At 65.9% G+C, this 110417-nt stretch carries 113 protein-coding genes, 1 other RNA gene and 1 riboswitch (2 of these 115 cut by a window edge); of the genes, 63 read left to right on the top strand and 51 right to left on the bottom strand.

The annotated features are described in order from the left end of the window. The 6 genes from sdhA to P2G62_RS08010 all read left to right on the top strand — a co-directional run. Positions 1-1491 carry the 3' portion of a succinate dehydrogenase flavoprotein subunit gene (sdhA, locus tag P2G62_RS08035; protein WP_275734356.1) on the top strand. The gene continues 315 nt to the left of window position 1, outside the view, so only the last 1491 of its 1806 coding nucleotides appear in the window; its start codon lies beyond the left edge, outside the window; its stop codon occupies positions 1489-1491. Further along, positions 1491-1931 carry a hypothetical protein gene (locus P2G62_RS08030; RefSeq protein WP_275734355.1) on the top strand — a complete coding sequence of 147 codons (441 nt, stop codon included), beginning with the start codon at positions 1491-1493 and terminating at the stop codon, positions 1929-1931. The genes sdhA and P2G62_RS08030 overlap by 1 nt, the downstream gene beginning before the upstream one ends. Further along, a complete protein-coding gene (locus tag P2G62_RS08025) occupies positions 1918-2214 on the top strand; it encodes a hypothetical protein (RefSeq protein ID WP_275734354.1) in 297 nt (98 codons plus the stop codon). Before P2G62_RS08030 ends, P2G62_RS08025 begins: the two co-directional genes overlap by 14 nt. Before the next feature lie 12 nt (positions 2215-2226). After that, on the top strand, positions 2227-3003 hold the full coding sequence (locus P2G62_RS08020; protein ID WP_275734353.1) for a succinate dehydrogenase iron-sulfur subunit: 777 nt from the start codon (positions 2227-2229) through the stop codon (positions 3001-3003). Between the two features lie 188 nt (positions 3004-3191). Then, positions 3192-3353, top strand: a complete 162-nt coding sequence (locus P2G62_RS08015; RefSeq protein ID WP_275734352.1) for a hypothetical protein — start codon at positions 3192-3194, stop codon at positions 3351-3353. Between the two features lie 91 nt (positions 3354-3444). Further along, positions 3445-4305, top strand: a complete 861-nt coding sequence (locus P2G62_RS08010; RefSeq protein ID WP_275734351.1) for a DUF1989 domain-containing protein — start codon at positions 3445-3447, stop codon at positions 4303-4305. A gap of 23 nt (positions 4306-4328) precedes the next feature. On the opposite strand, the gene P2G62_RS08005 is transcribed toward P2G62_RS08010, so the two are convergent. Further along, the gene (locus P2G62_RS08005; protein ID WP_275734350.1) at positions 4329-4679 is read right to left on the bottom strand and encodes a metalloregulator ArsR/SmtB family transcription factor; all 351 of its coding nucleotides are present in this window, start codon (positions 4677-4679) and stop codon (positions 4329-4331) included. A 225-nt stretch (positions 4680-4904) separates the two neighbouring features. On the opposite strand from P2G62_RS08005, the gene P2G62_RS08000 reads away from it, so the two are divergent. The 5 genes from P2G62_RS08000 (at position 4905) to P2G62_RS07980 (ending at position 7533) form a co-directional block, all read left to right on the top strand. After that, the gene (locus tag P2G62_RS08000; protein ID WP_275734349.1) at positions 4905-5246 is read left to right on the top strand and encodes an AtpZ/AtpI family protein; all 342 of its coding nucleotides are present in this window, start codon (positions 4905-4907) and stop codon (positions 5244-5246) included. Between the two features lie 29 nt (positions 5247-5275). Beyond that, complete coding sequence (locus P2G62_RS07995; protein WP_275734397.1) at positions 5276-6016, top strand: F0F1 ATP synthase subunit A; 741 nt, start codon at positions 5276-5278, stop codon at positions 6014-6016. Positions 6017-6076: 60 nt separating this feature from the next. Further along, positions 6077-6313 (top strand): F0F1 ATP synthase subunit C, encoded by a 237-nt coding sequence (locus P2G62_RS07990; RefSeq protein ID WP_009157477.1) that lies wholly within the window; start codon positions 6077-6079, stop codon positions 6311-6313. A gap of 115 nt (positions 6314-6428) precedes the next feature. Continuing rightward, the gene (locus P2G62_RS07985; protein ID WP_275734396.1) at positions 6429-6974 is read left to right on the top strand and encodes a F0F1 ATP synthase subunit B'; all 546 of its coding nucleotides are present in this window, start codon (positions 6429-6431) and stop codon (positions 6972-6974) included. A gap of 4 nt (positions 6975-6978) precedes the next feature. After that, complete coding sequence (locus P2G62_RS07980) at positions 6979-7533, top strand: F0F1 ATP synthase subunit B (protein ID WP_275734348.1); 555 nt, start codon at positions 6979-6981, stop codon at positions 7531-7533. 56 nt (positions 7534-7589) lie between these two features. Here P2G62_RS07980 and P2G62_RS07975 read toward each other — a convergent pair whose 3' ends face one another. The 4 genes from P2G62_RS07975 to P2G62_RS07960 form a co-directional block, all read right to left on the bottom strand. Further along, the gene (locus tag P2G62_RS07975; protein ID WP_275734347.1) at positions 7590-8357 is read right to left on the bottom strand and encodes an FCD domain-containing protein; all 768 of its coding nucleotides are present in this window, start codon (positions 8355-8357) and stop codon (positions 7590-7592) included. A 113-nt stretch (positions 8358-8470) separates the two neighbouring features. Continuing rightward, on the bottom strand, positions 8471-9148 hold the full coding sequence (locus P2G62_RS07970; RefSeq protein WP_275734346.1) for an OmpA family protein: 678 nt from the start codon (positions 9146-9148) through the stop codon (positions 8471-8473). Positions 9149-9276: 128 nt separating this feature from the next. Then, entirely contained in the window at positions 9277-10155 is an 879-nt protein-coding gene (locus P2G62_RS07965) for a bifunctional helix-turn-helix domain-containing protein/methylated-DNA--[protein]-cysteine S-methyltransferase (RefSeq protein ID WP_275734345.1), read from the bottom strand. A gap of 70 nt (positions 10156-10225) precedes the next feature. Next, positions 10226-11167: a Hint domain-containing protein gene (locus tag P2G62_RS07960; RefSeq protein WP_275734344.1), complete on the bottom strand. Its 942-nt coding sequence runs from the start codon at positions 11165-11167 to the stop codon at positions 10226-10228. A 171-nt stretch (positions 11168-11338) separates the two neighbouring features. On the opposite strand from P2G62_RS07960, the gene nth reads away from it, so the two are divergent. Then, the gene (gene nth, locus P2G62_RS07955; RefSeq protein WP_275734343.1) at positions 11339-11983 is read left to right on the top strand and encodes an endonuclease III; all 645 of its coding nucleotides are present in this window, start codon (positions 11339-11341) and stop codon (positions 11981-11983) included. Further along, positions 11980-12969 (top strand): adenosine kinase, encoded by a 990-nt coding sequence (locus P2G62_RS07950; RefSeq protein ID WP_275734342.1) that lies wholly within the window; start codon positions 11980-11982, stop codon positions 12967-12969. Before nth ends, P2G62_RS07950 begins: the two co-directional genes overlap by 4 nt. 167 nt (positions 12970-13136) lie before the next feature. On the opposite strand, the gene P2G62_RS07945 is transcribed toward P2G62_RS07950, so the two are convergent. After that, the gene (locus P2G62_RS07945) at positions 13137-13955 is read right to left on the bottom strand and encodes a sulfotransferase family protein (RefSeq protein ID WP_275734341.1); all 819 of its coding nucleotides are present in this window, start codon (positions 13953-13955) and stop codon (positions 13137-13139) included. 149 nt (positions 13956-14104) lie between these two features. On the opposite strand from P2G62_RS07945, the gene P2G62_RS07940 reads away from it, so the two are divergent. The 5 genes from P2G62_RS07940 to P2G62_RS07920 all read left to right on the top strand — a co-directional run bounded on the left by P2G62_RS07940 (position 14105) and on the right by P2G62_RS07920 (position 20403). Next, positions 14105-15679, top strand: a complete 1575-nt coding sequence (locus tag P2G62_RS07940; RefSeq protein ID WP_275734340.1) for a DUF5928 domain-containing protein — start codon at positions 14105-14107, stop codon at positions 15677-15679. Positions 15680-15691: 12 nt separating this feature from the next. Beyond that, complete coding sequence (locus P2G62_RS07935) at positions 15692-16072, top strand: HIT domain-containing protein (RefSeq protein WP_275734339.1); 381 nt, start codon at positions 15692-15694, stop codon at positions 16070-16072. 105 nt (positions 16073-16177) lie between these two features. Beyond that, positions 16178-16363, top strand: coding sequence for a zinc-finger domain-containing protein (locus tag P2G62_RS07930; RefSeq protein WP_275734338.1), 186 nt, complete (start codon positions 16178-16180; stop codon positions 16361-16363). 120 nt (positions 16364-16483) lie between these two features. Further along, positions 16484-19312, top strand: a complete 2829-nt coding sequence (polA, locus tag P2G62_RS07925; protein WP_275734337.1) for a DNA polymerase I — start codon at positions 16484-16486, stop codon at positions 19310-19312. 152 nt (positions 19313-19464) lie between these two features. After that, positions 19465-20403 (top strand): cation diffusion facilitator family transporter, encoded by a 939-nt coding sequence (locus P2G62_RS07920; protein ID WP_275734336.1) that lies wholly within the window; start codon positions 19465-19467, stop codon positions 20401-20403. Here the strand turns inward: P2G62_RS07920 and P2G62_RS07915 are convergent. Next, a complete protein-coding gene (locus tag P2G62_RS07915) occupies positions 20392-21147 on the bottom strand; it encodes a TIM barrel protein (RefSeq protein WP_275734335.1) in 756 nt (251 codons plus the stop codon). The genes P2G62_RS07920 and P2G62_RS07915 overlap by 12 nt on opposite strands. Further along, positions 21148-21744: a DUF1285 domain-containing protein gene (locus P2G62_RS07910; protein ID WP_275734334.1), complete on the bottom strand. Its 597-nt coding sequence runs from the start codon at positions 21742-21744 to the stop codon at positions 21148-21150. It abuts the gene before it with no gap. A gap of 72 nt (positions 21745-21816) precedes the next feature. On the opposite strand from P2G62_RS07910, the gene P2G62_RS07905 reads away from it, so the two are divergent. Genes P2G62_RS07905 through P2G62_RS07890 form a run of 4 tightly spaced genes read left to right on the top strand, consistent with a single transcriptional unit; the run spans position 21817 to position 28551 of the window. After that, positions 21817-22827 (top strand): MoxR family ATPase, encoded by a 1011-nt coding sequence (locus P2G62_RS07905; protein ID WP_275734333.1) that lies wholly within the window; start codon positions 21817-21819, stop codon positions 22825-22827. Next, the gene (locus P2G62_RS07900) at positions 22824-23729 is read left to right on the top strand and encodes a DUF58 domain-containing protein (protein WP_275734331.1); all 906 of its coding nucleotides are present in this window, start codon (positions 22824-22826) and stop codon (positions 23727-23729) included. Before P2G62_RS07905 ends, P2G62_RS07900 begins: the two co-directional genes overlap by 4 nt. Next, positions 23726-26455 carry a DUF4159 domain-containing protein gene (locus P2G62_RS07895; RefSeq protein ID WP_275734330.1) on the top strand — a complete coding sequence of 910 codons (2730 nt, stop codon included), beginning with the start codon at positions 23726-23728 and terminating at the stop codon, positions 26453-26455. Before P2G62_RS07900 ends, P2G62_RS07895 begins: the two co-directional genes overlap by 4 nt. Continuing rightward, a complete protein-coding gene (locus P2G62_RS07890) occupies positions 26452-28551 on the top strand; it encodes a hypothetical protein (RefSeq protein WP_275734329.1) in 2100 nt (699 codons plus the stop codon). The genes P2G62_RS07895 and P2G62_RS07890 overlap by 4 nt, the downstream gene beginning before the upstream one ends. 110 nt (positions 28552-28661) lie before the next feature. On the opposite strand, the gene P2G62_RS07885 is transcribed toward P2G62_RS07890, so the two are convergent. Further along, on the bottom strand, positions 28662-29363 hold the full coding sequence (locus tag P2G62_RS07885; protein WP_275734328.1) for a DUF599 domain-containing protein: 702 nt from the start codon (positions 29361-29363) through the stop codon (positions 28662-28664). 81 nt (positions 29364-29444) lie between these two features. Between P2G62_RS07885 and P2G62_RS07880 the strand changes: the two genes are divergently transcribed. From P2G62_RS07880 to P2G62_RS07860, 5 genes are all read left to right on the top strand, one after another. Beyond that, positions 29445-30878, top strand: a complete 1434-nt coding sequence (locus P2G62_RS07880) for an FAD-linked oxidase C-terminal domain-containing protein (protein ID WP_275734327.1) — start codon at positions 29445-29447, stop codon at positions 30876-30878. A 66-nt stretch (positions 30879-30944) separates the two neighbouring features. Beyond that, a complete protein-coding gene (locus P2G62_RS07875; protein ID WP_275734326.1) occupies positions 30945-32018 on the top strand; it encodes an FAD-binding protein in 1074 nt (357 codons plus the stop codon). Beyond that, a complete protein-coding gene (gene glcF / locus P2G62_RS07870; RefSeq protein ID WP_275734325.1) occupies positions 32018-33301 on the top strand; it encodes a glycolate oxidase subunit GlcF in 1284 nt (427 codons plus the stop codon). The genes P2G62_RS07875 and glcF overlap by 1 nt, the downstream gene beginning before the upstream one ends. A 57-nt stretch (positions 33302-33358) precedes the next feature. Then, on the top strand, positions 33359-34138 hold the full coding sequence (locus P2G62_RS07865) for a trypsin-like peptidase domain-containing protein (RefSeq protein WP_275734324.1): 780 nt from the start codon (positions 33359-33361) through the stop codon (positions 34136-34138). A 149-nt stretch (positions 34139-34287) separates the two neighbouring features. Further along, a complete protein-coding gene (locus tag P2G62_RS07860; RefSeq protein ID WP_275734323.1) occupies positions 34288-34752 on the top strand; it encodes an Hsp20 family protein in 465 nt (154 codons plus the stop codon). A 54-nt stretch (positions 34753-34806) separates the two neighbouring features. Here the strand turns inward: P2G62_RS07860 and modC are convergent, their stop codons facing one another. From modC to P2G62_RS07840, 4 genes are all read right to left on the bottom strand, one after another. Beyond that, on the bottom strand, positions 34807-35886 hold the full coding sequence (gene modC / locus P2G62_RS07855) for a molybdenum ABC transporter ATP-binding protein (RefSeq protein WP_275734322.1): 1080 nt from the start codon (positions 35884-35886) through the stop codon (positions 34807-34809). Beyond that, positions 35879-36580 carry a molybdate ABC transporter permease subunit gene (modB, locus tag P2G62_RS07850; protein WP_275734321.1) on the bottom strand — a complete coding sequence of 234 codons (702 nt, stop codon included), beginning with the start codon at positions 36578-36580 and terminating at the stop codon, positions 35879-35881. Before modB ends, modC begins: the two co-directional genes overlap by 8 nt. Further along, on the bottom strand, positions 36577-37320 hold the full coding sequence (modA, locus tag P2G62_RS07845; protein ID WP_275734320.1) for a molybdate ABC transporter substrate-binding protein: 744 nt from the start codon (positions 37318-37320) through the stop codon (positions 36577-36579). The genes modB and modA overlap by 4 nt, the downstream gene beginning before the upstream one ends. A gap of 64 nt (positions 37321-37384) precedes the next feature. After that, a complete protein-coding gene (locus tag P2G62_RS07840; RefSeq protein ID WP_275734319.1) occupies positions 37385-37738 on the bottom strand; it encodes a LysR family transcriptional regulator in 354 nt (117 codons plus the stop codon). Positions 37739-37851: 113 nt separating this feature from the next. Between P2G62_RS07840 and P2G62_RS07835 the strand changes: the two genes are divergently transcribed. The 3 genes from P2G62_RS07835 to P2G62_RS07825 all read left to right on the top strand — a co-directional run bounded on the left by P2G62_RS07835 (position 37852) and on the right by P2G62_RS07825 (position 41905). Then, entirely contained in the window at positions 37852-39042 is a 1191-nt protein-coding gene (locus P2G62_RS07835; RefSeq protein WP_275734318.1) for an MFS transporter, read from the top strand. 113 nt (positions 39043-39155) lie between these two features. Beyond that, positions 39156-40178, top strand: coding sequence for an aspartate-semialdehyde dehydrogenase (locus tag P2G62_RS07830; RefSeq protein WP_275734317.1), 1023 nt, complete (start codon positions 39156-39158; stop codon positions 40176-40178). 128 nt (positions 40179-40306) lie between these two features. Then, the gene (locus P2G62_RS07825; protein ID WP_275734316.1) at positions 40307-41905 is read left to right on the top strand and encodes a DUF4139 domain-containing protein; all 1599 of its coding nucleotides are present in this window, start codon (positions 40307-40309) and stop codon (positions 41903-41905) included. 82 nt (positions 41906-41987) lie between these two features. On the opposite strand, the gene P2G62_RS07820 is transcribed toward P2G62_RS07825, so the two are convergent. Beyond that, positions 41988-42425: a hypothetical protein gene (locus tag P2G62_RS07820; protein ID WP_275734315.1), complete on the bottom strand. Its 438-nt coding sequence runs from the start codon at positions 42423-42425 to the stop codon at positions 41988-41990. Positions 42426-42520: 95 nt separating this feature from the next. Then, a complete protein-coding gene (locus P2G62_RS07815; RefSeq protein ID WP_275734395.1) occupies positions 42521-43171 on the bottom strand; it encodes a carbonic anhydrase in 651 nt (216 codons plus the stop codon). A 206-nt stretch (positions 43172-43377) separates the two neighbouring features. Here P2G62_RS07815 and P2G62_RS07810 point away from each other — a divergent pair, with 206 nt between their 5' ends. The 3 genes from P2G62_RS07810 to P2G62_RS07800 all read left to right on the top strand — a co-directional run bounded on the left by P2G62_RS07810 (position 43378) and on the right by P2G62_RS07800 (position 46044). Further along, positions 43378-43722: a hypothetical protein gene (locus P2G62_RS07810; protein WP_275734314.1), complete on the top strand. Its 345-nt coding sequence runs from the start codon at positions 43378-43380 to the stop codon at positions 43720-43722. A 91-nt stretch (positions 43723-43813) separates the two neighbouring features. Continuing rightward, positions 43814-45214: a leucyl aminopeptidase family protein gene (locus tag P2G62_RS07805; protein ID WP_275734313.1), complete on the top strand. Its 1401-nt coding sequence runs from the start codon at positions 43814-43816 to the stop codon at positions 45212-45214. Then, complete coding sequence (locus P2G62_RS07800; protein WP_275734312.1) at positions 45214-46044, top strand: NlpC/P60 family protein; 831 nt, start codon at positions 45214-45216, stop codon at positions 46042-46044. Before P2G62_RS07805 ends, P2G62_RS07800 begins: the two co-directional genes overlap by 1 nt. Before the next feature lie 14 nt (positions 46045-46058). Here the strand turns inward: P2G62_RS07800 and P2G62_RS07795 are convergent, their stop codons facing one another. Then, positions 46059-46406, bottom strand: a complete 348-nt coding sequence (locus P2G62_RS07795) for a DUF2794 domain-containing protein (protein ID WP_275734311.1) — start codon at positions 46404-46406, stop codon at positions 46059-46061. A gap of 324 nt (positions 46407-46730) precedes the next feature. On the opposite strand from P2G62_RS07795, the gene P2G62_RS07790 reads away from it, so the two are divergent. Then, entirely contained in the window at positions 46731-47189 is a 459-nt protein-coding gene (locus tag P2G62_RS07790) for a cytochrome c (protein ID WP_275734310.1), read from the top strand. A gap of 29 nt (positions 47190-47218) precedes the next feature. Here P2G62_RS07790 and P2G62_RS07785 read toward each other — a convergent pair whose 3' ends face one another. After that, complete coding sequence (locus tag P2G62_RS07785; RefSeq protein ID WP_275734309.1) at positions 47219-47563, bottom strand: hypothetical protein; 345 nt, start codon at positions 47561-47563, stop codon at positions 47219-47221. 71 nt (positions 47564-47634) lie between these two features. Between P2G62_RS07785 and P2G62_RS07780 the strand changes: the two genes are divergently transcribed. Continuing rightward, positions 47635-48765 (top strand): S-(hydroxymethyl)glutathione dehydrogenase/class III alcohol dehydrogenase, encoded by a 1131-nt coding sequence (locus tag P2G62_RS07780; protein WP_275734308.1) that lies wholly within the window; start codon positions 47635-47637, stop codon positions 48763-48765. 109 nt (positions 48766-48874) lie between these two features. Here P2G62_RS07780 and P2G62_RS07775 read toward each other — a convergent pair whose 3' ends face one another. From P2G62_RS07775 to thiB, 3 genes are read right to left on the bottom strand one after another with little or no spacing between them, the layout of a single operon-like run. Further along, positions 48875-49570 carry an ATP-binding cassette domain-containing protein gene (locus P2G62_RS07775; RefSeq protein ID WP_275734307.1) on the bottom strand — a complete coding sequence of 232 codons (696 nt, stop codon included), beginning with the start codon at positions 49568-49570 and terminating at the stop codon, positions 48875-48877. Beyond that, positions 49554-51095 carry an ABC transporter permease subunit gene (locus P2G62_RS07770; RefSeq protein WP_275734306.1) on the bottom strand — a complete coding sequence of 514 codons (1542 nt, stop codon included), beginning with the start codon at positions 51093-51095 and terminating at the stop codon, positions 49554-49556. Before P2G62_RS07770 ends, P2G62_RS07775 begins: the two co-directional genes overlap by 17 nt. Then, positions 51071-52054 (bottom strand): thiamine ABC transporter substrate binding subunit, encoded by a 984-nt coding sequence (thiB, locus tag P2G62_RS07765; protein WP_275734305.1) that lies wholly within the window; start codon positions 52052-52054, stop codon positions 51071-51073. The genes P2G62_RS07770 and thiB overlap by 25 nt, the downstream gene beginning before the upstream one ends. Before the next feature lie 35 nt (positions 52055-52089). Beyond that, positions 52090-52193: riboswitch (TPP riboswitch) on the bottom strand. 173 nt (positions 52194-52366) lie between these two features. Here thiB and P2G62_RS07760 point away from each other — a divergent pair. The 4 genes from P2G62_RS07760 (at position 52367) to P2G62_RS07745 (ending at position 55558) form a co-directional block, all read left to right on the top strand. Beyond that, positions 52367-52840 (top strand): cytochrome b/b6 domain-containing protein, encoded by a 474-nt coding sequence (locus tag P2G62_RS07760; protein WP_275734304.1) that lies wholly within the window; start codon positions 52367-52369, stop codon positions 52838-52840. A gap of 84 nt (positions 52841-52924) precedes the next feature. Continuing rightward, a complete protein-coding gene (gene aroC, locus P2G62_RS07755; RefSeq protein WP_275734303.1) occupies positions 52925-54025 on the top strand; it encodes a chorismate synthase in 1101 nt (366 codons plus the stop codon). Positions 54026-54231: 206 nt separating this feature from the next. Then, positions 54232-54837, top strand: coding sequence for a glutathione S-transferase family protein (locus P2G62_RS07750; RefSeq protein ID WP_275734302.1), 606 nt, complete (start codon positions 54232-54234; stop codon positions 54835-54837). Positions 54838-54925: 88 nt separating this feature from the next. Further along, on the top strand, positions 54926-55558 hold the full coding sequence (locus P2G62_RS07745; RefSeq protein ID WP_275734301.1) for a TetR/AcrR family transcriptional regulator: 633 nt from the start codon (positions 54926-54928) through the stop codon (positions 55556-55558). Here P2G62_RS07745 and P2G62_RS07740 read toward each other — a convergent pair. The 6 genes from P2G62_RS07740 to P2G62_RS07715 form a co-directional block, all read right to left on the bottom strand. Then, the gene (locus P2G62_RS07740) at positions 55555-56313 is read right to left on the bottom strand and encodes an NYN domain-containing protein (RefSeq protein WP_275734300.1); all 759 of its coding nucleotides are present in this window, start codon (positions 56311-56313) and stop codon (positions 55555-55557) included. The two genes, P2G62_RS07745 and P2G62_RS07740, sit on opposite strands and share 4 nt — an antisense overlap. 115 nt (positions 56314-56428) lie before the next feature. Further along, positions 56429-57277, bottom strand: a complete 849-nt coding sequence (locus tag P2G62_RS07735) for a cytochrome c1 (RefSeq protein ID WP_275734299.1) — start codon at positions 57275-57277, stop codon at positions 56429-56431. A gap of 17 nt (positions 57278-57294) precedes the next feature. After that, the gene (gene petB, locus P2G62_RS07730) at positions 57295-58608 is read right to left on the bottom strand and encodes a cytochrome b (RefSeq protein WP_275734298.1); all 1314 of its coding nucleotides are present in this window, start codon (positions 58606-58608) and stop codon (positions 57295-57297) included. A gap of 14 nt (positions 58609-58622) precedes the next feature. Next, on the bottom strand, positions 58623-59183 hold the full coding sequence (gene petA / locus P2G62_RS07725; protein ID WP_275734297.1) for a ubiquinol-cytochrome c reductase iron-sulfur subunit: 561 nt from the start codon (positions 59181-59183) through the stop codon (positions 58623-58625). Between the two features lie 304 nt (positions 59184-59487). Then, the gene (locus P2G62_RS07720) at positions 59488-60216 is read right to left on the bottom strand and encodes a response regulator (protein ID WP_275734296.1); all 729 of its coding nucleotides are present in this window, start codon (positions 60214-60216) and stop codon (positions 59488-59490) included. Next, positions 60216-60716, bottom strand: a complete 501-nt coding sequence (locus P2G62_RS07715; protein ID WP_275734295.1) for a MarR family transcriptional regulator — start codon at positions 60714-60716, stop codon at positions 60216-60218. The genes P2G62_RS07720 and P2G62_RS07715 overlap by 1 nt, the downstream gene beginning before the upstream one ends. A 152-nt stretch (positions 60717-60868) precedes the next feature. Here P2G62_RS07715 and P2G62_RS07710 point away from each other — a divergent pair, with 152 nt between their 5' ends. Beyond that, entirely contained in the window at positions 60869-61738 is an 870-nt protein-coding gene (locus P2G62_RS07710) for a branched-chain amino acid aminotransferase (protein ID WP_275734294.1), read from the top strand. Between the two features lie 77 nt (positions 61739-61815). On the opposite strand, the gene P2G62_RS07705 is transcribed toward P2G62_RS07710, so the two are convergent. The 10 genes from P2G62_RS07705 to P2G62_RS07660 form a co-directional block, all read right to left on the bottom strand. Then, on the bottom strand, positions 61816-62007 hold the full coding sequence (locus P2G62_RS07705; RefSeq protein ID WP_275734293.1) for a hypothetical protein: 192 nt from the start codon (positions 62005-62007) through the stop codon (positions 61816-61818). A gap of 115 nt (positions 62008-62122) precedes the next feature. Then, positions 62123-63064, bottom strand: coding sequence for a DMT family transporter (locus tag P2G62_RS07700; protein WP_275734292.1), 942 nt, complete (start codon positions 63062-63064; stop codon positions 62123-62125). 37 nt (positions 63065-63101) lie between these two features. Further along, positions 63102-64151 (bottom strand): tRNA epoxyqueuosine(34) reductase QueG, encoded by a 1050-nt coding sequence (gene queG / locus P2G62_RS07695; RefSeq protein ID WP_275734394.1) that lies wholly within the window; start codon positions 64149-64151, stop codon positions 63102-63104. Positions 64152-64260: 109 nt separating this feature from the next. Then, positions 64261-65004: a 2-oxo acid dehydrogenase subunit E2 gene (locus P2G62_RS07690; protein ID WP_275734291.1), complete on the bottom strand. Its 744-nt coding sequence runs from the start codon at positions 65002-65004 to the stop codon at positions 64261-64263. 58 nt (positions 65005-65062) lie between these two features. Beyond that, positions 65063-65368 carry a DUF6506 family protein gene (locus tag P2G62_RS07685; RefSeq protein ID WP_275734290.1) on the bottom strand — a complete coding sequence of 102 codons (306 nt, stop codon included), beginning with the start codon at positions 65366-65368 and terminating at the stop codon, positions 65063-65065. Between the two features lie 24 nt (positions 65369-65392). Then, positions 65393-65674, bottom strand: coding sequence for a biotin/lipoyl-containing protein (locus tag P2G62_RS07680; protein ID WP_275734393.1), 282 nt, complete (start codon positions 65672-65674; stop codon positions 65393-65395). A 29-nt stretch (positions 65675-65703) separates the two neighbouring features. Then, entirely contained in the window at positions 65704-66714 is a 1011-nt protein-coding gene (locus P2G62_RS07675; protein ID WP_275734289.1) for an alpha-ketoacid dehydrogenase subunit beta, read from the bottom strand. Between the two features lie 21 nt (positions 66715-66735). Then, entirely contained in the window at positions 66736-67704 is a 969-nt protein-coding gene (locus P2G62_RS07670; RefSeq protein ID WP_275734288.1) for a thiamine pyrophosphate-dependent dehydrogenase E1 component subunit alpha, read from the bottom strand. A gap of 44 nt (positions 67705-67748) precedes the next feature. Continuing rightward, the gene (locus tag P2G62_RS07665) at positions 67749-68096 is read right to left on the bottom strand and encodes a carboxymuconolactone decarboxylase family protein (RefSeq protein ID WP_275734287.1); all 348 of its coding nucleotides are present in this window, start codon (positions 68094-68096) and stop codon (positions 67749-67751) included. 110 nt (positions 68097-68206) lie between these two features. Continuing rightward, complete coding sequence (locus P2G62_RS07660) at positions 68207-68965, bottom strand: Crp/Fnr family transcriptional regulator (protein ID WP_275734286.1); 759 nt, start codon at positions 68963-68965, stop codon at positions 68207-68209. Positions 68966-69347: 382 nt separating this feature from the next. Between P2G62_RS07660 and P2G62_RS07655 the strand changes: the two genes are divergently transcribed. The 3 genes from P2G62_RS07655 to P2G62_RS07645 all read left to right on the top strand — a co-directional run bounded on the left by P2G62_RS07655 (position 69348) and on the right by P2G62_RS07645 (position 74589). Further along, a complete protein-coding gene (locus P2G62_RS07655) occupies positions 69348-72065 on the top strand; it encodes a cation-transporting P-type ATPase (protein WP_275734285.1) in 2718 nt (905 codons plus the stop codon). Between the two features lie 36 nt (positions 72066-72101). Further along, positions 72102-72644: a flavin reductase family protein gene (locus tag P2G62_RS07650; RefSeq protein ID WP_275734284.1), complete on the top strand. Its 543-nt coding sequence runs from the start codon at positions 72102-72104 to the stop codon at positions 72642-72644. A 133-nt stretch (positions 72645-72777) separates the two neighbouring features. After that, on the top strand, positions 72778-74589 hold the full coding sequence (locus P2G62_RS07645) for an alpha/beta fold hydrolase (protein WP_275734283.1): 1812 nt from the start codon (positions 72778-72780) through the stop codon (positions 74587-74589). A 54-nt stretch (positions 74590-74643) separates the two neighbouring features. Here P2G62_RS07645 and P2G62_RS07640 read toward each other — a convergent pair whose 3' ends face one another. The 9 genes from P2G62_RS07640 to P2G62_RS07600 form a co-directional block, all read right to left on the bottom strand. Then, positions 74644-75309: a glutathione S-transferase family protein gene (locus P2G62_RS07640; protein ID WP_275734282.1), complete on the bottom strand. Its 666-nt coding sequence runs from the start codon at positions 75307-75309 to the stop codon at positions 74644-74646. Between the two features lie 87 nt (positions 75310-75396). After that, complete coding sequence (gene recR, locus P2G62_RS07635) at positions 75397-75996, bottom strand: recombination mediator RecR (protein WP_275734281.1); 600 nt, start codon at positions 75994-75996, stop codon at positions 75397-75399. A gap of 5 nt (positions 75997-76001) precedes the next feature. Beyond that, complete coding sequence (locus P2G62_RS07630) at positions 76002-76346, bottom strand: YbaB/EbfC family nucleoid-associated protein (RefSeq protein ID WP_275734280.1); 345 nt, start codon at positions 76344-76346, stop codon at positions 76002-76004. A 10-nt stretch (positions 76347-76356) separates the two neighbouring features. Further along, a complete protein-coding gene (locus tag P2G62_RS07625) occupies positions 76357-78132 on the bottom strand; it encodes a DNA polymerase III subunit gamma/tau (RefSeq protein ID WP_275734279.1) in 1776 nt (591 codons plus the stop codon). Positions 78133-78208: 76 nt separating this feature from the next. After that, positions 78209-78307, bottom strand: an RNA gene (gene ffs / locus P2G62_RS07620) — signal recognition particle sRNA small type. Between the two features lie 182 nt (positions 78308-78489). Then, on the bottom strand, positions 78490-79254 hold the full coding sequence (locus P2G62_RS07615; RefSeq protein WP_275734278.1) for an ABC transporter permease: 765 nt from the start codon (positions 79252-79254) through the stop codon (positions 78490-78492). Beyond that, positions 79254-80042 (bottom strand): ABC transporter ATP-binding protein, encoded by a 789-nt coding sequence (locus tag P2G62_RS07610; protein WP_275734277.1) that lies wholly within the window; start codon positions 80040-80042, stop codon positions 79254-79256. Before P2G62_RS07610 ends, P2G62_RS07615 begins: the two co-directional genes overlap by 1 nt. A gap of 53 nt (positions 80043-80095) precedes the next feature. Beyond that, complete coding sequence (locus tag P2G62_RS07605; protein WP_275734276.1) at positions 80096-81127, bottom strand: ABC transporter substrate-binding protein; 1032 nt, start codon at positions 81125-81127, stop codon at positions 80096-80098. Positions 81128-81301: 174 nt separating this feature from the next. Beyond that, positions 81302-83236 (bottom strand): bifunctional 2',3'-cyclic-nucleotide 2'-phosphodiesterase/3'-nucleotidase, encoded by a 1935-nt coding sequence (locus tag P2G62_RS07600; protein WP_275734275.1) that lies wholly within the window; start codon positions 83234-83236, stop codon positions 81302-81304. A gap of 343 nt (positions 83237-83579) precedes the next feature. Between P2G62_RS07600 and nudC the strand changes: the two genes are divergently transcribed. Then, positions 83580-84488: an NAD(+) diphosphatase gene (gene nudC, locus P2G62_RS07595; RefSeq protein ID WP_275734392.1), complete on the top strand. Its 909-nt coding sequence runs from the start codon at positions 83580-83582 to the stop codon at positions 84486-84488. Positions 84489-84558: 70 nt separating this feature from the next. Further along, positions 84559-85029, top strand: coding sequence for an SRPBCC family protein (locus P2G62_RS07590; protein ID WP_275734274.1), 471 nt, complete (start codon positions 84559-84561; stop codon positions 85027-85029). 15 nt (positions 85030-85044) lie between these two features. Here the strand turns inward: P2G62_RS07590 and P2G62_RS07585 are convergent, their stop codons facing one another. Continuing rightward, a complete protein-coding gene (locus P2G62_RS07585; RefSeq protein ID WP_275734391.1) occupies positions 85045-85881 on the bottom strand; it encodes a prephenate dehydratase in 837 nt (278 codons plus the stop codon). 285 nt (positions 85882-86166) lie between these two features. Here P2G62_RS07585 and P2G62_RS07580 point away from each other — a divergent pair, with 285 nt between their 5' ends. The 6 genes from P2G62_RS07580 to P2G62_RS07555 all read left to right on the top strand — a co-directional run bounded on the left by P2G62_RS07580 (position 86167) and on the right by P2G62_RS07555 (position 93831). Continuing rightward, positions 86167-86703 carry a cytochrome c family protein gene (locus P2G62_RS07580; RefSeq protein ID WP_275734273.1) on the top strand — a complete coding sequence of 179 codons (537 nt, stop codon included), beginning with the start codon at positions 86167-86169 and terminating at the stop codon, positions 86701-86703. Between the two features lie 131 nt (positions 86704-86834). Then, positions 86835-88724, top strand: coding sequence for an extracellular solute-binding protein (locus P2G62_RS07575; protein WP_275734272.1), 1890 nt, complete (start codon positions 86835-86837; stop codon positions 88722-88724). Positions 88725-88758: 34 nt separating this feature from the next. Continuing rightward, positions 88759-89913 carry an ABC transporter permease subunit gene (locus tag P2G62_RS07570; protein WP_275734271.1) on the top strand — a complete coding sequence of 385 codons (1155 nt, stop codon included), beginning with the start codon at positions 88759-88761 and terminating at the stop codon, positions 89911-89913. Next, positions 89913-91019: an ABC transporter permease gene (locus tag P2G62_RS07565; protein ID WP_275734270.1), complete on the top strand. Its 1107-nt coding sequence runs from the start codon at positions 89913-89915 to the stop codon at positions 91017-91019. Before P2G62_RS07570 ends, P2G62_RS07565 begins: the two co-directional genes overlap by 1 nt. Next, complete coding sequence (locus P2G62_RS07560; RefSeq protein WP_275734269.1) at positions 91016-92608, top strand: ABC transporter ATP-binding protein; 1593 nt, start codon at positions 91016-91018, stop codon at positions 92606-92608. Before P2G62_RS07565 ends, P2G62_RS07560 begins: the two co-directional genes overlap by 4 nt. Beyond that, positions 92605-93831, top strand: a complete 1227-nt coding sequence (locus P2G62_RS07555) for a glycosyltransferase (RefSeq protein WP_275734268.1) — start codon at positions 92605-92607, stop codon at positions 93829-93831. Before P2G62_RS07560 ends, P2G62_RS07555 begins: the two co-directional genes overlap by 4 nt. Positions 93832-93971: 140 nt before the next feature. Here P2G62_RS07555 and hemN read toward each other — a convergent pair whose 3' ends face one another. Beyond that, positions 93972-95327 carry an oxygen-independent coproporphyrinogen III oxidase gene (gene hemN / locus P2G62_RS07550; protein ID WP_275734267.1) on the bottom strand — a complete coding sequence of 452 codons (1356 nt, stop codon included), beginning with the start codon at positions 95325-95327 and terminating at the stop codon, positions 93972-93974. Between the two features lie 58 nt (positions 95328-95385). Here hemN and P2G62_RS07545 point away from each other — a divergent pair, with 58 nt between their 5' ends. Next, positions 95386-96132 (top strand): Crp/Fnr family transcriptional regulator, encoded by a 747-nt coding sequence (locus P2G62_RS07545; protein WP_275734266.1) that lies wholly within the window; start codon positions 95386-95388, stop codon positions 96130-96132. A 15-nt stretch (positions 96133-96147) separates the two neighbouring features. On the opposite strand, the gene P2G62_RS07540 is transcribed toward P2G62_RS07545, so the two are convergent. Then, positions 96148-96549: a GFA family protein gene (locus tag P2G62_RS07540; RefSeq protein ID WP_275734265.1), complete on the bottom strand. Its 402-nt coding sequence runs from the start codon at positions 96547-96549 to the stop codon at positions 96148-96150. A gap of 137 nt (positions 96550-96686) precedes the next feature. Further along, a complete protein-coding gene (locus P2G62_RS07535; RefSeq protein ID WP_275734264.1) occupies positions 96687-97526 on the bottom strand; it encodes a universal stress protein in 840 nt (279 codons plus the stop codon). 370 nt (positions 97527-97896) lie between these two features. Between P2G62_RS07535 and ccoN the strand changes: the two genes are divergently transcribed. The 8 genes from ccoN to ccoS all read left to right on the top strand — a co-directional run bounded on the left by ccoN (position 97897) and on the right by ccoS (position 105976). Continuing rightward, the gene (gene ccoN, locus P2G62_RS07530; protein WP_275734263.1) at positions 97897-99495 is read left to right on the top strand and encodes a cytochrome-c oxidase, cbb3-type subunit I; all 1599 of its coding nucleotides are present in this window, start codon (positions 97897-97899) and stop codon (positions 99493-99495) included. 14 nt (positions 99496-99509) lie between these two features. Next, positions 99510-100253 (top strand): cytochrome-c oxidase, cbb3-type subunit II, encoded by a 744-nt coding sequence (ccoO, locus tag P2G62_RS07525; protein WP_275734390.1) that lies wholly within the window; start codon positions 99510-99512, stop codon positions 100251-100253. Positions 100254-100264: 11 nt separating this feature from the next. Then, complete coding sequence (locus tag P2G62_RS07520) at positions 100265-100474, top strand: cbb3-type cytochrome c oxidase subunit 3 (protein ID WP_275734262.1); 210 nt, start codon at positions 100265-100267, stop codon at positions 100472-100474. Between the two features lie 12 nt (positions 100475-100486). Next, a complete protein-coding gene (gene ccoP / locus P2G62_RS07515; protein WP_275734261.1) occupies positions 100487-101383 on the top strand; it encodes a cytochrome-c oxidase, cbb3-type subunit III in 897 nt (298 codons plus the stop codon). Between the two features lie 262 nt (positions 101384-101645). After that, a complete protein-coding gene (gene ccoG / locus P2G62_RS07510; protein ID WP_275734260.1) occupies positions 101646-103094 on the top strand; it encodes a cytochrome c oxidase accessory protein CcoG in 1449 nt (482 codons plus the stop codon). A gap of 2 nt (positions 103095-103096) precedes the next feature. Continuing rightward, positions 103097-103552 (top strand): FixH family protein, encoded by a 456-nt coding sequence (locus tag P2G62_RS07505; protein WP_275734259.1) that lies wholly within the window; start codon positions 103097-103099, stop codon positions 103550-103552. Between the two features lie 4 nt (positions 103553-103556). Continuing rightward, a complete protein-coding gene (locus P2G62_RS07500; RefSeq protein WP_275734258.1) occupies positions 103557-105788 on the top strand; it encodes a heavy metal translocating P-type ATPase in 2232 nt (743 codons plus the stop codon). A gap of 29 nt (positions 105789-105817) precedes the next feature. Beyond that, positions 105818-105976: a cbb3-type cytochrome oxidase assembly protein CcoS gene (gene ccoS, locus P2G62_RS07495; protein ID WP_275734257.1), complete on the top strand. Its 159-nt coding sequence runs from the start codon at positions 105818-105820 to the stop codon at positions 105974-105976. A 57-nt stretch (positions 105977-106033) separates the two neighbouring features. Here the strand turns inward: ccoS and P2G62_RS07490 are convergent, their stop codons facing one another. Both P2G62_RS07490 and P2G62_RS07485 read right to left on the bottom strand, forming a co-directional pair. After that, positions 106034-107653: a D-alanyl-D-alanine carboxypeptidase family protein gene (locus P2G62_RS07490; RefSeq protein WP_275734389.1), complete on the bottom strand. Its 1620-nt coding sequence runs from the start codon at positions 107651-107653 to the stop codon at positions 106034-106036. Between the two features lie 315 nt (positions 107654-107968). Then, the gene (locus tag P2G62_RS07485; protein WP_275734256.1) at positions 107969-108664 is read right to left on the bottom strand and encodes an HAD family hydrolase; all 696 of its coding nucleotides are present in this window, start codon (positions 108662-108664) and stop codon (positions 107969-107971) included. Positions 108665-108797: 133 nt separating this feature from the next. Here P2G62_RS07485 and clpS point away from each other — a divergent pair, with 133 nt between their 5' ends. The 3 genes in view from clpS to P2G62_RS07470 are tightly spaced (at most 46 nt apart) and all read left to right on the top strand, a layout consistent with a single transcriptional unit that may run on beyond the window. Then, complete coding sequence (gene clpS, locus P2G62_RS07480; protein WP_275734255.1) at positions 108798-109139, top strand: ATP-dependent Clp protease adapter ClpS; 342 nt, start codon at positions 108798-108800, stop codon at positions 109137-109139. A 46-nt stretch (positions 109140-109185) separates the two neighbouring features. Continuing rightward, positions 109186-110232, top strand: coding sequence for a class I SAM-dependent methyltransferase (locus P2G62_RS07475; RefSeq protein ID WP_275734254.1), 1047 nt, complete (start codon positions 109186-109188; stop codon positions 110230-110232). 45 nt (positions 110233-110277) lie between these two features. Next, on the top strand, positions 110278-110417 hold the 5' end (the start) of the coding sequence (locus tag P2G62_RS07470; RefSeq protein ID WP_275734253.1) for an SDR family oxidoreductase. Its footprint extends 670 nt past the window's final position; 140 of the gene's 810 nt are visible here — the first part of the coding sequence; the start codon lies at positions 110278-110280; the stop codon falls past the right edge of the window.

Raw genomic sequence — 110417 nt, 5'->3', positions numbered from 1 at the left:
GGCGTGCCCTTCTCGCGCACCGAGGAAGGCAAGATCTATCAGCGCCCGTTCGGCGGCCACACCACCGAATTCGGCGACGGCCCGCCGGTGCAGCGCACCTGTGCCGCCGCTGACCGGACCGGCCACGCGATCCTGCACACGCTTTATGGCCAGTCGCTCAAGCACAACGCGGAATTCTACATCGAATATTTCGCGATCGACCTGATCATGTCGGATGACGGCGTGTGTCAGGGCGTGGTCTGCTGGAAGCTCGACGACGGCACTTTCCACGTCTTCAATGCGAAGATGGTGGTGCTGGCGACGGGCGGCTATGGCCGTGCGTTCTTCTCGGCCACCTCGGCGCATACCTGCACCGGCGACGGCGGCGGCATGGTCGCGCGCGCGGGTCTGGCGTTGCAGGACATGGAATTCGTGCAGTTCCACCCGACTGGGATCTACGGCTCGGGCTGTCTGATCACCGAAGGCGCCCGCGGCGAAGGCGGTTACCTGACCAACAAGGAAGGCGAGCGCTTCATGGAGCGTTACGCGCCCCATTACAAAGACCTTGCCCCGCGGGACTATGTGTCGCGCTGCATGACGCTGGAAATCCGCGAAGGCCGCGGTGTGGGCGAACATGGCGACCACATCCACCTGAACCTCAGCCACCTGCCGAAAGAGGCCCTGGCCGAACGTCTGCCGGGGATTTCGGAATCGGCCCGGATCTTTGCCGGCGTCGACGTGACCAAGGAACCGATCCCGGTTCTGCCGACGGTGCACTACAACATGGGCGGCATTCCCACGAACTACTGGGGCGAAGTGCTCAACCCGACCGCCGAAAACCCGACCGCCGTCGTCCCGGGCCTGATGGCCGTGGGCGAGGCGGGCTGTGCCTCGGTGCATGGTGCGAACCGTCTGGGCTCCAACTCGCTGATCGACCTCGTGGTCTTTGGCCGTGCCGCCGCGATCCGCGCCGGTCAGGTCGTCGATCCCAAGGCCCGCAATGCCGAGCTGAACCAGGCCTCGGTCGACAAGGCCTTCGATCGCTTCGACGGGCTGCGCAATGCCAAGGGCGGCATCCCGACCGCGGAACTGCGTCTTGAGATGCAAAAGACGATGCAGTCCGACGCCGCCGTGTTCCGCACCGACAAGACGCTGAAGGAAGGCGTCGAGAAGATGACGGCGATCGCGGCCAAGCTGCCGGATCTGAAAGTCACCGACCGCTCGCTGATCTGGAACTCGGATCTGATGGAGACGCTGGAACTGACCAACCTGATGCCGAACGCGCTGGCGACCATCGTCGGTGCCGAGGCCCGCAAGGAAAGCCGCGGGGCGCATGCCCACGAGGATTACTCCACGCGCGACGATGAAAACTGGCGGGTCCATACCGTCAGCCACGTCGAGGGCAACAAGGTCACGCTGACCTACCGTCCGGTCATCACCGATCCGCTGACCACCGAGGCGGAAGGCGGCATCAGCCTGCAAACCATCGCGCCGAAAGCCCGGACGTTCTGATGCGGCACCGCGTTTCGCTTCTTGGCCTTTTGGGCGGCACCCTGACGCTCATGTCCTGCGCAGAGCAGGATATCCTGAGCTATCAGGGGCGCCTGCCGCAGACGGCACTGGAGTGCGACGCGGCCTATCAGGAGGCCCGCAGCCGCGGGTCGTATCAGCCCACGCCCACGACAAGCGCGGGCGTCTATGGTGCGGCCATCGGCAAGGGGCTTGCCACCGGCATGATCAAGTCGGCCTATCAGCAGTGTCTGGCCCGGGTTGCCGCCCAAAGACCGCAACCCGGCTATGGGGCGGCGCCAGTCACCCCGGTGGCCGCGCCGACCCCGGATTACCGCGCCGGTGTGGTGCCTTCGACCGCGCCCGTCTTGGGCTCGGCTGCGGGCTGCACGCGCTATTCACCGCCCCTCGTGGGTGGGGGAGGCTATTGTGTCCACCCGTGATCTGATCCGTCGTCTGTTGCCGCTGGCGGTTGCGGGGCTTGTCCTTGCGGCCTGTGGTCCGATGCCGGTCGATCGTGCCGAGGCGCAATGCGCGCAGATGCTTCGGCCCGTCTATGGCGAGGCGAAGATCGGCGTGAATCAGGATGGTGCGGTCTACGACCTCGACATGACGGTCCAGGCCACGACGATGATGAGCGGAGACCCCGCCGAGCGGTATAACCGCTGTGTGTATAACCGATCCGGCCAGTTCCCTACGCGGCCGTTTTATTCTCTAGCCAACTGAAAGGGATATCCCATGGTTCAGTTCAGCCTGCCCAAGAATTCCAAGATCCGCGTCGGCAAGACCTGGCCGAAGCCGGACGGCAAGAACATCCGCAAGTTCCAGATCTATCGCTGGGACCCGGACACCGGCGAGAACCCGCGGGTGGATACCTATTTCCTTGATATGGACAAGTGCGGCCCGATGGTTCTGGACGCGCTGATCAAGATCAAGAATGAAATCGACCCGACCCTGACCTTCCGCCGGTCCTGCCGCGAAGGGATCTGCGGGTCCTGCGCGATGAACATCGACGGGATCAACACGCTGGCCTGTATCTATGGCCTGGATGAGATCAAGGGCGACGTCAAAATCTACCCGCTGCCGCATATGCCGGTGGTGAAAGACCTGATCCCCGATCTGACCCATTTCTATGCCCAGCATGCCTCGATCATGCCGTGGCTGGAAACCAAGACGAACCGCCCCGCGAAAGAGTGGCGCCAGTCGATCGAGGACCGCAAGAAACTGGACGGTCTGTATGAATGCGTGATGTGCGCCAGCTGCTCGACCTCGTGCCCGAGCTATTGGTGGAACTCTGACCGCTACCTTGGCCCGGCGGCGCTGCTGCATGCCTATCGCTGGATCATCGACAGCCGCGACGAGGCCACCGGCGAGCGTCTGGACGCGCTGGAAGACCCGTTCAAACTGTATCGTTGCCACACGATTATGAACTGCGCCAAGACCTGCCCGAAGGGCCTGAACCCGGCCAAGGCGATTGCCGAAATCAAGAAACTGCAACTGAATCGCGTCGTCTGAACGCGGCAGGCAGCAAACAGATCGGCCCCGGGTTCACCCGGGGCCTTTTTCATGGGGATTTCGTGACGTTGCGTCCCGAATGCTGCGTTGCAGAAAAATCATGGCGCAATTGCGGCATCGTGACTTTAACTTTACCTTTTCGGCCCCTAAATGAGCCGCAGGGAGGAACTCGATAACAGGAGAGTTCCATGGTCAAAGTTCTTCAATTCCCGCAGAAGGCAGACCCGGCCAAAGCACTCGAAGAGTCGCTGGCCTATTACACGCCTCTGGCACCCGCCCCGCTGAAACCCGAAGCCGGGTCCAGCCTGTCGGCGCTTGAGCTGATGTATGCCTATTACAACGCCGCCTGATCCGCGGCTTTGAACGACGGCAAAGCCCCGGCACCGCACCGGGGCTTTTCTTTTGCGCGCAGCCGGGCAGGATGGGGCCAAAGGAGACATCATGCAGCCTGATCGCCCCGACCATTCCGCGCCGCCCGATGCCGACGCCCGCCGTGCGGTTCCGCCGGTGATCTGCTATCCGGTAGAGACCCTGCCCCAGCCCGATCTGGCCGCCTATCGCGCCGCCCGTGCGGGATGGCGCAAGACCGCCGAAACCCTGGTGCCTGCCCGTGATGCCGCCTGTTTCGCGGTTCCGGCTGGGCATTTCTTTCGCATCACCTCGGTCGAGGGGCCGCAGGTGGGCGATTTGAACCTGTGGTCGGCAGATCTGTCCGAACGGTTCTATTCCGGCAAGACCCGCGCGCTGCATGGCACGCATCTGAGCACGGGCGACAGGATGTGGTCATCCTTCCCGACGCTGCGCCCGATGGCGACGATCACCGAAGACACGCTCGACTGGTATGGGTTCGATGCCTTCGGGGGCGCGGTGCATGACGTGATCGGCACCCGCTGCGACCCCTACACCCATTGCCTGTTGTCGGATGGCGGCCAGTATCATCATTGCTGCCATTCGAACCTGACCCGTGCGCTGGCCGATGCCCGCGGTCTGAGCCTGCCTGCCGCCGAGGCGCTGGTGCATGATGTGCTCAATGTCTTCATGTGCACCGGCTTCACCCGGGACACCGGCCAGTATTTCATGAAGGCCAGCCCCGTGCGCCCGGGCGATTATCTGGAGTTCTTCGCCGAGATCGACCTGTTCGGGGCGCTGTCGGCCTGCCCGGGCGGGGATTGTTCGGCAGAGCACAGTTCCGACAGCGCGGCCTGCCATCCTTTGCTGGTCGAGGTCTTCGCCCCCGCGGCGCCGCCCGTGGGCTGGGTGCCGACCGGGGCGAATGGTTACGATCGTTCGCACGGGCGTTGACGGGGCAGGGCTCGCGCGCCGGATCACTCCGCAAGCGGCGGCTGCTCCAGCTCGGTTTCCAGAAACCGTTCGAACGCGTCCAGATCGACGGGTTCGAACTGCCCGAAGCCCTGAATCCAGACCGTCGCCGCGCGCAGCGCCTGCGGTTCGAGCTTGCACCATTTCACCCGGCCGCGCTTTTCCTGGGTAATCAGCTGCGCGTCGGCCAGGATGCTCAGATGCTTGGAAATCGCGGCCAGCGACATCGCGAAGGGCTCGGCCACATCGGTGACGGCCATGTCATCCTCCAGCAGCATCGTCAGGATCGCCCGCCGCGTGGGATCGGCCAGCGCGGCGAAAATGGCATCCAGCGGGGCGGTGGGGGCGTGGCTCATGCGTCTTTGATGCGGCAGGGGCGGGAAAACGTCAACCGATCGGTTGAATATGGCTTTTCGCCGCAAACCGCGCGCATGGCGCGCGGCGCGGCGCAAAATCTCGGGCGCTCATTTTGGAAATGCATATTATTCAATGTGTTACGCGGCGCTTAAGCTGGCGCTAACGGCGTTGACTCACATGCCCGTGACGTCTATCAAGCCCAAGAGTTATCGCGGGGACCGCCCATGACCGATCGCCCCTCTGACGAGCCTGATCCCGAACGCCTTGCGGCGCTGGAGCAGAAGCTCGCACAGGTGAAGAAGGTCCATGAGCCCAAGCCCCGCGTCGATGCCCAGGTGGATCAGGCCGGAATGGCGTGGCGCATGGTCATCGAAATGGTTTCGGGGCTGGGGATCGGCTTCGGCATCGGATACGGGCTGGATGCGCTTTTGGGCACGATGCCGCTGTTGATGGTGCTGTTCACGCTTCTCGGGCTGGCGGCAGGGGTGCGGGTTATGATGCGCACTGCGGCCGAGATGAACAAGGAACGGGCGACTGCTGCAGCGGTCGAAGAAGAGGGAAGATAAACGTGTCGGAAGCGTCTGGCGAAGGTCTCATGTTCCACCCGATGGACCAGTTCATCGTGAAACCGCTGTTCGGGGCGGGTCCGGTGCATTGGTACACCCCCACCAATGCGATGATGTGGATGATGGTGTCGGTTCTGGCGATCATCCTGCTTCTGGTGATCGGCACGCGCGGCCGGGCCGTGGTGCCCTCGCGCATCCAGTCGGTCGCCGAGCTGGCCTATGGCTTCATCCACAAGATGGTTGAAGACGTGGCGGGCAAGGATGGGCTGAAGTTCTTCCCCTATATCTTCACGCTGTTCCTGTTCATCGTGTTCTCGAACTTCCTCGGCCTGCTGCCGAAGGCGTTCACGCCCACGGCGCATATCGCGGTGACCGCGGTTCTGGCGATGCTGGTGTTCCTGACCGTGACCATCGTCGGTTTCGTCAAGAACGGCGCGGGCTTCCTGGGGCTGTTCTGGGTGTCGTCGGCGCCGCTGGCGCTGCGCCCGGTGCTGGCGCTGATCGAGGTCATCTCGTACTTCGTGCGTCCGGTCAGCCACTCCATTCGTCTTGCGGGCAACATGATGGCCGGCCACGCCGTTATCAAAGTGTTCGCCGCCTTCGCGCCGCTGATCCTGATGTCGGGCATCGGCATCGCGGTGACGCCGTTGTCGATCGTCGCAATCACTGCGATGTACGGGCTCGAAATCCTGGTGGCTTTCATCCAGGCCTACGTCTTTACGATCCTGACCTGCGTCTATCTGAAAGACGCGCTGCATCCGCACCACTAAGCGGTTCAGGACCTGTGAAATAACCAATTTAGCCAATTCCAACCTCAAGGAGTGACGAACATGGAAGGCGATATCGTTCAAATGGGTGCTTACATCGGCGCTGGCCTGGCCTGCATGGGCATGGGTGGGGCTGCTGTCGGTGTGGGCAACGTTGCCGGCAACTTCCTGTCGGGCGCGCTGCGCAACCCCTCGGCCGCTGCTGGCCAAACCGCTACGCTGTTCATCGGCATCGCGTTCGCCGAAGCTCTGGGGATCTTCTCGTTCCTCGTCGCGCTTCTGCTCATGTTCGCCGTCTGATCCCTTTTCGCATCCTTGCGGTCGGGTGGGCCCTCGGGGCCCATCCGGTTATCTGAAGGGTCCGTGACTTAGGGTCCAGGGGGACGACATGGCAACTGAACACGAAGCGGTCGAAATGGCGAATGACGCAGCGCATGGCGCGGTGGAAGCCGCAGGCCACGCCGCCGAATCCGCCGGTATGCCGCAGCTCGATTTCACCACGTTCGGAAACCAGATCTTCTGGCTTCTGGTGACGCTGGTGATCATCTATTGGGTGCTCTCGCGCATCGCCCTGCCGCGCATCGCCGCGGTTCTGGCCGATCGTCAGGGGACCATCGCCGGTGACATTGCCGCCGCCGAAGACTACAAGCTGAAGGCCAAGGACGCCGAGGCCGCCTATGAAAAGGCGCTCGCGGATGCCCGTGCCCAGGCGCAGAAAATCGTGGCCGAGGCCCGGGCCGAGATCCAGAAAGATCTCGACGCGGCGACGGCCCGTGCGGATGCCGAAATCGGTGCCCGTGCAAGCGAATCCGAAGCCCGGATCAGCGAAATCCGCGCCGGTGCGCTGGAGGCGGTGGAAACCGTCGCCAAGGACGCCGCTGCCGAAATCGTGGCCGCTCTGGGTGGCAAGGCCGATGCGGGGGCTCTGGCCTCGGCGGTTGGCGCACGGCTGAAAGGGTAAGATGATGAAGAAGCTTTCGTTCCTCCTCATTCTCGCCGCTCACCCCGCGCTGGCAGCATCGGGTCCGTTCTTCTCGCTGCGCAACACCGATTTCGTGGTGACGATCGCGTTCCTGCTGTTCGTGGCCGTGCTGCTGAAATTCAAGGTTCCCGGGATGCTGGGCGGTCTGCTGGACAAGCGCGCCGCGGGTATCCGGTCGGACTTGGAAGAAGCGCGCGAACTGCGTGAAGAAGCGCAGTCGATCCTGGCCAGCTACGAGCGCAAGGCGCGCGAAGTTCAGGCCCAGGCCGACGACATCGTCGTTGCGGCGAAACGTGACGCTCAGGCGGCGGCCGAACAGGCCAAGGCAGAGCTGCGCGACTCGATTGCGCGTCGTCTGAAGGCGGCCGAAGACAAGATCGCTTCGGCGGAAGCTTCGGCGCTGAAAGAGGTCAAGGACCGTGCCGTGACTGTGGCGATCGCTGCGGCCGGCGAGGTGCTGGCCAAGCAGATGACGGCGCAGGAAAAGGCCGGCATGATCGACGCGGCAATTGCCGAAGTCGAAACCCGCCTGCACTGATCGGTTGACAGATCTGAAAAACCCGGCCTCGCGCCGGGTTTTTTGCATTTCAGGGCTTATTTTTCGGCTTCGTGGCGCAGCCGCAGCCGGGCCAGTGCTTCGTGCCGCTCGGCCTTGCGCTGTTCGCTCAGCACCAGGTCAACATAATCCATATGCGCGGCCACGGCGGCCCGGGCTGCGGCCCCGTCGCGCGCCTGAATCGCGCTGTTGATCGCGCGGTGCTGTTCCAGCAGCGCGTCGCGTGTCGGGCGATTTCGGAACATGACCGAGCGGTTATAGAACACGCCCTCGGCCAGCAGGTCGAACATCGCCCGCATCATGTGCAGCATGATGATGTTGTGGCTGGCCTCGATGATGGCCATGTGAAACTGCGCGTCCAGTTCGGCCTCGTCGGTGGGGTTGCGTTTGCTGTGCGCGGCTTCCATGCGCTTGAACAGCGTATCGACCAGCGCCAGATCGGTGTCCGATCCCAACCGCGCGGCCCGTTCGGCGGCCAGCCCTTCCAGATCGCGCCGGAAGGACAGGTAATCGAAAACCGCCTGCTCGTTTTGGGCGAAAAGCTTGATCAGGGCCGGCGAAAACGCAGAGCCGAGCACATCGGCCACATAGATCCCGGCGCCCGCGCGTGTGGTCAGCAGCCCCGCCTCCTGCAACTCGGCCACGGCCTCGCGCAGGCTGGGGCGCGATACCGCCAGTCGTTCGGAGAGCTCTCGCTCCGATGGCAGACGCTCGCCGGGGCGCAGGATGCCCTGCAGGATCAGCCCTTCGATCTGACGCACCACGGCCGAGGCGAGTTTCTCGGATTCGATCTTCTGAAACGGCATTCTGTCTCCCCTTTGGTCAAGATGTATGACCACCTTCCGGGGGGGGGCAATGAAAATCGGCCATGAAAAAGCCGGGCCAAAAGGCCCGGCCTGCTGTTACGTCACGCGCCGTCTTACTGGTTCGGGCGAATGATGAATTCGACGCGGCGGTTCTGTGCCATGCCTTCGGCGGTCAGGTTCGAGGCGATCGGCTGATCCTCGCCACGGCCATAGGCCACCAGACGCGACCGCGGCACGCCCGCACCGATCAGCACATTGGCCACCGCATTGGCGCGGTTTTGCGACAGGCGTTGGTTATACGCCGCATCGCCCCGGTTGTCGGTGTGGCCGATCACTTCGATCGTGGTGTTGGGATAGCGGTTCAGGCTGCCCGCCAGAGTGTAAAGGTCACGCTGCAGGTCGGGACGGACCGCGGCGCTGTCGGTGGCGAACAGCACATCCTGCGGCATGGTCACGACCAGCTGCGAGCCGGTGTTGACGACCGACACGCCGTTCGTGTCCAGATCGCGACGCAGTTCCTGCGCCTGCTTGTCCAGCTGGCTGCCGATGGCGCCGCCGATCAGGCCGCCGACCGCCGCGCCCGCAAGCGTCTTGGTCAACCGCTCATCGCCGCCGGACGAGGCCCCCAGAATACCGCCCAGCATCGCCCCCGTCACTGCGCCCGTGGTGGCGCGGCTTTGCGTCGGTGCGGTGCCGTCGTCGTAATAGCTGCCGTTGTAGGTGTCGGTGGTGCAGGCGCCCAGGCCGATCAGCCCGGCCATACCCAGCGAAAGAAGAGGGATCCGTTTCATGTGTTCTGCCCTTGACTTACTGCCCCATGCGGAGCGTTCCGTCTTATTAAGACAGTTTTGCGGGAATTGTTCCATGCGATCTGCAGTGGCGGCGGGATTTCGCGCATCACTTTCGGGGGAGGGCGGCGTTACCCGGCCTCGGCCCGGGCGGCCTCGTGCGCCAGAATGGCGCGTTTGACCGGCAATCCCCAGTGGTATCCGCCCAGCCCCCCCGACTTGCGCAGGGCGCGATGGCAGGGGATCAGCAGGGAAATCGGGTTGCGCCCGACCGCGGTGCCCACTGCGCGGACGGCGGTCGGGTGGCCGATGGCGGCGGCAATTTCGGAGTAGGTTGTCACCTGACCCGAGGGGATCGCCAGCAGGGCCTCCCACACCTTGATCTGGAACGGCGCGCCGATCAGCGTCAGTGCCGCTTCGCCATGACCGCTCAGCGCGGCCATGACCCAGGGACGAATCGCTTCGGCATCCTCGATCATGCGCGCGCCGGGCCAGCGTGCGGCCAGATCGGCAAAGGCCGCGTCAAATCCGGTTTCCGCAGTGAAGGCCAGACCGCACAGCCCGCGCGGGGTGGCCACCGCCAGCACGGGCCCGAAGGGCGACTCGAACCGCCCCCAGCTCAGCACCATTCCCGCGGCCCCTTGCGCGAATTCCCCCGGTGTCATCGCTTCCCAGCGCAGGATCAGATCGTGCAGCCGCCCGCTGCCCGATAGGCCCGCAGCATCGGCCACCGCGTCAAGCGGCATCCGCCGGGCCAGCAATTCGCGCGCCAGCGACAGGCTCAGATATTGCTGATACCGCTTGGGGGAAACCCCCACCCATGCCGAGAATACCCGCTGGAAATGGGCTGTGCTCATGCCCAGCTGAGTGGCCAGATCGGGCAGGGACAGGCTCTGCCCTGCGTCTTGTGCGGCATCAATCACGCGCAAGGCACGGGCAATGACGCGGTAATGATACTGCGCCTCCAGGGCGGTTTCCGGCTCTCCCGGCGGGGGTTGGATCTGGCTCATGGCGCCTCCTTCAGCGTCACTCTAGGGCCGACTTCGGCCCCGCGCGACCCGAAAGCTGCGGGTTTTGCGCTCAGGCGGCAATCCTGCGCTGGCGCGCGGTCCGGGCGCGACGAAACATCGCCACCTCCCAGTGCTCCAGCCATCCGCGGGCGCCGCGTGCATGCGGCGAGCCCAGTCGCGAGGCGAGCACCGCGCGCACCCGGTCGGGCAGATGGGCCAGGAATGCGGGGTCGGCCTGGACCGAGCCGACCCACAGCCCGTCGGCCAGAATGACCTCGGGGGCGGGCAACAGCAGGCTGTAGAGGTTCTGGCGCCCCTCTGCCACCGCGGCCTCCGGCGCCAGATGCTGCGCCAGTGCGAACATTTCATGCTCGCCGAACCACAACTCCAGCTCGTGACCTGCCAATAGAACGCCCAGACCCGGAGAGGCCAGAACCGGACGTTCGGGCAATGCCGCGCCGAAGCTGTCAGCGGCCAGAAGGATCGGGCGACTGTCGGGCGGGGCGCGACGCGGAATAACCTGCCGGTCGAGCCACAGCAGCGGCTGATAGCCATTGTCGCGTGTCAGGATCCGGTCGCCCGGCCGCAGCCAGTCGATCGGCTGCGGGCCGTCGTCGGTGGCGATCATCGTGCCGGTGCCAAGGCCGGGCAGGGCCGCCACCTCCTCGGGCGAGGCGGGGCGTGCACCGCACCAGTCTGGCGCGCTTTCGGGATAGCGCAGGCCCGGGATCAGAAATTCGGACGGCAGATAAAGGCGCAGCACCCCGTCTATTTCGATCCGGTCAAGACGGATCGTGCCGCCCCCCGGTTTTTCGAGCAACAGCGGCAGATCGGCGGTCATCGTTCCTGTGACCACCGGCTCGCCCGCGGCATCCTGCACCACACAGCCCTGCGGGGCGTCGCGGATCCGCCAGAGCATACGCGCGGCGTCAAACCCGGGGTCGAGCACCCATGTGCCCACCTCCGTGGCCTTTTCGAGCGCGGTGATGGGATAGCCCGCTTGCCAATCCAACGCGATTCCCTCCTGCCGTATCCGGTTCCGGCAGTGTTGCGCACTGCGGCAAATGGCAGGTTAACGTCGCCAGAGAGTTGCGGCCAATTTTCTGAAAAATCCTGCCGAATTCCCGGGCCTGGCAGGGGCTGGGCCTTGCCCGCCAGCGCCTGTGCGGGCATAGGATGGCGGATGGCCAGACAGCTCGACTACCGCACGATGAAAGAGATTTTCCACCGTTTCCAGACGGTGGAGCCCGAACCCCGGGGGGAGTTGGAACATACCAACGCCTTCACCCTGCTGGTGGCGGTGGCGCTGTCGGCGCAGGCCACCGACGCGGGGGTGAACAAGGCCACACGCGGGCTTTTCGCCATTGCAGACACGCCGCAAAAGATGCTGGCGCTCGGGATCGAGGGGCTGACCGAACAGATCAAGACGATCGGCCTGTTCCGGCAGAAGGCGAAGAACGTGATCCGCCTGTCCGAAATCCTGGTCGAGCGGTTCGACGGCGAGGTGCCCAGTTCGCGCGCGGCGCTGACCTCGCTGCCCGGCGTCGGGCGCAAGACCGCCAATGTGGTGCTGAACATGTGGTTCGGCTTTCCCGCACAGGCGGTTGACACCCATATCTTCCGCATCGGCAACCGCACCGGCATCTGCCCGGGGCGCGATGTCGAGGCGGTCGAGCGCGCCATCGAAGACAATGTGCCCGTCGAATTCCAGCGCCACGCGCATCACTGGCTGATCCTGCATGGCCGCTACATCTGCACCGCGCGCAAACCGAAATGTGGGGTCTGCGTGATCCGCGACCTTTGCCCCTTCGAGGAGAAAACCCCGTGAAACAGTATCAGGTTGTCGGGATCGGCAACGCCATCGTCGACGTGCTGAGCCAGACCGACGACAGCTTCCTCGACCATATGGGCATCGAGAAGGGCATCATGCAGCTGATCGAGCGTGACCGCGCCGAGACGCTCTATGCCGCGATGAAGGAGCGCACGCAGGCGCCGGGCGGGTCGGTGGCCAACACGCTGGCGGGGCTGGGCAACATGGGGCTGTCCACCGCCTTCATCGGGCGGGTGCGCGACGATGCGCTGGGGCGGTTCTACATCGCCGCGATGCAGGCCGAGGGCACGGATTTCGTCAATCCGCCGGTCGAGGCGCGCGCCGAGCTGCCGACCTCGCGCTCGATGATCTTCGTCACCCCCGATGGCGAGCGGTCGATGAACACCTATCTGGGGATCGGCGCCGATCTGGGCACGATGGATGTGCCGCTGGAGGTGGCCGAGACTGCGCAGATCCTGTTCCTTGAAGGCTATCTCTTCGACAAGGATCACGGCAAGGCGGCCTTCCTCAAATCGGCACAGGCGACGCGGCGCGGCGGCGGTAAGGCGGGGATCGCTTTGAGCGATCCGTTCTGCGTGGACCGTCACCGCGATAGCTTCCGCCGGCTGGTGCGCGACGAGATGGATTATGTGATCGGCAACCAGCACGAGTGGGAATCGCTCTATCAGACCGGTCTGGACAACGCGTTGAAACAGGCCGCTGGCGAATGCCCGATGGTGGTCTGCACCCGTTCGGGCGACGATGTGGTGCTGATCCGGGGTGATGAACGGGTCGAGGTGCCGGTGCATCGCGTCGTGCCGGTCGATGCGACCGGCGCAGGCGATCAGTTCGCGGCGGGCTTCCTGTACGGCTATGCGACCGGGCAAAGCCTGAAGGTTGCGGGGGAGATGGGCTGCGTCGCGGCCGCCGAAGTCATCAGCCATTTCGGCGCCCGCCCGGAAACCGACGTCAAGGCACTGTTCCGCAACCACGGCCTGATCTGAACGGGCAAGGGGGCGCTGCCCCCGCCCGTGCCGGGCTCCCCCGGGATATTTGCACCAGAAAGAAGGACATGAAGCGCTTTCTTTCTGGCTGAAATATCCCGGGAGGTGAATTTGCCGAAGGCAAAGAGGGGGGCAGCGCCCCCCTGTGTCGTTTCAGGGCCCGGGCCTCAATTCCCGAGCTTGGCGTGAACCTCGGCCAGATCGACCTCGCCCGTGGGCATCTTGTTGTCCGGGTCGTCGAAGTCGTATTTGAACAGCTGGAAATCCTTCTTGTAGATTTCCCAGATCAGGTGGCGCGACAGGTCGTCGAAATAGTCGCTGACCTTGTGCGCGCGTTTCGGGCCGTGGCCTTCGGATTCGTTGAATTTCGGGATCTGGGCCAGATCCACCTGCACCGGCGTCTCTATCGCATCCAGAACCGATTGCATGCCTTCGTTGAACTTCTCGGTGAAGAAGATGTTGTCGTAGGTGCCGCCGTTGACGATGAAGGTCGAGATATGGCCGGACATCGCCGACCAGTGGATGTCGGGCTCCATCGGGCGGCGCCAGCGGATGGTGTCGCGCGCGAACAGCAGGAAGCGGCGGAAGGATTTGATCTGATCGAATTCGAACCCGTCCTCGGGGCTGCCCACCTCGATACCGTATTTCTGGATCAGCTGCGGCACCAGGCTGCCACGATAGCGTTTCCCGTTGCGCTGGATGCCGCAGATCTTGTCGAAGAACGAGCTGAGGATGCGGGCATAGGGGTTGCGCACGCAGGTGAAGGCATAGGATTTATGGGCCTTCACATTCGCTTCGATCAGTTTCTGGCTGTAGTCCTGCGACCACTTGTGCAGGCCCGAGGTGGAATCGTGGATGTCCCCGTCGAAGAAGCGGCCGTGATCGGAATAGAACATGATCTGCCCGATCGAGGAACAGGCACATTTCGGAACGACCCGATAAACGACGCTTTCGCTTTCGGTCATCCAGGTGCCGGGAAAACCCATGAATCAGCCTCCTTGTGTGCCCCGCATCCCCGGGGGATGGCAGAGCCTAATAATTCATCCTTAAAAATCAAAGAACCTCTGTTATTTCAACGTCCATTGAAGGTATCAACGCAGATAATCGCGCATCTGACCCCTGGCTTGTTTCGAATATGGCAAAAATCGCCTTTATCCTTCTGACGCATAAGGACCCGGATGGAATTATCCGGCAGGCCGAGCGGCTGACGGCGACCGGGGATTATGTGTCGATCCATTTCGATGCGCGCGCAAAGCCCGCCGACTATAACCGCATCCGCAACCGTCTGGACGACAATCCGCGGGTCACCTTTGCGCGCCGGCGGCTGAAATGCGGCTGGGGTGAGTGGAGCCTGGTGGGCGCCTCGCTCGAGGCGGTGAAGGCGGCGATCGCGGCCTTCCCGGATGCGACGCATTTCTACATGCTGTCGGGCGATTGCATGCAGATCAAGACGGCGGAATATGCGCACGCGCTGCTGGATCGCGACGATGTCGATTACATCGAAAGCTTCGATTACTTCACCTCGGACTGGATCAAGACCGGGATCAAGCAGGAACGGCTGATCTATCGGCACTGGTTCAATGAGCGCAGTCAGAAATGGCTGTTCTACAAGAGCATGGAGGTGCAGCGGGCGCTGGGGCTGACCCGTCAGGTGCCCGATGACCTGCAGATGATGATCGGCAGCCAGTGGTGGTGCCTGCGTCGCACGACGATCGAGGCGGTGCTGGATTTCTGTGCCGTCCGCCCCGACGTGATGCGGTTCTTCAAGACCACCTGGATTCCCGACGAGACGTTTTTCCAGACCATCGTGCGCCATGTCGTGCCGGATCTGGAAATCCGCACGCGCACGCTGACCTTCCTGATGTTCACCGATTACGGCATGCCGGTGACCTTCTATAACGACCATTACGACCTGCTGCTGAGCCAGGATTTCCTGTTTGCGCGCAAGATCAGCCCCGAAGCGACCGAGCTGAAGGCGCGGCTGGGCGAATTGTGGGGCGAGCGCGGCGTGCAGTTTCCGATCTCGAACGAGGGACGCTCGCTGTTCAAGTTTCTGAGCGGCCGCGGCCGGATCGGGCGCCGCTTCGCGCCGCGGTTCTGGGAAACGGAATCGAGCCTCGGGCGCGAGCGGACGCTGATGATGGTGGTGTGCAAGAAATGGCATGTCGCCAAGCGGCTGGTCGATCAGGTGCGCGCGCAGACCGATATTCCCGCGGTGGAATATCTGTTCAACGAGGAAGGCGGCCTGCCCGATCTGGGCGGCATCGAACGCACGCTGGACAAGCGCAACCGCCACCGCCGGGCGCTGGTGCGGATGCTGTTCGACTATCACAAGTCGGACAGGCTGGTGATCTGTCTGGACCCGGCCGCCTATGACCTGATGCGGGATTTCACCTCGGACAAGGCGGTGACGCGGGTGCTGGAAATCGAATGCGATTTCACCGATGACTATCTGCTGGGCCATGCGCGCCGTGTCGGTCTGGCGGGTGAACGCACCCCGCAAGAGGTGATCGACCGGCTGCTGCCGACGATCCGCTTCGATCTGAAATTCGAAAGCGACCGGATGCGGGACGCACAGTTCCCGGCCTTCATGCGGATACGCCAGTCTGCCAGCCCCGAGGAAAACGCGCCACCGCTGGCGCGGTTTCTGGGCTGCGACCCGGAGCTTGCACATCGCATCGCCGCGACCGATTATCTGTTCGTCGATTGAGGAGAATCCCCCGTGGCCTATGCCTATGACGATACGAATATTTTCGCACGCATCCTGCGTGGCGAAATCCCCAACAACACGGTTCTGGAAACCGGGCACACGCTGGCCTTCCGCGATATTGCCCCGCAGGCGCCCGATCATGTGCTGGTGATCCCGAAAGGCGCTTATGTGAATTTCGACCATTTCTCGAACGCGGCCAGCGAGGCCGAGATCGTCGATTTCTACCGCACCGCCGGCAAGGTCTGTGCGATGCTGGGGATCGAGCCGGGCATGGGTGGCGCGGGCTATCGCGCGATCACAAATGCCGGCGAGAACGGCGTGCAGGAAGTCCCGCATTACCACCTGCATATTCTGGCCGGGCGCAACCTTGGCCGCATGCTGAACCGCGCCTGACCCGGCGCAGGGGCGGGGGCGCGATGCACCTTGCCCCGCCCGGTGCAATCGCTAGAATGCGCGACCAAAAGGCGCAGCCGCGCGCCCTGTGCAATGGAGCCACCGATGAGCATCACCGCCCCCGAAACCCAAGTCGTGACCTCGTGGAAGATCGCCTGTGACGGCGGCGAAGGCGCCTTGGGGCATCCGCGCGTCTGGCTGACCATCCCGAAAGACACCGGCGAGGTCGAGTGCCCCTATTGCGACAAGAAATTCGTGATCGACCGCGCCCACGCGCATGACGACCACTGATCCGACGGTCTGACGCGCAGGCGTCACGCGGGGCGGCCTTCGGGCCGCCTTTTTCGTTTCGGGTTTCGGGCCGCGCCCGGCTGTGGCAAAACGGGGCGGACGCGCAACGGGAGAATACGCATGAGCTTCGGAAAAGGCTGCCATCTGCATCTGATCGACGGATCGGCCTTCATCTTCCGCGCCTATCACGCGCTGCCGCCCCTGACGCGCAAATCCGACGGGCTGCCGATCGGCGCGGTGGCGGGGTTCGCCAACATGATCTTCCGCTATATCGAGGATGGCAACGGCGCCGATACGCCCACCCATGCGGCCGTGATCTTCGATCACAGCGCCAAGACCTTCCGCAATGACATCTATCCCGAATACAAGGCCAACCGCCCCGAACTGCCCGAAGACCTGCGGCCGCAATTTCCGCTGACCCGCGAAGCCACGCGCGCTTTCAACATCGCCTGCATCGAGACCGAGGGCTACGAAGCCGACGACATCATCGCCACCCTGGCGCGTCAGGCGCGCGAGGCGGGCGGGCGCTGCACCATCATTTCCTCGGACAAGGATCTGATGCAGCTGGTGGGCGGCGGTGTCGAGATGCTCGACGCGATGAAGAACCTGCGCATCGGCCCCGAAGAGGTCGAGGCGAAATTCGGCGTGCAGCCGGATCGGGTGGTGGATGTGCAGGCGCTGGCAGGCGATTCTGTCGATAACGTGCCGGGCGCACCGGGCATCGGCATCAAGACGGCGGCACTGCTGATCAACGAATATGGCGATCTGGAAACCCTGCTGGACCGCGCGGCCGAGATCAAGCAGCCCAAACGACGCGAGACCTTGCAGAATTTCGCCGATCAGATCCGTCTGTCCAAGCGGCTGGTGACGCTGGACGAAAATACGCCGCTCGACTTCACGCTGGATAGTCTGGAAGTGAAGACGCCTGACACGGAAACCCTGATCGATTTTCTCAACCGGATGGAGTTTCGCACCCTGACCAAGCGCGTGGCCGAGAAATTCGGCGCCGCGGTCCCGGTTCCGGTCCCGGTGACTGCGCCGGTTGCTGCCAGCGAACCCGCCACCGCCCCGCAAGCCGCGCCCGAGCTGCCGTTCGACACCACCGCCTATACCTGCATCCGCGACGCGGCGACCCTGACCGAATGGCTGGGTGAAGCCCGTGCCAAGGGCTGGATCGCGGTCGATACCGAAACCACCAGCCTGGACGAAATGAAGGCCGATCTGGTCGGCGTGTCGATCTGCACCACGCCGGGCAAGGCCGCCTATATTCCGCTCGGCCACACCACCGGCGGCGACGATCTGTTCGGCGGCACCGAAGCGGCACCCGGGCAAATGCCGATGGCCGAGGCGCTGGCGCTGCTCAAGCCCGTGCTGGAAGACGATGCGATCCTGAAGATCGGGCAGAACATGAAGTATGACTTCAAGATCTTTGCCCGCCACGGCATTCGTGTGACCCCGTTCGACGATACGATGCTGATGTCTTACGCGATGTTCTCGGGGCTGCACGGGCACGGCATGGATACGCTCAGCGCCGATTATCTGGGCCACCGCCCGATCCCGATCAAGGATCTGCTGGGCACGGGGAAGAACCAGATCACCTTCGACAAGGTCGCCATCGACAAGGCCGTGCCCTATGCGGCCGAGGATGCCGACATCACACTGCGGCTGTGGCAGCGGTTCAAGCCGCAACTGCATCAGGCGCGGGTGACGACCGTCTATGAAACGCTCGAACGCCCGCTGGTGCCGGTGCTGGCCGATATGGAAATGGCGGGCGTGCGGGTCGATGCCGCGGTTCTGGCGCGGATGTCGAATGTCTTTGCGCAACGCATGGCGGGGCTGGAGGCCGAGATTCAGGAGATTGCCGGCCAACCCTTCAACGTCGGCAGCCCCAAGCAGCTGGGCGAGATCCTGTTCGATCAGATGGGCGTGCCGGGCGGATCGAAAGGCAAGGCGGGCGCCTATTCGACCGGCGCCGATGTGCTCGAAGACATCACCACGATGGAGGATCAGCCGCAGGCCGCGCAACTGGCCGCGCGCGTGCTGGACTGGCGCCAGATCGCGAAACTGAAATCGACCTATACGGACGCGCTGCAAACCCATGTGAACCCCGAAACCGGGCGCGTGCACACCAGCTATTCGATCGCGGGGGCGAACACCGGGCGTCTGGCCTCGACCGACCCGAACCTGCAAAACATCCCCGTGCGCAGCGACGAAGGCCGCAAGATCCGCGAGGCCTTCGTGGCGGGCCCCGGCATGAAGATCGTCTCGCTCGACTACAGCCAGATCGAGCTGCGCATCCTGGCCCATGTCGCCGACCTGCCGGCGATGAAACAGGCGTTCAAGGACGGGATCGACATTCACGCCATGACCGCGTCGGAAATGTTCGGCGTCCCGGTCGAGGGCATGGACCCGATGATCCGCCGTCAGGCCAAGGCGATCAACTTCGGGGTGATCTACGGCATCTCGGGCTTCGGGCTGGCGCGCAACCTGCGCATCCCGCGCGCCGAGGCGCAGGGCTTCATCGACCGCTATTTCGAACGCTTCCCCGGCATCCGGCAATACATGGATGACACCGTGGCCTTCGCCAAGGAACATGGCTTCGTGCAGACCCTGTTCGGCCGCAAGATCCACACCCCAGAGATCAACGCCAAGGGCCCGGGCGCGGGCTTTGCCAAACGCGCGGCGATCAACGCGCCGATCCAGGGTGCAGCCGCCGATGTCATCCGCCGCGCGATGATCCGCATGCCGTCCGCGATTGCGGGCTTGCCCGCGACGATGCTACTGCAGGTGCATGACGAACTGATCTTCGAGGTCGAAGAGGCGGCCGTGCCCGATCTGATCGACCGCGCGCGCCATGTCATGGAAACCGCCGCCGAGCCGGCCGTGAAACTCTCGGTCCCGCTGGTGGTGGATGCCGGGCAGGGCGCAAGCTGGGCCGAGGCGCATTGACCTTTCCCCTGCGCGGGCGGAAGCTGCGGGTGCCTCCGGCGGGGATATTTGGACCAAGGTGAAGGGGCGGGGTTGCCTGTCACCTTGGTGCAAATATCCCGGGGGGCGCGGAACGCGCGGGGGCAGCGCCCCCTCGGACGAAGGATCAAGGGATGCCCCACGACCACCACGCCCCACAGGACCACGCCGGTCATCACCACCATCATCTGAGCGCGGATGCGGGCGACCGGCAGGTCGCGGCGGCTGTCGGGATCAACGTGGCCTTGACCGCGGCGCAGGTCGCGGGCGGGCTGGTCGCGGGGTCGGTCGCGCTGATTGCGGACGGGGTGCATAATTTCTCGGATGCGGCGGCGCTGGTGCTGGCCTTCGGCGCACGCCGTCTGGCGCGGCGGGGGCCGAGCGCGGCAATGAGTTTTGGCTGGGCCCGGGCCGAGGTGGTGGCGGCGCTGGTGAATTATGTCGCGCTGGTGCTGGTGGCGCTGTGGCTCATGGTCGAGGCCGCCGGTCGGATGATCGACCCGCCCGGCGTCGATGGCTGGATCGTGGTCTGGCTGGCGGTTCTGGCGCTGGTGATTGATCTGGGCACCGCCGCGCTGACCTGGCGGCTCAGCCGCGACAGCGTGAACATCCGCGCGGCGTTCCTGCACAATCTGGCGGATGCCGGGGCCTCGGTCGCGGTCATCATCGGCGGCATCGTGATCCTGCTGTGGGACTGGCGGTTGGTCGATCCGATCCTGACCGTCGGGATTTCGCTGTTCATCCTGTGGCACGTCGCGGGCGAGATCCGGCCCGTGCTGCGCATTCTGATGCTGGGCGCGCCGCATCCGGGCAAGGCGGGGCAGATCCGCGAGGCGCTGGCTGCGCTTGGCGGGATCGAGGATGTGCACCACCTGCACCTGTGGCAGATCGACGAGCGGCGCAGCTCGCTGGAGGCGCATCTGGTGCTGCCCGAGGGCGCCGATTTCGCGGCCACCATTGCCCGGGCCAAGGCGATGCTGGCCAGCGATTTCGGCCTGACCCATGTCACGCTGGAGCCAGAGACCCGCCTGCTGGGATGCGCCGATCAGGGGCCGCGCGGTTCAGCCCTTTAACCAGCCAAGCCCGTCCTCGGTGCGGCCCGCGGGGGTATATTCGCCCGACACGAAACCGCTGTAGCCTTCGGCGTCCAGCCGTTTGAAAAACGCCGGATAGTCCAGATGCGGGCTGGCCAGCGGTTCATGCCGGTCCGGCAGACCGCCGATCTGGATATGCGCTGCGCGGTGCCCGTGTCGTGCCCAGACCCCCAGGGCATCGCCGGTGATCCGGTGGGCGTGATACATGTCGATCTGCAGATGCAGGTTCGGCGCGGCCACGGCGTCCAGCACCTCGGCCGCCAGGTCGAAGTCGTCCAGAAAATAGCCCGGCATGTCGATCCGGTTGATCGGCTCTATCGTCAGGGTCAGCCTGGGCGCGCGGGCGGCCGCCCAGGTCAGGTTTTCGATGAAGGTCGCGCGGGCCTCGGCCCCTTCGGCGGCGCCCGACATGATGTGCACCCCGCGCGGTTTGAGCACATCGGCATAGCGCAGCACGCGTTCGAAATCGCGGCGAAACCGTTCCTCCAGCCCTGGCACGGCGGCAAAGCCGCGCGGCCCGCCGGTGAAATTGGGCGGCGGCGTGTTGATCAGTACCAGCGTCAGGTCGTTCATCACCAGCTGATAGCGCATGTCCGTGGCGGAACAATCGTAGGGAAACAGCACCTCGACCGCATCGAAGCCTGCGGCCTTGGCGGCGGCGAAGCGCTCCATGAAGGGCAGTTCGGTGAACAGCATCGTCAGGTTGGCGGCGAATTTCGGCACTTACAGCTCCGCCATCGGGATGATCGGGAAGAACAGGCCCCCCGACCACAGGCCCAGCCAGTCGCCACCTTCATGCGGGCCTGGCACGGCCGTGTCGACCAGCCGGTAGAACGTCTTGCGGTCGATCAGCGCCTCCAGCCCGCGGCGGATATGGACATAGGGGCTGGGCTCGCCATCTGCATCGCGCGTGACCCGGATCGGGTGGTCGGGACCGGCGGTGACGGTATCGCCCACATTGGTGGTGAAGCGCAGGGTTTGCGCCGTGCCTTCACCCGAAATGTCGCAATCGACTGCCACGAAGGGCGCATCGACCACGCGGATGCCCACCTTTTCGACCGGGGTCACCAGAAAATATTTGCCGTCCTCCAGCTTCAGGATCGAGGCGAACAGCTTCACCAGCGCGGGCCGCCCGATCGGTGTGCCCAGGTAGAACCAGGTGCCATCGCGGCGGATTTCCATGTCCATGTCGCCGCAAAACGGCGGATTCCACAGATGCACGGGCGGCGGGCCCTTCTTGCTGGCGGTGCTTGCGGCCTGGGCCAGCCCGTCGGCACTGGGCGGCTTCACGTCATTTTGTGGCTTTGGTGTCTGTGTCATCTGCGCTTTGCGATTGGGTCCGGGGCGGTTATCTGCTTTGCTGAAGACTATAGCCTTGTTGGAGCCTTTGTCATGACCGAGCCTGCCGATCTGATCGCTGAAATCGAACGTTTGGGCGAAAAGCTGGCGCAGGCGCGGGCCTCGATCAACCGCCGCTTCATCGGTCAGGACCATGTGGTCGAACTGGTTCTGGCCACGCTCTTGTCGGGCGGGCACGGGTTGCTGGTCGGCCTGCCGGGTCTGGGCAAGACGATGCTGGTCGATACGCTGTCCACAGTGATGGGGCTTGATGCCTCGCGCATACAGTTCACGCCCGATCTGATGCCTGCCGATATTCTGGGCTCGGAAGTGCTGGAAACCGCGCCCGATGGCACGCGGGCGTTCCGCTTTCTGGAAGGGCCGGTGTTCTGCCAGTTGCTGATGGCCGATGAAATCAACCGCGCCAGCCCGCGCACGCAATCGGCGCTGCTGCAGGCGATGCAGGAACGCGAGGTGACCGTGGCGGGCGTGCATCGTCCGCTGGGGCGGCCGTTCCACGTTCTGGCCACGCAAAACCCGATCGAGCAGGAGGGCACCTATCCGCTGCCCGAGGCACAGTTGGATCGGTTCCTGGTGCAGATCGACGTGGACTATCCCGACCGCGCGACCGAGCGTGACATCCTGCTGGCAACCACCGGCGCCGAAAGCGACACCGCGCATCAGGTGTTTTCGGGCGATGAGCTGATCGCCGCGCAGGCGCTGGTGCGGCAGATGCCGGTGGGCGAAAGCGTGGTCGATCTGATCCTTGATCTGGTGCGCGCCTGCCGCCCGGCCGAACCCGAGGCGCTGCCCGTCGTGCGCGAGGCGCTGGCCTGGGGGCCGGGGCCGCGCGCCGCGCAGGCGCTGATGCTGACGGTGCGGGCGCGGGCCCTGTTGCAGGGCCGTCTGGCGCCCTCGGTCGAGGATGTGCTGGCAATGGCGCGCCCGGTGCTGAGCCACCGCATGGCCCTGTCTTTCGCCGCGCGCGCGCGGGGTGAAACCCTGGCCGCCGTCATCGCGCGGGTCTGCGCCGAGGTTGCCGGTCTATCCGAGGCGGCCGAGTGACCAGCCCAGCCCCCAGCGCGGGCCTGTCCCTGCGCCGCGAGGCCGAAACCGCGGCCCGCGCCCTGCCGCCGCTGTTGTTGGCGGCGGAACAACTGGCCGCGACGGTGCAGATGGGCGGCCATGGCCGCCGCCGCGCCGGCCCGGGCGAGGAATTCTGGCAATACCGCCCGGCGCATTCGGGCGACGAGGCGCGGTTCGTCGACTGGCGCCGCTCGGCCCGGTCCGATGTGCAATTCGTGCGCGATCGCGAATGGCAGCTGGCGCAATCGGCGCATATCTGGGTCGATGACGGGGCCTCGATGCGGTTTTCCGGTGCCCCCGAGGGCCGCGCTGCCCGCCCGCAGAAAGCCGAACGCGCGCGGCTGCTGGCGCTGGCGCTGGCGGTGCTGATGATCCGCGCGGGCGAGCGGGTGGGCCTGACCGGCCCCCTGGCGCCGCCGCGCCCGGGGCGCGCGCAGCTGATGGTTCTGGCCGCGCAACTGGCTGCGGCGCAGGGCATGGCCGATTACAGCACGCCCGATGTCACCGCGATCGGGCCGCAGGCGCGCGCCGTGTTCTTGTCGGATTTTATGGGCGATCTGGGCGCGTTGGAGGCTGCGCTTGGCGCGCTGGCCGGGCGCGGGGTCTCGGGGGTGATGCTGCAGATCCTTGATCCCGTGGAAGAGGATTTCCCCTTCGACGGGCGCACGATTTTCGAATCGGTCGGCGGCACGCTCAGCTTTGAAACCCGCAAGGCGGGGGATCTGCGCGCGCGCTATCGCGACCGTCTGGCCGAGCGGCGCGCGCGGCTGGCCGGGCTGGCGCAGGCGGCGGGCTGGCAATTTTCGACGCATCACACCGGGGCGCCCGCGCAAGGCGCGCTGCTGTGGCTTTGGGCGGCGCTGGAACGGGGGGCGCGATGACCGTTCTCGGCCCGCTTGGCTTCACCGCACCTTGGGTCTTGCTGGTGCTTCTGGCCCTGCCGATCCTGTGGCTGCTGCTGCGCGCGGTGCCGCCCGCACCGATCCGGCGCCGGTTTCCGGGTGTCGCGCTGCTGTTGGGGCTGACCGACGAGGCCGTGCAGGCCGAGCGCACACCCTGGTGGCTCTTGGTCTTGCGGATGATGGCGCTGGCCGCAGCCATCGTGGGCTTTGCCGGGCCGGTGCTGAACCCCGTCGTCACTGCGCCGGGGCAGGGGCCATTGCTGATCGTGGCGGATGCCAGCTGGGCGTCGGCCCGCGACTGGCCCGCCCGGCAAGCCCGGATCGACCGCGCGCTGACCGAGGCCGGGGCCAGCGGACGGCCGGTTGCGATTGTTACGCTGAGCGATCCTCCGCCCGTGGCGCCCAGCTTCAGCGCGGCCACCGATCTTGCGCCTACTGTGCCGGGCCTGACCCCGAAACCGTGGGAGCCGGGGGCGGCCCTGCCGCCGCTGCCCGAGGGCGGGTTCGAAACGCTGTGGCTGTCGGACGGTCTGGCGCGTCCGGGGCGCGCTCAGTTGGCCACCGCCTTGCAGGCCCGTGGCAAGCTGAGCGTCTGGCAACCCGCGACCCCGGTTCTGGCGCTTGGTCCGGCCCGGATCGAGGCGGCGCAGGTGACGCTGCCGGTGCTGGCCACCACCGCGCCGCGTGCGCCCCTTGATGTGAGCGCCATCGGCCTTGATCCCACCGGGATCGAACGTGAACTGGCCCGCGAAACCGTGGATTTCGCGGGGGCCCCGCAGGCCGTCGCGCGCTTCGACCTGCCGCCCGAGCTGCGCAACCGCGTCAGCCGGTTCGAGATTGCCGGGCTGCGCAGCGCCGGTGCCGTCAGCCTGACCGACGACGCCGTGAAACGCCGCAAGGTCGCGCTGATCGCGGGCGGCACCGCGCGCGAGGGGCTGGAGCTGCTGACCCCCACACATTACCTGCGTCAGGCGCTCGCCCCCAGTGCCGATCTGATCGAGGGCACGCTCGAAGACGTGCTGACCGCGAAACCCGACGTCATCATTCTGGCCGATGTCGCCGATATTGCCGAACCCGACCGCCTGGCCGAGTGGCTGGAAGAGGGCGGCCTGTTGGTGCGCTTCGCCGGGCCGCGCCTTGCCGCCGCGCAGACCGACACCGACCCGCTGCTGCCGGTGCGGCTGCGCGCGGGCGGGCGCGCCGTCGGCGGCACGATGAGCTGGGGGGAGCCGCGCGCGCTGGCGCCCTTCCCCGAGGGGTCGCCCTTTGCCGGGCTGGCCGTGCCCGAGGATGTGACCGTCACCGCGCAGGTGATGGCCGAACCCGGCCCCGAACTGGCCGAACGCACGATTGCCGCGCTGGCCGATGGCACGCCGCTGGTCACCCGCGCGCGCTTCGGCACCGGCGAGATCGTGCTGTTCCACGTTACCGCCAATGCCGAATGGTCCAGCCTGCCGCTGTCGGGCCTGTTCCCGCAGATGCTGGAACGGCTGGCGATTTCCGCGCGCCGCGCCGCGCCCGAGGCGGGCGATCTGGCCGGGATGACCTGGGTTCCGCAAAAGCTTCTGGATGGGTTCGGGCGGCTGGGCGGGGCCGAGGGGGCGCCCGGTGTCGCGGGCGAGGTGCTGGCCACCGCGCAGCCCGGCCCCGATCTGCCGCCCGGTCTGTATGCCGCCGACGGGCGGGCGGTGGCGCTGAACGCGCTGGCCCCCGACCGCGTTCTGGCGGCGCCCACCTGGCCCGCGGGCGTGACGCTTGAAGGCGATGTCGCGCCGCGCGCCTGGCCGCTGAAAGGTGCGCTGCTGGCGGCGGCACTGCTGGCGTTGCTGGCCGATCTGATCGCGTCGCTGGCGGTATCGGGGCGGCTGTCGGGCCCGCGCGTGGGGCGCGCGGCGGCGGTTCTGCTGGTGCTGATCCTGGCGGCCCCGCCAGAGGCCCGGGCCGAGATGGCGCAGGACCGCGCGATCGAGGCCGCCTCGAACGTGGTGCTGGCCCATATCGCCACCGGCGATGCGGGCGTCGACCGTGTGGCGCTGGCCGGGCTGCGCGGGCTGTCCGATACGCTGGCGCGGCGCACCACGGTGGAACCTTCGGCGCCGATGACGCTGGATCTGGAAACCGACGATCTGGCGCTGTTCACGCTGATCTACTGGCCCGTCACTGCCAATCAGCCTGCGCCCTCGGCTCAGGCCTATGCCAAACTCAACCGCTATCTGCGCGGGGGCGGGATGATCCTGTTCGACACGCGCGATGCCGATCTGGCGGGTTTCGGCACCGCAACCGAGGCCGGGCGGCGGCTGCAGGCGCTGGCCGCGCCGCTGGATATTCCGCCGCTCGAACCGATCCCGCCGGACCATATCCTGACCCGCACCTTCTATCTGTTGCAGGATTTTCCCGGCCGCTATGATGCGCCGATCTGGGTCGAGGCCGCGCCCCCCGATGCGGAACAGGCCGAGGGCATGCCGTTTCGCAACCTCAATGACGGGGTGACGCCGGTTGTGATCGGCGGCAACGACTGGGCCGCGGCCTGGGCGATTGATGGCAATGGCATGGCGATGTTCCCGGTCGGGCGCGGGCAGGCGGGCGAACGCCAGCGCGAAACCGCGCTGCGCTTCGGCGTCAATCTGGTGATGCATGTGCTGACCGGCAATTACAAATCCGATCAGGTGCATGTGCCCGCGTTGCTGGAAAGGCTGGGCCAATGACCGGGGTGAGCCTGACCTTCGCGCCACTTCTGGGTTGGCCGCTGATCGTCGCCGGCGGGGCGTTGGCCGTGGTGCTGGTGGCGCTGGCGCTGTGGCGCGGGCTGCCCGGCTGGGCGCTGCGCGGGGCGGCGCTGGCGGTGTTGCTGGCCGCCCTTTCGGGCCCCGCGCTGCAGCGCGAACAGACCGCGCCGCTGTCCGACATCGTGCTGCTGCTCGATGACCGCAGCGCCTCGCAGACCCTGTCGGATCGCGCCGGGCAGACCGATGCCGCCATCGCGGCGCTCGGGCGCCAGATCGCCGCGCTGCCCAATACCGAATTGCGCCGCATCACCGTGCCCGACGGCGCCGACAACGGCGGCACCCGGATCGGGGCGGCGCTGGCCGAGGCGCTGGCCGCAGAACCCCGCGCGCGGGTTGCGGGGGCGCTGGTGGTCTCGGACGGGCAGGTGCATGACGCGGACCTGACCCCCGATCTGCCCGCGCCGCTGCAATTGCTGCTGACCGGGCACGCCGCCGATTGGGACCGCCGCCTGCTGATCGAAACCGCCCCCGCCTTCGGCATTATCGGCGAGGAAACCGCGATCCGGCTGCGGATCGAGGATATGGGCGCGGTCCCGTCCAGCGCCGGACGCACCGCCGATCTGAGCATCGCGATCGACGGCGGGGCGCCGCGCACATATCAGGTGACCGTCGGCAAGGAGCTGGAACTTCCGCTCACGCTCGAACACGGGGGGCAGAATGTGGTGCAGTTCAGCCTCGCGCCCCTGACGGGCGAGCTGACCGCACGTAACAATGACGCGGTGGTGCAGATCAATGGCGTGCGCGACCGGCTGCGGGTGCTGCTGGTCTCGGGGCAGCCGCATGCGGGCGAACGCACCTGGCGCAATCTGCTGAAGTCGGATGCTGGCGTCGATCTGGTGCATTTCACCATCCTGCGGCCGCCCGAAAAGCAAGACGGAACGCCGGTGTCGGAACTGTCGCTAATCGCCTTCCCGACGCAGGAACTGTTCATCGACAAGATCGACGAATTCGACCTCATCATCTTTGATCGCTACGGCGAACGGGGCATCCTGCCCGCCAGCTATTTTAGCAATATCCGCCGTTATGTCGAAGACGGCGGCGCGGTGCTGGTCGCGGCGGGGCCGGAATATGCCACGGTCGAAAGCCTGTGGCAGACCGATCTGGCGCCGGTGCTGCCCGCGCGCCCGACCGGGCGGGTGCTGTCGGAACCCTTCGTGCCGCGCCCGACCGAACTTGGCCTGCGCCACCCGGTAACGGCGGGCCTGCCCGGCGCGCCCGCGCCCGAAGGGCAGGACGACGCGGCGGGGCAACACTGGGGCCGCTGGCTGCGGCAGATCGAATTGGCCAGCCCCTCGGGCGAGGTGGTGATGAACGGCGCGCGCGGCGCGCCGCTGCTGGTGCTGTCGCGGGCGGGCAAGGGGCGCGTGGCGCTGCTGGCGTCGGATCAGGCCTGGCTGTGGGATCGCGGCTATGACGGCGGCGGCCCGCAGCTGGAACTGCTGCGCCGCATTGCGCATTGGGAGATGAAGGAACCCGAGCTGGAGGAAGAGGCTCTTTATGCCGAGCTCGAGCCGGGCAGCCTGGCCCTGACGGTGGTGCGGCGCACGATGGCCGAAACCGCCGCGCCGGCGATCGTGACCCGGCCCGATGGCACGACCGCAGAACTGCCCCTGACCGAAACCGCGCCGGGCCGCTTCACCGCCCGCTGGGTCGCCCCGGAGTCCGGGCTCTATCGCCTGACCGAAGGCGATCTGGAGCGGGTCGTGGCGCTTGGACCGGCCAGCCCGCGCGAATACGAACAGACCATCGCCAGCGCGGAGCCGTTGGCACCCGCCATTGCCGCCTCGACCGGCGGCGTCACCCGGCTGGAAGAGGGTATCCCCACGATCCGCCCGGTGCGCGCAGGTCGCCCCAGTGCGGGGCGCGGGTGGGTCGGCATCACCCCGCGCGCCGCCACGGCCACCGTGGATCTGCGCGTGACGCCGCTGCTGCCCGCCTGGGCCTGGGCCTTGATTGCCGCCCTGCTGAGCGTTGCGGCCTGGATGGTGGAAGGGCGCGGGCGCAAAACTGCGTGACCGCCTGCGGCAATCGCGGACGCTCCGCGGGGAGTATTTGGGCCAAGAAGAAGCTCGAAGCCTTTTCTTCTTGGCCCAAATACTCCCGCCGGAGGCGGCCTGACCTGCGCTCAGACCGGCGGGTTGTCCAGTAGCGCGCGCCGCGCGGTCGAGGCGAATTCACGCCGCCAGAGCATCGCGGTGGTGAACAGCGTCACGATCATCAGCACCTCGGGCCCCAGAAGCCAGGCCAGTGCCGTCAGCGCGAAATAAACCGAACGCAGCCCGCGGTTGAAGCTTTTGGCGGCATTGATATTGACCAGCGCCGCCTGTTCGGCGCGCGGATAGGCCAGCGGGTCGGCCACGTCATTGGGCACCGCCGCCATCGCGATCGCGGCATAGCTGAACAGCCGGTGCGACCAGACGAATTTCATGAAGGCGTTGGCGCCGAACAGGACGGCGGTCAGGATCCGTGCCTCCCACAGCAGTTTCGGCCCTTCGTCCAGCGCGAAATCCTGCGCCAGATCGGTGATCCGTTCGGGGTTGCCGATCAGCGCCAGCCCGCCGCCGATCGCGATCAGCGCGGTCGAGGCGAAGAAGGTCGTCGATTGCCGCAGCCCGTCCATCATCGCCCCGTCGAAAATGCGTGGCTGACGGGTCACCATCTGCCGCATCCATTCGCGCCGGTATCCCTCCATCAGCCGCCCGACCGACGGACGCTGCGCCGGCGGGTGTTCGGTGCGCCAGCCGATCCACAGCCAGCAGCCAACCAGCAAGGCCAGCGCGGCCAGATCCCAAGGCCCGAGCGGGCCGATATGCAGGGTGTTTTCCATGACGACACCCTAGCGTCTGTAATCCGGCCTTGCCAGATCCGTAAATTGGTTATAATTTTTTACCACAACGGAGGAACATTCATGGAAATGCCCATTCCCAGCGCCGCTATTCTGGCGCGCAAGGCGGCGATCGTGGCGCGGCTGCGGGCGGTTTTGCCCGCCGATGCCGTGATCGACACGCCCGAGGAAACCCGCGCCTATGAATGTGATGCGCTGTCGGCCTATCGCTGTGCGCCTTTGGCGGTGGTGCTGCCGCGCTCGACCGCCGAGGTCGCGGCGGCACTGAAGGTCTGCCATGCCGAGGGCGTGCCGGTGGTGCCGCGCGGCGCGGGAACAAGCCTTGCGGGCGGCTCCATGCCCTCGGCCGATTCGGTGGTGCTGGGGCTGGCGCGGATGAATGCGGTGCTGGAAACCGATTACGAAAACCGCTTCATCCGGGTCGAGGCCGGGCGCACCAACCTGTCGGTGACTGGCGCGGTCGAAAGCGACGGCTGGTTCTATGCGCCTGATCCGTCGAGCCAGCTGGCCTGTGCCATCGCGGGCAATATCGCGATGAATTCCGGCGGCGCGCATTGCCTGAAATACGGTGTGACCACTAACAACCTGCTGGGGGTGACGTTGGTCACCATGGCGGGCGAGGTGCTGCAGATCGGCGGGCCGTGGTGCGATGCGGGCGGGCTTGACCTGCTGGGTGTGATCTGCGGGTCCGAAGGGCAGTTGGGCGTGGTGACCGAGGCCACGCTGCGCATCCTGCCCAAGCCCGAGGGCGCGCGTCCCGTATTGATCGGGTTCGATGCCAACGAGGTGGCGGGCGCCTGTGTGGCCGACATCATCCGCGCGGGCGTCCTGCCGGTGGCGATCGAATTCATGGACCGCCCCTGCATTCGCGCGACCGAGGATTTCGCCCATGCCGGCTATCCCGATTGCGAGGCGCTGCTGATCGTCGAGGTCGAGGGCAGCGCCGCCGAGATTGACGAGCAGTTGCGTCTGATCCGGCAGATCGCCGAGCGGCACAGCCCGGTCGAATTTCGCGAGGCGCAGTCCGAGGACGAGGCGCGGCGGATCTGGCTGGGCCGCAAGTCGGCCTTCGGCGCGATGGGGCAGATCAACGATTACATGTGTCTGGATGGCACGATTCCGGTCAGCGCGCTGCCCGAGGTGCTGCGCCGGATCGGGGCGCTGAGTGCGCAATTCGGGCTGGACGTGGCCAATGTCTTCCATGCGGGCGACGGCAACATGCATCCGCTGATCCTGTACAATGCCAACACGCCCGGCGATCTGCAGCGCTGCGAGGCGCTGGGCGCCGAGATCCTGAAGCTGTGTGTCGAGGTTGGCGGCTGTCTGACCGGCGAGCATGGCGTGGGCATCGAGAAGCGCGACCTGATGGAAGTGCAGTTCGCCGCCCCCGATCTGGAGGCGCAGATGCGCGTCAAGGATGTGTTCGATCCGGGCTGGCTGCTGAATCCGGCCAAGGTGTTTCCGCTGGCCGTCAGTGCCGGGCGGCGCGTGGGCTGAGGCGGCCGGGGGTTTTGCACCCCCGGACCCCCGCAGGATATTTGAGCCAGAAAGAAGGCAGGGCGGATGAAGGTTGCAAGCGAAGAGGAATTGGCCGAGGCGGTCCGTGCGGCGCAGGGTCCGTTCGAGATCGTCGGTGGCGGCACCCGGCCCGTGGGCGCGCGGCAGGGCCTGCCGCTGCAGGTCGGGATTACGGGCATCCGGCTGTATGAACCGGGCGCGCTGACGCTGGTTGCGGGGGCGGGCACGACCCTGACCGAGATCGAGGCGGCGGTGGCGGCCGAGGGTCAGCGCCTGCCGTTCGAACCTGCGCGTTGGGGTGCCTTGCTGGGCACCGTTGGCGAAAGCACGATCGGTGGCGTGGTGGCGGCCAATGTGTCCGGGCCACGGCGCGTGCAGGCGGGGGCCTGCCGCGACAGCCTGATCGGGCTGCGCTTTGTCGACGGGGCGGGCACGGTGGTCAAGAATGGCGGGCGGGTGATGAAGAACGTCACCGGCTATGATCTGGTCAAGCTGCTGGCGGGCAGCTGGGGCACGCTGGGGGTGATTTCGGAGGTGGCGTTCAAGCTGCTGCCCGCCGCGCCCGCGCAGGCGACCGTGGTGCTGGACATTCCGGCCACTGCGGCGCCCGCTGCCCTGGCGGTCGCGCTGGGATCTCCGTTCGATGTGTCGGGGGCGGGCTGGCTGCCGGGCGTTGGTGCGGTGATCCGCATCGAGGGGCTGGCGGAATCGGTGGCCTATCGCGCGGCGCGTCTGGCCGATCTTCTGGCGCCCCACGGGGCGCGGATCGAGCGCGACGGATCGGCGCAGATTTGGGCCGATCTGGCGGCGGTGGGGCCGTTTCAGGGCCGCGCGGGGGATATCTGGCGGTTCTCGGTCAAGCCTTCGGATGCGCCGGGCATCCTGGCGCGGCTGGGCGGCGAGGTGGTGCTGGACTGGGGCGGCGGGCTGATCTGGGCACTGCTGCCCGAGGGCACGGATGCGCGGGCGCTGGCGGCGCCCTACAGCGGGCACGCGACCTGCCTGCGCGGCACGGCCCCGGCTTTCGAGCCCGAACCGGCGCCGGTGGCCGCACTGAGCCGCGAGCTGCGCGCCCGCTTTGATCCGCGCGGCATTCTGAACCCCGGAAGGATGGGCTGATGCAGACCAATTTCACGCCCGAGCAACTGGCCGATCCGGGCATCGCCGAGGCCAACAAGATCCTGCGCGCCTGTGTGCATTGCGGGTTCTGCACCGCCACCTGCCCGACCTATCAGGTGCTGGGCGATGAATTGGACAGTCCGCGCGGGCGGATCTATCTGATCAAGGACATGCTTGAAAACGACCGCCCCGCCGATGCGCAGACGGTCAAGCATATCGACCGCTGCCTGTCCTGTCTGGCCTGCATGACGACCTGCCCGTCGGGGGTGCATTACATGCATCTGATCGACCATGCCCGCGCGCATGTCGAACGCACCTATCGCCGCCCGCTGATGGACCGGCTGCTGCGCGCCACGCTGGCGCGGATCGTGCCCTATCCGGGGCGGTTCCGGCTGGCGATGGCGGCGGCGAAGCTGGCAAAGCCCTTTGCGCGGTTGTTGCCCGATGCCCGGCTGCGCGCAATGCTGGCGATGGCGCCGGCGCGGCTGCCCCCGGTCAGCCGCAATGACGATGCGCAGACCTTTGCCGCCATCGGACCACGCAAATACCGCGTGGCGTTGCAGACCGGCTGCGCGCAGCGCGCGCTCAACACCGATATCAACGATGCCACGATCCGCCTGTTGCGCCGGCTGGGCTGCGAGGTGGTGATCCCGCGCAATCTGGGCTGTTGCGGGGCGTTGTCGCACCACATGGGCCGCGAGGGGGAAAGCCACGCGCAGGCCGCGCGCAACATCCGCGCCTATCTGTCGGCGGGCGATCTGGACGCGGTCATCATCAACACCTCGGGCTGTGGCACGACGGTGAAGGATTACGGCCATATGTTCCGCACGGATCCGCTGGCGGATGACGCGGCCAAGGTGGCGGGGCTGGCCTGCGACGTGTCGGAGTTTCTGGCGCGCATCGGCCTGCCCGCGCAGGCGCCGCAGGGGCTGCGCGTGGCCTATCACGCGGCCTGTTCGTTGCAACATGGCCAGCAGGTGAAATCTGCGCCGAAGGATCTGCTGAAAACCGCCGGGTTCGAGGTGGTCGAACCCGCCGACAGCCATCTGTGCTGTGGTTCGGCGGGCACCTATAACCTTTTGCAGCCCGAGATCTCGGCCGAGCTGAAGGCGCGCAAGGTCGCCACGCTGGAGGCGAAGGCGCCGCAGATCATCGCCGCGGGGAATATCGGTTGCATGGTGCAGATCGGATCGGGTACCGGGATTCCGGTGGTCCATACGGTCGAACTGCTGGATTGGGCGACCGGCGGGCCGAAACCGCAGGCCTTGGTAAATATGCCTTAAAATCGCCGCAGGTCTGGCCTAGGACTACAGCAAGCCGACTGTCGAAGGGACGCCCCCGTGATCCGTGTCTTGAGCCTTGTTGCCCTGTTGTGTGTTCCTTTCGCCCCGGCGATGGCCGAACAAGGCACGCTGAAACTGCTGTCCACCGGCTCTGCCAGCCGCGGATGGGAGGCGGTCGGGCGGCTTGAACTTGGCAAGGGCAGCTTCTGCACCGGCACGCTGATCGCCCCCGATCAGGTGCTGACCGCCGCGCATTGCCTGTTCGACAGCACGACCGGCGCGATGATCCCGACCGATCAGATCGAATTTCGCGCGGGCTGGCGCAATGGTCGGGCCGTCGCCTATCGCGGGGTGCGGCGTGCGATGGTGCCGCCCGCCTATCAGTATCAGGGCGCCGACAAGATCGCCCGCGTGGCCCGGGATCTGGCGCTGATCGAGCTGGATCAGCCGATCCGCCTGCCGCAGTTGCGACCCTTCACGCTCGATACTGCGCCGGTGATCGGGGAAACGGTGGGCGTTGTCTCCTATGCCCATGACCGGGCCGAGGCACCCTCGCTGCAAGATGTCTGCCAGGTGCTGGAACGCGCGGCCGATGTGGTGATGATGAACTGTGCGGCCGATTTCGGTTCGTCCGGTGCGCCGGTCTTCGCGATGCGCGATGGCGAGCCACATATCGTTTCGGTGATCTCGGCCAAGGCCGCGCGGGCGGATGAGCCGGTATCGCTGGGCAGTCTGGTCGATCATGTGGCCGATCTGCGGGCGGCGATGAAGGCGCGCAGCGACGCGCCCAACGCACAGATCAGCCGGGCCAAGGGCGCAAAATTCATTCGCCCCTGAGCCTGCGCCCATGGCGCGCGGGGGGTCTTGAAAGCGGCGCGCGGTCTTCCCAGATTTGTGTCGTCGGGGTGCCGAACCGGGCCCCGTCGTGAACCGTCCGGCCCCGCAGGGGCGGGCAAAACGACCATCGCTCCGATGAGGATGACACAATGCGTAACTTTGATTTTTCGCCGCTCTATCGCGCCACCGTCGGCTTTGACCGCGTGGCTGACCTGATGGACCGGATTTCCGCGGCCGATGTCGGCCAGCCGACCTATCCCCCCTATAACATCGAGAAAACCGACGAGAATGCCTATCGCATCTCGATTGCGGTTGCGGGCTTTGGCTCGGACGAGCTGTCGGTCGAGCTGCGCGACGGCGCGCTGATCGTCACGGGCCGCAAGGCCGAAGAGGCGGGCGCGCGCACCTATCTGCACCGCGGCATCGCCACCCGCGCGTTCGAGCGTCGCTTCGCGCTGGCCGATCACATGAAGGTTTCGGGCGCAAGCCATGCCGACGGCATGCTGCATATCGACCTGCTGCGCGAGGTGCCCGAGGCGCTGAAACCGCGCCGGATCGAGATTGCCGGGCCGACCACGGTCGAGGCCAAGCGGGTCGAGACCGTCGAGGCCTGATCCGGCCCCTGGAATTGAAACCGGGCGCGCGGGGGAACCTGCGCGCCTTTTGCGTCAATGCCCCAGATCGTCTCGCGTCACGGCGACCGATTTCAGCACCGCGAAGCACTCCACCCCGGGGGTCAGCCCCAGGGCGGCGACCGACCGCTGCGTGATCCGCGCCAGGATCGAGTCCTGACCCAGCCGGACCTGCACCCAGGCGCGGCCGCCCGCGTCGGGCGCGATCCGTGTCACAACGCCGGGCAGGATGTTCAGCGCCGACAGGCCCTCGGGGCGGTGGCGGGACAGGATCACGTCGCTGGCGTGAATGCGCACGCGCAATTCCTCGCCCGGCTGGCCCGGCGCATCGGGCAACCAGATCGGCCCGGCCCCGGTTTCAAGATGGGCCAGCCCGTCATCTTCGTGCGCGATCAGGCGCGCATGGATCACGGCGCCCGCCTCTTGCGCGCCGAATTGCGCAGCCAGCGCCGGGTCGGCCAGCACCTCGGCCGCGGGCCCTGCCGCCAGCACGCGGCCCCCGCCCAGCACCACCAGCGTTGAGGCCAGCCGCGCCACCTCGGCCACCGAATGGCTGACGTAAAGCACCGGCATCCCGGCATCGCGCAACCGTTCCAGAAACGGCAGGATTTCCTCGCGCCGGGGGGTATCCAGCGCGGCCAGCGGTTCATCCAGCAACAGTAGCCGGGGGCGCGACAGCAGCGCCCGGCCAATCGCGCCCCGCGCCTTTTCGCCCCCCGACAGCGCGCCGGGGCGGCGGCCGAGCAGGGCGCCGATGCCCAGCATCTCGACCACCTGATCGAAGCCGGGGCCGGTCGCCCCGCGCGGCGCAAATCGCGTGCCATAGATCAGATTGCCGCGTACCGACAGATGCGGGAACAGGCGGTGATCCTGAAACACATAGCCGACGCGGCGGCGATGCGGCGGCAGGCACAGCCCGGCGGCGGTATCCAGCAACACCTCGCCCTGCGCCACGACACGTCCCCGGTCCGGCTGCATCAGCCCGGCAACCGCATTGACCACCGTCGTCTTGCCCGCGCCCGAGGCGCCGAATAGCGCCGTCACCCCGCCGGGCGCCGAAAAGGCAATGTCGAGCGCGAAGCCGCCGAACTTGTGCTGCAGGGCGACCTCAAGCATCGCGGCCCCCGATCCGGCGCGCAACGGCGCGCGACAGGACTTCCGATCCCAGCACGGCGGCCAGCGCGACCGCGACCGAAATTGCGGCCAGCCGCGCGGCTGCGGCCTCGCCGCCCGGCACCTGCAGCAGGGCATAGATCGCCGAAGGCAGGGTCTGGGTCTGGCCGGGGATGTTGGACACGAAGGTGATTGTGGCGCCGAATTCACCCATCGCCTTGGCGAAGGCCAGAATGGCCCCGGCGATGATCCCGGGCAGCATCAGTGGCAGGGTGATCGTGACGAATGTCCAGATGCGCGAGGCGCCGAGCGTGGCAGCGGCCTGTTCAAGCCCCGGGTCGACGGCCTCGATCGCCAGCCGGATCGCGCGCACCATCAGCGGAAAGCCCATCACCGCGGCGGCCAGCGCCGCGCCGGTCCAGCGAAAGGCGAAGATCAGCCCGAAGGCCTGTTCCAGAAAGGCGCCGACCGCGCCCTTGCGGCCAAAGACCAGCAGCAGGAAATAGCCGGTCACCACCGGCGGCAGGATCAGCGGCAGATGCACCAGCGCATTCAGCAGCCACAGCCCCGGCATCCGCCCGCGTGCCAGCGCCATCGCCGCCGCAATACCCAGCGGCAGCGAAAAGGCGACCGCCACGGCGGCCACCTTCAGCGACAGGAAAACTGCGCCCCAGGCTTCGGGGGGAATTCCGTTCACTTTTCCCCTTTCATGGAAAATCCTTGAGCTTGAAAGATTTGCGCGACCTCGGCGCCGCCCAGATAGGCCAGGAAGGCGGCGGCATCCTCGGGCGCGGTGCCGGTGGTCAGCTGCGCCGCCGGATAGATGATCGGCGGGTGGCTTTCGGCCGGGAAGGTCGCGGCCAGATGCACGCGCGGCTCGGCTGCGGCATCGGTGGCGTAAACCACGCCGAAGGGCGCCTCGCCGGTGGCCACCAGCGCCAGCGCGGCGCGCACGTTATCGGCCTGCGCCACATGCGGCGCGAGCGCGTCCCACAGGCCCAGATAGGTCAGCGCGGCCTTGCCGTATTGCCCGGCGGGCACGCTGTCGACCAGCGCCATCGCCAGATGCTGCTCGCCCAGCGTGGCGGGCAGATCGGCCAGATCAACCGCGCCGTCCTCGGCGCCGATCAGCACCAGCGTGTTGCCCAGCAGATCACGCCGGGTGCCGGGCACGACCACGCCCGCACCTTCAACCGTATCCATCCAGGCGACCGAGGCCGACAGGAACAGATCGGCGGGCGCGCCTGCCTCGATCTGCCGCGCCAGGGCGCTGCTGCCCGCATAGGAAATCACCACCGGATCGTGGCCCGCGTCCTGCCAGCTTTGCGCGACCTGATCGAGCGCGGTTTTCAGCGAGGCGGCGGCAAAGACCGTCGGGCTTTCGGCGGCGGCAAGCCCCGGCACAAGCAGGGCTGCGGACAGAAGAAGATGGCGCATGGAACCTCCAGCGTTATGTTTCGCCAGACATAACAATGGGACCGGATCACGCCAAGCGTTATTTTCAACTGGACACATCGGGCTTCACCAAAGCTCCGATTGTGGCGATTTCTGCGGCCCCGGCCTCTCGCAGCCGGGCCTCCAGCGCACGATACTGCGCCAGAACGGTTTCGCCTGCCGCCGTCAGATGTGCGCCGCCGCCATGGGCCCCGCCGCGCGCGCTGTCCACCAGCGGTTCGGTAAAGCCCGCATTCATCGCTTCGACCAGGCTCCAGGCGCGTTTATAGCTCATGCCCATGCGCCGCCCTGCCGCGGAAATCGAGCCTTCGGCGGCGATCGCTTCCAGCAGGTCGGCCTTGCCGGGGCCGAACATGACCGGGCCGAAATAAAGCCGCAACATCAGGCGGGTGGGGTCCATCGGGTGCTCCTTGCTTTGGGCCATCCTGCGGGCGGCTGCGGCGCATTGCAAGCGCGCTGCCCCTTGCGCCCGATGCGCCCTTGCGCCAGCTTGGCCGCCAGGGGGAGATTTTCATGCGATTGTCGATCGGCTTTCTTGTGGCGGGCTATGTGCTCAGCCAGTTTTACCGCGCCTGTCTGGCGGTTCTGACCCCCGTGCTGAAGGCCGAACTGGGCGCCACGGCGGGCGATCTGGCGGTGTCGCTGGGGCTTTGGTATGTCGCCTTCGGGCTGATGCAGATCCCGGTGGGCGAGGCGCTGGACCGGATCGGACCGCGCCGGACGGTGGGCGTCATGCTGGCGCTTGGCGGCGGTGGCGGGGCGGCGGCCTTTGCGATGGCGGGCGGCCCCTGGGGGATTCATCTGGCAATGGTCCTGATCGGGATCGGCTGTTCGCCGGTGCTGATGGGCGGCTATTACATCTTTGCGCGCAGCTTCGCGCCCGCGGCCTTCGGGATGCTGGCCGGGGCGATGATCGGTGTCGGCAGTCTGGGCAATCTGGCAGGCGCCGCGCCGCTGGCCTGGGTGGTCGAGGCCTTCGGCTGGCGCGCCACGCTTTGGGCGCTGGCGGGGGTGACGCTGGCCGTGGCGGCGGCCATCCTGACCTTCACGCGCGATCCCGAACGGATCACGCGCGCGGCGGGGCAGGGCGGTTCGGTGCTGGATATCCTGCGCCTGCCGGGATTGTGGCTGCTGCTGCCGCTGACGATGGCGAATTACACGGCCGCCGCGGGGATCAGGGGGCTGTGGGCCGGGCCCTATCTGACCGCCGTGCATGGCGCCGATGCGACGCTGATCGGGCAGGTGACGCTGGTGATGGGGCTGGCGATGGTGGCGGGCAATTTCGCCTATGGCCCGGCCGACCGGCTGCTGGGCAGCCACAAGCGCGTGGTGCTGGCGGGCAACGCGGTGCTGGCACTGGCGCTGGCGGTGCTGTGGCTGATGCCGGATGCCAGCCTTGCGCAGGTCACCGCGCTGCTGGCGGTGGTGGGGCTGGCGGGGGCCTCGTTCCCGGCGATCATGGCGCATGGGCGCGCGTTCTTTCCGGCGCATCTGGTGGGGCGGGGCGTCACGCTTTTGAACATGTTCTCGATCTCGGGCGTGGCGATTGCGCAATTCGCCTCGCGCCCGGTGTTCGAGGCCGCCTCGCGCACGGGCGATGCGCGCCATGCCTTCGCGATGCTGTTCCTGTTCTTTCTGGTGCCGGTGCTGATCGGCCTTGGGTTTTACCTGTTCACCCGCCCCCGCGCCGAGAGCTTCGACTGACACGCGGTCCGGGCGCGCCCTTCCTGCATCACTTGGCCGAAATCGTCGCGAATCCCTTTCCTGTCTCGCGCATTTCCGCTAAGCGGCAGCGTTCTTTCGAGAAGGAGGCCTTCATGGGCTACAAAGTCGTCGTCGTCGGCGCCACGGGCAACGTGGGCAAAGAAATGCTGAACATCCTCGCCGAGCGCGAGTTTCCGGTCGATGAAATCGCGGCGCTGGCGTCGCGCAAGTCGCTGGGCACCGAAGTCAGCTTTGGCGACCGAACTCTGAAGACCCAGGATCTGGACACCTTCGATTTCACCGGCTGGGACATCGCGCTGTTCGCGATCGGCTCGGACGCGACCAAGGTCTATGCGCCCAAGGCCGCAAGCCAGGGCTGCGTGGTGATCGACAACTCGTCGCTCTACCGCTACGACCCGGACATCCCGCTGATCGTGCCCGAAGTGAACGCCGACGCCATCGTGGGCTACAGCAAGAAAAACATCATCGCGAACCCGAACTGCTCGACCGCGCAGATGGTCGTGGCGCTGAAGCCGCTGCATGACCGCGCCAAGATCAAGCGCGTCGTGGTGTCGACCTATCAGTCGGTGTCGGGCACCGGCAAGGAAGCCATCGACGAGCTGTGGGACCAGACCAAGGGCATGTATGTTCCCGGTCAGGAAGTGCCGCCGAAGGTCTATCCCAAGCAGATCGCCTTCAACGTGATCCCGCATATCGACGTGTTCCTGGAAGACGGTTCGACCAAGGAAGAATGGAAAATGGTCGCCGAGACCAAGAAAATTCTTGATAAGTCGATCAAGCTGACCGCGACCTGCGTGCGCGTGCCGGTGTTCGTGGGCCATTCCGAAGCGATCAACATCGAGTTCGAAGAGCACCTGGACGAGGCCGAAGCCCGCGACATCCTGCGTGAAGCGCCCGGCATCATGGTGATCGACAAGCGCGAGCCCGGTGGCTACGTCACCCCGGTCGAATGCGTCGGCGATTACGCGACCTTCATTTCGCGGATTCGTCAGGACAGCACCGTCGACAACGGCATCAACCTGTGGTGCGTGTCGGACAACCTGCGCAAGGGCGCGGCGCTGAACGCGGTGCAGATCGCCGAGGTTCTGGGCCAGCGCTGCCTGAAAAAAGGCTGATCCCCGCTGCGGGACGGCATCGGCCGGATCACGCCGGTCTGATTGGATTGTGAGGGGGCGCGGCTTCGCGCCCCCTTGCTTTTGCGCGGCCTCCCGGTGACCCTCGGGCCATCCAACGGGAGGTTCCTATGAAACCCTTTTCGATCGCCGCCGCTTTGCTTTTCACCGCCGCCCCGGCCGCGCTTTTTGCGCAAACGGTCGAGGCGCCCGCCCATATCACCGCCGTCACCCTGTTTCCCTGGGGCGCGCAAGTGACCAGAACGGTCGAGATTTCCGGCGACGGCGCGCAAGAGGTGATCGTGCCGGGCCTGCCCGATGGCACCCGGATCGAGACGCTGCGGGTCAAGGGGGATGGCGTCAAGGTGGGGGCCGTCACGCTGATTGACGCGCGTGAACCGGCGACCGAGCCGCTGACCTCTCCGGCCCTCGAAGCCGCCCGGGCCGAAGTCGAGCGGCAGGAACTGGCGCTTGCCGAGAAGGAGGACGCCGTGGCTGCGATCCGGCTGCGGGCCGAGGCCGCGCGCGAACGCGCCGCCTTCCTGCGCGGGGCGAGCACGCAGAACGTTGCCCCCGACCAACTGGCCGCGCTGGCGCAGACGGTGGGGGCGGGCATTCTGGCCGCAAATCAGGAAGCGCAGGCCGCCGAGGTCGAGGCGAAGGCCGCAGACCGTGCCTTGAAACCCGATCGCGAAGCGCTGGAGAAGGCCCGCAAGGCCTTGGCCGCGCTTGAAAATCCGAACACCGATAGTGATGCGCTGCTGGCCACGGTCGAAGGGGCGGGGCAGCTGGAAATCACCACCTTCACCGATGCGGCCAGCTGGACGCCTGCCTATGATCTGCGGCTGGACCGGACGAGTGGCACCCTGGCGGTGGATCGCTATGTCTCGATCGCGCAGAACTCGGGCGAGGACTGGGCGGGCGTCGATCTGACGCTGTCCACGGCGCGCCCGTCCGAACGGATGGACCCCGGCCATATCTGGCCCGAACGGCTGGAATTCGGGCCGCCCGACGCGCCGGTCGGTGGCCTGCCCAAGATGCTGACCCGGGGCATGGTCCAGGCCGACGCCTACGCACCCGCCCCGGTGGCCGAGACGGCGGCGATGGAAATGCAGGGCATGACGGTGACCTATCGTTACGGCACGGCGGTCGACATCCGTGACGGGGTCGAGGCGCTGCGGCTGAAGCTCGATCAACTGGAACTGCCCGTCGAGGTGCTGGCCGAGGCGGTGCCGATGCTCGACGAGACCGCCTATCTGGTGGCCGAGGTCAGCAACGACACAGGCCAGATCCTGCTGCCCGGGTCCGCGACGCTGTTTCTGGATGGGGCCGTGGTCGGGATGACCGACCTTGGCCTGACCGCGGCGGGCGACACATTGCGCCAGGGGTTCGGCGCGATCGACGGGCTGCGGCTGAAACGGGTGGTCGTGGACAAGACCGAGGGCGACCGCGGTGTGATTTCGAAATCGAACGAACGGCGCGAGCAGGTGCGTATCGAGGTGGAAAACCTGACCGCCGAGGCCTGGCCGGTGCGGGTGATCGACCGCGTGCCCTATTCCGAGCAGGAAGATCTGACGATCGACTACAGCGTGACCCCGGCGGTCAGCGCCGAGAATTACGACGATGGCCGCGGCTTGCTGGAATGGCGCTTCGATCTGGCGCCGGGCAAGACGCAGACCGTCGCGCTCGACACCACCATCGGCTGGCCCGCAGGGCAGGTGCTGCGTTAATCGCAGCCGCCTCCCATGATTGAACCTGAGCCAGGCGCGCCCATGGGGCGCGTCTGATGGCATCCATGCCTGCAGGGCGGCATCACGCCGCGCGCCCGCGTCCCCGTCCCAGGGGCGGCAGTTCCATCCGGCGCGGCAGGGCCCCGGGGAAGGGCGCACGAAACCGCAGGGACAACCCCGCGAGCGTGTGGCCAATTTCCTCCAGCCAGATCACGAACCGATCCGAGGGCCATTCGTGCACCGCCAGCCGGTCCTCGATCAGCCGCAGAACGAAACCATCGTGCCTTAAGCGACTTTGCAGGTCGAGCCAGCCATCGGCGGCCTCCAGCACCTGATGCATCGCCACAATCCCCTGCGCGGGGCCGGTGCGCGGGCGTGGTGCGGGGCCAGGCGCAAGCGCGTCAAACAGGATGCCGCGGATCACCTCGGCCGGGTTGAGGTGCTGCGCGCGTGCGGCAGCCTCGATCGCGGCGATGAGATCGTGATGCAGGCGAAGGGTGACGAGTCGATGCTGGGTCATGCCCGGATATTGCGCGCAGAAGATTTAAGATGCGCTGAACAGGGCTTGGGATTTGCAGGCACTCGGGGCCGCCGGGCGGCCCCGAGGCGTGGCGTTCAGATCTGTTCGAACGCCCCGGTCTGCGGGTTGTATTGGCTCAGGTTGCCCGCGCCGATGTCGTGCCACAGCCCGTGCAGCGTCATCTCGCCAGCTTCCAGCGCCGACTGAACGAAGGGGAAGGTCATCAGGTTTTCCAGGCTGATCACCACGGTTTCCTTCTCCAGCGCTTCGATCTGCTCGGTCTCGGGCACGTCCTTCACGCGCTCGAACCCCGGGCGCAGCAGGTTCAGCCAAGTGCCCACGAAAGAGGTTTTCTCTTCCAGTTCCGGGGCATGTCCGGTGCACATCGCATGGCAGCCCTTCACGCCGCCACATTGCGAATGCCCCAGCACGATCATATGCGCCACTTTCAGCGCCTTCACGGCATATTCGATGGCCGCCGAGGTGCCGTGGTGATCGCCGTCGGGATTGAACGGCGGCACCAGGTTGGCAATGTTGCGGTGGCTGAAGAATTCGCCCGAATCCGCGCCGAACAGCGAGGTCACATGCACCCGCGAATCGCAGCATGAAATGATCATCGCACGCGGGCGCTGGCCTTCATCGGCCAGACGCCGATACCAGCTGCGGTTTTCCGCATATGTCGTGGCTTTCCAGCCCTGATAGCGTTGAATCAGATAAGAGGGCAACGGCCGCACATTTTCCTTCATCATCTTTCCCTTCAAATGCTGCGGAGTAGATAGGCCGGGTGGCGCCGAAATTCGAGAGGATTTTCGTGCGCCTCAACCTTTTCTTGAGGCTTCTTGCGCCATTCTGTGCGCGGCCATGGGGGCCGGGGTGGTCGCGGGCGGCGGTTCGCGCCGATGCGAGGGGGTGCCGGGTGGCGCAGATTTCGACATTTTCATGTGATGAACCGGTGAATCTCGATCCCGACCGGATCGTCGTTCTGTACGCCGAACTGGGTCAGGTCGCGGCAGAGCGGGTGCTGTCGGCCGCGATGGAGGATCTGGCAGTGCATCTGGTGGCGATCCAGATGGCGGTTCTGGACCGTCAGGAACAGGTGATCCTGCGTGGGCTGGATGAACTGGGGCGTCTGGCGCGGCAGGTCGGGATGCGTGTGCTGTCGCAGGTGGCGCGCGATCTGGCCGATTGCGTGACGCGCGAAGACGCGGTGGCACAGGCGGCGGTGCTGGCGCGGCTGGTGCGGATCGGCGACCGCTCGCTGACGGCGGTCTGGGATTTACAGGATATGCGCGGGTAGGGCGGCGCGCCCTTGAAGGCGCCGATGGCTGCGCTAGGCTAGGGGCGAAACGGGCTTCGACTGGCCCGCCTGACTTTCAAAAGGACCGCCGATGACCGCCCCCCTGCACGATCACCCCGCCATGCACTTCGCCCCCGCGGGCGAGGCCGCAAAACCGCTCTACCTGTCCGAAGGGGCCCTGCCCGACGCGCTGAGCACCGCGCAGCGCAGCTGGTGCGAGGCGCAGGGCTTTGCGGGCAAGCTGGGCGATCTGTGCGTGCTGCCCGATGCCGAGGGCGGTGTCGCGGGCGCGGTCTTCGGGCTGGGCACGGCGGCGGAACGGGCGCGCGAGCGGTTCCATCTGGCGCGCGCGGCGGCGGCCCTGCCGGGCGGTGCCTGGGCCTTGGAAAGCCCCGATCTGCTGGGCGAGGCGCTGGAAGCCGAGGTTCTGGGCTGGCTGTTCGAGGGTTATCGCTTCGCGCGTTATCATGCGGCCCCGGCGCCCAAGGCGCGGCTTGTGTGCCCGCCGGGCCTTGACGCCGCGCGGCTGGAGGCGATCGCGGCGGGCGAGGCGCTGACCCGCGATCTGATCAACACCCCCGCCAATGACATGGGCCCCGACGAGTTGGAGGCCGAGGCCACCGCGCTGGCCGCGCAGCATGGCGCCACGCTGTCGGTCATTCATGGCGAGGATCTGCTGGCGCAGGGGTTTCCGCTGATTCATGCGGTCGGGCGTGCCAGCGTGCGCGCGCCCCGTCTGCTGGATCTGCGCTGGGGCGATGCCGGGCCCGAACTGACACTGGTCGGCAAGGGCGTGTGCTTCGACACGGGCGGGCTGGATCTGAAGCCGGCGTCGTCGATGGGCCTGATGAAGAAAGACATGGGCGGGGCGGCCACCGTGCTGGGGCTGGCGCAGATGATTATGACGCTGGGGCTGGCGCTGCGGCTGCGCGTGCTGATCCCGGCGGTGGAAAACGCGGTGGCGGGCAACGCCTTCCGCCCGCAGGACATTTACACCGGCCGCAAGGGGATCAGCGTCGAGATCAACAATACCGATGCCGAGGGGCGGCTGGTTCTGGCCGATGCGCTGGCCTATGCCGACGAGGAATCGCCGGATCTGATCTTGTGCATGGCGACGCTGACGGGGGCTGCGCGGGTCGCGCTCGGCCCCGATCTGCCGCCGTTCTATACCGATGACGAGGCGCTGGCGGGGGCACTGTCGGCTGCGGCCGCACAGGCCGCCGATCCGCTGTGGCGAATGCCGTTCTGGGCGCCCTACGAGCCGCTGATCGAACCCGGCATCGCCGATCTGGACAACGCGCCCTCGGGCGGCATGGCGGGGTCGATCACCGCGGCGCTGTTCCTGCGCCGCTTCGTCACCGAATCCGAACGCTTCGCACATTTCGACATCTACGGCTGGCAGCCCGCAGCGAAACCGGGGCGGCCGAAGGGCGGCGTGGGGCAGGGCGCGCGGGCCATACTGGCCGCGCTGCCCCGGGCGCTGGATCTGTGATGGACCGCCGCCTGACCCCGTTTTCGGGCCGGGTCGCGCTCGAATCCCTGCGCGGGCAGGTCGATGCCGCGGCGTTCACCGTGGGCGAGGCCGCGCGCATTGCGGTGCCGGTGACCGATCTGCTGGCTGCCGCCGACGGGCTGCGGGACCGGCAACTTCTGTTCGGTGCGCAGGTCACGGTGATCGACCGGCAGGGCGGCCATGCCTTCGTGCAGGCGATTTCCGACGGCTATTGCGGCTGGGTCAGCCTGTCCGCCCTGGCCGATCCGCAACTGCCCACGCACCGGGTCAGCGCGCCTGCGACCCATGTTTACCGCGAAGCCTCGATCAAGCGGGGCGAGGTGATGCGCCTTAGTCTGGGGTGCGAGGTCGCCGTGCTCGCCGAAGAGGGCATGTTCGCGCGCACCCCCGAAGGCTATATCCCGCGTCAGCATCTGCGCGCGCTGGCTACCCCCGAAACCGACCCTGTCGCGGTGGCCGAGCGGCTGATCGGCACGCCCTATCTGTGGGGCGGCAATTCGCGCGACGGGATCGACTGTTCGGGGCTGGTGCAATTGGCCTATGCCGCCTGCGATCTGCCCTGCCCGGCGGACAGCGATCTGCAGCGCGAGCGGTTGGGCGCCTATCTGCCCGATGGCGCGACCGCGCAGCGCGGCGATCTGTTCTTCTGGCGTGGTCATGTCGCGCTGGCGGTGTCGGACTGCGTTCTGCTCCATGCAAACGCCCATTCGATGAATGTCGCGCGGGAAGGCATCGCGCCCTGCCTCGCGCGGATCGCCGCAGCGGGCGAGGGCCCGTTTTACGGCATCAAGCGGGGGAATGCGGGCTAGGCCGAGCGTGGGGGTCAGTCGATCGGACGGATCAGCTTGCGCTCCAGCACGCGCAGGACGGTGGGCAGGTCATGGCCGCGTTTCAGGATCTGCCCGTCCATGCCGATGACCGCATACATGCCCTGACGGCTGCGCAGCGCGGGGCGTTTCTCGATCCGGTAAAGCGGGTTTTCCGCGGCGCGCCGAAACACCGAAAACACCGCCACATCGCGCAGAAAGCTCAGCCCGTAGTCGCGCCATTCGCCCGCGGCCACCATCCGGCCATACAGCGACATGATCGCCCCCAACTCGCGCCGATCAAAGGCGATCTGCGCAGGCGCAGCTTGCGGGCCGGGAAAGGGCGTGGGCGACTGGATCGTCATGACGGAATGGTGACACCGCGGCGGTGGCAAATCAACCCTTCCGTGCGGACCGGGGGCGCGCCCCGAAATTGCCTTGAAATCACCGCGGCTTTGCCGCCCGCCGCCCGTTTTGGCGCCTTGATCGGGCGGCATATCGTAAGGCAGCGGCAAACGCTAAACCCCCGGCGGTGCGCTTAATTGCCCCCACCCAGTTCGTACCGCCGGGGCGTTTCCCGCGACAGGCCCCGCCCGCAATGGCGGGGTTTCGCATTTGTGAGCCCGCCCCCGTTGCCTGCGCCGGGCTTTCCCGCCATCTTGCGCGGGCATTGCACAAGGAGCCCCGTCATGCTGCGTCGTCTGTCCGCGATTTCGTCCCCGCTTCGCCTGACCCTCACGCTGGGTCTTGCGCTGGCTGCCGGTGTGGCCCTGGCCCAGGACGAGGCAGAAAATCCTGTCGTGCGCGCGCGGATGGAGGCGATGCAGAAGATCAAGGTGCAGACCGGCATTCTGGGCGATATGGCGGCGGGCAAGACCGCCTTCGATGCCACCCGGGCCGAGGCCGCGAAACGGGAATTGATCGCCCTTGGCGATCAGATCGAGCCGCTGTTTGCCGCCGCCGAGGACGACCCGGCCTCGGACGCGCTGCCCGACATCTGGACCAGCCCGGCCGAGTTCCGGCAAAAGGCAAACCGGATGCTGAAGGGCGCGATGGGGCTGGAGACCGGCAGCGCCGGGCGGCTGGGCGATTCGATGAATGCGCTGAGTGCCGCGTGCAAGGATTGCCACGGCCGGTTCAAGATGTAAGGCGGGGCCCGCAGGCCCCGCATCCGCGATCAGCCGCAGTCGATGTTGAAGATATTGCCCGAGGCGTCGAGCCGGAACACCACGCGCTGCGGGTTGTATTCCTGCGGCTCGATCCCGCGCCATTCGACGATGTTCACCGGGCGGGTGATGCCCAGCGTCGGGATCACCGCCGCCGGCTGACCCAGGGCCGAGACGTAATCGGCGGCATGGCAGGTGTCGGGCTCGCGCTGTTCAAGCGGGCCTTCGGTGACCGGCGCGGTCAGATGCGGCATCGGCATCGGCGCGGCGGCAGGCTGGAACTCTTCGGTCTGCGCGCCCTGGCATGCAGCCAGCATCAACGCAGCACCGACAATGGCGGAAAATCTGATCAACATGTCGCACCCATTCTTGCGTTGGCCCGGGCAATGCCGCAGGCTTTGGCCACATATACAGCGAGGAAATGCCTATGAGAACCCGTGCCGCAGTGGCTGTTGCCCCCGGAAAACCGCTTGAAATCATGGAGGTGAACCTCGAAGGCCCGAAAGCTGGCGAAGTTTTGGTGGAAATCAAGGCCACTGGCATCTGCCACACCGACGAATTCACATTGTCGGGAGCCGACCCCGAAGGCATCTTCCCGGCGATTCTGGGCCATGAGGGCGCGGGCGTCGTGATCGAATGCGGCCCCGGCGTGACGACGCTGAAGCCCGGCGATCATGTGATTCCGCTCTACACCCCCGAATGCCGGCAGTGCCCCAGCTGCCTGAGCCAGAAAACCAACCTGTGCACCGCGATCCGCTCGACCCAGGGGCAGGGCCTGCTGCCCGATGGCACGACCCGCTTCTCGATGCTCGATGGCACGCCGATCCATCACTACATGGGCTGCTCGACCTTTGCGCAGCACACGGTCGTGCCCGAAATCGCGCTGGCGAAGATCCGCGACGATGCGCCCTTCGACAAGGTCTGCTACATCGGCTGTGGTGTGACGACGGGGATCGGTGCGGTGATCAACACCGCCAAGGTCGAGATCGGCGCCAAAGCGGTGGTCTTCGGTCTGGGCGGTATCGGGTTGAACGTGCTGCAGGGCCTGCGCCTGGCGGGCGCCGACATGATCATCGGCGTCGATATCAACGAAGGCAAACGCGAAATGGCCGAGCGCTTCGGCATGACCCATTTCGTCAACCCGACCAAGATCGAAGGCTCGGTCGTCGATCACATCGTGAACCTGACGAAAACCCCGTTCGACCAGATCGGCGGCGCGGATTACAGCTTCGACTGCACCGGCAACGTCAAGGTGATGCGTGATGCGCTGGAATGCACCCACCGGGGCTGGGGCCAGTCGATCATCATCGGCGTTGCGCCCTCGGGCGCGGTGATCGAGACGCGGCCCTTCCAGCTGGTGACCGGGCGCGTCTGGAAAGGCACCGCCTTCGGCGGCGCGCGCGGGCGCACCGATGTGCCGCAGATCGTCGACTGGTACATGAACGGCAAGATCGAGATCGACCCGATGATCACCCACACCATGCCGCTGGAAGACATCAACAAGGCCTTCGACATGATCCACACCGGCGAATCCATCCGCTCGGTGGTGATCTACTGACTGCGGGCTTCTTCTTGGTCCAAATACTCAACTCCCCCGGCTGTGCAGATCCCGCGGCCGGGGGTTTTGCACCCCCGGACCCCCGCAGAGTATTTTTCCAAGAAGAAGTTCAGCCGCCCAGATAGGCCGCCAGTGCCGGGGGCGGGTGATCGAGCAGATCGGCGGTGGCGTGCGGTGCCTGTGCCTTGCCCTCGGCCACCAGGATCGTCTGCGGGCAGAGCGCGCGGGCATCGTCGGGGTCGTGGCTGACCATCAGGACGGTGGTGCCCTGCTCGGCCGCGATTTCGGCCACCAGCGTCAGCATGTCGGATTTCAGCGCGGGGCCAAGGGCTGCGAAGGGTTCATCCAGCAGCAGCAGGGGCCGCGCGCGCAGCAATGCCCGCGCCAGCGCCACGCGGCTTTGCTGGCCGCCCGACAGTTCGGCGGGCTTGCGCGCGCCCAGCCCGCTCAGCCCCACGCGGTCAAGCGCTGCGTCGATTTTCGTGTGTTCACCGGGGCCAAGACGCAGTTTCGGGTCAAGCCCGAGCCCGAGGTTCTGTGTCACGCTCAGATGCGGAAACAGGTTCTGGTCCTGAAACAGGATCGACAGCGGCCGCGCGCCCGGCGCGCTCTGCGTGATGTCCTGCCCCTGCCAAAGGATGCGCCCGGCCGCGGGGGGCAGGAAGCCGGCGATGGCCGCCAGCAGCGTGGATTTTCCCGCGCCCGAGGGGCCCATCACCGCACAGCGGGCGCCTTGTGGCACGGTGAAATCCGCGCTCAGGCTGAAATCGCCCAGGGTGATGCGCAGCTTATCGAGGGTCAGCATGATGTCCGATCCGGTCGCAGGCCCAGAACAGGGCGAAGGTGAGTGCCATGAGCAGGCAGGCGGCCGCCGCGGCCTGATCCATCCGATAGGCGCCCATCAGCTGAAACAGTGCCAGCGGCAGGGTGCGCGTCTCGCCATCCGAAAACAGCGTGATGACCCCCAGATCGCCCATCGAGAAGGCCGCCGACAACCCCGCGCCAAAGCCCAGCGGGCGCGCCAGCCGCGGCAGGGTCAGCAGCCGCAGCCGCGCCAGTTCGCGCAGGTTCAGGCTGGCGGCGAGCCGGTCGTAATCGGCCTGCAGCACGCGCACCTCGGGGATCAGCAGTCGCACGACGAAGGGCAGGCTCAGCGCCGCATTGGCCAGCAGCGTGACGGGCAGCGCCAGCGTGGCGGGATTGACGAAGGGGCGGGCGATCAGGAACAGCCCGGTGCCCAGCACCAGCGAAGAGGCCACCATCGGCAGCATCGCGGCGCCTTCGGCCCAGCGGTGGCGGGGCGCGGCCAGCGACAGCGGCAGGGCGAGGGCAAGCGTCAGCAAAGTCGAGGCGGCGGCCAGCCCCAGCGAGGTTGCACAGGCGCGCCAGATTGCGGGGCTCAGGTCCGGCAGCGCGGGCAGCCCGCGCGCCACGATCGCGCCGATCGGGGTCAGCAAAAACGCCGCGGCGCCCGCGATGGCCAGCAGATCCTGCACCAGCAGGGCCCTGCCGCCGCCAAAGCGCATCGGCGCGCGGTCCAGCCCTGCGCCGAAGGCGGGCGGTGCGGTCAGGCGGCTGGCAACGGCCAGGGCTGCAAGGCAGACAAACACCTGCACCAGCGCCAGGCTGGCCGCGCGGCCCAGATCGAAATCGAAGCGGAAGGCCTGATAGATTGCCAGTTCGACCGTGGTGGCCCGTGGCCCGCCGCCCAGCGTCAGCGCCACCGCGAAAGAGGTCAGGCAGACCAGAAAGATCGCCAGAAACGTGCCGGGCAGCACGCTGCGCAGCATCGGCCATTCAAGGTGACGCTGCACCTGCGCCGGGCCGAAGCCAAGGCTTGCGGCCAGCCGCATCCGTTCCGCCGGGATCGCCTGCCAGCCGTGCAGGATCATCCGTGTCGCCAGCGGCAGGTTGAAGAACACATGCGCCAGGATCACCCCATGCGCGCCATAGATCGTGAGTGTGGGCAGGCCTAGGGCCTCGAGCCCCGCGTTCAGCGCACCGCGCCGCCCGAAGATCGCGATCAGCCCGATCACGGCCACGATGGTGGGCAGGATGAAGGGCGCCCCCATCAGCGAGATCAGCACCGAACGCCCGGCAAAGCGACGCCGGTTCAGCGCGCGCGCGACCGGCATTGCCAGCAGGCACGACAGCGCCGCCGACAGCGCCGCTTGCCACAGGGTGAAACGCAGCGCCGCCAGATCGGCGCCGCGCAGCGCCGAAAACCCCCCGGCGCGGATCACCACCGCACCGAGGGGCACCAGCACCAGCCCCGCCACCAGGGCGGCGGCCAGCGCGGGCAGGCTTATTTCGCGAAGGCGGCGAGCCATTCGTCCAGCGCGGGCTGACGCAGGGCCTCGGCCTCGGTCTCGTCAAAGAAGATGGTCTTGTCCGGGCGCGGCAGGGCCGCGAATTTCTCGGGCAGGAAACCGGGTTTGATGATGGCCGGGTAGGACCAGTTCGCGGTGGCGATCATGCCCTGGAACGCGTCGGACAGGATGTAATCCATGAATTTCTGCGCCAGCTCGGGCTGGTCGGTGCCTTTCAGCTGGGCCGCGACCTCGGTCAGGAAATAATGCCCCTCGGGGAAGATCGCGGCGACCTTGGTGTCGTCATCTTCCGCGATCAGGTGATAGGCGGGCGAGGTGGTGTAGCTGAGCACCATGTCGACCTCGCCATCGGTGAACAGCCCATAGCTTTCCGACCAGCCCGGCGTGACGGTCAGCACCTTGGGCGCCAGTTTCGCCCAGGCCTCGGGGGCCTTGTCGCCATAAACGCCCTTGACCCACAGCAGCAGCGCCAGCCCCGAAATCGAACTGCGCGGGTCCTGAATGGCGATTTTCAGGCTGTCGGGGGCATCGAGCAATTCCTGAAACGATTGCGGCGGGTTGGCCAGCTTCGTGCGGTCATAGACGAAGGCGGTCTCGCTCCAGTTGAAGGGCAGGAAGGTGTCGTCTGTCCAGGCGATCGGCAGCGTCAGGGCGCCGGTGTCCTGCCCGTGCGGTGCAAACAGCCCGGTGGCGCGCGCCCGCGCGGTCACATCGGTATTGAGCCCGATCACCACATCGGCCTCGGTCTTGTCGCCTTCCAGCAGGATGCGCGGCAGCACATCGCCCGCCACGAATTTCAGGTCGCAGGCACAGACCTCTTCGAAGCCCTTCTCGATGGCCGGCCCCGGCCCCCATTCAGAGGTGAAGTAATCGGGCGCATAGACTGTGAGCACGGGCTTTTCATCGGCCACCGCAGCGGTTGCCACAAAAAGACCCGCAAGCATCAGAGTTTTCTTCATTCTCGTCTCCAAGGCTGACGGGCGGAGACAGGCCGGAACGTGCCGGATACCTTCCCTCCGCCGGTCTTAACCGGTTCAGGTTCAACGGGTTCGCATCATGCATCTCAGCCCTGTCGCCAGAGCACCCCGAGGTGAGACGCAAGATAACGTAGCACGGGAAAGGTGCAAGGGGCATGCGCGCGTCGGGGCTGCGGCTCTGCGACAAAAATACTCGGATTTGCACCTTGCCTTTCGCCCCCTCGGGCGCAACACTGAAACTGGCTGGACAAACCGCAACAGGCCGCCCGGTGTCGGCGGCAATGAGGATGTCCCATGCGCCCGCTTCCCGATACGTTCTCCCGGCTGCAACGGGCCCTGCACTGGGGCATGGTGGCGCTGATCGCCATCAATCTGGCGCTTCCGCAGGCGATGGGCGGGCGCGGGCTGGCACTGGGGGTCTTCCCCAGCGAAGCCCAGCATATCGTGATCGGCTGCACGGTGATGGCGCTGGCGGTGCTGCGGCTGCTGCTGCGACTGACCCGGGGTGTGCCGCCCGAGCCGCTGGGCGCGCCGCGGGTCTTTCGCGTGCTGGCGCGGCTGGGGCAATGGGTATTCTACGCGCTGTTCTTCGCGATGCCGCTGAGCGGGCTGCTGAGCTATTATCTCGACGATCCGACGGCGCGACTGCTGCATGCCGAAATCCTGCGGCCGCTGTTCTGCCTGCTGATCGCGGTGCATGTTTGCCTGGCGCTGGCGCATCAGTTCGTGTGGCGCACCGACATGCTGGGCAAGATCATTCGCGGCTGAGCCCCGGGGCGGGGCGCCAGACGCGCCCGCAGCGGATTGAATTGCGGCCCCACGCTTGCTAGAGCAGCCCAAAGGGAGGCGTCGATGTCCTATAACAGCTTCGGTCACATGTTCCGCGTCACCACCTGGGGCGAAAGCCACGGGCCTGCGCTGGGGGCCACGGTCGATGGCTGCCCGCCCGGCATCGCGCTGGATGAGGCCTTCATCCAGCAGTTCCTCGACCGGCGCCGTCCGGGCCAGTCCAGCATGACCACCCAGCGTCAGGAACCCGATCAGGTGCGCATCCTGTCGGGCGTGTTCGAAGGCAAGACCACCGGCACGCCGATCCAGCTGATGATCGAGAACACCGACCAGCGCAGCAAGGATTACGGCGAGATCGCCCGCCAGTTCCGCCCGGGTCACGCCGACATCACCTATCACCAGAAATACGGGCTGCGCGATTATCGCGGCGGCGGGCGGTCGAGTGCGCGGGAAACCGCGGCGCGGGTGGCGGCGGGTGGCGTGGCGCAGGCGGTGCTGCGCCAGTTGGTGCCGGGGCTGAAGATCACCGGCTACATGGTGCAGATGGGGGTGAAGCAGATCGACCGGTCGCGCTTTGACGCCGATGAAATCCTGCGCAACCCGTTCTTCATTCCCGATGCCGCCGTGGTCGATGAATGGGCCGATTACCTGGGCGCGATCCGCAAGGCGCACAGCTCGGTCGGGGCCTTGATCGAGGTGGTGGCCGAGGGCTGCCCGCCGGGCCTGGGCGCGCCGATCTATGCCAAGATGGATACCGACCTTGCGGCCGCGATGATGTCGATCAACGCCGTGAAAGGCGTCGAGATCGGCGAGGGGATGGGCGCGGCTCTGCTGACCGGCATCGAGAATGCCGACGAGATCGTGATGGGCCCGGAGGGGCCGGAATACCTGTCGAACCACGCGGGCGGCATTCTGGGCGGGATCACCACCGGCCAGCCGATCGTGGTGCGGTTCTCGGTCAAACCGACCTCGTCGATCCTGACGCCGCGCCGCTCGATCAACACGGCGGGTGAAGAGGTCGAGGTGGTGACCAAGGGCCGCCACGACCCCTGCGTCGGCATCCGCGCGGTGCCGGTGGCCGAGGCGATGATGGCCTGTGTGATCCTGGATCACCTGTTGCTGGACCGCGGCCAGACCGGCGGTGTGCGCGGGGAAATCGGGTAAGGGGGGCGCTGCCCCCCTCGGGCCTTGCCCTCACCCCCCCGGGATATTTTGGCCAGAAAGAAGGGATCGGCCCGGGGGCCGGGGCAGGGCGGCACGGCGCGTCGAGCAGGTAAAACAGGCGGGGGCGCGGGCCACGCTATCCTGACATATTCTGACAGCCGGAGCTGTGCCATACTGCCCCTGACGGTTCCAGACAGGAGGCTAGGATGCTGACCCTTTACCACGCCCCGAATTCCCGCTCGACCACGATCCTTGCACTGCTGCATGAGCTGGGGGCGCTCGATGCGGTTGATATTCGCCGAGTCGATATTCCGCGCCAAGACGGCACCGGGGCGCGCGATCCGGCCAACCCGCACCCCGAGGGCAAGGTACCCTTCCTGACCGATGGCGAGGACTGGGTGCGCGAACGCGGCGCGATCGTCGCCTATCTGTGCGAACGGTTCCCCGAGGCGGGGTTGGCGCCGATGCCGGGCGATCCGTTGCGCGGGCGGTTCCTGAGTTGGCTGGCCTATTATCAGGGCGTGATGGAGCCTGTCGTGGTGGGGCAGATGATGGGTATCGAGCATCCGGCATTTTACGCGACCTTCCGCGACACCGCCTGCATGGCGGCGCGCTTGACCGAGGCGCTGAGCGCGGGGCCCTATCTGCTGGGCGAGACCTACAGCGCGGCCGATCTGCTGCTGTATTCGCCCTTCGCCTGGTTTCCGCAGATGTGCCCGGATGTGCCGGTGATCCGGGATTGGGTGGCACGCTGCGCACAGCGGCCCGCGCATGACTGGGCCCAGGCGCAGGATGCGGGCGGATCGGCCTGAATCTGCCCTGCGCCAACCTGTACCTTGCCCCTGCTGAACCGGACGGTCTATGCTGGCGCTGCCCGGCACAGACCGGGCCGGAGGACATATGGCGCAGGCAAAAGACAAACCGCAGATCCGCAAGGGGCGCAAATTCGATCAGGTGCTGGAAGGCGCGCGCACGATCTTCCTGCGTGACGGCTTCGACGGCGCCTCGGTCGATGACATCGCGCGCGAGGCCGGGGTCAGCAAGGCCACGCTTTACAGCTATTTCCCCGACAAGCGGCTGCTGTTCATGGAAGTGGCCAAGTCCGAATGTGCGCGTCAGGCGGATGAGGCGCTGGCGGCGATCGACTTTCGCCAGCCGCCCAAGGTGGTGCTGAGCCAGGCTGCGCGGCAGATCATCGACTTCATGGCCTCGGATCTGGGGCAGGGGATCTTCCGGCTGTGCGTGGCCGAGGGGGAACGTTTTCCCGAACTGGGGCGCGCGTTCTACGCCTCGGGGCCGGAGCTGGTGCATCGCTCGCTGCTTGGCTATCTGAAACTGGCGACTGACCGGGGCGAGTTGGTGATCGACGATCTGGACCTTGCCGCCCATCTGTTCGCAGAGATGTGCAAGGCCGATCTGCACCCCAAACTGGTGTTCGGCGTCGAATGCTGCCCCGCGTCCGCGGACAAGGAGCGGGTGATCCGCGGCGCGGTGTCGATGTTTCTGGCGCGTTACGGCGCCCCGGGCAGCTAGGCCAGATCGCGCACGATCAGGTTGCCGGTCGGGCCTTGCTTGACCTCGAACCGGCCGGTTTTCTTCAGCAGATCCGACAGCTTCGCCGCGCCATAGGTGCGGGTGTCGAAATCGGGGTGGCTGAGCGTGATGAACTGTCCCAGCTGGCCCAGGGTATACCACTCTTCCTCCAGCCCGATCCGCTTCATCGCCGCGACGATGATCGGGATCGCGCTGGCGGGCGACAGTTTGTTGCGGGCGCTGGCCTGTTCGGCGGTTTCCGGCGGCTGGGTGGCGGGTTGGCCGGGGACTGTGGCTTCGGCGGCAGGCTCGGCCCCGCCCAGGTTCTCGACATAGATGAAGCGTTTGCAGGCGTTGCGGAAGGCCTCTGGCGTCTTCTTCTCGCCAATGCCGAAGACATCGAGCCCCTGTTCGCGGATGCGTGACGCCAGCCGCGTGAAATCGCTGTCCGAGGACACCAGCACGAAGGCATCGAACAGCCCGGAATGCAGGAAATCCATCGCCGCGATCACCAGCCCGATGTCCGAGGCATTCTTGCCCTTGGTGTTGGAAAACTGCTGATCGGCGACCATGCCCAGCGTGTTGACCTTCTTGGCCCAGCCCGCCAGCCGCGGCGAGGACCAGTCGCCATAGATCCGCCGGACCGACGCTTCGCCCAGGCCCGAAATCTCTTCGAAGATCGCTTCGGCATGGCCTGCGGGGACGTTGTCGGCGTCGATCAGGACACACAGGCGCGGGGCGCGGATTTCGGGCATGACGTTCTCCTTGTTGCGCCCAGACTAGGCGATGGCGGCCCGGCACGCCATGGGCGGGGCAAAAGAAAACGCGCCCCGGTGGGGCGCGTTTCCTGTCTCATCGCGAGGGCACGTCTCAGACGTGTTTGCCTTTGTGGGGCGCCCAGATGCGTTTGTTGGTCAGATACAGCAGAACCGTCAGCAGACCCAGCAGCAGAACGGCGGTGAAGCCCATGTTCTTGCGGGCCATCATCTTGGGTTCTGCCGCCCACATCAGGAAGGCCGAGGCATCTTCGGCCATCTGTTCGACCGTGGCGGGGGTGCCGTCCTCGTATTCGATCAGGTCGTCGGCCAGCGGCGGGGGCATCGCGATCCAGCTGCCCGGCACGGTCGAAGCGCCGTGTTCGTCCTTGCAGCTGTCGGGGATGCCGCCGTTCGGGAAGGCGGTGTTGTAGTAGTAACCGTCAATCCCGTCGGGCGCACATTCGGGGTTTTCCTCGAAATGCGTCAGGATGGCGTGGATGTATTCCGGCCCGCCGATGCCCTGAACCAGCTGGGCGATCCCGGTGCCATAGGGCCCGTGGAACGCGGCGCGGTTCTTCGCGATCAGCGACAGGTCCGGGCCCATGCCATCGCCCGTGCGGGTCGGGAACATGTCGGTTTCCTTGCGTGCGCGCGGCTCGCCGGTTTCCTTGTCGGTGATTTCGTCCTGTTCAGCGGCGAAAGCACGCACCCAGGCCGGGTCCATCTGCGGCCCGCCCTCGTCCGAGAGCGTGCGCAGCGGCACGAATTTCATGCCGTGGCAGGCCGAGCAGACCTCGCGGTAAACCTGGAAGCCGCGACGCAGCTGTTGCTGGTCGAACTTGCCGAACGGACCTTCGAACGAGAAGGCGTAATCCGGGATATGCGCGGCGCCACCCGAAGCCAGGGCCGAACCAGCACCCAGAACGAGCGCGGAGGCGGCAGAGATCAGAAGTTTTTTCATGATTTCAGTCCTTGTCCTTACTCAGCCGGGTTGCCGTAATGGCTGTTGAAGTCTTCCTCGATCGTCGCCGGCATCGGCAGCGGCTTCTCGATGATGCCCAGCAGCGGCAGGATCACGAAGAAATAGGCGAACCAGTAGGTCGCGCCGATCAGCGAGATGTAGGGATAGATCCCGTCGGTCGGCATCGCACCCACCCACATCAGAACGACGAAGTCGATCACCAGCAGGTAGAACCACCATTTGAACATCGGGCGATACTGACCCGAGCGCACCTTGGAGGTGTCGAGCCACGGCGCCAGCGCCATCGCGATGATCGCACCGAACATCGCGATCACGCCGAAGAACTTGGCGTCGACGATGCCGAAGGTGATCTTGTTGACCAGGATCACGGCCCAGACATCCGCGGTGAAGGCGCGCAGGATCGCGTAGAACGGCAGGAAATACCATTCGGGCACGATGTGGGCCGGGGTCGAAAGCGGGTTCGCCTCGATATAGTTGTCGGGGTGGCCCAGGTAGTTCGGCATGAAGCCCACGACCGCGAAGAACACCACCAGAACCAGCGCCAGTGCGAACAGATCCTTGATCACGAAATAGGGCCAGAAGGGCAGGGTGTCTTTCTCGGCTTCGGCTTTCGAGGCACGACGCACTTCAACACCGGTCGGGTTGTTGTTGCCCGTGGTGTGGAAGGCCCAGATGTGAACGGCCACCAGCGCGGCGATCACGAAGGGCAGCAGATAGTGCAACGAGAAGAAGCGGTTCAGCGTGGCGTTGTCCACCGCCGGCCCGCCCAGCAGCCAGGCCTGGATCGACGGCCCGACGCCCGGAATTGCACCGAACAGGCCGGTGATGACCGTGGCGCCCCAGAACGACATCTGACCCCAGGGCAGAACGTAGCCCATGAACGCAGTGCCCATCATCGCCAGATAGATGACCATGCCGATGATCCAGGTGACTTCACGCGGGGCTTTGTAGCTGCCGTAGAACAGGCCGCGGAAGATGTGGATATAGACGGCGAAGAAGAACAGCGAGGCGCCGTTCGCGTGGATGTAGCGGATCGCCCAGCCACCGTTCACGTCGCGCATGATGTGCTCGACCGAGGCGAAGGCCAGGTCGACATGCGGGGTGTAGTGCATCACCAGCACGATGCCGGTCACGATTTGCAGAACCAGACAGAAGGCCAGGACGATGCCCCAGATCCACCACCAGTTCAGGTTCTTCGGCGTCGGGATCATGATGGTGTCATAGATCAGACCGACGATCGGAAGGCGTTTGTGCAACCACTGTTCGGCGCCCGTCTTGGGCTCGTAGTGGTCGTGCGGAATTCCAGCCATTTTTATGCTCTCCCTCAGCCCAGCAGGATCGTGGTTTCATCGGTGAACTGCGCCACCGGAATGTCGAGGTTGCGCGGCGCGGGGCCTTTGCGGATGCGGCCGGCCGTGTCGTAGTGCGACCCGTGGCAGGGGCAGAACCAGCCGCCGAAATCGCCCGAGCCGTTGCCGATCGGCACGCAGCCGAGGTGGGTGCAAACCCCCATCATCACCAGCCACTCGCCCGCTTCGTCCATCGTGCGGTTCTGGTCCGACGCATCGGTGCCCGGCTTGTTGGCGTTTTCCGAGGTCTGGTCGATCAGCGTGGTGATGTCGACGGCGCGCGCGGCCTCGATTTCCTCGGCGGAGCGGCGGCGGATGAAGACCGGCTTGCCGCGCCACTTGACGGTCAGCTGGGTGCCGGTTTCAACCCCGGACACGTCGACATAGATCGAGGCCATCGCCTTGACGTCTGCCGATGCGTTCATCTGGTTCACCAGCGGCCAGACGGCGGTGCCTGCAACCACTGCGCCGGTGCCGGCGGTTGCGTAATAGAGGAAATCCCTCCGGGTGCCTGCGTGATCTTCTGCGTGGGACACGAATTTTCTCCCTTCCCGGGCCTGGGCTCAGGCCGATACGACTTGCCGGGCCGCACATTTCGTGCCGCCGAACATGGCCGCTCTTTACCAATCACATCCCCGTCAGTCCAGCAGACAATAGCGCACATCCTAAGGGAATTGCCGCGCTGCAACAGGGTTTGGCACCGTTTGCGCTCACGAACGGGGGTTCTGGGCGATGGCCGTGAAGTCCGGGCCTGCCGTCGCGTCCGGGGGCGCGTTGCGGGCCGGGGGGGGCGACTCACTCGCCGCGGCCCGCCCGGCCGTGGCATTCGGGGGCGATGGCTCAGTCGGGGGCCAGCATATAGCCCAGCCCGCGCACCGTCTGCAGGTAGCGTGGTTCGCGGGGGTCTGGCTCTATCTTGCGGCGCAGGCGGGTGATCTGCACATCCACCGCGCGGTCGCCCGCCCCGGCCTCGTCGGCAGGCGCGCTGCCGCCCCGGTCGCGGCCCAGTTCCTCGATCAGATCGGTGCGGCTGACCACTTCGCCCGCGCGGGTGGCGAAGATCCGCATCAGCGCAACCTCGGTCGCGGTCAGCCGCACCGGGGTTTCGCCCGACCACAATTCGCCGCGGTCCTGGTCGTAGCGCAGCGGCCCCAGTTGCAGATATTTCGGCCCCGCCTGCACCGCCTCGGGGACGCGGCGCAAAATCGCGTTGATCCGCAGCAGCAGTTCCTTGGGTTCGAACGGCTTGGGCAGGTAATCGTCGGCGCCGGCCTCCAGGCCTTCGATCCGTTCACGGGTCTCGCCGCGTGCGGTCAGCAGCAGGATCGGCGTTGCCATCCGCTTGCGCAGATCGCGCGTCAGGCTGAGCCCGTCTTCGCCCGGCATCATCACATCCAGCACGATCAGGTTGAACTCCAGCCCCGCCAGAAGCCGCCGGGCATGCGCCGCATCGCGCGCCGGAGTTACAAGGAAACCGTTTCGAATCAAAAACTTCTGCAAAAGCCCACGGATGCGTTCATCGTCATCGACGATCAGCAGATGCGGGGCGTTCTGGGCCTGTGCCGTCATCAGCCGCCGTCCTTCATCATCTGGTAATGACGCCGCATGTCCGGGTCGATCATGGCTTCCAGCACCTGCCGGAACCCCGCCACCGCCTGCGGTCCGGCGGCGCGATAGGCGCTGCGCATCCGTTCGCGCTGTGCGCCCGAGAGTTCACGCTCCAGCGCCTCGCCCGCGGGCGTCAGATACAGATGCCGTTCGCGCTTGTCGCGGCGTCCGACGCGGTTTTCGACCAGGCCATCCTCGATCAGCGTCCGCAGCACCCGGTTCAGCGATTGCTTGGTCACACCCAGCACCGCCAGCAATGTCGTCACTGTCAGCCCGGGCTGGCGGTTGATGAAGTGGATCGCCCGGTGATGCGCGCGGCCATAGCCGTGCTGATCCAGAATCCGGTCCGGGTCGGCGGTGAAGCCGCGATAGGCGAAGAACATCGCCTCGATCCCCTTGCGCAATTGCTCGTCGGTCAAGAACAGCAGGGTCTCGCCGCCCTGCGTGCCGGTCTCTGCCATGTGCTTTCCTCGCTTTTGCGTGATTTTATGTCAGCCTTGTTGACTTTCCAAGAATCAATTGTTACCCAGCGGCAGTTTTTGCGCAATTTTATGTCCGAAACGGACCGATTGGGCGCAATTATTGGAAACCGAGTGATCCGAAGGAGGATAAAATGGCCGGGGCTTATGATGATCGTGACGGCAAGATCTGGATGGATGGCAAGCTGGTCGAGTGGCGGGACGCGAAGGTCCACATTCTGACCCACGCGCTGCACTATGCCTCCTCGGTCTTCGAAGGCGAGCGTTGCTACAACGGCAAGATCTTCAAGGGCGTCGAACATTCGCAGCGTCTGAAACGCTCGGCCAACCTGCTGGACATGGAAATCCCCTATTCGGTGGAAGAGATCGAAAAGGCGAAATACGACATGCTGGCCGCGAACGGCTGGACCAACGCCTATGTGCGCGCCATCGCCTGGCGCGGTGCGGGCGATGACATGGGCGTGTCGGCCAAGCGCAACCCGGTTCGTCTGGCGGTGGCCGGCTGGGAATGGGGCAATTATTACGGCGATGCCAAGATGAAGGGCGCCAAGCTCGACATCTCGAAATGGCGCCGTCCCGATCCCAAGACCATCCCCTGCGAGGCCAAGGCCGCCGGTCTTTACATGATCTGCACCATGTCCAAGCACGCCGCCGAGGCGAAGGGCTGTTCCGACGCGCTGATGATGGATTACCGCGGCTATGTGGCCGAGGCGACCGGCGCCAACGTGTTCTTCGTCAAGGATGGCGAAGTGCACACGCCGCTGCCGGACTGCTTCCTGAACGGTCTGACCCGTCAGACGGTGATCGGCATGCTGAAGGAAAAGGGCGTGACCGTGCACGAACGTCATATCGAGCCGGTGGAACTGGCCGGGTTCGAGCAGTGCTGGCTGACCGGCACCGCCGCCGAGGTCACCCCGGTGGGCCAGATCGGCGATTTCCACTTCGAAGTGGGCGCGCTGACCCGCGACATCGCGGAAAGCTACGAAAAACTGGTGCGCGCCTAATCGCGCCCCTGCTCACGAACGGAAAAGGCGCGCCCTGGGGCGCGCCTCTTTCTTCCTCCCTGCTGCCGGACCTTTGTTCAGGCCCCGGCCTTTTCCTCGCTCTCGATGCGCAGGAATTCCTGCACCTTGCGCGCGCCCCGCTCTGCAGGGCGCTGATTCAACTCGGCAATTGCCGGGTGAACGCCTTCCTTGCGGGCCAGATCGAGGAAATGCTTCACGCGCGCACCTTCGGCTTTCGGCGCGGCATGGTCGATGACGTGACGGGTCATGGCAGTCTCCTTCAGGTTCATCCGTGCGCAACCTTAGCACGAGTGACGCGATTCTGCGACCCGGTAGACTGTCGCAGCCCCGTGTCGGCCAAATCTGGCCGAAACCGCGCCGGGATCAGCCCTGCGGGGTCATCGCCTTGCGCTGGCGATCGCGTTTCAGCCCCAGTTGCCGTTCGCGCCAGATGATCAGCACGCCCGCGATGATGACCAGCGCCGCGCCTGCCAGCATCACCAGCGTCGGCACCTCGTCAAAGACGAAATAGCCGATCAGCAGCGCAAAGATCATCGAGGCATAGTCGAACGGTGCCACGATCGAGGCATCGGCGAAGCGGTAGCTCGATGTCAGGAAGATCTGCCCGAAGCCGCCCAAGATCCCCGCGCAGACCAGCAGCGCCGCCTGTGTCGGGCTGGGCAGCACCCAGCCGAAGGGAATGGTAATCAGCGACAAGGCGGTCGAGGTGCAGGAAAACCAGAACACGATGGCCGATGTGCGTTCGGTCGCGACCAGCTTGCGCACGAAGACCTGCGCCAGCGCCGCGCAGACCGCCCCCATCAGCACCACCATCGCGCCGAAGGCCTCGCGGTGGCTGGCGCCTTCGACGGCACTCAGCCGCGGCGACAACACGATCAGCACCCCGACTAGGCCCAGGGCCACTGCGCTCAGCCGGAACAGGCGGACTTCCTCGCCCAGGAACATCGCGGCGAAGATCACGACCAGCAGCGGCGCGGCATAGCCGATGGCGGTGACCTCGGGCAGCGGCAACAGGCCCAGCCCGGCAAAGCCCAACCCCATCGCCGAGGTGCCGACCACCCCGCGCCAGACATGTCCCATCGGGTTGGCGACGCGCAGCCCCGATCCCATCTCGCCGCGTGCGGCCAGCCAGATCAGGATCACCGGGATCGCGAAGGCAGAGCGGAAGAACACCGCCTCGCCCGCGGGCACCTCGGGGGCGGTCGCCTTGATCAGCGCCGACATCGCGATGAAGACCAGCACAGAGGCCAGTTTGAACAGGATGCCGCGCAGCGGGGACGGGGTGATGGTATTGGCCTGTGACATGCGCGCAAGGTAGCGGTAACAGAGCCGATGGAAAGGCCTAATCGTCGGCGCAGGGCAGGTTTGCACCGCCCGATGTCAGGCGTGCCACGGCCCAGTATGCCGCATCGGCGACTGCAGGGTCGGGATCATCGCGCAGCGCTGCGGCCAGCGGCGCCAGCGCGGCATCGCCCGAGTTGCCGATCGCATAAAGCACATTGCGCACCATCCGATCACGTCCGATCCGCTTGATCGGGCTGCCGGCAAAACGGGCGCGAAACCCCGCGTCGTCCAGCGCCGCCAGTTCGGCCAGCGCAGGCGCGCGGTGGCGCGCGGCATAGCCGATCTCGCGCGCTTGCACGGCGAACTTGTTCCAGGGGCAGGCCGCCAGACAGTCGTCGCAGCCATAGATCCGGTTGCCAAGCGCGGGGCGCAGCGCGGGATCGACGGGGCCCTTGTGTTCGATCGTCAGGTAGGAAATGCAGCGCCGCGCATCCAGCCGGTAGGGGGCGGGGAAGGCCTGCGTCGGGCAGGCGTCCAGACAGGCGGTGCAGCGGCCGCAATGGCTGATCTCGGGGGGATCGGGCGGCAGATCGAGCGTGGTGAAGATCGCGCCCAGAAAGAACCAGCTGCCCAGATCGCGCGCCAGCAGGTTGGTATGCTTGCCCTGCCAGCCCAGACCCGCCGCCTGCGCCAGCGGTTTTTCCATCACCGGCGCGGTATCGACGAAGACCTTGATCTCGCCTTCAGGCGCCTGCTCCAGCAGCCAGCGGCCCAGCCGTTTGAGCCGTTTCTTGACAAGATCGTGGTAATCCTTGCCCTGCGCGTAAACCGAGATATTGCCGACCCCTGCGCGTCCGACATCGGCCATCGGATCGCTGTCAGGGGTGTAGACCTCGGCCAGCATGATGACCGAACGCGCCTCGGGCCAAAGCTGGTCGGGCGCGCCGCGCCAGTGCATCCGCTCGGCCATCCAGCCCATCTGGCCCTGCATGCCAGCCTCGACAAAAGCCGCCAGCCGCCCGGCCGCCTCGGGGATCGCGTCGGGGCGGGTGATGCATGCCTTCGAGAACCCCTCTTGCAGGGCCCTTTCGATCAGCTGTGCCTTCAACCCGTCCACATCGCGCTCCGCTTTGCCGCGGGGGCGCCCCCCGTCTGGCCAGCCCCTCTTTACACGCTGCGCGGGGCGCTGCGCCAGCCCGGGGTGCGGTCGGGCGCGGCTACAGCAGCGTGTCGGGCTCTTGCAGCAGGTCGCGTACGGTGGCCATGAACCGCGCCGCCTTGGCGCCGTCGATCACCCGGTGGTCGTAGGACAGCGACAGCGGCAAGATCAGCCGCAGTGCAATCGCGCCGTCATGTTCGACCGGCTTCTGCCGGGCGCGCGAGACGCCCATGATCGCCACCTCGGGGGCATTGATGATCGGGGAAAAGCCAGTGCCGCCCAGCTTGCCAAGGCTGGTGACGGTGAAGGTGCCCCCCTCGGTATCGGCATAGCCGAGCTTGCCGTTGCGCGCCTTTTCGGCCAGCGCGGCGGTGGCGGCCGAAAGCTCGGGCAGATCAAGCTGGTCGGCCCCTTTCAGCACCGGCACGATCAAGCCCATCGGCGTGTCGACCGCCATGCCGATGTTGTAATACTGCTTGAGGTGTAGCGCCTTGCCGTCCTCGGATAGCGAGGAATTCATGTCGGGAAAGGCCTTCAGCCCGGCGATGCAGGCCTTGATGATGAAGGCCAGCGCCGACAGCGGCCGGTCGCCCGATGCCGCGCCGTGACGCAGCGCATCCAGCGCGGTGATGTCCACATCCTCGTGATGGGTGACATGGGGCACGTTCTGCCAGCTTGCGGTCATGCGCCGCCCGATGATCTGGCGGATCGCATCCAGCGGCTGCTGCTCGACCGGGCCGAACAGGCTGTAATCATAGCTCGGCACGCCGGGGCGCGCCGGATCTGAGGGGGAATTGGCCATTGCTGCCTCCACACTGTCAAGGGCGCCGCCCCGGTGGGGGCGGCGCCCGAACGCGGGCTCAGCCGAACAGGCTGTCGCCGCTTTTCCCGTCAAGTCCGGGGTGGATGTCGAAGCGCACCACGCCCACCGCCGCCTTGCCGGCAACGGCCTGGGCGATGCGCGCGGTGCCCGCCGTGCCGAACCCGCCGCACAATTCGATGGCGACGATGCCGTCGGCCACCAGATCCCGCGCGACGCCTTCCGCGTCGGCGTAATCCTTGGCGCCGACCACCGTCAGATCGACGCCGGGTGTCGACACCACGGCCCGTGCGGTCGCGGAATCCGCGCCGCCCGCCAGAAAGATGAAAGCTGCTTTCAACGTCATGGGTTTACCGACCCGATCCGGGGATCAGGCCTCCTCCTCGGGTTTGAATTTTGCGATGAAGCTGTCGATGTCGGCCTCGGGGGTGTCCTCGTCCGCGATGATGCCGATCAGGGCGCCGACGGGCAGAGTGGTGCCTGCCGCCGCGACCTGACGGCGCAGCACGCCGCTGGCCGGGGCTTCGCAGGCGTTGGTGATTTTCTCGGTCTCGATGCCGAAAATCTCGTCGCCTTCTTCCACCGGCTCGCCTTCCGTGACCTTCCAGTCGACAACCTTGCCTTGTGTCATCGTCATGCCGAGCTTCGGCATGACGACGGCTGTAATTCGCTGGGCAGGCATCACTTCACCCCCATCACGGCCCGAATGCCGGCGCTGATCGCATCCACGCCGGGAATGTAGGCGTCTTCCAGATTGGGCGCGAAGGGCACCGGGGAATGCGGCGGCATCACCCGCTTGATCGGCGCCTTGAGCGCGTCGAACGCCTGTTCGGCCACGATCGCCGAGATGTCCGAGGCCATCCCGCAGCGCGGGGACGCCTCGTCCACCACCACCAGCCGCCCGGTCTTGCGCACCGAGGCCACGATGGCGTCGGAATCCAGCGGCGACGTGGTGCGCGGGTCCAGCACCGTGCAGTCGATCCCGTCCTTGGCCAGCGCATCCGCCGCGGTCTTGGCAAAGCCCACCATCCGGCCAATGGCAACCACGGTCACATCCTTGCCTTCGCGCACCGTGCGCGCCACGCCGAAGGGGATGGTGTAGGGCTCGTCCGGGACTTCTTCCTTGTCGTCGAACATCGCCTTGTGCTCGAAGAAGATGACCGGGTCGTCATCGCGGATCGCCTGGGTCATCAGGCCCTTGGCCTCGTAGGGAGAGGAGGGAATGACGACCTTGAGCCCCGGGATATGGGTCATAATCGGATAGAGGCACTGGCTGTGCTGGCTGGCGGCCCGGGTGCCCGCGCCAAACAGCGTGCGGATCACGACGGGCGTCGTGGCCTTGCCGCCGAACATGTAGCGGAACTTGGCCATCTGGTTGATGATCTGGTCGCCGCAGACGCCGAAGAAATCGACGAACATCAGCTGCGCGACCGGGCGCAACCCGGTGGCCGCCGCGCCCGCCGCAGCGCCGATGAAGGCGCTTTCGCTGATCGGCGTGTCATAGACCCGCTCGCGGCCGAATTCCGGCATCAGCCCCTTGGTGGCGCCCAGCACGCCGCCCCAGGCATCCTGTTCGCCGCCCGATCCCATCCCGCCGGCAATATCCTCGCCCAGCAGAATAACGGTCGGATCACGGCGCATTTCATCGCGCATCGCTTCGTTCAAAGCTTCGCGGAAAGATTTCTGTGACATCGAGTTCCTCCAAATTCGGGATCAGTAGGACAGGTAGACATCCGTGGTCAGCGTCGAGACATCCGGCGCGGGCGCGGCCTTGGCCTCGCGCACGGCGGTGTCGATCAGCGCTTCGACCTCGGCGTCGATGGCGTCCAGATCCTCGTTTTTCAGCATCGTTCCCGCAGTGGTCCGGGCGCGGAAAAACTTCAGCGCATCCAGATAGCGGCGTTCGTCCTTCACCTGGTTCGCGGGCTTGTAGGTCGAGGCGTCGCCCTCGAAATGGCCGTAATAGCGGGTGAACTGGATGTGGATGAAGCGCGGGCCTTCGCCCTTGCGGATGGCGGCGATGGCGTCTTCGGCGGCGCGATAGACGGCAAAGAAATCGTGCCCATCGACGCGTTCGCCCGGAATGCCGAAGCCCTCGGCCCGCCGCACCGGGTTATGCCCACCGATCGACCACGAACTCGAGGTCGATTCCGCATAGCCATTGTCCTCCAGCACGAACAACACCGGCAGGTCATAGACCCGCGCGAAGTTCATCGATTCGAGCGTGGTGCCCTGGTTGAATGCGCCATCGCCAAAGAACGCGACCGACAGACCGCCGGTCTTGAGCGTCTTGGCGGTGATCGCCGCGCCGCACACCAAGGGCGGCCCCCCGCCCACGATTCCGTTGGCGCCGAGCATCCCGACGTCAAGGTCGGCAATGTGCATCGAGCCGCCCTTGCCCGCGCACAGCCCGCCTTCGCGGCCGTAGATTTCGAGCATCATCGCCTTCACGTCGCAGCCCTTGGCGATCGCGTGGCCGTGGCCGCGGTGGGTGCTGGCGACGGTGTCCGCATCGCCCAGTTGCAGGCAGACGGCGGCGGCCGATGCCTCTTCGCCGGCATAAAGATGCACGAAACCGGGGATCTGCCCGGTCATGAATTCCTTGTGCACGCGTTCTTCGAAGTCACGGATGGTCCGCATGATGCGGTAACCCGCAAGCAGTTGTTCCTTGTCAATTTTCATGTCAGGTGACCTTTGATTGAGGTGTCAGGAAAACGGCGCGACGCTCAGGCTTTGGCAGCCGCAACCTCGTCATAGGCGCGCATTGCCTCGACGCCGTAGACCGAGGACGGCCCGCCGCCCATCAACAGCGCAACGCCCACCATTTCGGCGACTTCCTGTCGGGTGGCACCGGCTTCATGGCATGCGGCAGCATGCGCCGCGATACAGCCGTCGCAGCGCACGGTGATGGCGATGCCGAAGGCGATCAGTTCCTTGACCTTGCGTGACAGCACCCCGTCGCCGGTCGCCGCCCCTACCAAAGCGCCGAACGCCTTGGCCGTATCGGGAATGTCCCCCGCCAGCTTGGCAAAGCCGCTGTGGTATTCCCGTGCGATTTCTGAATAGTTCTTCATCTTCTTGCTCCTCCTGCAAGCGATGAAGAAAGCTTATGCCTGCATGGCACGGCCCTTTTGATTTGCGTCAATTCGCAGACAGGGGGCGGTTCGGGCAGGCGGATAGGCGCCTAGGCCACCGGTGCCGGGGGGCAGATGCGATAGCTCTCGAAGGTCGGCATTTCTATCTGGCCGCTGTTCTTGAGGGCGCTGAAAGCGCGGCTGACGGTTTCGATGGACAGGCCCAGATGATCGGCGATGTCGCGTCGGCACATCGGCAGCGCGACATGGCTTTTGCCGCTTGCACCGCGTTCTGCGGCGAAATCCGTCAGGAACTGCAGCAGGCGCTCGGGGGCTTTGTTGTGCGCAAGGGACAAAAGCTGCCGCTCATCCTTGCGCAACAGATCGCAGATCCGCGTGACCAATTCCTGGCACAGTCGTGGATTGGCCGTCAGCGCCTGCCGAAGGGTCGATTGCGCCACCGATCTCAGAATGACATGGTCGACAGCTTCCGCCGTGAAGTGCCATTTGTCGATGTCGGCGACACCAAGCACCGCGCCCTTCTGGGCGAAGCGAAAGATCTGTCGGCGGCCCTCGGGGTCGATCGTGCAGCATCGCACGGTGCCCGAGACGATCAGATACATCGCCTGCACCCGGTCCCCATGCAGCACGATGGTGCTGTCGGGTTGATAGTGGTGCTCGAACGTGGCGTTGTCGAACAGGTCGCGCAGATGTTGTGGCTCGGGCTTTTCATGTGCGGGGGGTGGTGTCCGGGCCGCATGGCGTGCTGCGGATTCCTGCGCCGCATGTTGGTTTTCGTGGGTCGGCTCTTGCCCGGGCGCAGCGTCGAGGTCCGGGGAGCCAGAAGACTTCGCATTGGAATCGGTCATCATTCACCTTGGCATCGCAGGGTCGGCGGGCAGGTTGTGCAAAAGGACGCACAAGGGCGTCGGGCAAGGAATACGGACATCTGGTTCTGTCAACGGGGCTGGCAGACACCATGCCCGAATCCCGTCTTGCGCGGGGTGTTGCAGCATTAAAACACAGCTTGACCTGTAAGGGGAAACTATCGATGCCATGCAGTCGCAGCGTGTGGGGGCTGTTGGCGCATGCGGAGGCGCAAGGCCCGTTCCAGGGTGTGCGGCCGCAATTTGACGTGCGTCAATCGCGCGGGATACGATCCGTCATAGCGTGCCGCAGGCCGACGCCAGGCGCTGCAACCGGCATGTCGCCAGGCCCCATGCGCGGCACGCATACAAGACGGACAGCGCGATGACGGATCTGCACGACGACACCAGCTATACCCGGCCTGCGGCACTGGTGGCCCGGCAGATGGGGGTCGATCCGGCGGTCGGGCTGACCCTCGTGCAGGTTGCGCAGCGGCGCGCGCACCATGGCCCCAATCAGTTGAGGGCGCGCGCACGCCGCCGCATCGGCGTGATCCTTGTGCATCAGCTTGAAGGCGTGATCGTCTGGCTTCTGGCCATCGCGGCGGTGCTGTCCTTCGTGTTTCGCGACATTGCGGAAGGCGTGGCGATTCTGGTCGTTCTGGCGATCAACACGGCAATCGGGTTCTTCACCGAATGGCGCGCGGCCCGTTCGATGGAGGCGCTGCTGCGTATCGGCCGGGTAAGCACGCGGGTGCGGCGGTCGGGGGGCGAGTGCAGTGTCGATGCGCAGGATCTGGTGCCCGGCGATATCGTGGTGTTGGAGGCGGGGGACATCGTCACCGCCGATCTGCGGCTGGTGCAGGCCGCGAACCTGCAGTGCGATGAATCGGTGCTGACCGGGGAATCGGTGCCGGTGCGCAAGCACACAGATCCGGTCGCACCGGGGGCGGTGCCGGGCGACAGGCGGTGCATGGCGTTCAAGGGCACAGCGGTCACGCAGGGGACTGGCGAGGGCATCGTGATCGCCACCGGCATGGCGACAGAGCTGGGCCGGATCACCCATCTGGTGCAAAGCGCGGATGCGGCGGATTCGCCATTGGAACGGCGGCTCGATCGGTTGGGGCAGGGGCTGGTGTGGCTGACGCTGGCGCTGGCGGCGCTGACGATCCTTGCGGGGGTGCTGCGCGGTCACGCGCTGGCGGGCATGGTCCAGACCGGGGTTGCGCTGGCCGTGGCGGCGGTGCCTGAGGGGTTGCCGGTGGTGGCGACGCTCAGCCTTGCGCGCGGGATGCTGCGGATGGCGGCACGGAATGCGGTCATCACGAACCTGTCCGCGGTCGAGACCCTGGGCGCCACCACGGTGATTCTGACCGACAAGACCGGCACGCTGACCGAGAACCGCATGACGGTGGTGCGCTATCTGCTGGCAGGCGCGCAGGTCGAGGTTCTGGGGCAGGGGGGCGCGGTGCGGTTCCGGTCGGGCACCGCAGCGCTGAGCGCGGATACCGATATGCGACTGGCGGCCGCGCTGCGTGTGGGGGCGCTGTGCAATGGCGCGGCCCTAGGGCAGGCCGATGATGCGCCCGCCTCGGGCGACCCTATGGAGGTGGCCCTGCTGCATGTCGCGCGGGCGGCGGGCCACGGGCGCACAAGCCAGTTGCAGGCCCGCGCCGAGATTGCGGAACATGCCTTCGATCCCGGGCTGAAGATGATGGCCAGCGTGCATCGTGATGGCGCGGGCGCCTTCTTCGCGGTCAAGGGCGCCCCCGAAGCGGTGATCGCGGCCTGCACCCATGTTCTGGGGCCGGAGGGGCCCGAAACGCTCGATCCGGCGGGGCGGGCCGATTGGGTGCGGCGCAGCCACGATGCCGCGCGCGACGGGCTGCGCCTGCTGGCCTTGGCGATGAAGCAGGAGGCACGGCCGGATGCGCCGCCCTATGCCGGGCTGACGCTTGTCGGGCTGGCCTGCCTGCGCGATCCGCTGCGCGCCGATGTGCGCGCGGCCGTCGCTGCGGCCCGCGGGGCGGGGGTGCGGGTCGTGATGATGACGGGCGATCACGCGCAGACGGCTGCGGCCATTGCCCGTCAGGCCGGGTTGGCCGATGGCGCGATCACCGTGATCGAAGGGCACGAACTGCACGATCTGGACCCTGAAGGGATGCCCGAAGCCCGCCGCCAGCAGCTTCTGGCCGCGGATGTCTTCGCCCGTGTCACGCCCGAGACCAAGCTGGGGCTTGCACGGTTGTTTCAGCGCAGCGGTCATATCGTGGCGATGACCGGCGATGGTGTGAACGATGCGCCCGCTCTCAAACAGGCCGATATCGGCATCGCCATGGGGCTGCGTGGCACGGATGTCGCGCGCGAAGCCGCGCAGATGGTGCTGAAAGACGATGCGCTGGGCACGATCATCGCGGCGATGCAGCAGGGGCGGATGATTTTCGACAATATCCGCAAGTTCGTGGTCTATCTGATGTCGTGCAATGTCAGCGAGGTGCTGATCGTCGGGCTGGCGGTGGGGGCGGGCTTGCCGATGCCGTTGCTGCCATTGCAGATCCTGTTCCTGAACCTTGTGACCGATGTGTTCCCCGCCTTCGCGCTGGGGCTGGGGCAGGGCGAAGACGGCAGTATGCACCGGCCCCCGCGCGCCCCGTCGGAGCCGATCGTGGGGCGGCACGGCTGGGTGCGCATCGGTGTTCTGGGGGGCGCGATCACCGTGGCCACACTGGCGGCCTTTGGCGGGGCACTGAACTGGCTGCACCTGCCCGTCGGCCCGGCGATTACCGTGGCCTTCGTGACGCTGGCGCTGGCGCAGCTGTGGAACGTGTTCAACATGCGCGCGGCGGGCAGTGCGATGCTGCGCAATGACATCACCTGCAATCCCTGGATCTGGGCGGCGATCGGGTTCTGCCTGCTGCTGACCGGCATGGCGCTGTGGCTGCCGCTGCTGTCCGGCGTTCTGAAGCTGCCCGACCCGGGGTGGCATGGGCTGGCGCTGGCCGCGGGGGCGAGCCTGTTTCCGCTGCTGGTCGGGCAGCTGTTTGCCGTGCTCGATGCCCGCCGTGCGCCGAAGAAACAGATTGGCCGCGCGGGGCACGCGTGACACGATGGCCCGGCATCCTGACCGGCGGAGGTGACGATGGAACTTTTGCATCTGAACAAGGCCTTCACCCTGATCGAACCGGGGCCGGTCGTCCTGGTGAGCACATATGACGGGCGCAAGAATAATGTGATGACCATCAGCTGGACCATGGTCACCGACTTCACTCCGACCTTTGCGCTGACCACCGGGCCGTGGAACAGTTCTTTCCGGGCGCTGTGCGAGACGCGCGAATGCGTGATCGCGCTGCCGACGGTGGACATGATCGACACCGTCGTCGGCGTGGGCACCTGCTCGGGCGCCGATACGGACAAATTCGCGAAATTCGGTCTGACGCCGATGCCGGGGCGGCAAGTCCGGGCGCCGCTGATCCGGGAGTGTCTGGCCAATATCGAATGCAAGGTCATCGACCTTATCGGGCAACACAACATCGTCGTCTTGCAGGGCGTGGCGGCCTGGATCGACCCTGCGCGGGCGGAACGGCGCACCCTGCATGCGGTGGGCGACGGCACCTTCGTCGTGGATGGCGAGCGCATCGACCGCGCGCAGGCGATGCGCGCCAAGCTGCCGGATCTGGACTAGCCGCGCGAGGCCCGTCTGCCCGTTGACCTGCATCAATGCGGGATCGAGCAGTTTATCGGATAAACGATGCAAGGGGCCTTTTGTGGCCTTTTTCTGCATTTCGGCCCCACAGCATCGACACGAGGACCGAGTGATGAGCCGCACGCCTGCCAGACAGAAGACGGTCGCGCCCCCGCTCGGGCGGCAGGCGGCGCTGCCCGCTACGCCGGTGCCGGGTGGCTGCGCGCCGGAACCTTCGCATCGCACGCTTGATCGGCGCATGCGTGCGGCGCAGGCGCGTCTTGGGGCGGGGATCTGGACGCAATCCTTTTGGGAAGCCTGGCTGGACTGGGGCGCGCAGGTCTGTCTGTCGCCGGGGCGCCAGATCGAACTGGTCGAGCAGGCCCGCCGCAGCAGTCTGGCGCTGATGATGCAGGCGCTGGACGTGGGCGGCACGGGCCCGCCCCCCTTCGCGCCCAAGGGGTATGACCCGCGCTTCAGCGACCCCGGCTGGCAAAAGCCGCCGTTCCGATTCTGGCAGCAGGGGTTTTTGGCCCTGCAGGAGTGGTGGGATCTGGCAACAAAACCGCTGCCCGGGCTGCACCCGCACAGCGCGGATCGCGCGCGGTTCATGGCGCGCCAGTCGCTTGATCTGATGTCGCCCTCGAACGTTCTTTGGTTCAACCCCGAGATCATCGCGCATACGCAGCGCAGATTGGGCCGCAACCTGGCCGAAGGCGCCGCCGATCTGGCGCATGACATTGCCAAGACGCTGTCGCAGATCCCCGATCCGGTGCCCGAGGGCTACGCGATCGGCACGGATATCGCCTGCACGCCCGGGCAGGTGGTGTTTCGCAACGATCTGTTCGAGCTGATCCAATACGCCCCGCAGACCGACAAGGTGCAGGCCGAACCGATCCTGATCGTGCCGGCCTGGATCATGAAATACTACGTCCTCGATCTGTCGCCGCAGAATTCGATGATCCGCTATCTGGTGCAGCAGGGCTTCACCGTCTTTGCGATTTCGTGGTGCAATCCCACCGCAGAGCAGGCCGGACTGTCGCTCGAGGACTATCGCAAGCGCGGGGTGATGGCGGCGCTCGAGGTGATCGGCGCGATCGTGCCGCAGCGGCAGGTGCATGCCGTGGGCTACTGTCTGGGTGGCACGATCTTGGCGATTGCGGCGGCGACCATGGTGCGTGACGGCGATCAGCGGCTGGCCTCGGTCACGCTGATGGCCGCACAGGTCGATTTCGCCGAAGTGGGCGAGTTGCTGCTGTTCATCGACGAAAACCAGGTCGCCTTTCTGGAGGATCTGATGTGGGATCAGGGCTATCTGCAACGCCCGCAGATGGCGCGCGCCTTCTCGACCATCCAGACCGAGGATCTGATCTATTCGCGCGCGGTCCGGCGCTATTATCTGGGCACGCAGGACGTGCCCGAGGATATGGGCGTCTGGCTGGCCGATCTGACCCGGATGCCCGCGCGGATGCATTCGGAATACCTGCGCGCCCTGCTGCTGGAAAACCGGCTGAGCGCGGGGCGGTTCGCTGTCGAGGGCGGGGTGATTTCACTGCAGGCGATCACCGCGCCGATGTTCGTGGTGGCGACCGAAGCCGATCACATCGCGCCCTGGACCTCGGTCTACAAGACGCGGCTGTTCACCGATGCCGACCTGAGCTTCGTGCTGGGCAGCGGTGGGCACAACAGTGGCATCGTCGTTCCGCCGGGGGCCGAGGGGCCCGTATTTCGCCTGGCGTATCAGGCGCGCGGGGCGCCATATATCCCGCCGCAGGATTGGCTGGCACAGCAGCCGGTCGCGCGCGCGGGGTCATGGTGGCCGGCATGGGCAGATTGGCTTGCGCGTCATTCCAGCGCTCGGATGCCGCCACCAGAGCTTGGCGCCGCTGCCTTGGGCTATCCGCCGCTGGGGGCCGCGCCGGGGGAGTATATTCATCAGTCCTGAGGGGCGTTCACCTGCGCGATCGGGGCGGTTCTGCGCCCCGCCCGGTGCGGTCGCTCAGAAATCGAGTTCCGCATATTGCGGCGAGGGCGGCAGCCCCGGCAGCTGATCGGCCAGCAGCGACCGGAACGCCGGGCGCGACTTGATCTTGGCATACCAGTCCTTGACATTGGCCGAGCGGTCCCAGTCCACGTCGGAAATATAGTCCAGACAGCTCAGATGCGCGGCGGCGGTGAAATCGGCCAGCGTCATCACATCGCCCGCCAGCCAGCGCCGCTGATCCAGCAGCCAGCCCATGTAATCGAGGTGGAACTTGATCGCCGCCAGCCCCGATTTCACGTTCTTGCTGTCGGGGTAGCCCTGTTTCATCACCTTCTTCCAGACCCGTTCGCCCATCACCTTGCGGGTGACTTCCTCGTTGAACTTGTCATCGAACCAGGCGCACAGGCGGCGCACCTCGTAGCGGCCTTCGGCATCCCGCGGCATCAGCGGCGGCTGCGGCACGGTTTCTTCCAGATATTCGCAGATCGCCTGGCTTTCGCTCAGCGTCTTGCCGTCGATCTTGAGGATCGGCACCTTGCCCGCCGGGTTGCGGCGCAGGAAATCGGGGCTTTGCTCCCAATACCGTTCCTCGACCAGTTCGACCTCGATCTTCTTTTCGGCCAGTGTCAGGCGCACCTTGCGGCAAAAGGGCGAAAGCGCAACGTGATACAGACGGGTCATGCAATCTCTCGGGCTGTTCGGGGTGGTCATCCCTGTGATAGCGGGCAGGGCGGGGGGGATCAATGCCTTGCCCCCGGGCTTGTGTGCTCAGAACGCGCGGCGGGCGCGCAAGGCCGCCTGAATCGTGCCGTCATCCAGATAGTCCAGCTCGCCCCCGATCGGCACGCCCTGCGCCAGGCTGGTGACCGACACCCCCGCGCTTTCCAGCGCCTCGGCGATGTAATGCGCCGTGGTCTGGCCCTCGACCGTGGCGTTCAGCGCCAGGATCACCTCGCGCACGCCTTCGGCATCCACCCGGTCCAGAAGCCGCGGAATGCCCAGATCCTCGGGGCCGACCGCATCCAGCGCGCTGAGCACACCGCCCAGCACATGGTAGCGCCCCTTGAAGGCTTGCCCGCGTTCCATCGCCCACAGGTCGGCCACATCCTCGACCACGCAGATCTCGCCGGTGGCGCGGGCCGGGTCTTCGCAGATCTCGCAGATCTCACCCACCGCGATATTGCCGCAGCGGGCACATTCGCGTGCGGTTTCGGCGACATGGGCCATCGCAGCGGCCAGGGGCGCCATCACTGCCGCGCGCTTGCGGATCAGATGCAGCACCGCGCGCCGGGCCGAGCGCGGCCCGAGTCCGGGCAGCCGCGCCATCAGCGCGATCAGCGCCTCGATCTCGTCGCGCCCGCCCGGCATGCCGATCAGACCGGCAGGTTCATGTCGGCAGGCAGGCCCAGTTCCGCCAGCAGTTTTTGCTGTTCTTCCTGCTCGCGCGCCTTGGCCTTGGCCTGGGTGTCCTTGATCGCGGCCAGGATCAGATCCTCGACCACTTCCTTTTCCGAGGCGACCAGGATCGACGGGTCGATCGACAGCCCGGTCAGCACGCCCTTGGCCGAGGCCGTTGCGGTCACCAGACCGGCGCCCGCCTCGCCGCGCACCTCGATCTGCGTCAGCGCCTCTTGCAGCGCCGCCATGCGCTCCTGCATGTCCTTGGCGGCCTTCATCATTTTCGCCATGTCGCCAAGCTGGCCCAGACCTTTGAACATTACGCTCTCCTCAATTGTCCTCGAAAGGGTCCCATTCGTCCTCGACTTCGGGCAGGGCATCGGCCTGCTGCTCGGCGGCAAGGGCTTCGGGGGTGGTGATATCTTCGAATTTCGCGTTGGGGAAGGCGTCGAAGATCGCCGCGATCACCGGGTTGTGGCGCGCCTCGGCCTCGGCGGCGCGGCGCTCTGCGGTGCGGGTCTCGGCGATGGTTTCGGCCCCGCCTTCCGACACGACGGAAACCCCCCACCGCACCCCGGTCCAGCCTTGCAGGCGCGCGCCCAACGTCGCGGCCAGGTCGCGCGGCGCGTCGGGCGTGGGTTCGAATTCGATCCTGCCCGGCGCATAGCGCGCCAGCCGCAGGCAGTTTTCAACATCGGTCAGCAGCTTGATGTCGCGCATCCGGCGGATCAGGTCGAGCACATCCTCGAACCGGGCAAAACGTTCCAGCGCACTGCCCGGCACGGCCTGCGCCTGGGCCAGCGCGCCGCCCGCCGCCACCGCGGACACCGGCGTGCCATACATGCCCCGCATCGTGGCCCCTGCCAGCGGGTTGGCCTGCGCCGTGGCACCGCCACCGCCCGCCCCCCCGGCACCGGGGCCGCGCCCCGCACTGCCGCCGGGGCCCGACTGGATCTTGCGCATCAGGGTTTCCGGGTCGGGCAGGTCGGCGACATGGGTCAGCCGGATCACCGCCATCTCGGCGGCCATCATCGCATTGGGCGCGCTCGACACTTCCTCGATGGCCTTCAGCAGCATCTGCCAGAACCGCGACAGCACCCGCATCGGAATTGCCGCCGCCATCGCCTGACCGCGGGTGCGTTCGTCGGGCGGCACGGTCGGATCGTCGGCGGCCTCGGGGGTGATCTTGATGACCGAGATCCAATGCGTGATCTCGGCCAGATCGCGCAGCACCGCCATCGGATCGGCGCCATCGGAATATTGCGCGCCGATCTCGGTCAGCGCGGCGGCGGCCTCGCCCTTCAGGATCATGTCGAACAGATCGAGCACCCGGCCCCGATCCGCGAGCCCCAGCATCGCGCGAACCTGCGCGGCGGTGGTTTCCCCCGCGCCATGGGCAATCGCCTGATCCAGCAGGCTCAGCGCATCGCGCACCGATCCTTCGGCGGCGCGGGTAATCAGCGCCAGCGCATCGGGGGCAAGGAGCGCGCCTTCCTGCCCGGCCACGCGCGCCAGATGTGCCATCATCACCTCGGGCTCGATCCGGCGCAGATCGAAGCGCTGGCAGCGCGACAGCACGGTGACCGGCACCTTGCGGATCTCGGTCGTGGCGAAGATGAATTTTACATGCGCGGGCGGCTCTTCCAGCGTCTTCAACAGCGCGTTGAACGCGCTGGTGGACAGCATGTGCACCTCGTCGATGATATAGACTTTGTAGCGCGCGCTGGCGGCCCGGTAATGCACCGATTCGATGATCTCGCGGATGTCGCCCACGCCGGTGCGGGATGCTGCGTCCATCTCCATCACATCGACGTGGCGGCCTTCGGCGATGGCCACGCAATGTTCGCATTTCAGGCAGGGTTCGGTGGTCGGCCCGCCGGTGCCATCAGGCCCTATGCAATTGAGCCCCTTGGCAATGATCCGCGCGGTGGTGGTTTTGCCGATGCCGCGAATCCCGGTCATGATGAAGGCCTGCGCGATCCGGTCCGCCGCAAACGCGTTTTTCAGCGTGCGCACCATGGCTTCCTGCCCGATCAGGTCGGCGAATGTCGCTGGGCGGTATTTGCGGGCCAGAACCTGATAGGCGACCTGGGGCGTGTCGGACATGGGGGGCTCCTCTCGTCGGGCGCAGTCTAGTGGCCCGGACGGGCAAGTCAAACCGATGAGAGGGACAGGGAGGAGAGGGTGAGAGGCTGGACATCGACCCAAGCGGGGCTCGTTGCGGCTGCTTCCTTCCGGACCTGACCGGGTTGGCGAGGCGCTCGCCCGCGCCAACCTCTCGAGGGGTCATATAGGCGGCGCGGCGCGGCTTGGCAAGCCTTGCGCGCGGATCGCAGTGGATGGAGGGGGCGCTGCCCCCCGCTGCGCGTCCCCCGGGATATTTGAGCCAAGCTGAAAGGGCCTTGCCTTCACCTTGGCTCAAATATCCCACGGGGGGCCGGGGGTGTGAAACCCCCGGCGCCGTCAGCCGGGCGCGCGTTCGGCCCAGCCGGCAAAGATCTTCTCCAATGCGACCACGCCGTAATAAAGAAGGATGCCAAGGAAGGCCAAGGCGATCAGCACGGCAAACATCAGGGGATAATCGCCGTTGGTTTCGCCCGATTTGAACAGCGCGCCCAGGCCGCGGCCATGCGGGCTGACGATTTCCACCAGGTTGGTGCCGATGAAGGCCAGCGTGACCGAGACTTTCAGCGCGCCGAAAAATTCGGGCAGGGTTTTCGGCAGGGCGATCTTGCGGAAGATCGTGAACTTGCTGGCGCCAAGCGCCGCCAGAATGTCGCGATATTCAGGTTCCAGCGTGCTCAGCCCGATGCCGACCGAAACCGCGATCGGGAAGAAGCTGATCAGGAAGGCCATCAGCACGGTGTTGAAATCGTGCTGGCCGATGAACAGCAGTGCCAGCACCGGCACCAGCGTGGCCTTGGGCACCGCGTTGAAGCCCACCAGCAGCGGATAGAGCGCATCGCGGGCGAGTTTCGAAAAGCCCATGATCATGCCGAGAAGCGTGCCGAAGACCACCGCCAGCGCCAGCCCCAGGATCGTGCGCCACAGCGTCTGCCAGCCCATCACCAGAAACAGGTTCCAGAACCTTGCATAGGCGGCGGGCAGGTCCGAGGGGGAGGCCATCACATAGTTCGGCCAGTTGTTGGCCCAGACGATCAGTTCCCACAGTGCCAGAAAGGCGATGATCGCGGCCAGCGGCACGGCGATTTTCTGAACGCGCTCCATCAGTGCAGCCCTCCGTCACGGCCCTGGGCGATGCGGATCTGGTCGCGCAGGACATGCAGCATGTCGACCGCCTTGGGGTCATAGAGAATGTCGATCGTGCGGTCGGCGGGCAGGTCCACGTTCAGCACATATTGCGTGCGCGCCGGGCGGCCCGACAGCACGATGACCTGATCGCCCAGAAACACGCTTTCGCGCAGGTCATGGGTGATCAGCACGCAGGTGAAGGGCTCGGCGGCGCGCAGATCGCGCATCGTCTGCCACAGATCCTCGCGGGTGAAATTGTCGAGCGCGCCGAAGGGTTCGTCCATGATCAGCACTTGCGGCTTGTGGACGATGGCGCGGCACAGGCTGGCGCGCTGGCGCATGCCGCCGGACAGCTCGGATGGGCGCTTGTTCTCGAACCCCTTCAGTCCGACCATTTCCAGCAGATGCATCGCGCGCGCCTCGGCCTCGGCCTTCTTCATCTCGGGGGCCACGATTTCCAGCGGCAGCATCACGTTTTCCAGGATTGTGCGCCATTCCAGCATGACGGGGTTCTGGAACGCCATGCCCACGGTCTTGCGCGGGCTGGTCACTTCCTGCCCGTCCAGAATGACGGTGCCTTTGTCGGGCCGCATCAGCCCCGAGATCAGCCGCGTCAGCGTCGATTTTCCGCAGCCCGAGGGGCCCACGACGGCGCAAAACTCGCCCTTGGGCACTTCGACCGTCAGCCCGTCCAGCACCGGCAGGGGGCCGTGCTTGGTTTTATAGGCGTGGCTTACGCCTTTGATGTCAATCAGGTGTTTCATTCTGCCCCGCAGGTGAAAGGGGGCGCCCGGTGGGCGCCCCCGGGTGGGGTTGGTTATTGCAGCATCAGGCTGCCATCGGTGGGCAGATATTGCGCGTCGAAATACAGGCTGGCGTCGGGGTCTGCCTTGAACTCATAGACCGATTTGGTCTGTTCGATCGCCTTGGCAAAACGGTCCGCCTCGACCGAGCCCATGCCATGTTCCTTGACGTAATCGGTCAGCACATTGGCGTCGATCGCCATTTGCAGACGGTCCGTTTCCATCGCCGGGTCGGCCGCGGGGTTGCGCTTGATCAGCGCTTCGACCGCCTCGGCCGGCGCGGCGACTGCGTCTTTCCAGCCCTTCGCGGTGGCGCGGATGAAGCCGGTGACGGCCTCGGGGTTGGCCTTGGCAAAATCGGTGTTCACGATGATCGCGTTACCATAAAGCGCCACGCCGTAATCGGCCATCAGCAGCACGGTCTGGTCTTCCATCGGCACGCCCAGGCGTTTGGCGTTCAGCGTCGAGGTGAACGAGAAGCCGGTGATCGCGGCGACCTTGCCTTCGGCCAGCATCGGTTCGCGCACCGGGAAGCCCACCGGCTCGACCGTGATCTTGGTCATGTCGAGGCCCTGTTCGGCGGCGAAGATCGGGAATTGCGCCCAGGCACCATCCGGCGGCGGCGCGCCCAGGACCTTGCCTTCCAGATCCTTCGGCGTCTCGATGCCCAGCGATTTGCGGCCCACCACGGCGAAGGGCGGCTTGTCATAGACCATCATCACCGCGGTCACCGGGGCGCCGGGGTTCTGGTCGAGGAATTTCATCAGCGAGTTGATGTCGGTGAAGCCCATCGGGAAGGCGCCGGTCGCGACCTTCGGAATCGCGTCGAGCGAGCCCGCGCCTTCGGAAATCTCGACGCCCAGCCCTTCGGCGGCGTAGTAACCCTTGTCGAGGGCGACGAAATAGGGCGCGGCCGGACCTTCGAATTTCCAGTCCAGCGTGAAGGGGATCTTGGTTTCGGCATGGGCGGGCGCGAGGGTGGCGGCGCCCAGCAGCACGGCGGAGGCAACGGCGCCAAAGGTGTTGCGCAGGTTGCGGTGGAACATCTGAAAAACTCCCGGTTTGGTCGATTGGCCCGATCCTGCCTATTTACCGGGCGGTCAGGAATGCGGCGGCCTGATCGGCAGCATGCGTATGATCGGGTTTGTTCAACCCTTGTGCAAAAACGCCAGTGTTGATTAAATTTTGTGCCGATGCTGAAAGTTTGCGCGCGCGGCGCCTCAGAAATGCAGGCGAATCTGCTGGAAACCGGTGTCGTCCAGCCGCAGCGGTTCGATGCGCAGATCGGGATGTGCGCCCAGATGCGCCAGCGCGCGGGGCGATGTTTCGAACACGGCACTGGTCGCGGGCATCGGGCGGAAACGCCAGATCGGCAGTGGTGCGGGGGTCAGGGAGGTCTGCTGTTTCGCCAGCGCCACCAGCGCCTGATGCAGGCTGAGTGCCGGGCCCAGATCCAGATCGGGCCTTTGGGTGCCCGCAAAATGCCCCGCGCCCGAGCTGCGGTAATTGTTCGTCGCCACGACAAAGCGCTGGTCGGCCTGCACCGGGCGTCCATCATGGCGCAGATTGACGATGCGGCGGGCCTGCGGGGCATTCAGCAGGCCTTCGGGGGTGAAACGCGCGGGCTGGCTCAGGTCGATTTCATAGCTCAGCCCGGCAATCACGTCGAAATTGTAGCAGGGGAAGTCCGGGTCAAGCAGCGGCTGGTCGCTTCGTCCGGGGGTGATTTGGGCGAAGACCCCGGCCGAGCGTTCGAGCCAGTCGGCCAGTTCGGCCCCCGTGACCTCGAGCGCGGCGACCGTATTGGGGAAGACATAGAGGTCGGAGATATGGCTCATCCGCAGCGGGCCGGGCGCGAGATCGAGGAAGAAATTCGGCCCGCCGCGCCCGCCGCATTTGAACGGTGCCGCGGCGGACAGCAGCGGCAGGCGCGCTTCGGGCCGGCCTGCCAGGCAGCGCGCCACATGCGCGGCCTGCGCCTGCGCCACCAGCGCAAGCCCGGCATCCGGTGCCACCAGCGAGAAATAGCTGTGCAGCGGCACCGACAGATGCCCCACATCGCGCCGGATATAGCGCAGCGTTTCGGTATGGGCGGCAGCGTTGATCTGCAGGACCGCGCGGTCTTCGGGCAGGCGTGGAAGGCAGCGGCCGCCGGGCGCGGGCGCGCAGGCGGGGCGCAGTTCGGTGGTGAAATCGGTCAGGCGCCAGCCTTCGGGCGTCAGCTCCAGCCGCAGGTCCATCACCCCCAGGTGCGAGCCCCAGCGGCCGGGGTTCATCGCGGGCTTGCCATGCAGCGTGCCGCGTGCCGGGTCGATGCCGGGGCTTGCCGGGCTGCCGGGGCCGGGGAAGCACAGGTGGCTGTGTCCGCACAGCAGCACGTCGATCCCGTCCAGCGCCGCCAGCGGCAGCGCGGCATGTTCTGCCGGCGCCTCGCCCGATCCGCCCGGTGGCGTGGGGGCGATTCCGGTATGGGCCAGCGCAATCACCAGATCGACCCCGGCAGCGCGCAGGGCAGGCAGGCAGGCGCGGGCGGTCTCGACAATCTCGGTCGTCCACAACTGCCCGTCCAGCAGCGCCACATCCCAGGCGGCGGTTTGCGGCGGCAGAAAGCCGATCACCCCGATCCGCAGCCGGTGGCGGGTGCCGGTCTGATCCAGGCAGTTCCGCTCCAGCACCACCCACGGGGGCAACAGGGTGCGCGGGGTATTTTCCGTCCCGGGGGGCGCGATCAGCGCATTGGCGCAGACCAGCGGAAATCGGGCCCCCGCCACCGCACGGCGCATGAAATCCAGCCCGTAATTGAATTCGTGATTGCCCGGCGTCACTGCGTCATAGTCGAGCGCGTTCATCGCGGCGATCACCGGGTGCGTTTCGCCCTCGGCCAGCCCGCGCACCCGCGCCCAATATTCGGTCAGGGGCGTGCCTTGCAGGAAATCGCCATTGTCGAACAGCAGGCTGTTGCTGGCCTCGGCGCGGGCCTCGGCAATCAGGCTGCTCAGCCGCGCCAATCCCACTTCGGGTTGCGGCCTGTCGGTGAAGTAATCGTAGCCCTGAACATAGCCGTGCAGATCCGTCGTTTCGATCACTCGCAAGGCGATGGTCGCGCGCACTCCCTCCAACTGCCCGGGCATGTGCCGGTCAGAAGCTTCTGTCATCCTTCGAACCCTTCGACTGCGGCTGGCCCGCAGCTTTGCCCTTTTGGGCTTGATTATATCTGTCCCGGCTTTCGCCCTGTATACAACCTAAGGTGGATACTGGGCCGCCCGCCAGTCGAATTTTCCCCAACTGGTTCTTTATCCACAGGGCGCGGCATCTGCGCAACGCTGCTGGCGGGCCGGGCAGGTCTGTGCGACAACTCCGTCAAACCCCGATGGGCGCCGACTGTCGTGCCCCAACCCGCCGGAGCGCCCGATGTCCGTTTTTCTTGCCGCACCCGATTTCGCCTTTTGCGGTTCTGCGCTCGAGCGTGCGGCGCATCTGCGTGACCAGCCCGAGGCGATGGCGGCGGCGCTGGCCAATCCGCAGACGCGGATCTTGCCGCTGTGGCGGGGGCGGCCGCTGTTTGCTGCGGCGGGCGCGTCACCCGATCCGGTCGCGGGCGCCGGGCTGATGCCGCTGGCGCCGGGCCATCCGGTGCTGGGCGCAGGCACCGAGGTGCCGCTGTTTCTGGGGCTGTCGGGCGGGCAGGCCGTATTTGCGCAGGATGTCTCGGACTGGGTGCCCGAGGGCGCCTTGCCCGACGGTGCGGCGTTCTTCGATGCGACCGAGCAGACCCATCCCGACCTGCCCGCGGGCAGCTGTTTTGCGGAACTGCGTGGCCGTCTGCCCGCGCTTGATCCGCGTGCGGGCGAACTGGCCGCGACGGCCCGCGCGCTGCTGACCTGGCATGCCACGCACCGGTTCTGTGCGGTCTGCGGGGCGCCCTCGCGCCCCGAGGCCGCGGGTTGGCAGCGGCGCTGCATCGCGTGCAATGCGCAGCATTTTCCGCGCACCGATCCGGTGGTCATCATGCTGGTGACGCGGGGCAATTCGGTGCTGCTGGGGCGCAGCCCGGGCTGGCCCGAGGGGATGTTTTCCTGCCTTGCCGGGTTCATGGAGCCGGGCGAGCCGTTGCAGGCTGCGGTGCGCCGCGAGGTGGCCGAGGAAACCGGCGTGATCGTGGGGGGCGTGCGCTTCGTCGCCTCGCAGCCCTGGCCGTTTCCGGCCCAGCTGATGCTGGGCTGTCAGGCCGAGGCGGTATCCGACGCGATCACGCTCGACCCGGCCGAGATTGAAGAGGCACTGTGGGTCACGCGCGAACGGCTGACCGGCATATTCGCGGGCACCGACCCGCAGATCCGCCCGCCGCGCAAGGGGGCGATCGCCGGATGGCTGTTGCGCGAGTGGCTTGCGGACCGGCTGAATTGACGGCACTGATTGGGACAGTTTCGGTGCAGTGCGGCGGTTTCCCCGCCAGATCAAGGTGAGAGACCGCCCCATGAAGTTTTCCAGCCGCGCGGATGTCGCAGCGCCCGTCGCCTTCGTGTTTGACCAGCTTGCCGATTTTTCCTCTTTCGAGCAGGCGGCGCGGGGGCGCAAGATCAGCTTGCGCAGGCTCGATACACTGGCGGTGCCGGGGGCTGGGATGTCATGGGACATCGGTTTCATGTTTCGCGGCAAGCCACGCCAGCTGGTCGCGGACATCCGCCGTTTCGATCGCCCGGAATTGCTGGAATACGCCGGGGTATCTTCCAGCTTCGAGGCGGCGCTGGCGCTGAACATGATTTCGCTGAGTTCCGCGCGTACGCGGCTGCATGTGGTGCTGGAGATGAAGCCACGCACGCTGGGCGCGCGGCTGCTGATCCAGTCCGCCAAGCTTGGACGGGGCAACCTGGAACGCAAGTTCACGGATCGGATCACCCGGTTCGGGCAGGCGCTGGAGGCGCGCGCCCGTCAGGCCGGGGTGTGACGGGGCGCTGCGCGCTCAGGCGTGGCGGCGCGGATCGGCCGGGTAGACGCCCAGCAGCGACATCGACGAGGTGAAATAACGCAACTCGTCCAGCGCCAGGCGCACGTTGCTGTCGTCGGGGTGGCCTTCGATATCGGCATAGAACTGCGTCGCGGTGAAGCTGCCGTCGACCATGTAGCTTTCCAGTTTGGTCATGTTCACGCCATTGGTCGCGAACCCGCCCATCGCCTTGTACAGCGCGGCGGGAATGTTGCGCACGCGGAACACCAGCGTGGTCAGCATCGGCCCCGGGCCGCGGCGCTTGAGGTCCGGTTCGCGCGACATCACCAGGAACCGCGTCGTGTTGTTCTGCTTGTCCTCGATATGGCGCGCCAAAAGGTCGAGCCCGTAGATATCGCCCGCCAGTTCCGAGGCCAGCGCCGCCACCGAAGGATCGCCCTTTTCCGCGACGATCTTGGCCGAACCGGCGGTGTCGGCGCCGGTGATCCGTTCCAGCCCGTGGCTTTGCAGGAAGCCCCGGCACTGGCCCAGCAGGACCGTATGGCTCATCGCGGCACGCACATCGGTCAGCTTGGTGCCCTTGACGCCCAGCAGGTTGATGTGCACCCGCACGAAGGCCTCGTTGATGATGTGAAGCCCGCTTTCGGGCAGCAGGTGGTGGATATCGGCCACCCGGCCATAGGTCGAGTTTTCGACCGGCAGCATCGCCAGATCGGCATCGCCGCGGCGCACCGCCTCGATCACGTCCTCGAAGGTGCGGCAGGGCAGGGCCTCCATGTCGGGGCGCGCCTCGTGGCAGGCCTGATGCGAATAGGCACCCGGCTCCCCCTGAAATGCAATCCGTCCGGTGATCTTCTGCGCAGTCATCAGCCTCTCCTCGCCTCGTCGTGCCGCCCGCGCCGGGCGGGCGCGGTCTTGTCTGACCTATACCGGGATGCCCGGCAGGGGAAGCGTCAACACGCCGGGGCAGGGTACGGGCCGGGCCGCACGCGGCATCCGGGCCACGCCACGCGTGCCTGGGGCGGCAAACGCCAGCAAAACAGCGCAATCTGGGGGTTTTGACCCAAAGATTGCTTGAAACACAGGCACCAAAGCGGATACATGCGGGCAACTGAACAGCCATATCAGGGACGAGCCATGTTCAAAATCACCAATATCATCAAAGCAGCGGGTGCGGTTCTGGGCGCATTCCTGTTCTTCCTCCTCGGCAACTGGGCGTCGGGCGCGCTCTACTCCATCGGCGGCTCGGCCCATGGCGACGAGGGCGCCGAAGTGGCCATGATGACCGCGACCCCCGGCGGTCTGCTGGACAAAGGTGACGATGCCGCCGCCGCCCCCGCCGAAGAGGTTGTGGCGCTGGTGCTGGGCGAAGGCGATGTCGCGGCTGGCGAAAAGGTGTTCGGCAAGTGCAAGGCCTGCCACAAGGTCGACGGCAAGAACGCCACTGGCCCGCATCTGGATGGTGTCGTCGGGCGCCCGGTGGCGGCGGTCGAGGGCTTTGGCTATTCCGATGCCTTCATCGCGCATGGCGGCGAATGGACGCTGGAGGCGCTGGACGCCTATCTGACCAAGCCCAAGGATTACATCCCGGGCAACAAGATGTCCTTTGCCGGTCTGCCCAAACCCGAAGACCGCAACAACGTGATCACCTACCTGCAGTCGCTGGGCGGCTGATCCGGCGATCATCCGAATTTGAAAGGCCGCGCCCCTGTGGGTGCGGCCTTTTGCTTTGATTTCACGCAGATGCAACTTGCCCCCGGGGGGCGCCGACCTTTAGCGTGGCCAAAACCGAACGGGAGGCATGGATGGTGCAGGCGGCAGGTGCAACAAGATCGGATCGGGGCGTGATCTCGCGCGGGATGCTGGGCGGGATGCTGCTGGGTGCGGCGCTCTGGGCCGGGTTCGTCACGCAGACCCGCGCCGAAGGCACGATCACGGCCAGCGCGATCTCGACGCTGGGCGATCTGAAATATGCCCCCGATTTCGCGCATCTGGATTACGTCAACCCGCAGGCGCCCAAGGGCGGCGAGATTTCGGAATGGGCCCCGGGCGGGTTTGACAATTTCAATCCCTACACATTGGAAGGCCGGGCGGCGGCATTGTCCTCGATCGGGCACGAGTCGATGCTGACCGGCACCGCCGACACCGTGGGCGAGGCCTATTGCCTGCTGTGCGAAAGCCTCGAATACCCGGAAAGCCGCGATTGGGTGATCTTCACCTTGCGTGAAGGCATCCGGTTTTCCGATGGCACGCCGATGACAACCGACGATGTGCTGTTTTCCTACGAGCAACTGCGCACCAAGGGCCTGTCGTCGTTTCGCGCCGTGATCGCGCAGCAGATCGCATCGGTCGAGGTGCTGGACCCGCGGCGGATCAAGTTCACCTTCCAGCCCGGCTATCCGCGCCGCGACATCATCCAGGCGGCGGGCGGATTGCCGGTGTTTTCCAAGGCACAGTTCGAACGCGATGGCATCGACCTTGAGAAAACATCCGACAAGCCGCTGATCGGTTCGGGGCCCTATGTGCTGGACCGCGCGCAGAACAGCCGGTCGGTGGTGTGGAAACGCAATCCCGACTATTGGGGACAATATCTGCCGATCAACATCGGGCGCAACAATTTCGACCGTATCCGGGTCGAGTATTTCGGCGATTACGCGGCGGCTTTTCAGGGGTTCAAGGCGGGCGCCTATACCTTCCGCAACGAGGCAAGTTCAATCAGCTGGGCCACGGGCTATGACTTTCCGGCCTATCAGAACGGCTGGGTGGTGAAGGCCGAACTGCCCGACGGCAATATCGCCTCGGGTCAGGCCTTCCTGATCAATCTGCGCCGTGATCGGTTCAAGGATATTCGCGTGCGTCAGGCGATCGGGCTGATGTTCAACTTCGAATGGGCAAACGAGACGCTGTTCTACGGGCTTTACGAACGGGTGAACTCGGTCTGGGAAAACTCGCCGCTGGAAGCGGTCGGCACGCCCTCTGCGGAGGAGCTGGAAATTCTGACGCCACTGGCGGCAGATCTGCCCGAGGGGGTGCTGAGCGATCCGGTCGCGATGGCGCCGGTGTCGGGCAAGCGACAGCTGGATCGCGGCAATCTGCGCAAGGCGGCGGCACTGCTGGATGCGGCGGGCTGGCCGGTGGGCGACGACGGCATGCGGCGCAATGATCGCGGCGAAACCCTGCGCGTCGAGATCCTGAACGACAGCCAGACTTTCGACCGGGTCATCAACCCCTATGTCGAAAACCTGCGCGCACTGGGCGTCGATGCGGTGCATGCCCGCGTCGATGATGCGCAATATGAAAACCGCCGCCGCGCGCATGATTTCGATCTGATCACCGCCCATGTTGGCCAGGATTTCATCCCCGGCGCCGATCTGCAGCAATATTTCGGCTCGGGCTCGGTGGGGGATGTGTTCAACGCCATGGGCTTGGCCAACCCGGCCATCGACGCGCTGATCCGGCAAGTCGAAGAGGCGAAAACCCGGACCGAGCTGACGCCGCGCGTGCATGCACTGGACCGGGCGCTGCGGGCGCTGGTGTTCTGGGTGCCGCAATGGTTCAAGGCAACGCATACCGTGGCCTATTTCGACATGTACGAACACCCCGAAACCCTGCCGCCCTATACGCTGGGCGAGCTGGACTTCTGGTGGTATAACGCAGAAAAAGCGGAAAAACTGAAAGCCGCGGGCGCGTTGTGACCCAAAGCGGCGGATAAAAGGGCAGAAAACTCCTATGGGCGCCTATATCCTGCGGCGGTTGCTTCTGGTGATCCCGACGCTGATCGGGATCATGCTGGTCAATTTCACGCTGACGCAATTCGTGCCGGGCGGGCCGATCGAACAGATCATCGCCCGGGTCGAAGGCGAGGCCGACAGCCTGCGCAATATCTCGGGCGGCGGTGATGCGGGCGCGGGGCAGGGCGGTGTAGCCGATAGCGGCTATCAGGGCGCGCGCGGGATCTCGCCCGAGTTGCTGGCGCAGCTTGAGGTGCAGATGGGCTTTTCCCGCATCGTCTGTGACCCCGGCTTCACCGGCACCCCCGACCTGAAAGACCCCGCCTGCCACAAGGAGCCGATCCCGGCCTGGAAGCGGTTCTTCATTATGATGGGCGATTACATCCGCTTCGATTTCGGAAAAAGCTTCTTCCATTCGCAAACGGTGATCGAACTGGTGGCCGACAAGCTGCCCGTCTCGCTGACGCTGGGGCTGTGGTCGACGATCCTGGCCTATCTGATCTCTATCCCGCTGGGTATCCGCAAGGCGGTGCGCGACGGCACGCCGTTTGACACCTGGACATCGGGCGCCATCATCATCGGCTATGCGATCCCGGGCTTTCTGTTTGCGGTGATGCTGATGGTGCTGTTCGCGGGCGGGTCGTATTGGAAGATCTTCCCGCTGCGCGGCCTGACCTCGGATAATTTCGATCAGCTGAGCATGATGGGCAAGGCGCTGGATTACCTGTGGCACATCGCGCTGCCGGTCACCGCCACCACGATTTCCAGCTTTGCCACCATGACCCTGCTGACCAAGAACAGCTTTTTGGACGAGATCAACAAGCAATATGTGATGACCGCCCGCGCCAAGGGCCTGACCGAACGGCGGGTTCTGTATGGCCATGTCTTCCGCAATGCGATGCTGATCGTGATCGCGGGCTTTCCGGCGACGTTTCTGGGCGTGTTCTTCGGCGCCTCGATCATCGTCGAGACGATCTTCTCGCTCGACGGGCTGGGGCTGCTGGGATTCCAGGCGACGGTCGAACGCAACTACCCGGTGATCTTTGGCACGCTTTACGTCTTTGGCCTGATCTCGCTGGTGGTCGGCATCCTGTCGGACCTGATGTATGTGTTCGTAGATCCGCGCATTGATTTCGAGCGGAGGGCGGGCTGATGGCATTGTCGCCCCTGAACGCGCGCCGCTGGCGCAATTTCAAGGCCAACCGCCGCGCCTTCTATGCGCTGTGGATCTTTCTGGCGCTGTTCACCGCCTCGCTGTTCGCCGAGGTGATCGCCAATGACAAGCCGATCGTGGTCAGCTATCGCGGGCAGCTGTTCTTCCCGGCCTATCGCTTCTATCCCGAAACCGCCTTCGGTGGCGATTTCCGCACCGAGGCGATCTATCGCGACGAGGCGGTGCAATGCCTGATCGTCACCGGCGGGGCCGAGGCGTGTTGGGACGATCCCGAAACCTATATCGCCGAGGCGCAGGCCACCGGCACCGTCGATGGCGCGCCGGTGCAGACCGGCTGGATGATCTGGCCGCCGATCCCCTATCACTACCGAACCATCAACAACGTCGGCACAGCGCCCTCCGCGCCCGATGGCAAGCACTGGCTGGGCACCGATGACACCGCGCGCGATGTGCTGGCGCGGGTGATCTATGGGTTCCGCACCTCTATCCTGTTCACGCTGATCGTGACCGCCGTGGCCAGCGTCATCGGCATCGCGGCGGGGGCGGTGCAGGGCTATTTCGGCGGGCGCACCGATCTGGTGTTCCAGCGCCTGCTGGAGATCTGGGGCTCTACCCCCTCGCTTTATGTCATCATCATCCTGTTCGCGATTTTGGGGCGCAGTTTCTGGCTGCTGGTCTTCGTGTCGATCCTGTTCGGCTGGCCCGCGCTGACCGGCGTCGTGCGCGCCGAATTCCTGCGCGCGCGCAATTTCGAATATGTCCGCGCCGCGCGGGCGTTGGGCGTCAGCGACCGCACCATCATGTTCCGCCACATCCTGCCCAATGCGATGGTGGCGACGCTGACGATGCTGCCCTTCGTCATCACCGGCACGATCTCGATGCTCGCCTCGCTCGATTACCTGGGCTACGGGCTGCCCTCGTCCGCGCCCAGCCTGGGCGAACTGGCGCTGCAGGGCAAACAGCACCTGCAGGCGCCCTGGCTGGCCTTTGCGGCGTTTTTCACCTTTGCTTCGATGCTTTCGCTCCTCGTCTTCGTGTTCGAGGGCGTGCGCGATGCCTTCGACCCCCGAAAGGTCTTCAAATGACCCCGGTTCTGAGCGTCACCGATCTACGCGTGTCCTTTCGGCAGGACGGTCGGATCATCCCCGCCGTGAAGGGCGTCAGCTTCGCCGTCAACAAAGGCGAAACCGTGGCGCTGGTCGGCGAAAGCGGATCGGGCAAATCGGTCACCGCGCTGTCCACGGTCGCCCTGCTGGGCGGCAATGCGATCCTTGAGGGATCGGTGAAATATGACGGGCAAGAGATGATCGGCGCCGACGAGGCGCGGCTGCGCCGTGTGCGCGGCAACGATATCAGCTTCATCTTTCAGGAGCCGATGACCTCGCTCAACCCGCTGCACACGATCGAACGGCAGATCGGCGAGAGCCTTGGCCTGCATCAGGGTTTGCGTGGTGAAGCGGCGAAGGCGCGGATCGTGGAACTGCTGGAAAAGGTTGGCATCCAGAACCCCGAAACCCGGCTGGCCGATTACCCGCATCAACTGTCGGGCGGGCAGCGGCAGCGGGTGATGATCGCGATGGCGTTGGCCAATGGCCCAGAACTGCTGATCGCGGATGAACCCACGACTGCGCTTGACGTGACGATCCAGGCGCAGATCCTGGACCTGCTGGCCGATCTGAAGCGCGACATGGGGATGAGCCTTTTGTTCATCAGCCACGATCTGGGCGTGGTGCGGCGCATCGCCGACCGGGTCTGCGTGATGCAGAACGGCGAGATCGTCGAACAGGGCCCGGCCGAACAGATCTTTGCCAATCCGCAGCACCCCTATACCCGCAAGCTGCTGGCTGCCGAACCGCAGGGCTGCGCCGATCCGGTGGCGCCCGACGCCCCCGAACTTGTGCGCACCGAAGACCTGCGGATCTGGTTTCCGGTGCAGCGTGGTTTGCTGCGCAAGACCGTGGGCCATGTGAAGGCGGTCAATGCCGCCAGCCTGTCGGTGCGGGCGGGTGAAACGCTGGGCATCGTCGGCGAATCCGGGTCCGGCAAGACCACGCTGGCGCTGGCGATCATGCGGCTGATCGGTTCCGAAGGGCCGATCTTCTATCAGGGCGAGGACATCTCGACATGGCCTGCGCGCGATCTGCGCCGGTTGCGGCGCGACATGCAGATCGTATTCCAGGACCCGTTCGGCAGCCTCAGCCCGCGCATGACGATCGAACAGATCATCGGCGAGGGGCTGACCGTCCACGGTGTCGATCCGGGCCGCAACCGCCGCGACATGGTGGCCGAGATTATGACCGAGGTCGGGCTCGACCCCGCAGCGATGGCCCGCTACCCGCATGAATTTTCCGGCGGTCAGCGCCAGCGCATCGCGATTGCGCGCGCGATGATCCTGCGCCCCAAGGTGGTGGTGCTGGATGAACCGACTTCGGCGCTGGATATGACGGTGCAGGTGCAGATCGTCGATCTGCTGCGCGATCTGCAGCGCCGTCACGGGCTGGCCTATCTGTTCATCAGCCACGATTTGCGGGTGGTGCGGGCGTTGGCGCACAAGGTTTTGGTGATGAAGCGTGGCGACGTGGTAGAAGCAGGTCCGGCCGAGCGGATCTTCACCGCGCCGCAGACCGATTATACCCGCGCCCTGCTGAGCGCAGCGCTTGGAGAGCGCGCGTGAAAATCCTGTTCGTGCATCAGAACTTTCCCGGCCAGTTCCCCCATCTGGCGCCGGCGCTTGCCGCGCGTGGCCACGAGGTGATGGCGCTGACGGCCGAAACCAACCAGCGGCCCTCGCCGGTGAAGGTGATGAAATACCGCAAACCCGCCGAGGTCACGATCGAACCACGGCTGAGCAAGCTTTATGCCGAATGCTGCGAACGCGGGCTGAAGGTGGCGCTGGCCGCACGGCAGATGCGCGATCAGCTGGGCTATGTGCCAGATGTGATCTTCGGCCACCCCGGCTGGGGCGAGACGCTGTTCCTGCGTGAAATCTGGCCCGAAGCGAAGCTGCTCGTCTATGCGGAACTGATGTATCAGACGACCGGCCTTGATACCGATTTCGACCCGGAATTCGCGCGTCCGACCCTGGACAGCCGGATTTCCACCACCGCGCGCGCGGCGCATCTGATCCAGGCGATGGTGCAGGCCGATGCCGGCCTGTCGCCCACAGAATTTCAGGCCGCGACCTTCCCGCCCGAATTGCGCGGCAAGATCACCGTCTGCCATGACGGGGTGAATACCCAAACCGCCCGCCCCGACCCGCAGGCACGGCTGGATATTCCCGGCACCACGCTCAGCTTCCGTCCGGGCGATGAGGTGCTGAGCTTCGTCAACCGCTCGCTCGAACCCTATCGCGGCTATCACAGCTTCATGCGCGCGCTGCCCGATGTGCTGGCCGCGCGCCCGAACGCCCATGCGGTGATCGTCGGCGACGAAGGCCAAAGCTATGGCGCCGCGCCACCGGGCGACAAAAGCTGGAAGCAGATCTTTCTGGACGAGGTGCAGGACCGGCTGGACCTGAGCCGCGTGCATTTCCTGGGCCGCGTGCCTTACCCGACCTTCCTGAGCCTGCTGCAGATCAGCCGGGTGCATGCCTATCTGACCTATCCCTTCGTGCTCAGCTGGTCGCTGATGGAGGCGATGGCGGCGGGCTGCCATGTCATCGCCTCCGACACCGCCCCGGTGCGCGAGGTGATCCGCCCCGGCGAGAACGGGCAACTCGTGGATTTCTTCGACATCCCGGCCTGGTCGGCAAGACTGACCGAGGCGCTGGCCGAACCGGAAAGCTTCGCCCCCCTGCGTCAGGCTGCGCGGCGCGACATCGTCGCGCGCTACGATCTGCACAGCCATTGCCTGCCGCGTTTGATCGACTTCGTGGAAAACGCCGGGCGCCCGATCTGACCCCGACCCCCTTGGCGCCGCCGGCCGCTCCGCGGGGGATATTTGGGCCAGAAAGAAGGTGCTGTGCTTTCTTTCTGGCAAAAAATATCCCCGCCGGAGGCTCCGACGGGGATCATGGGCATTGTGCCGGGGCAGGGGCGTCAGATCGCCGAGCTGTGGCCCGATTTCGACAGATCGTAGGCATCGAAATGCCGGGCGATCATCCGGGTCAGGGGGCGGCCCTTTTCGGGGATCTCCAGCCCTTCGGTCGTGACCTGCACCATGTCTTCGAACTTCGCCGCACAATCGGCAAACATCGTGGCCAGTTCGGTGGTGCTGGCGCCATAGTCACGCACCAACTCGTCGGTCGACACCTTGAAATCGCACATCAGGGCCTCGATCAGCCGCGCGCGCAGCTTGTCATCGGGGGTGAAGACATGGCCCCGCGCAGTCGAGAAGCGGCCCTCGCGGATCGCGCCGGTATGGGTGCCGGTGGCCGAGGCGTTCTGGGCATAGCCCTGCGGGAAGCGCGAGATCGAGCTTGCCCCCATCCCCACCAGAACCGGGGCCAGATCGTCGGTATAGCCCTGGAAATTCCGGCGCAGCTGGCCTGCTTTCAGGGCCTTGGACAGCCCGTCGGTGGGCAGTGCGAAATGGTCGATGCCGATTTCGTCATAGCCATCGGCCACGAACAGCTTGCGCGCCGTTTCGAACAGCGCCAGCCGTTCCTGCGGGGTCGGCAGGTGATCCGAGGGAATCAGCGTCTGCCGCCGCGCCATCCACGGCACATGCGCATAGCCGTAAAGCGCCACCCTGTCGGGCCCGAGCGACAGCAGTTTCTGCACGCTTTCGGAAATCTTGCGGTTGGTCTGATGCGGCAGCCCGTACAGGATATCGGCATTCAGGCTGGCCACGCCGCGCGCGCGGATCATGTCGACGGCCGCGCGGGTGATTTCGTAGCTCTGATCGCGGCCGATCACGCTCTGGATTTGCGGGTCGAAATCCTGCACCCCGATCGAGGCGCGGTTCATGCCGCTTTCGGCCAGCGCATCCATCCGCGCGTCGTCGATCTCGTTCGGGTCGATCTCGACCGAGAATTCGGCGCCTTCGCCCATCGGCACGGCCTCGAACACCGCAGCGGCCACGCGCCGCATCATGTCGGCAGGCATCAGTGTGGGTGTGCCGCCGCCCCAATGCAGGCGCGACAGCGTGACGCCCGGCGCCAGCCGGTCGCGCAGCATCTTCAGCTCGGCCAGCAGGGTTTCGGCATAGGCGCGCACCGGTTCGTCGCTTTGCGTGCCCTGCGTGCGGCAGGCGCAGAACCAGCACAGCCGCCGGCAAAACGGCACATGCATGTAAAGCGAAATGCTGGACCCCGCCGGGATCGCCTCGATCCAGTCGGCAAAATGCTGCGGCCCCACTTCAGTCGAGAAATGGGGCGCGGTGGGGTAGCTCGTGTAGCGGGGAACCCGTGCATCGAAGAGCCCGAGCCGGGTGAGTTGCGATTCCTGTTTCATGGGCGTATCTTTAGCGATAGAACGCGCAAGACAATTTGACCCAAATCAAGAAATGCAGATGGCTCACGACGACGTGCACCCGGTCTCGCTGCAATGCGGAGACTGCCCGATCCGCCACCGTGCCGTTTGCGCGCGTTGCGAGACCGACGAAATCGAGCAGCTTGAAGAAATCAAGTATTACCGCAGCTTCGAGGCGGGGCAGACCGTCATCTGGGCCGGCGACAAGATGGATTTCGTGGCCTCTGTGGTCACCGGCATTGCCACGCTGACGCAGACGCTGGAAGACGGGCGCACGCAGATGGTCGGGCTGTTGCTGCCGTCGGATTTCGTGGGGCGTCCGGGGCGTGAAAGCGCGGCCTACAACGTGACCGCCACGACCGATATCCTGATGTGCTGTTTTCGGCGCAAGCCGTTCGAAGAGATGATGGAGCGCACGCCCCATATCGCGCAGCGCCTGTTGCAGATGACGCTGGACGAGCTGGACGCGGCGCGCGAATGGATGCTGCTGCTTGGCCGCAAGACCGCGCGCGAGAAGATCGCCTCGCTCCTGTCGATCGTGGCGCGGCGCGATGCCTCGATCAAGCTGCGCTCGGCCACCGGGCGGATGACTTTCGATCTGCCGCTGACCCGCGAGGCGATGGCCGATTACCTGGGCCTGACGCTGGAAACCGTGAGCCGCCAGATTTCCGCGCTGAAACGCGACGGGGTGATCGAGCTGGAAGGCAAGCGCCACGTCACCGTGCCCGACATGGACCGGCTGATGCTGGAAGCAGGCGACGATTCGGACGGTGGCTTCCTGATCTGAGCGGGCAGGGCGGGCTCAGCCCGGCATGCCCTCCAGACGGGGGGCATGTTCCAGGCCGTCTTCCCAATCCGCGCGACTGGACAGGCAGATATGCGCGGTCGGACGCAGCGTGACCGGGGTGTCAAGCGATCCGGCGGGGACTACCAGAAGGCCCTTCACACTGGTCGGCAGGGGCGATCCGCAGCTGGTGCAAAAACTGCGTTGATGCCGGGTTTCGGGCAGGCGGAAGGTCTGCACCTGGTCCTGCCCCGACAGCCAGTTTAATTCGGACGTGGTGGCGAAGAGATTGGCGGCATGGGCCGAGCCCGAGCCCTTGCGGCAGCGCGAGCAATGGCACAGGAAGAACAGCTCGAAAGCGCCGCTGATCTGGAAGCTGACGTCGCCGCACAGGCATCTGCCGGTGGTGATCTGGGTCACGGCCGCGGGCCTTTCTGTCTGGTGCAGGTCAGAGCAACGTAATCCTTGGGGGGATCGGTCGCGCGGTCAAGCCTGTGCGGGGAAGGGATGGCAAAACGGCGCCCCGTGGGGCGCCGCCAGTGTTTTGGGAGAGGCGCTTAATGCGCCATCAGAACCGGCACTTCGGCCATTTCCAGCATGTGCCGGGTGGCGCCGCCCAAGATCGCCTCGCGGAAGCGCGAGTGGCCGTAGGCGCCCATCACCACCAGATCGGCGTTGCTGTCGCGGATGTGGCGGTTGAGCACATCAGATACCCGCGGCATGGTTTTCGCCAGCACCGACACCTCGGCATGCACACCGTGGCGCGAGAGCATCTGGCTCAGCTGACCGCCGGGGTCGGAGCGCTCGGGGCCATGGGTCGGCGGGTCGATCACGGTGATATCGACCAGATCGGCGGCCTTCAGCACGGGCAGCGCCTTGCGGATCGCGCTGAGCGCTTCGCTCGACTGGTTCCAGGCGACGACAACACGCCGTGCCGCCACCGCGCCGGCATAATCGTCGGGGACGATCAGCACCGGCACCTGGCCTTCGAACAGCGCCGATTCGATCACCGCTTCCAGTTCCTGCCCGCGGCCCTTGGCATAGGGGCGGCCCATCACCACCAGATCGGCAAAGCGCGCGCGCATGCCCACGATCGTGGCGATCGCGCCGATCTGCACGACCAGCGTTTCCGAGGCCCAGCGGATGTCTTCGCTGCCGAGCCGGGCGCGCACCGCGGCCTCGACCTCTTTGGCGTCATCTTGCGCACGGTCAAGCGTTTCCTGCTGCACGAAGGCCGTGGCCCCCGCGTAGTAATAGCCCGTCTGCGTGCGGTCGACGCCCATGCACAGCACATCAAGATGTGCATCTTCGCGCCGGGCCATCGCCACGGCGGTATCCAGCTGCGCCTTTGCGGCCGCAGCATCCGTTACGATTGTCAGAATGGATTTGTAGGCCATGGCCGATCCTCCGCCAGGTGTGTCCGAAGTGCAGATTACGTCATCCGATCATGCCGCGCCTTGACGCGGATCAATCGGTCGCAGGCGCACTATCTCGTCTGGAACGGCACGAGGGCAACCCCCTAAAGGGCTTTCGGAGCGGGCTTTTTTCGCGGCGCGCCATATGGGGTTTGACTTGACGGGGATCAATGGCTTGATATTTGTGAATTTGCACCTGCGGCGAATGAACTCACCCCGGTGCCAAGGATTTGATGCAGATCAATGCATCGGGCATACCCTGAGACCACAAGGGCTACAGTCATGAACCCACTGCCCGGAGTCCGACTCGGCTCCGGGACAGAGGAACAGACAAGACGAAGGGACGCACAACATGTGGGATTACTTTAAGCTGATCGCGCTGGGGTTGGTTGCGGTGCTTGCCGCAATCGCAGCCAACTACGCGCGCGATCTTGCATATATGGTGAACGCGATCGAGGTCATGCTGGCCGCTGCGATCGCGTTCATCTGGGTGCTTCGCACCATGGGGGCCCCTGCGGCCCCGCAAACTGAATATAACGACGGCGTGGTTCGCGCCGGGGTTATCGCAACGACCCTGTGGGGCGTTGTGGGCTTCCTGGTCGCGGTCATCATCGCGTTCCAGCTGGCCTTCCCCGCCCTCAATTTCGAATGGGCGCAAGGCTATCTGAACTTCGGCAAACTGCGCCCGCTGCACACCTCGGCGGTGATTTTCGCCTTCGGTGGCAACGCGCTGATCGCCTCGTCGTTCTATGTGGTGCAGCGCACCTCGGCGGCGCGTCTCTTCGGTGGCGGCCTTGGCTGGTTCGTGTTCTGGGGCTATCAGCTGTTCATCGTTCTGGCGGCGACCGGCTATATCCTGGGCGCCACGCAGTCGAAGGAATACGCCGAGCCGGAATGGTATGTCGACCACTGGCTGACCATCGTCTGGGTCGCCTATCTGATCGCCTTCCTCGGCACCATCGTGAAGCGCAAGGAACCCCACATCTATGTGGCCAACTGGTTCTACCTGTCGTTCATCGTGACCATCGCGATGCTGCACCTGATCAACAACCTGACGGTTCCGGTCTCGATCTTCGGTTCGAAGTCGGTTCAGGTGTTCTCGGGCGTGCAGGATGCGATGACCCAGTGGTGGTATGGCCACAACGCCGTGGGCTTCTTCCTGACCGCGGGCTTCCTGGGCATGATGTATTACTTCGTGCCGAAGCAGGCCGAACGTCCGGTCTATTCGTACAAGCTGTCGATCGTGCACTTCTGGGCGCTGATCTTCCTGTACATCTGGGCCGGTCCGCACCACCTGCACTACACCGCGCTGCCCGACTGGGCCTCGACGCTGGGCATGGTGATGTCGATCATCCTGTGGATGCCGTCCTGGGGTGGCATGATCAACGGTCTGATGACGCTTTCGGGCGCCTGGGACAAGCTGCGCACCGACCCGATCATCCGCATGATGGTGGTGTCCGTGGGCTTCTACGGCATGTCGACCTTCGAAGGCCCGATGATGTCGATCAAGGCCGTGAACTCGCTGTCGCACTACACCGACTGGACCATCGGTCACGTCCACTCCGGCGCTCTGGGCTGGAACGGCATGATCACCTTCGGCGCGCTCTACTTCCTGGTGCCGCGTCTGTGGGCGCGTGAGCGTCTGTATTCGCTCAAGCTGGTCAGCTGGCACTTCTGGCTCGCCACCATCGGCATCGTGCTTTACGCGGCGTCGATGTGGGTCACGGGCATCATGGAAGGCCTGATGTGGCGCGAAGTCGACAGCCAGGGCTTCCTCGTGAACGCCTTCGCCGACACCGTGGCTGCGAAGCATCCGATGTATGTCGTGCGTGGTCTGGGTGGTGTGATGTATCTCACCGGCGCGCTGATCATGGCCTACAACCTCTGGGCAACTGTTGCCAAGCAACCGCGCGTCGCGGCGGCTTCGGTGGCTGCTGTCCCGGCTGAATAAGGAGATCAGTGAGAATGGCACTTCTTGATAAACACAGCGTCATCGAGAAAAACGCGACGCTGCTGCTGATCTTCTCTTTCGCCGTCGTGACCGTCGGCGGGATCGTCGAGATCGCACCGCTCTTCTACCTCGAGAACACCATCGAGAAAGTTGAAGGCGTGCGTCCCTACACCCCGCTCGAACTGACGGGCCGCGACATCTATGTGCGCGAAGGCTGCTACGTCTGCCACTCGCAGATGATCCGCCCGATGCGCGATGAGGTGGAGCGTTACGGTCACTACTCGCTCGCTGCCGAGTCGATGTATGACCACCCGTTCCAGTGGGGCTCGAAGCGGACGGGGCCTGACCTCGCCCGCGTCGGCAACCGCTACTCGGATGCGTGGCATGTGGACCACCTGATCAACCCGCAATCGGTCGTGCCGGAATCGGTGATGCCGAAATACGGGTTCCTCGTCGACCGCATGATCGAGCCCGAGTATATCGAGGACCGTCTGAAGACCGACGCCCTCGTGGGTGTGCCCTACAGCTCGGAGATGATCGAGAACGCCAAGGCGGACTTTGCCGCCCAGGTGGATCCCGATGGCGATTACGATGGGCTGAACGCGCGCTACTCCGAGGCCTTCGGGTCGCCGGCGGTCAACGTGCGCAACTTCGACGGCAAGCCCGGCATCTCGGAAATGGATGCCCTGGTTGCCTATCTTCAGGTTCTCGGCACGATGGTTGATTTCTCGACCTTCGAACCCGTGGCAAGTCGCTAAGGAGGGCGGGGATGGACTACCACATCCTGCGTGAGTTCGCGGACAGCTGGGTCATGCTCGCGCTGTTCGCCACCTTCATCGGTGTCGTTATCTGGGCCTTCCGGCCCGGATCGCGCAAGACCCATGAGGACACGGCCAACATCCCCTTCCGGCATGATGACAAACCCGCCTGTCAGGGTGGCTGCAAAGGCAGCTGCCATGACGACGGCGCCACGTTGTAAGGAGGCGTGGATATGAGCAAAAAACCGACGAAAAAACAGGATGTCGAGACGACGGGCCACTCGTGGGACGGCATTTCTGAGTACAACAACCCGCTGCCGCGCTGGTGGCTGTGGACCTTCTACGCCTGCATCGTCTGGGGCGTGGGCTACTCGATCGCCATGCCGGCATGGCCGATCTTCAAGGACGGTGCGACCCCCGGTCTGCTCGGGTCCTCGACGCGGGCCAATGTGGCGGCGGAAATCGACCGCTATGCCAAGGCCAACGAAGGGGTCGAAGCCAAGCTGGTGGCGGCGGATCTGACTGCAATCGCGGCAGACCCGGAACTGGCCGACTACACCCGTAACGCGGGTGCAGCCGTGTTCCGCACCTGGTGTGCGCAGTGCCACGGTTCGGGCGCGGGCGGCAATGCCGGCCTCGGCTATCCGAACCTGCTGGACAGCGACTGGCTCTGGGGTGGGTCCATCGAGGACATCTACACCACCGTCCAGCACGGCATCCGGAACACCGAAGACGGCGATGCGCGTTATTCGCAGATGCCCGCCTTCGGCCGTGACGAGCTGCTGGAACCCGAACAGATCGCGCAGGTCGTCCAGCACGTCCGCAAGATCTCGGGGCAGGAGTTCGATGCCGCACTTGAAGCCGAGGGCGCCGTCGTCTTCGCCGACAACTGCGCATCGTGCCACATGGAAGACGGCACCGGCGACCGCATGCAGGGCGCACCGAACCTGACCGACGCGATCTGGCTCTACGGTGGTGATGTCGCCACCCTGACCGAGACCGTGACGAATGCCCGCTTCGGCGTGATGCCGTCGTGGAGCTTCACCCCCGAAGGTGGTGAGCCGCGTCTGTCCGAAGCCGAAATCCGGTCTGTGGCTGCCTATGTCCACGGCCTTGGTGGCGGCGAGTGATTTGAGATTCGGGGGGGCCTTGGAGCGATCCAGGGCCCCCTCGGGTAGCACCGGCGCCCCGTCCTGTTCGCGCGTTTCCTGGGGGCGCCGGTGTCCTTTTTTTGGGCCTGGGCCACAGGGTCGGCCCGCATGACGCGCCAACCGGACCTCTTCCCAATACCTGTATCAGAAATCTGTCTTTTTGACGCATGTCAAAGTTTTTTCGTTCGGGCCATATCAGAAGAGACCCAATCTGCAGAAATTATAGCCAACGGAGAGAACCGTGAGCTCGACCGAACCCAGCGAACCCGCCCCCCTTTACGCCGCGCGCGAACCCGTGTTCCCGCGCCGGGTGAAAGGGAGTTTCCGCACTCTGAAATGGGTGCTCATGGCCCTGATGCTGGGTGTTTATTACATCACCCCGTGGATTCGCTGGGATCGTGGCCCGGCCTTGCCCGATCAGGCCGTGCTTCTGGACCTGGCCAACCGCCGCTTCTTCTTCTTCATGATCGAGATCTGGCCGCATGAATTCTATTTCGTCGCGGGCCTGCTGATCATGGCGGGTCTGGGGCTGTTCCTGTTCACCTCGGCGCTTGGCCGGGTGTGGTGCGGCTATGCCTGCCCGCAGACCGTCTGGACCGACCTGTTCATCCTGGTCGAACGCTGGGTCGAGGGGGACCGCAACAACCGTATCCGTCTGCACCGCCAGAAATGGGATGCCGAAAAGATCCGCAAGCGTTTGACCAAATGGACGCTGTGGCTGCTGATCGGTCTGGCCACGGGCGGCGCCTGGGTGTTCTATTTCACCGATGCGCCGACGCTTCTGGTGAACCTGCTCAACGGCACGGCCTCGCCGGTGGCCTATACGACGATCGCCGTCGCCACCGCCACGACCTTCGCCTTCGGTGGGTTCGCGCGCGAACAGATGTGCATCTATGCCTGCCCCTGGCCGCGGATTCAGGCCGCTATGATGGATGAAGACACCATCACCATCGGCTATCGCGAATGGCGCGGCGAACCGCGTGGCAAGCTGCACAAGGGCCAGACCCCGGAAGGGCAGGGCGACTGCATCGACTGCATGGCCTGTTTCAACGTCTGCCCGATGGGCATCGACATCCGCAACGGTCAGCAGCTGGAATGCATCACCTGCGGTCTTTGCATCGACGCCTGCGACGAGATGATGGACAAGATCGGCAAACCGCGCGGCCTGATCGCCTATATGGCGCTGAAGGACGAGCCGAACGAACGTGCGGGCAAGCCTGTCATCAGTGTCTGGAAACACATCCTGCGCCCGCGCACGATGCTGTATTTCACGCTGTGGTCGGCGGTGGGTATCGCGCTGGTCGCGGCCCTGTTCATGCGTTCGCCGATCGACTTCAACCTGACCCCGAACCGCGATCCGCTTTATGTGATCCAGGGCGATGGGGCGGTCCGCAACATCTATACCATGCGCCTGCGCAACAAGAGCGGGGATGACACCACCTACCGGATCTCGATCACCGGCGAGAATGAAGGCCAGATTGCCGACCTCGCGCTGGTTCTCGAAGGCGCAGAGGCCAATGAGATCACCGCACCTGCCGATGAAACCCTGACCCAGCGTGTCTATATCGAGGCACCCGCCGGATCGCCGATGGCTCTGGCAGACCGCACCGAAATCCGTGTATGGGTGGAGGAAGTCGGCAGCGCCGCGCGCGTGGCGGTCGACACGGTCTTCAACGGCAAAGGTCAGTGATCATGTCGAAACCTCTCACCGGCAGGAAAGTGCTGCTGATTGCGGTCGGTGCCTTCGGCATCATCATTGCGGTCAACCTTTTCATGGCGTTCAAGGCCATCGGCACCTTCCCCGGGCTCGAGGTGAAAAACTCCTACGTCGCGTCGCAAAGCTTCGATGCGGATCGCGCGGCGCAGGAGGCCTTGGGCTGGGTGGTCGAACCCACCTATGAGAACGGCGTTCTGTCGCTTGTGATTCGTGACCGGGCGGGGCTTCCCGCCCGGGTCGCCGAACTCAATGCCACGGTCGGGCGCACCACCCATGTGCGCGACGACATCGAGCCGGAGTTCACCTATACCGGCGGGCTGTTCATGGCGCCGATGACACTGGATGCAGGGGCCTGGCTGATCCATCTGGAAGCCAAGGCCAGCGATGGCACCACTTTTCGCCAGCGTCTGGATCTGAACGTGAAGGGCTGAGGCGATGAGCGTTTCGCCTGCGATCGGCGCGGCCTCCGGTGCCCCCGAAAGTTACGACGAACATGTGTCGGCCTCGGCCTGCCCGGCCTGCCTTGCCGCCCCCTCGGCCGAACAGATGGCGAAATCGGGCGACATCAAGGGCGCGCGCATCATGCTGTCGCTGCCCACCGCGCATTGCGCCGTCTGCATCACCGATGTCGAACGCGAACTGACCCGGCAGCCCGGCGTGCGCTCGGCCCGGGTCAACCTGACGCTGAAGCGGGTCTCGGTCGATGCCGAACCGGGGGTCGAACCCGCGCCGCTGATCGCCGCGCTCGACCGGATCGGATACGAGGCGCACGAGCTGGACGCGGGCATGTTGTCGGCCACGGAAACCGACAAGCGCGGGCGCGATCTGCTGATGCGCATCGGCGTGGCTGGGTTCGCGATGATGAACATCATGCTTCTGTCGATCGCGGTCTGGTCGGGGGCCGAAGCGGCGACCCGCGATCTGTTCCACTGGATTTCGGCGGCCATCGCCCTGCCCACGGTGATCTTTGCCGGGCAGCCGTTCTTCATCTCGGCGTGGGGCGCGCTGCGTGGCGGGCGTCTGGGCATGGATGTGCCGATTTCGCTGGCGATCATCCTGGCCTCGGCAATCTCGGTGTTCGAAACCATCAAGCACGGCCATCACGCCTATTTCGATGCTGCCGTGATGCTGACCTTCTTCCTGCTGGTCGGGCGCTATCTGGATTACCGCACCCGTGCCGTGGCGCGGTCCGCGGCCGAGGAACTGGCCGCGCTGGAAGTGCCGCGCGCCACCGTTCTGCGCGATGGCGCCGAAGTGGTGGTGCCGGTGGGCGAATTGCACCCCGGCGATCTGATCCGCGTGCGTCCCGGCGGGCGCATTCCCGCGGATGGCGAGGTCACGCTGGGCACCTCCGAAACCGACCGTTCGCTGCTGACGGGGGAAACCCTGCCGGTCTATGTCGGCCCCGGGGCGATGCTGTCGGCGGGCGAGGTCAACCTGACCGGGCCGCTGACGCTGCGTGTCACGGCGGCGGGCAAGGACAGTTCGCTGCACCGGATGGCCGATCTGGTCGCGATGGCCGAAAGCGCGAAAACCAAATACACCTCGCTGGCCGAACGCGCGGCGCGCGCCTATGCGCCGATCGTGCACCTGCTCAGCTTCACCGCCTTTGGCGTCTGGATGTGGCTGACCGGCGGCGATCTGCGGTTTGCGATCAATATTTCCGCCGCCGTTCTGATCATCACCTGCCCCTGTGCGCTGGGGCTGGCGGTGCCTGCGGTGGTCACAGCCGCCTCTGGCAAGCTGTTTCGCCGCGGACTGCTGATCAAGGACGGCACCGCGCTGGAACGTCTGGCCGAGGTGGATACGGTGGTCTTCGACAAGACCGGCACGCTGACCATGGGCACGCCGAAGCCGGAAAACCTGGACGATCTGAATGCGCAGGATATGGCGGTGGCGGCGGCACTGGCGGCGGGGTCATCGCATCCGCTGGCCCGTGCGCTGGCCGAGGGCGCGGCGGCGGCGGGCTGCACACCCGCAACGCTGGACGATCTGCGCGAGGTGCCGGGCTATGGCGTCGAAGGCCGCTGGCAGGGGCAGATCGTGCGTCTGGGCCGGGCCGACTGGATCGGCGCCGCGGCGGGCAATTCCACCGCAACGCATTTGAAGATCGGCACGGGCGCCCCGATCACGCTGCGCTTTGCCGACAGTCTGCGCCCCGGCGCCGAAACGGCCGTGGCAGCGCTGATTGCGCAGGGCAAGCGCGTGTTGCTGGTCTCGGGCGATGTCGAGGGCGCGGTGGCGGCCCTGGCGCAGCGCCTGGGCATTTCCGAATGGCGCGCGGGTGCGTTGCCGCAGGAAAAGGCCGCGCTGGTGACCCAGCTGACCGGGCAGGGCGCGCGGGTGCTGATGGTGGGCGACGGGCTCAACGATACTGCAGCGTTGGCCGCGGCGCATGTCTCGGTCTCGCCCGCCTCGGCGCTGGACGCGGCGCGCACGGCCTCTGACATCGTGCTTCTGGGGCAGGATCTGTCGCCGGTGGCCGATGCGGTCAAGATTGCCGTGCAGGCGCGGCGCCGGATCAAGGAAAACTTCGGCATCTCGATCCTGTATAACGCCGTGGCGGTGCCGATCGCGCTGATCGGGCTGGCAACGCCGCTGGCTGCGGCCTTGGCTATGTCGGCCTCGTCGATTACGGTGTCGCTGAATTCGCTGCGGCTGAAATAGGCGCCCGCGTCCCTACCGAGAGCAAACCGATGTCCGTTCTGTCCTATCTGATCCCGATCTCGCTGTTTCTGGGCGGGATTGGCCTTGCAGCGTTCTTCTGGTCACTGAAGGCGCGCCAGTATGAAGACCCCAAAGGCGATGGCGAACGCATCCTGTCGGACGAATACGACGACCATCCCAAGCCCTGATTGAAAAACGCCCCCGGAAGACCGGGGGCGTTTGGTATTCGGGATGCCGGGCCTGAGTTACGGCCCGATCACCGTGCAGTCACCCGACCGGGCGATCAGGCGGGCGCAGGCCAGTTCGGCGCGCTCGTGTGTCATGCCGACGAAATTTGCCTCGTAGCCGGTCTTGCGGGTGGCGACCTTGCGCAGCGCATCCCCCAGCGTGTCGCTTTCCATCAGGGCGGTCTGCAGCAGCGCGCGTTCGGCGGCATATTGCGAGGCGTATTTGCCCAGGCTGATGCCCCAGTTCCGCCCGCCCGAACTGGAGGCGCGCGCCACCACCTGCCGCTGCTTCTGCGGGGCCGGGGCGGGCGGCGTCAGGGCCGCCAGAACCATGGTTTCCGGTGCCGTGGCCTTCTTGGTCATCGCCAGCGTTTCGGGCTGCGGTTCGGTGCTTTGCGCAAAGACCGGCTCGTTGGGGACGGCATCGCCTTCGGACAGGCTTTCGTCGAACGCATCGGGGATGGCGGCCAGTTCCAGGGTTTCGGGCTGCGGTGCGCTGGCCTGCACGAATCCGGTCTGCGGCGCCGCTTGCGGGCGCGGCGCGGGTTGCGGACGCGGGCTGCTGGCGGTTGCGGGGGCGGCGACTGCAACGACCTCTGCCATCGTCTCGACCGCTGCGGCGACCTCGGTTTCGGCCTGTGCCACGACATCGGGGGCGGGGGGCGGGGTCGGGGTGGCCGTCACCGCCGCTGCCAGCGCCAGGGCAATGGCGTCGGCATCATGCGAGACCACGCCGGGGCGCGGCGCGGGGCGCGGGCTGCGATTGGGCGCACCCGAGACACGGATCGTCTTTGCACTGGTGCCAGAGGGGGCAGACGGTTCTTCGATATCGGCCTGCGCCAGCAGTTGCGGCGGTTCGGGGCGCTGTTCCTGCACCCGGCCGGGCGCGCGGGCAAAGCCCAGATCCAGCAGTTCGGCCACCTTGGCATTGCGTTGCGCGGTCGAGGTGCCGCCGAACATCGTCGCGATGATCCGCTTGTTGCCCCGCTGGGCCGAAGCCGTCAGGTTGAACCCGGCAGGCACGGTGTAGCCGGTCTTGATCCCGTCGGCGCCTTCATAGGCATCCAGGAAACGGCGGTTGGTGTTGGACACCTTCGCCATGCCCGCATCCGCCGTGCGGCGCGAGAAGATGTTGTAATATTGCGGGAAATCGTAAAACAGCCGACGCCCCAGCAAGGTCATGTCGCGCGCGGTGGACAGGTGGCCCTCGCGGGTCAGGCCGTTGGCGTTGCGGAAGGTGGTGTTGCGCATGCCCAGGGCCTTGGCGGTCTGGTTCATCCGCGCGGCAAAATGTGCCTCGTCGCCGCTGATCGCATCGCCGATCGCCGCCGCCGCATCGTTGGCCGATTTGATCGCCGCCGCCCGGATCAGATACCGCAGGGCGATCTTCTGCCCGGTCCGCAGCCCCAGCCGCGAGGGCGGCTGGCTGGCGGCGTTGGCCGAAACGGTTACCATCGAATCAAGGCTGATCTCGCCCCGCTCGATCGCGGTGAAGGCGATGTAAAGCGTCATCATCTTGGTCAGCGAGGCCGGGTGCAATCGGGTATCGGCGTTCTTGGAATACAGCACCTCGCCGGTGCGCGCATCCATGACCAGCGCCGCATAGGGCGCGGCCGATGCGGCCAGCGGTGCGATCATCAAACCGAGTGCAAATAGCCCATAACGGACCCAGCGCGCGAGCGTGGTCACGGTTCTAACCCTTATACTGCCTCTCGCCCCGGTTGTTTTTATGTGGGGCTTATCGACAAAGCGTAACACGCAATGCCGCATCTGAAAACCGTATAATTTCAATGTGTTTCACTGCGGCATTCATGCACTGCCCCAAGATGTCGTGGGCATGCTGCGGTCTGCTGCCATGGGTGGTGCCCATGGGGGCATCAGGGTCTTCGACAGGCGAATTTTTGCATACGGGAAATCTTGTCGAAGATAGTGCGGCGTGCGATCGGGGGCGGCTTAGCCGATGCGGGCAATCAGCGCGGGCAGGGCGCCCAGATCGGGCAGTTCGGCAAAGCGCGGATGGTTCTGCGGGGGCTCGGCATGCTCCAGCGCCCAGGTCTGCTCATGGGGGACATGCACGCCCCAGCCCCCTGCTTCGATCATCGGCAAAACATCGGATTTCAAAGAGTTGCCAACCATCAGCCCGTGCTGCGGCCCCGATCCGTGGCGGGTGAAGACGGTGCGATAGACGGCGGCGCGCTTGTCGGACACGATCTCGACCGCGTCGAACAGATCGCCCAGCCCCGACTGCGCCAGCTTGCGTTCCTGATCCAGCAGGTCGCCCTTGGTCACCAGCACCAGCGTGTAGTGCCCCGCCAGCGCCTCGATGGCGGCACGCGCCTTCGGCAACAGTTCGATCGGATGGGCCAGCATCTCGCGCCCTGCAGCGATGATTTCGGAAATCACCGCTGCAGGGACACGGCCTTCGCTGACCTCGATCGCGGTTTCGATCATCGACAGGGTGAAACCCTTCACCCCGAAGCCATACTGGCCGACGTTGCGCCGCTCTGCCGCCAGCAGCCGTTCGGCCAGATGATCGGAGGGGGCGTGCTCTGCCAGAAGCGCGGCGAAATGCGCCTGTGTCAGCTGGAAGAACCGCTCGTTGTGCCAAAGCGTGTCGTCCGCATCGAAGCCGATTGTGCTCAGTGCCATGCCTGCCTCCGTTGGCGCCACACTGGCCCGTTGCGTCATGCCGGGCAATTCCCTTTTCGCAAAGCCTTTTCATATGCGCAGATGGGCCTATATTCCCTCGGACCGAAAACCCGATTCCAAATGAGAGAGTGCTTTGCGCGAGCCCCTGCACATGATGGCCGACCGGAAGGACGATGCCGATGGCGAGGCCGGCGTCGCACTGAAGACGCGCCCGAAGACGCAGCGCCCGCCGATGTACAAGGTGATGCTGCTGAACGACGATTACACGCCCATGGAATTCGTCGTGCATATCCTGGAGCGGTTCTTCGGGCTGGGCCATGCCAAGGCCTTCGAAATCATGCTGATGGTTCACAAGAAGGGCCTTGCGGTGGTCGGGGTCTATTCCTTCGAAGTGGCGGAAACCAAGGTTGGGCAGGTGATGGATTTTGCGCGCCGTCACCAGCACCCGCTGCAATGCACGATGGAAAAAGACTGACATCGCGCCCCTTTTTTTCGAACAGCAAGGAGGGCTGCGGTCCGCCATGAGTCATCCCCGTTTGTCGCTTGTGCTTGACGCACCCGAGGCGCTGCCCGCCGACGGGCGCATTGCCGTTTACCGGGCCACCGCCGCCACCGATCTGAGCGATCTGCCGAAGGATCGGTTGCAGATCATTCAGGGCTTCGCGCCCGATCACGCGGCGCTGGCCGCGCGTGGGTATGATGTTGTTCCGGCGGCCAGCGGGGAATTCGCTGCGGCGGTGGTCTTCCTGCCCCGCGCCAAGGCCGAGGCCCGCGCGCTTCTGGCCGAAGCGGCGGCGCGGGTGGCGCCCGGCGGCCCGGTCTGGGTCGATGGGGCCAAGCATGACGGCGTTGATTCGGTGCTCAAGGATCTGCGCGCGCGGGTGCCGGTCAGCCCGGCCATTGCCAAGGCGCATGGCAAGATATTTTCCTTTGCCGCCGACCCCGCACCGCTGGCCGACTGGGCCGCGCAGCCGGGCACGCCCGCGCCGGGGTTCCAAACGCTGCCCGGCGTGTTTTCCGCCGATGGGGTGGATCGCGGATCGGCGCTTCTGGCCGAGGTGCTGCCAGCCAAGCTGCCCGGGCGCGTGGCCGATCTGGGCGCGGGCTGGGGCTGGCTTTCGGCGCAGGTCCTGACCAGGGCCGGGGTCGAAACGCTGGATCTGATCGAGGCCGAGCACGCCGCGCTCGAATGTGCCAAATTGAACATTTCCGACCCGCGGGCACGGTTCATCTGGGCAGATGCGACGCAATTCGTGCCTGAAACCCGATACATGGCGATCGTGATGAACCCGCCGTTCCACACGCAGCGCGCCGCCGATCCGGGGCTCGGGGCGGCCTTCATCCGGGCGGCGGCGGGGATGCTGTCACTGTCCGGGACGTTGTACATGGTGGCCAACCGGCATCTGCCCTACGAAGATGCCCTGCGCGCCGCCTTCCACGAGATCGAGGAAATCGGCGGCGACAGCGGGTTCAAGGTGATCCGCGCCGCCAAGCCGATTCCCACAGGCAAGGCGCCTGCTGCCGCTGCCCCAGCGTCACGCCGCCGCGCGCCTCGCCCCCGGCGTTGAAATCGCGTAACCTGCCCCTGACACCTGACCCAGACCGGAGCCGTCATGTCGCTTTCCATCACTGGTAAAACCGCCATCATCACTGGCGCCGCCCATGGTATCGGGCTGGCCATCGCACGCCATTTTCTTGAACGTGGCGCGCAGGTGATGTGTGCGGACATGGACGAGGCCAAGCTGATCGCCGA

The sequence above is a fragment of the Paenirhodobacter sp. CAU 1674 genome (assembly GCF_029222945.1).
Lineage (GTDB): Bacteria > Pseudomonadota > Alphaproteobacteria > Rhodobacterales > Rhodobacteraceae > Rhodobacter.
The sequence above is the reverse complement of the archived record's forward strand: the minus strand, read 5'-3'. Positions and strand labels throughout refer to the sequence as shown.

Excerpts from the sequence above, each read along its gene's own strand:
- P2G62_RS08030 (WP_275734355.1), top strand. The coding sequence starts at position 1,491 with ATGCGGCACCGCGTTTCGCTTCTTGGCCTTTTGGGCGGCACCCTGACG.
- P2G62_RS08020 (WP_275734353.1), top strand. The coding sequence starts at position 2,227 with ATGGTTCAGTTCAGCCTGCCCAAGAATTCCAAGATCCGCGTCGGCAAG.
- P2G62_RS08015 (WP_275734352.1), top strand. The coding sequence starts at position 3,192 with ATGGTCAAAGTTCTTCAATTCCCGCAGAAGGCAGACCCGGCCAAAGCA.
- P2G62_RS08010 (WP_275734351.1), top strand. The coding sequence starts at position 3,445 with ATGCAGCCTGATCGCCCCGACCATTCCGCGCCGCCCGATGCCGACGCC.
- P2G62_RS08005 (WP_275734350.1), bottom strand. The coding sequence starts at position 4,679 with ATGAGCCACGCCCCCACCGCCCCGCTGGATGCCATTTTCGCCGCGCTG.
- P2G62_RS08000 (WP_275734349.1), top strand. The coding sequence starts at position 4,905 with ATGACCGATCGCCCCTCTGACGAGCCTGATCCCGAACGCCTTGCGGCG.
- P2G62_RS07995 (WP_275734397.1), top strand. The coding sequence starts at position 5,276 with ATGTTCCACCCGATGGACCAGTTCATCGTGAAACCGCTGTTCGGGGCG.
- P2G62_RS07990 (WP_009157477.1), top strand. The coding sequence starts at position 6,077 with ATGGAAGGCGATATCGTTCAAATGGGTGCTTACATCGGCGCTGGCCTG.
- P2G62_RS07985 (WP_275734396.1), top strand. The coding sequence starts at position 6,429 with ATGGCGAATGACGCAGCGCATGGCGCGGTGGAAGCCGCAGGCCACGCC.
- P2G62_RS07980 (WP_275734348.1), top strand. The coding sequence starts at position 6,979 with ATGAAGAAGCTTTCGTTCCTCCTCATTCTCGCCGCTCACCCCGCGCTG.
- P2G62_RS07975 (WP_275734347.1), bottom strand. The coding sequence starts at position 8,357 with ATGCCGTTTCAGAAGATCGAATCCGAGAAACTCGCCTCGGCCGTGGTG.
- P2G62_RS07970 (WP_275734346.1), bottom strand. The coding sequence starts at position 9,148 with ATGAAACGGATCCCTCTTCTTTCGCTGGGTATGGCCGGGCTGATCGGC.
- P2G62_RS07965 (WP_275734345.1), bottom strand. The coding sequence starts at position 10,155 with ATGAGCCAGATCCAACCCCCGCCGGGAGAGCCGGAAACCGCCCTGGAG.
- nth (WP_275734343.1), top strand. The coding sequence starts at position 11,339 with ATGGCCAGACAGCTCGACTACCGCACGATGAAAGAGATTTTCCACCGT.
- P2G62_RS07945 (WP_275734341.1), bottom strand. The coding sequence starts at position 13,955 with ATGGGTTTTCCCGGCACCTGGATGACCGAAAGCGAAAGCGTCGTTTAT.
- P2G62_RS07940 (WP_275734340.1), top strand. The coding sequence starts at position 14,105 with ATGGCAAAAATCGCCTTTATCCTTCTGACGCATAAGGACCCGGATGGA.
- P2G62_RS07930 (WP_275734338.1), top strand. The coding sequence starts at position 16,178 with ATGAGCATCACCGCCCCCGAAACCCAAGTCGTGACCTCGTGGAAGATC.
- polA (WP_275734337.1), top strand. The coding sequence starts at position 16,484 with ATGAGCTTCGGAAAAGGCTGCCATCTGCATCTGATCGACGGATCGGCC.
- P2G62_RS07920 (WP_275734336.1), top strand. The coding sequence starts at position 19,465 with ATGCCCCACGACCACCACGCCCCACAGGACCACGCCGGTCATCACCAC.
- P2G62_RS07910 (WP_275734334.1), bottom strand. The coding sequence starts at position 21,744 with ATGACACAGACACCAAAGCCACAAAATGACGTGAAGCCGCCCAGTGCC.
- P2G62_RS07905 (WP_275734333.1), top strand. The coding sequence starts at position 21,817 with ATGACCGAGCCTGCCGATCTGATCGCTGAAATCGAACGTTTGGGCGAA.
- P2G62_RS07895 (WP_275734330.1), top strand. The coding sequence starts at position 23,726 with ATGACCGTTCTCGGCCCGCTTGGCTTCACCGCACCTTGGGTCTTGCTG.
- P2G62_RS07890 (WP_275734329.1), top strand. The coding sequence starts at position 26,452 with ATGACCGGGGTGAGCCTGACCTTCGCGCCACTTCTGGGTTGGCCGCTG.
- P2G62_RS07885 (WP_275734328.1), bottom strand. The coding sequence starts at position 29,363 with ATGGAAAACACCCTGCATATCGGCCCGCTCGGGCCTTGGGATCTGGCC.
- P2G62_RS07880 (WP_275734327.1), top strand. The coding sequence starts at position 29,445 with ATGGAAATGCCCATTCCCAGCGCCGCTATTCTGGCGCGCAAGGCGGCG.
- P2G62_RS07875 (WP_275734326.1), top strand. The coding sequence starts at position 30,945 with ATGAAGGTTGCAAGCGAAGAGGAATTGGCCGAGGCGGTCCGTGCGGCG.
- glcF (WP_275734325.1), top strand. The coding sequence starts at position 32,018 with ATGCAGACCAATTTCACGCCCGAGCAACTGGCCGATCCGGGCATCGCC.
- P2G62_RS07860 (WP_275734323.1), top strand. The coding sequence starts at position 34,288 with ATGCGTAACTTTGATTTTTCGCCGCTCTATCGCGCCACCGTCGGCTTT.
- modC (WP_275734322.1), bottom strand. The coding sequence starts at position 35,886 with ATGCTTGAGGTCGCCCTGCAGCACAAGTTCGGCGGCTTCGCGCTCGAC.
- modA (WP_275734320.1), bottom strand. The coding sequence starts at position 37,320 with ATGCGCCATCTTCTTCTGTCCGCAGCCCTGCTTGTGCCGGGGCTTGCC.
- P2G62_RS07840 (WP_275734319.1), bottom strand. The coding sequence starts at position 37,738 with ATGGACCCCACCCGCCTGATGTTGCGGCTTTATTTCGGCCCGGTCATG.
- P2G62_RS07835 (WP_275734318.1), top strand. The coding sequence starts at position 37,852 with ATGCGATTGTCGATCGGCTTTCTTGTGGCGGGCTATGTGCTCAGCCAG.
- P2G62_RS07830 (WP_275734317.1), top strand. The coding sequence starts at position 39,156 with ATGGGCTACAAAGTCGTCGTCGTCGGCGCCACGGGCAACGTGGGCAAA.
- P2G62_RS07825 (WP_275734316.1), top strand. The coding sequence starts at position 40,307 with ATGAAACCCTTTTCGATCGCCGCCGCTTTGCTTTTCACCGCCGCCCCG.
- P2G62_RS07820 (WP_275734315.1), bottom strand. The coding sequence starts at position 42,425 with ATGACCCAGCATCGACTCGTCACCCTTCGCCTGCATCACGATCTCATC.
- P2G62_RS07815 (WP_275734395.1), bottom strand. The coding sequence starts at position 43,171 with ATGAAGGAAAATGTGCGGCCGTTGCCCTCTTATCTGATTCAACGCTAT.
- P2G62_RS07805 (WP_275734313.1), top strand. The coding sequence starts at position 43,814 with ATGACCGCCCCCCTGCACGATCACCCCGCCATGCACTTCGCCCCCGCG.
- P2G62_RS07800 (WP_275734312.1), top strand. The coding sequence starts at position 45,214 with ATGGACCGCCGCCTGACCCCGTTTTCGGGCCGGGTCGCGCTCGAATCC.
- P2G62_RS07795 (WP_275734311.1), bottom strand. The coding sequence starts at position 46,406 with ATGACGATCCAGTCGCCCACGCCCTTTCCCGGCCCGCAAGCTGCGCCT.
- P2G62_RS07790 (WP_275734310.1), top strand. The coding sequence starts at position 46,731 with ATGCTGCGTCGTCTGTCCGCGATTTCGTCCCCGCTTCGCCTGACCCTC.
- P2G62_RS07785 (WP_275734309.1), bottom strand. The coding sequence starts at position 47,563 with ATGTTGATCAGATTTTCCGCCATTGTCGGTGCTGCGTTGATGCTGGCT.
- P2G62_RS07780 (WP_275734308.1), top strand. The coding sequence starts at position 47,635 with ATGAGAACCCGTGCCGCAGTGGCTGTTGCCCCCGGAAAACCGCTTGAA.
- P2G62_RS07775 (WP_275734307.1), bottom strand. The coding sequence starts at position 49,570 with ATGCTGACCCTCGATAAGCTGCGCATCACCCTGGGCGATTTCAGCCTG.
- P2G62_RS07770 (WP_275734306.1), bottom strand. The coding sequence starts at position 51,095 with ATGGCTCGCCGCCTTCGCGAAATAAGCCTGCCCGCGCTGGCCGCCGCC.
- thiB (WP_275734305.1), bottom strand. The coding sequence starts at position 52,054 with ATGAAGAAAACTCTGATGCTTGCGGGTCTTTTTGTGGCAACCGCTGCG.
- P2G62_RS07760 (WP_275734304.1), top strand. The coding sequence starts at position 52,367 with ATGCGCCCGCTTCCCGATACGTTCTCCCGGCTGCAACGGGCCCTGCAC.
- aroC (WP_275734303.1), top strand. The coding sequence starts at position 52,925 with ATGTCCTATAACAGCTTCGGTCACATGTTCCGCGTCACCACCTGGGGC.
- P2G62_RS07750 (WP_275734302.1), top strand. The coding sequence starts at position 54,232 with ATGCTGACCCTTTACCACGCCCCGAATTCCCGCTCGACCACGATCCTT.
- P2G62_RS07745 (WP_275734301.1), top strand. The coding sequence starts at position 54,926 with ATGGCGCAGGCAAAAGACAAACCGCAGATCCGCAAGGGGCGCAAATTC.
- P2G62_RS07740 (WP_275734300.1), bottom strand. The coding sequence starts at position 56,313 with ATGCCCGAAATCCGCGCCCCGCGCCTGTGTGTCCTGATCGACGCCGAC.
- P2G62_RS07735 (WP_275734299.1), bottom strand. The coding sequence starts at position 57,277 with ATGAAAAAACTTCTGATCTCTGCCGCCTCCGCGCTCGTTCTGGGTGCT.
- petB (WP_275734298.1), bottom strand. The coding sequence starts at position 58,608 with ATGGCTGGAATTCCGCACGACCACTACGAGCCCAAGACGGGCGCCGAA.
- P2G62_RS07720 (WP_275734296.1), bottom strand. The coding sequence starts at position 60,216 with ATGACGGCACAGGCCCAGAACGCCCCGCATCTGCTGATCGTCGATGAC.
- P2G62_RS07715 (WP_275734295.1), bottom strand. The coding sequence starts at position 60,716 with ATGGCAGAGACCGGCACGCAGGGCGGCGAGACCCTGCTGTTCTTGACC.
- P2G62_RS07710 (WP_275734294.1), top strand. The coding sequence starts at position 60,869 with ATGGCCGGGGCTTATGATGATCGTGACGGCAAGATCTGGATGGATGGC.
- P2G62_RS07705 (WP_275734293.1), bottom strand. The coding sequence starts at position 62,007 with ATGACCCGTCACGTCATCGACCATGCCGCGCCGAAAGCCGAAGGTGCG.
- P2G62_RS07700 (WP_275734292.1), bottom strand. The coding sequence starts at position 63,064 with ATGTCACAGGCCAATACCATCACCCCGTCCCCGCTGCGCGGCATCCTG.
- P2G62_RS07690 (WP_275734291.1), bottom strand. The coding sequence starts at position 65,004 with ATGGCCAATTCCCCCTCAGATCCGGCGCGCCCCGGCGTGCCGAGCTAT.
- P2G62_RS07685 (WP_275734290.1), bottom strand. The coding sequence starts at position 65,368 with ATGACGTTGAAAGCAGCTTTCATCTTTCTGGCGGGCGGCGCGGATTCC.
- P2G62_RS07680 (WP_275734393.1), bottom strand. The coding sequence starts at position 65,674 with ATGCCGAAGCTCGGCATGACGATGACACAAGGCAAGGTTGTCGACTGG.
- P2G62_RS07675 (WP_275734289.1), bottom strand. The coding sequence starts at position 66,714 with ATGTCACAGAAATCTTTCCGCGAAGCTTTGAACGAAGCGATGCGCGAT.
- P2G62_RS07670 (WP_275734288.1), bottom strand. The coding sequence starts at position 67,704 with ATGAAAATTGACAAGGAACAACTGCTTGCGGGTTACCGCATCATGCGG.
- P2G62_RS07665 (WP_275734287.1), bottom strand. The coding sequence starts at position 68,096 with ATGAAGAACTATTCAGAAATCGCACGGGAATACCACAGCGGCTTTGCC.
- P2G62_RS07660 (WP_275734286.1), bottom strand. The coding sequence starts at position 68,965 with ATGACCGATTCCAATGCGAAGTCTTCTGGCTCCCCGGACCTCGACGCT.
- P2G62_RS07655 (WP_275734285.1), top strand. The coding sequence starts at position 69,348 with ATGACGGATCTGCACGACGACACCAGCTATACCCGGCCTGCGGCACTG.
- P2G62_RS07650 (WP_275734284.1), top strand. The coding sequence starts at position 72,102 with ATGGAACTTTTGCATCTGAACAAGGCCTTCACCCTGATCGAACCGGGG.
- P2G62_RS07645 (WP_275734283.1), top strand. The coding sequence starts at position 72,778 with ATGAGCCGCACGCCTGCCAGACAGAAGACGGTCGCGCCCCCGCTCGGG.
- P2G62_RS07640 (WP_275734282.1), bottom strand. The coding sequence starts at position 75,309 with ATGACCCGTCTGTATCACGTTGCGCTTTCGCCCTTTTGCCGCAAGGTG.
- recR (WP_275734281.1), bottom strand. The coding sequence starts at position 75,996 with ATGCCGGGCGGGCGCGACGAGATCGAGGCGCTGATCGCGCTGATGGCG.
- P2G62_RS07630 (WP_275734280.1), bottom strand. The coding sequence starts at position 76,346 with ATGTTCAAAGGTCTGGGCCAGCTTGGCGACATGGCGAAAATGATGAAG.
- P2G62_RS07625 (WP_275734279.1), bottom strand. The coding sequence starts at position 78,132 with ATGTCCGACACGCCCCAGGTCGCCTATCAGGTTCTGGCCCGCAAATAC.
- P2G62_RS07615 (WP_275734278.1), bottom strand. The coding sequence starts at position 79,254 with ATGGAGCGCGTTCAGAAAATCGCCGTGCCGCTGGCCGCGATCATCGCC.
- P2G62_RS07610 (WP_275734277.1), bottom strand. The coding sequence starts at position 80,042 with ATGAAACACCTGATTGACATCAAAGGCGTAAGCCACGCCTATAAAACC.
- P2G62_RS07605 (WP_275734276.1), bottom strand. The coding sequence starts at position 81,127 with ATGTTCCACCGCAACCTGCGCAACACCTTTGGCGCCGTTGCCTCCGCC.
- P2G62_RS07600 (WP_275734275.1), bottom strand. The coding sequence starts at position 83,236 with ATGACAGAAGCTTCTGACCGGCACATGCCCGGGCAGTTGGAGGGAGTG.
- nudC (WP_275734392.1), top strand. The coding sequence starts at position 83,580 with ATGGCGGCGGCGCTGGCCAATCCGCAGACGCGGATCTTGCCGCTGTGG.
- P2G62_RS07590 (WP_275734274.1), top strand. The coding sequence starts at position 84,559 with ATGAAGTTTTCCAGCCGCGCGGATGTCGCAGCGCCCGTCGCCTTCGTG.
- P2G62_RS07580 (WP_275734273.1), top strand. The coding sequence starts at position 86,167 with ATGTTCAAAATCACCAATATCATCAAAGCAGCGGGTGCGGTTCTGGGC.
- P2G62_RS07575 (WP_275734272.1), top strand. The coding sequence starts at position 86,835 with ATGGTGCAGGCGGCAGGTGCAACAAGATCGGATCGGGGCGTGATCTCG.
- P2G62_RS07570 (WP_275734271.1), top strand. The coding sequence starts at position 88,759 with ATGGGCGCCTATATCCTGCGGCGGTTGCTTCTGGTGATCCCGACGCTG.
- P2G62_RS07565 (WP_275734270.1), top strand. The coding sequence starts at position 89,913 with ATGGCATTGTCGCCCCTGAACGCGCGCCGCTGGCGCAATTTCAAGGCC.
- P2G62_RS07560 (WP_275734269.1), top strand. The coding sequence starts at position 91,016 with ATGACCCCGGTTCTGAGCGTCACCGATCTACGCGTGTCCTTTCGGCAG.
- hemN (WP_275734267.1), bottom strand. The coding sequence starts at position 95,327 with ATGAAACAGGAATCGCAACTCACCCGGCTCGGGCTCTTCGATGCACGG.
- P2G62_RS07545 (WP_275734266.1), top strand. The coding sequence starts at position 95,386 with ATGGCTCACGACGACGTGCACCCGGTCTCGCTGCAATGCGGAGACTGC.
- P2G62_RS07535 (WP_275734264.1), bottom strand. The coding sequence starts at position 97,526 with ATGGCCTACAAATCCATTCTGACAATCGTAACGGATGCTGCGGCCGCA.
- ccoN (WP_275734263.1), top strand. The coding sequence starts at position 97,897 with ATGTGGGATTACTTTAAGCTGATCGCGCTGGGGTTGGTTGCGGTGCTT.
- ccoO (WP_275734390.1), top strand. The coding sequence starts at position 99,510 with ATGGCACTTCTTGATAAACACAGCGTCATCGAGAAAAACGCGACGCTG.
- P2G62_RS07520 (WP_275734262.1), top strand. The coding sequence starts at position 100,265 with ATGGACTACCACATCCTGCGTGAGTTCGCGGACAGCTGGGTCATGCTC.
- ccoP (WP_275734261.1), top strand. The coding sequence starts at position 100,487 with ATGAGCAAAAAACCGACGAAAAAACAGGATGTCGAGACGACGGGCCAC.
- P2G62_RS07505 (WP_275734259.1), top strand. The coding sequence starts at position 103,097 with ATGTCGAAACCTCTCACCGGCAGGAAAGTGCTGCTGATTGCGGTCGGT.
- P2G62_RS07500 (WP_275734258.1), top strand. The coding sequence starts at position 103,557 with ATGAGCGTTTCGCCTGCGATCGGCGCGGCCTCCGGTGCCCCCGAAAGT.
- ccoS (WP_275734257.1), top strand. The coding sequence starts at position 105,818 with ATGTCCGTTCTGTCCTATCTGATCCCGATCTCGCTGTTTCTGGGCGGG.
- P2G62_RS07490 (WP_275734389.1), bottom strand. The coding sequence starts at position 107,653 with ATGATCGCACCGCTGGCCGCATCGGCCGCGCCCTATGCGGCGCTGGTC.
- P2G62_RS07485 (WP_275734256.1), bottom strand. The coding sequence starts at position 108,664 with ATGGCACTGAGCACAATCGGCTTCGATGCGGACGACACGCTTTGGCAC.
- P2G62_RS07475 (WP_275734254.1), top strand. The coding sequence starts at position 109,186 with ATGAGTCATCCCCGTTTGTCGCTTGTGCTTGACGCACCCGAGGCGCTG.